At 71.3% G+C, this 113,240-nt stretch carries 109 protein-coding genes and 1 riboswitch (2 of these 110 only partly in view); of the genes, 73 read left to right on the forward strand and 36 right to left on the reverse strand.

Features of this window, described 5'->3' with window-relative positions; all coding sequences use genetic code 11:
- Both ACZ4EG_RS14810 and ACZ4EG_RS14815 read left to right on the forward strand, forming a co-directional pair.
- Positions 1–11, forward strand: partial view of a C40 family peptidase gene (locus tag ACZ4EG_RS14810; RefSeq protein WP_453547865.1) — the final stretch only. The gene continues 1,000 nt to the left of window position 1, outside the view; only the last 11 of its 1,011 coding nucleotides appear in the window; its start codon lies off the left edge, out of view; the stop codon is at positions 9–11.
- A 29-nt stretch (positions 12–40) separates the two neighbouring features.
- Positions 41–1,234: a hypothetical protein gene (locus ACZ4EG_RS14815; protein WP_467790900.1), complete on the forward strand. Its 1,194-nt coding sequence runs from the start codon at positions 41–43 to the stop codon at positions 1,232–1,234.
- On the opposite strand, the gene ACZ4EG_RS14820 is transcribed toward ACZ4EG_RS14815, so the two are convergent.
- Positions 1,222–1,752, reverse strand: coding sequence for a PadR family transcriptional regulator (locus ACZ4EG_RS14820; RefSeq protein WP_467790901.1), 531 nt, complete (start codon positions 1,750–1,752; stop codon positions 1,222–1,224). The two genes, ACZ4EG_RS14815 and ACZ4EG_RS14820, sit on opposite strands and share 13 nt — an antisense overlap.
- Positions 1,753–1,845: 93 nt before the next feature.
- Here ACZ4EG_RS14820 and ACZ4EG_RS14825 point away from each other — a divergent pair, with 93 nt between their 5' ends.
- Entirely contained in the window at positions 1,846–3,168 is a 1,323-nt protein-coding gene (locus ACZ4EG_RS14825) for an MATE family efflux transporter (RefSeq protein ID WP_467790902.1), read from the forward strand.
- Positions 3,169–3,483: 315 nt separating this feature from the next.
- On the opposite strand, the gene ACZ4EG_RS14830 is transcribed toward ACZ4EG_RS14825, so the two are convergent.
- A complete protein-coding gene (locus tag ACZ4EG_RS14830) occupies positions 3,484–4,719 on the reverse strand; it encodes a glycosyltransferase 87 family protein (protein ID WP_467790903.1) in 1,236 nt (411 codons plus the stop codon).
- A 128-nt stretch (positions 4,720–4,847) separates the two neighbouring features.
- Here ACZ4EG_RS14830 and ACZ4EG_RS14835 point away from each other — a divergent pair, with 128 nt between their 5' ends.
- On the forward strand, positions 4,848–5,990 hold the full coding sequence (locus ACZ4EG_RS14835; protein WP_467790904.1) for a glycosyltransferase family 4 protein: 1,143 nt from the start codon (positions 4,848–4,850) through the stop codon (positions 5,988–5,990).
- Positions 5,991–6,107: 117 nt separating this feature from the next.
- Entirely contained in the window at positions 6,108–7,745 is a 1,638-nt protein-coding gene (locus ACZ4EG_RS14840; RefSeq protein WP_467790905.1) for a GMC oxidoreductase, read from the forward strand.
- Positions 7,746–7,764: 19 nt separating this feature from the next.
- On the opposite strand, the gene ACZ4EG_RS14845 is transcribed toward ACZ4EG_RS14840, so the two are convergent.
- Positions 7,765–9,561 (reverse strand): AMP-dependent synthetase/ligase, encoded by a 1,797-nt coding sequence (locus ACZ4EG_RS14845; protein WP_453547879.1) that lies wholly within the window; start codon positions 9,559–9,561, stop codon positions 7,765–7,767.
- Positions 9,562–9,877: 316 nt separating this feature from the next.
- Here ACZ4EG_RS14845 and ACZ4EG_RS14850 point away from each other — a divergent pair, with 316 nt between their 5' ends.
- The 6 genes from ACZ4EG_RS14850 to ACZ4EG_RS14875 all read left to right on the forward strand — a co-directional run bounded on the left by ACZ4EG_RS14850 (position 9,878) and on the right by ACZ4EG_RS14875 (position 15,102).
- Positions 9,878–10,675: a metallophosphoesterase family protein gene (locus ACZ4EG_RS14850; protein ID WP_453547881.1), complete on the forward strand. Its 798-nt coding sequence runs from the start codon at positions 9,878–9,880 to the stop codon at positions 10,673–10,675.
- A gap of 122 nt (positions 10,676–10,797) precedes the next feature.
- A complete protein-coding gene (locus ACZ4EG_RS14855; RefSeq protein ID WP_263207848.1) occupies positions 10,798–11,241 on the forward strand; it encodes an SRPBCC family protein in 444 nt (147 codons plus the stop codon).
- 43 nt (positions 11,242–11,284) lie between these two features.
- Positions 11,285–12,454 carry an ArsA family ATPase gene (locus tag ACZ4EG_RS14860; protein WP_453547883.1) on the forward strand — a complete coding sequence of 390 codons (1,170 nt, stop codon included), beginning with the start codon at positions 11,285–11,287 and terminating at the stop codon, positions 12,452–12,454.
- Between the two features lie 307 nt (positions 12,455–12,761).
- Positions 12,762–13,232, forward strand: coding sequence for a DUF5304 domain-containing protein (locus ACZ4EG_RS14865; RefSeq protein ID WP_363297005.1), 471 nt, complete (start codon positions 12,762–12,764; stop codon positions 13,230–13,232).
- Positions 13,233–13,299: 67 nt separating this feature from the next.
- A complete protein-coding gene (locus ACZ4EG_RS14870) occupies positions 13,300–14,253 on the forward strand; it encodes an ROK family glucokinase (protein ID WP_467790906.1) in 954 nt (317 codons plus the stop codon).
- A 90-nt stretch (positions 14,254–14,343) separates the two neighbouring features.
- Entirely contained in the window at positions 14,344–15,102 is a 759-nt protein-coding gene (locus ACZ4EG_RS14875) for an endonuclease/exonuclease/phosphatase family protein (RefSeq protein WP_467790907.1), read from the forward strand.
- Positions 15,103–15,117: 15 nt separating this feature from the next.
- Here the strand turns inward: ACZ4EG_RS14875 and ACZ4EG_RS14880 are convergent, their stop codons facing one another.
- Both ACZ4EG_RS14880 and ACZ4EG_RS14885 read right to left on the reverse strand, forming a co-directional pair.
- Positions 15,118–15,675, reverse strand: a complete 558-nt coding sequence (locus ACZ4EG_RS14880) for a hypothetical protein (RefSeq protein WP_453547893.1) — start codon at positions 15,673–15,675, stop codon at positions 15,118–15,120.
- Positions 15,668–16,447, reverse strand: a complete 780-nt coding sequence (locus ACZ4EG_RS14885) for an alpha/beta hydrolase (RefSeq protein WP_453547895.1) — start codon at positions 16,445–16,447, stop codon at positions 15,668–15,670. The genes ACZ4EG_RS14880 and ACZ4EG_RS14885 overlap by 8 nt, the downstream gene beginning before the upstream one ends.
- Positions 16,448–16,592: 145 nt before the next feature.
- Here ACZ4EG_RS14885 and ACZ4EG_RS14890 point away from each other — a divergent pair, with 145 nt between their 5' ends.
- The 4 genes from ACZ4EG_RS14890 (at position 16,593) to ACZ4EG_RS14905 (ending at position 20,434) form a co-directional block, all read left to right on the forward strand.
- On the forward strand, positions 16,593–17,327 hold the full coding sequence (locus ACZ4EG_RS14890; RefSeq protein WP_467790908.1) for a lysophospholipid acyltransferase family protein: 735 nt from the start codon (positions 16,593–16,595) through the stop codon (positions 17,325–17,327).
- Positions 17,328–17,374: 47 nt separating this feature from the next.
- A complete protein-coding gene (gene macS, locus ACZ4EG_RS14895) occupies positions 17,375–18,610 on the forward strand; it encodes a MacS family sensor histidine kinase (RefSeq protein WP_467790909.1) in 1,236 nt (411 codons plus the stop codon).
- The gene (locus ACZ4EG_RS14900; RefSeq protein WP_363297012.1) at positions 18,607–19,284 is read left to right on the forward strand and encodes a response regulator transcription factor; all 678 of its coding nucleotides are present in this window, start codon (positions 18,607–18,609) and stop codon (positions 19,282–19,284) included. The genes macS and ACZ4EG_RS14900 overlap by 4 nt, the downstream gene beginning before the upstream one ends.
- 121 nt (positions 19,285–19,405) lie before the next feature.
- On the forward strand, positions 19,406–20,434 hold the full coding sequence (locus tag ACZ4EG_RS14905) for a 6-phosphofructokinase (protein WP_467790910.1): 1,029 nt from the start codon (positions 19,406–19,408) through the stop codon (positions 20,432–20,434).
- Between the two features lie 29 nt (positions 20,435–20,463).
- Here ACZ4EG_RS14905 and ACZ4EG_RS14910 read toward each other — a convergent pair whose 3' ends face one another.
- Both ACZ4EG_RS14910 and ACZ4EG_RS14915 read right to left on the reverse strand, forming a co-directional pair.
- A complete protein-coding gene (locus ACZ4EG_RS14910) occupies positions 20,464–22,407 on the reverse strand; it encodes an anthranilate synthase family protein (protein WP_467790911.1) in 1,944 nt (647 codons plus the stop codon).
- 102 nt (positions 22,408–22,509) lie between these two features.
- Complete coding sequence (locus tag ACZ4EG_RS14915; RefSeq protein ID WP_078912442.1) at positions 22,510–22,566, reverse strand: trp operon leader peptide; 57 nt, start codon at positions 22,564–22,566, stop codon at positions 22,510–22,512.
- Between the two features lie 107 nt (positions 22,567–22,673).
- Between ACZ4EG_RS14915 and ACZ4EG_RS14920 the strand changes: the two genes are divergently transcribed.
- Together ACZ4EG_RS14920 and ACZ4EG_RS14925 are read left to right on the forward strand one after the other, a co-directional pair.
- A complete protein-coding gene (locus ACZ4EG_RS14920) occupies positions 22,674–24,026 on the forward strand; it encodes a class II 3-deoxy-7-phosphoheptulonate synthase (protein WP_453547910.1) in 1,353 nt (450 codons plus the stop codon).
- Between the two features lie 160 nt (positions 24,027–24,186).
- Positions 24,187–24,441 (forward strand): (2Fe-2S)-binding protein, encoded by a 255-nt coding sequence (locus ACZ4EG_RS14925; RefSeq protein WP_467790912.1) that lies wholly within the window; start codon positions 24,187–24,189, stop codon positions 24,439–24,441.
- Here the strand turns inward: ACZ4EG_RS14925 and bfr are convergent.
- Positions 24,438–24,917 (reverse strand): bacterioferritin, encoded by a 480-nt coding sequence (bfr, locus tag ACZ4EG_RS14930; RefSeq protein ID WP_453547916.1) that lies wholly within the window; start codon positions 24,915–24,917, stop codon positions 24,438–24,440. The genes ACZ4EG_RS14925 and bfr overlap by 4 nt on opposite strands.
- Positions 24,918–25,094: 177 nt before the next feature.
- Between bfr and ACZ4EG_RS14935 the strand changes: the two genes are divergently transcribed.
- Positions 25,095–25,727, forward strand: coding sequence for a sulfite oxidase-like oxidoreductase (locus ACZ4EG_RS14935; RefSeq protein WP_453547918.1), 633 nt, complete (start codon positions 25,095–25,097; stop codon positions 25,725–25,727).
- Positions 25,728–25,745: 18 nt separating this feature from the next.
- Here ACZ4EG_RS14935 and ACZ4EG_RS14940 read toward each other — a convergent pair whose 3' ends face one another.
- The 6 genes from ACZ4EG_RS14940 to thiO all read right to left on the reverse strand — a co-directional run bounded on the left by ACZ4EG_RS14940 (position 25,746) and on the right by thiO (position 31,464).
- A complete protein-coding gene (locus ACZ4EG_RS14940; protein ID WP_467791117.1) occupies positions 25,746–26,252 on the reverse strand; it encodes a DUF4396 domain-containing protein in 507 nt (168 codons plus the stop codon).
- Positions 26,253–26,328: 76 nt separating this feature from the next.
- On the reverse strand, positions 26,329–27,222 hold the full coding sequence (locus tag ACZ4EG_RS14945) for a deoxyribonuclease IV (RefSeq protein ID WP_467790913.1): 894 nt from the start codon (positions 27,220–27,222) through the stop codon (positions 26,329–26,331).
- Positions 27,223–27,269: 47 nt separating this feature from the next.
- Positions 27,270–29,195 (reverse strand): Stk1 family PASTA domain-containing Ser/Thr kinase, encoded by a 1,926-nt coding sequence (pknB, locus tag ACZ4EG_RS14950; RefSeq protein WP_453547922.1) that lies wholly within the window; start codon positions 29,193–29,195, stop codon positions 27,270–27,272.
- An 89-nt stretch (positions 29,196–29,284) separates the two neighbouring features.
- Positions 29,285–30,079 (reverse strand): thiazole synthase, encoded by a 795-nt coding sequence (locus ACZ4EG_RS14955; protein ID WP_453547924.1) that lies wholly within the window; start codon positions 30,077–30,079, stop codon positions 29,285–29,287.
- Between the two features lie 3 nt (positions 30,080–30,082).
- Positions 30,083–30,283, reverse strand: coding sequence for a sulfur carrier protein ThiS (thiS, locus tag ACZ4EG_RS14960; protein ID WP_390709180.1), 201 nt, complete (start codon positions 30,281–30,283; stop codon positions 30,083–30,085).
- Entirely contained in the window at positions 30,280–31,464 is a 1,185-nt protein-coding gene (thiO, locus tag ACZ4EG_RS14965; protein WP_453547926.1) for a glycine oxidase ThiO, read from the reverse strand. Before thiO ends, thiS begins: the two co-directional genes overlap by 4 nt.
- A riboswitch (TPP riboswitch) is annotated at positions 31,462–31,573 on the reverse strand. It overlaps the preceding gene by 3 nt.
- A gap of 158 nt (positions 31,574–31,731) precedes the next feature.
- On the opposite strand from thiO, the gene ACZ4EG_RS14970 reads away from it, so the two are divergent.
- The 5 genes from ACZ4EG_RS14970 (at position 31,732) to ACZ4EG_RS14990 (ending at position 36,211) form a co-directional block, all read left to right on the forward strand.
- A complete protein-coding gene (locus ACZ4EG_RS14970) occupies positions 31,732–32,964 on the forward strand; it encodes an NAD(P)/FAD-dependent oxidoreductase (protein WP_467790914.1) in 1,233 nt (410 codons plus the stop codon).
- A gap of 64 nt (positions 32,965–33,028) precedes the next feature.
- Positions 33,029–33,394: an Rv2175c family DNA-binding protein gene (locus ACZ4EG_RS14975; protein WP_263207802.1), complete on the forward strand. Its 366-nt coding sequence runs from the start codon at positions 33,029–33,031 to the stop codon at positions 33,392–33,394.
- Between the two features lie 129 nt (positions 33,395–33,523).
- Positions 33,524–34,177, forward strand: coding sequence for a thiamine phosphate synthase (thiE, locus tag ACZ4EG_RS14980; RefSeq protein ID WP_467790915.1), 654 nt, complete (start codon positions 33,524–33,526; stop codon positions 34,175–34,177).
- Positions 34,178–34,298: 121 nt separating this feature from the next.
- Complete coding sequence (gene metF / locus ACZ4EG_RS14985; RefSeq protein WP_453547934.1) at positions 34,299–35,222, forward strand: methylenetetrahydrofolate reductase [NAD(P)H]; 924 nt, start codon at positions 34,299–34,301, stop codon at positions 35,220–35,222.
- 56 nt (positions 35,223–35,278) lie between these two features.
- The gene (locus ACZ4EG_RS14990; protein WP_467790916.1) at positions 35,279–36,211 is read left to right on the forward strand and encodes an SCO2102 family sporulation regulator; all 933 of its coding nucleotides are present in this window, start codon (positions 35,279–35,281) and stop codon (positions 36,209–36,211) included.
- Between the two features lie 14 nt (positions 36,212–36,225).
- On the opposite strand, the gene ACZ4EG_RS14995 is transcribed toward ACZ4EG_RS14990, so the two are convergent.
- The 5 genes from ACZ4EG_RS14995 to ACZ4EG_RS15015 all read right to left on the reverse strand — a co-directional run bounded on the left by ACZ4EG_RS14995 (position 36,226) and on the right by ACZ4EG_RS15015 (position 42,392).
- Positions 36,226–37,758, reverse strand: a complete 1,533-nt coding sequence (locus tag ACZ4EG_RS14995; RefSeq protein WP_467790917.1) for a phytoene desaturase family protein — start codon at positions 37,756–37,758, stop codon at positions 36,226–36,228.
- 46 nt (positions 37,759–37,804) lie between these two features.
- Positions 37,805–38,419: a DUF4126 domain-containing protein gene (locus ACZ4EG_RS15000; RefSeq protein ID WP_467790918.1), complete on the reverse strand. Its 615-nt coding sequence runs from the start codon at positions 38,417–38,419 to the stop codon at positions 37,805–37,807.
- Positions 38,420–38,777: 358 nt separating this feature from the next.
- The gene (locus ACZ4EG_RS15005) at positions 38,778–39,407 is read right to left on the reverse strand and encodes a TetR/AcrR family transcriptional regulator (RefSeq protein ID WP_390709172.1); all 630 of its coding nucleotides are present in this window, start codon (positions 39,405–39,407) and stop codon (positions 38,778–38,780) included.
- A gap of 65 nt (positions 39,408–39,472) precedes the next feature.
- Positions 39,473–41,557: a YhgE/Pip family protein gene (locus ACZ4EG_RS15010; RefSeq protein WP_467790919.1), complete on the reverse strand. Its 2,085-nt coding sequence runs from the start codon at positions 41,555–41,557 to the stop codon at positions 39,473–39,475.
- Positions 41,529–42,392: an ATP-binding cassette domain-containing protein gene (locus tag ACZ4EG_RS15015; RefSeq protein WP_467790920.1), complete on the reverse strand. Its 864-nt coding sequence runs from the start codon at positions 42,390–42,392 to the stop codon at positions 41,529–41,531. Before ACZ4EG_RS15015 ends, ACZ4EG_RS15010 begins: the two co-directional genes overlap by 29 nt.
- A 170-nt stretch (positions 42,393–42,562) precedes the next feature.
- Between ACZ4EG_RS15015 and ACZ4EG_RS15020 the strand changes: the two genes are divergently transcribed.
- The 3 genes from ACZ4EG_RS15020 to ACZ4EG_RS15030 all read left to right on the forward strand — a co-directional run bounded on the left by ACZ4EG_RS15020 (position 42,563) and on the right by ACZ4EG_RS15030 (position 44,774).
- Positions 42,563–43,126 carry an SAV_6107 family HEPN domain-containing protein gene (locus ACZ4EG_RS15020; RefSeq protein ID WP_467790921.1) on the forward strand — a complete coding sequence of 188 codons (564 nt, stop codon included), beginning with the start codon at positions 42,563–42,565 and terminating at the stop codon, positions 43,124–43,126.
- 209 nt (positions 43,127–43,335) lie between these two features.
- A complete protein-coding gene (locus ACZ4EG_RS15025; protein ID WP_467790922.1) occupies positions 43,336–44,106 on the forward strand; it encodes a methyltransferase domain-containing protein in 771 nt (256 codons plus the stop codon).
- 278 nt (positions 44,107–44,384) lie between these two features.
- Positions 44,385–44,774, forward strand: coding sequence for a DUF3040 domain-containing protein (locus ACZ4EG_RS15030; protein ID WP_363297039.1), 390 nt, complete (start codon positions 44,385–44,387; stop codon positions 44,772–44,774).
- 105 nt (positions 44,775–44,879) lie between these two features.
- Here ACZ4EG_RS15030 and ACZ4EG_RS15035 read toward each other — a convergent pair whose 3' ends face one another.
- The 4 genes from ACZ4EG_RS15035 to ACZ4EG_RS15050 form a co-directional block, all read right to left on the reverse strand.
- Positions 44,880–47,264 carry a transglutaminase TgpA family protein gene (locus ACZ4EG_RS15035; RefSeq protein ID WP_467790923.1) on the reverse strand — a complete coding sequence of 795 codons (2,385 nt, stop codon included), beginning with the start codon at positions 47,262–47,264 and terminating at the stop codon, positions 44,880–44,882.
- Positions 47,261–48,625: a DUF58 domain-containing protein gene (locus ACZ4EG_RS15040; protein ID WP_467790924.1), complete on the reverse strand. Its 1,365-nt coding sequence runs from the start codon at positions 48,623–48,625 to the stop codon at positions 47,261–47,263. Before ACZ4EG_RS15040 ends, ACZ4EG_RS15035 begins: the two co-directional genes overlap by 4 nt.
- On the reverse strand, positions 48,625–49,665 hold the full coding sequence (locus ACZ4EG_RS15045; protein ID WP_467790925.1) for an AAA family ATPase: 1,041 nt from the start codon (positions 49,663–49,665) through the stop codon (positions 48,625–48,627). The genes ACZ4EG_RS15040 and ACZ4EG_RS15045 overlap by 1 nt, the downstream gene beginning before the upstream one ends.
- Positions 49,666–49,915: 250 nt before the next feature.
- The gene (locus ACZ4EG_RS15050) at positions 49,916–50,527 is read right to left on the reverse strand and encodes a beta-class carbonic anhydrase (protein ID WP_390709164.1); all 612 of its coding nucleotides are present in this window, start codon (positions 50,525–50,527) and stop codon (positions 49,916–49,918) included.
- Positions 50,528–50,884: 357 nt separating this feature from the next.
- On the opposite strand from ACZ4EG_RS15050, the gene rsmH reads away from it, so the two are divergent.
- The 17 genes from rsmH to ACZ4EG_RS15135 all read left to right on the forward strand — a co-directional run bounded on the left by rsmH (position 50,885) and on the right by ACZ4EG_RS15135 (position 69,532).
- Positions 50,885–51,841, forward strand: coding sequence for a 16S rRNA (cytosine(1402)-N(4))-methyltransferase RsmH (rsmH, locus tag ACZ4EG_RS15055; protein WP_453547955.1), 957 nt, complete (start codon positions 50,885–50,887; stop codon positions 51,839–51,841).
- Between the two features lie 42 nt (positions 51,842–51,883).
- Positions 51,884–52,438, forward strand: a complete 555-nt coding sequence (gene ftsL, locus ACZ4EG_RS15060; protein WP_467790926.1) for a cell division protein FtsL — start codon at positions 51,884–51,886, stop codon at positions 52,436–52,438.
- A gap of 5 nt (positions 52,439–52,443) precedes the next feature.
- Entirely contained in the window at positions 52,444–54,432 is a 1,989-nt protein-coding gene (locus ACZ4EG_RS15065; protein ID WP_467790927.1) for a peptidoglycan D,D-transpeptidase FtsI family protein, read from the forward strand.
- A gap of 40 nt (positions 54,433–54,472) precedes the next feature.
- Positions 54,473–56,128 (forward strand): UDP-N-acetylmuramoyl-L-alanyl-D-glutamate--2,6-diaminopimelate ligase, encoded by a 1,656-nt coding sequence (locus ACZ4EG_RS15070; protein WP_467790928.1) that lies wholly within the window; start codon positions 54,473–54,475, stop codon positions 56,126–56,128.
- Between the two features lie 4 nt (positions 56,129–56,132).
- Positions 56,133–57,539 (forward strand): UDP-N-acetylmuramoyl-tripeptide--D-alanyl-D-alanine ligase, encoded by a 1,407-nt coding sequence (locus ACZ4EG_RS15075; protein WP_453547963.1) that lies wholly within the window; start codon positions 56,133–56,135, stop codon positions 57,537–57,539.
- A complete protein-coding gene (gene mraY / locus ACZ4EG_RS15080) occupies positions 57,539–58,609 on the forward strand; it encodes a phospho-N-acetylmuramoyl-pentapeptide-transferase (protein WP_263216381.1) in 1,071 nt (356 codons plus the stop codon). The genes ACZ4EG_RS15075 and mraY overlap by 1 nt, the downstream gene beginning before the upstream one ends.
- Entirely contained in the window at positions 58,591–60,057 is a 1,467-nt protein-coding gene (murD, locus tag ACZ4EG_RS15085) for a UDP-N-acetylmuramoyl-L-alanine--D-glutamate ligase (RefSeq protein ID WP_467790929.1), read from the forward strand. The genes mraY and murD overlap by 19 nt, the downstream gene beginning before the upstream one ends.
- 85 nt (positions 60,058–60,142) lie before the next feature.
- The gene (gene ftsW / locus ACZ4EG_RS15090; RefSeq protein WP_467790930.1) at positions 60,143–61,495 is read left to right on the forward strand and encodes a putative lipid II flippase FtsW; all 1,353 of its coding nucleotides are present in this window, start codon (positions 60,143–60,145) and stop codon (positions 61,493–61,495) included.
- Between the two features lie 6 nt (positions 61,496–61,501).
- Positions 61,502–62,593, forward strand: a complete 1,092-nt coding sequence (gene murG / locus ACZ4EG_RS15095; RefSeq protein WP_453547970.1) for an undecaprenyldiphospho-muramoylpentapeptide beta-N-acetylglucosaminyltransferase — start codon at positions 61,502–61,504, stop codon at positions 62,591–62,593.
- A 224-nt stretch (positions 62,594–62,817) separates the two neighbouring features.
- A complete protein-coding gene (locus ACZ4EG_RS15100) occupies positions 62,818–63,612 on the forward strand; it encodes a cell division protein FtsQ/DivIB (RefSeq protein WP_453547972.1) in 795 nt (264 codons plus the stop codon).
- Positions 63,613–63,891: 279 nt separating this feature from the next.
- On the forward strand, positions 63,892–65,091 hold the full coding sequence (ftsZ, locus tag ACZ4EG_RS15105) for a cell division protein FtsZ (protein WP_467790931.1): 1,200 nt from the start codon (positions 63,892–63,894) through the stop codon (positions 65,089–65,091).
- Positions 65,088–65,819, forward strand: coding sequence for a peptidoglycan editing factor PgeF (pgeF, locus tag ACZ4EG_RS15110; RefSeq protein WP_467790932.1), 732 nt, complete (start codon positions 65,088–65,090; stop codon positions 65,817–65,819). Before ftsZ ends, pgeF begins: the two co-directional genes overlap by 4 nt.
- A 6-nt stretch (positions 65,820–65,825) precedes the next feature.
- A complete protein-coding gene (locus tag ACZ4EG_RS15115) occupies positions 65,826–66,545 on the forward strand; it encodes a YggS family pyridoxal phosphate-dependent enzyme (protein ID WP_453547978.1) in 720 nt (239 codons plus the stop codon).
- Between the two features lie 127 nt (positions 66,546–66,672).
- On the forward strand, positions 66,673–67,314 hold the full coding sequence (locus tag ACZ4EG_RS15120) for a cell division protein SepF (protein ID WP_263207751.1): 642 nt from the start codon (positions 66,673–66,675) through the stop codon (positions 67,312–67,314).
- Positions 67,315–67,363: 49 nt separating this feature from the next.
- Positions 67,364–67,648 carry a YggT family protein gene (locus ACZ4EG_RS15125; protein ID WP_263207749.1) on the forward strand — a complete coding sequence of 95 codons (285 nt, stop codon included), beginning with the start codon at positions 67,364–67,366 and terminating at the stop codon, positions 67,646–67,648.
- A 53-nt stretch (positions 67,649–67,701) separates the two neighbouring features.
- Entirely contained in the window at positions 67,702–68,886 is a 1,185-nt protein-coding gene (locus ACZ4EG_RS15130) for a DivIVA domain-containing protein (RefSeq protein WP_467790933.1), read from the forward strand.
- Between the two features lie 133 nt (positions 68,887–69,019).
- On the forward strand, positions 69,020–69,532 hold the full coding sequence (locus ACZ4EG_RS15135; protein WP_467790934.1) for a hypothetical protein: 513 nt from the start codon (positions 69,020–69,022) through the stop codon (positions 69,530–69,532).
- A gap of 9 nt (positions 69,533–69,541) precedes the next feature.
- Here ACZ4EG_RS15135 and ileS read toward each other — a convergent pair whose 3' ends face one another.
- Positions 69,542–72,679: an isoleucine--tRNA ligase gene (gene ileS / locus ACZ4EG_RS15140; RefSeq protein WP_467790935.1), complete on the reverse strand. Its 3,138-nt coding sequence runs from the start codon at positions 72,677–72,679 to the stop codon at positions 69,542–69,544.
- Positions 72,680–73,299: 620 nt separating this feature from the next.
- On the opposite strand from ileS, the gene ACZ4EG_RS15145 reads away from it, so the two are divergent.
- From ACZ4EG_RS15145 to ACZ4EG_RS15170, 6 genes are all read left to right on the forward strand, one after another.
- Positions 73,300–74,532 (forward strand): TraR/DksA family transcriptional regulator, encoded by a 1,233-nt coding sequence (locus ACZ4EG_RS15145; RefSeq protein ID WP_467790936.1) that lies wholly within the window; start codon positions 73,300–73,302, stop codon positions 74,530–74,532.
- Between the two features lie 67 nt (positions 74,533–74,599).
- Positions 74,600–75,223, forward strand: coding sequence for a signal peptidase II (lspA, locus tag ACZ4EG_RS15150; RefSeq protein WP_467790937.1), 624 nt, complete (start codon positions 74,600–74,602; stop codon positions 75,221–75,223).
- A gap of 52 nt (positions 75,224–75,275) precedes the next feature.
- Positions 75,276–76,220 carry an RluA family pseudouridine synthase gene (locus ACZ4EG_RS15155; RefSeq protein WP_453547993.1) on the forward strand — a complete coding sequence of 315 codons (945 nt, stop codon included), beginning with the start codon at positions 75,276–75,278 and terminating at the stop codon, positions 76,218–76,220.
- Positions 76,217–76,684: a GNAT family N-acetyltransferase gene (locus tag ACZ4EG_RS15160; protein WP_453547995.1), complete on the forward strand. Its 468-nt coding sequence runs from the start codon at positions 76,217–76,219 to the stop codon at positions 76,682–76,684. The genes ACZ4EG_RS15155 and ACZ4EG_RS15160 overlap by 4 nt, the downstream gene beginning before the upstream one ends.
- An 88-nt stretch (positions 76,685–76,772) precedes the next feature.
- The gene (locus tag ACZ4EG_RS15165; protein WP_453547997.1) at positions 76,773–78,359 is read left to right on the forward strand and encodes a Na+/H+ antiporter; all 1,587 of its coding nucleotides are present in this window, start codon (positions 76,773–76,775) and stop codon (positions 78,357–78,359) included.
- A 123-nt stretch (positions 78,360–78,482) separates the two neighbouring features.
- Positions 78,483–79,223 (forward strand): SDR family NAD(P)-dependent oxidoreductase, encoded by a 741-nt coding sequence (locus ACZ4EG_RS15170; protein WP_453547999.1) that lies wholly within the window; start codon positions 78,483–78,485, stop codon positions 79,221–79,223.
- A gap of 48 nt (positions 79,224–79,271) precedes the next feature.
- On the opposite strand, the gene ACZ4EG_RS15175 is transcribed toward ACZ4EG_RS15170, so the two are convergent.
- The gene (locus tag ACZ4EG_RS15175; protein ID WP_467790938.1) at positions 79,272–80,375 is read right to left on the reverse strand and encodes a mechanosensitive ion channel family protein; all 1,104 of its coding nucleotides are present in this window, start codon (positions 80,373–80,375) and stop codon (positions 79,272–79,274) included.
- A gap of 107 nt (positions 80,376–80,482) precedes the next feature.
- On the opposite strand from ACZ4EG_RS15175, the gene ACZ4EG_RS15180 reads away from it, so the two are divergent.
- Positions 80,483–81,052 (forward strand): dienelactone hydrolase family protein, encoded by a 570-nt coding sequence (locus ACZ4EG_RS15180; RefSeq protein ID WP_467790939.1) that lies wholly within the window; start codon positions 80,483–80,485, stop codon positions 81,050–81,052.
- 7 nt (positions 81,053–81,059) lie between these two features.
- On the opposite strand, the gene ACZ4EG_RS15185 is transcribed toward ACZ4EG_RS15180, so the two are convergent.
- From ACZ4EG_RS15185 to ACZ4EG_RS15200, 4 genes are all read right to left on the reverse strand, one after another.
- Entirely contained in the window at positions 81,060–82,730 is a 1,671-nt protein-coding gene (locus ACZ4EG_RS15185) for an alkaline phosphatase D family protein (RefSeq protein WP_453548006.1), read from the reverse strand.
- Between the two features lie 104 nt (positions 82,731–82,834).
- Positions 82,835–83,653: a thioredoxin domain-containing protein gene (locus tag ACZ4EG_RS15190; protein WP_453548008.1), complete on the reverse strand. Its 819-nt coding sequence runs from the start codon at positions 83,651–83,653 to the stop codon at positions 82,835–82,837.
- Between the two features lie 80 nt (positions 83,654–83,733).
- Positions 83,734–84,429, reverse strand: a complete 696-nt coding sequence (locus tag ACZ4EG_RS15195; protein ID WP_467790940.1) for a hypothetical protein — start codon at positions 84,427–84,429, stop codon at positions 83,734–83,736.
- Between the two features lie 67 nt (positions 84,430–84,496).
- Entirely contained in the window at positions 84,497–85,822 is a 1,326-nt protein-coding gene (locus ACZ4EG_RS15200) for a DUF2252 domain-containing protein (protein WP_363297071.1), read from the reverse strand.
- A 212-nt stretch (positions 85,823–86,034) separates the two neighbouring features.
- On the opposite strand from ACZ4EG_RS15200, the gene dnaE reads away from it, so the two are divergent.
- The gene (dnaE, locus tag ACZ4EG_RS15205; protein ID WP_453548012.1) at positions 86,035–89,574 is read left to right on the forward strand and encodes a DNA polymerase III subunit alpha; all 3,540 of its coding nucleotides are present in this window, start codon (positions 86,035–86,037) and stop codon (positions 89,572–89,574) included.
- 87 nt (positions 89,575–89,661) lie between these two features.
- Here dnaE and ACZ4EG_RS15210 read toward each other — a convergent pair whose 3' ends face one another.
- A complete protein-coding gene (locus ACZ4EG_RS15210; RefSeq protein ID WP_390709137.1) occupies positions 89,662–89,841 on the reverse strand; it encodes a hypothetical protein in 180 nt (59 codons plus the stop codon).
- A 224-nt stretch (positions 89,842–90,065) separates the two neighbouring features.
- Between ACZ4EG_RS15210 and ACZ4EG_RS15215 the strand changes: the two genes are divergently transcribed.
- The 4 genes from ACZ4EG_RS15215 (at position 90,066) to ACZ4EG_RS15230 (ending at position 93,950) form a co-directional block, all read left to right on the forward strand.
- On the forward strand, positions 90,066–91,283 hold the full coding sequence (locus tag ACZ4EG_RS15215; RefSeq protein WP_467790941.1) for an NYN domain-containing protein: 1,218 nt from the start codon (positions 90,066–90,068) through the stop codon (positions 91,281–91,283).
- A 104-nt stretch (positions 91,284–91,387) separates the two neighbouring features.
- Positions 91,388–92,362 carry an ABC transporter ATP-binding protein gene (locus ACZ4EG_RS15220; RefSeq protein WP_467791118.1) on the forward strand — a complete coding sequence of 325 codons (975 nt, stop codon included), beginning with the start codon at positions 91,388–91,390 and terminating at the stop codon, positions 92,360–92,362.
- 63 nt (positions 92,363–92,425) lie between these two features.
- Entirely contained in the window at positions 92,426–93,247 is an 822-nt protein-coding gene (locus ACZ4EG_RS15225; RefSeq protein WP_467790942.1) for an ABC transporter permease, read from the forward strand.
- Positions 93,248–93,281: 34 nt separating this feature from the next.
- Positions 93,282–93,950 (forward strand): AAA family ATPase, encoded by a 669-nt coding sequence (locus ACZ4EG_RS15230; protein ID WP_467790943.1) that lies wholly within the window; start codon positions 93,282–93,284, stop codon positions 93,948–93,950.
- A 553-nt stretch (positions 93,951–94,503) separates the two neighbouring features.
- Here ACZ4EG_RS15230 and ybaK read toward each other — a convergent pair.
- The 4 genes from ybaK to ACZ4EG_RS15250 form a co-directional block, all read right to left on the reverse strand.
- The gene (gene ybaK / locus ACZ4EG_RS15235; RefSeq protein ID WP_467790944.1) at positions 94,504–95,007 is read right to left on the reverse strand and encodes a Cys-tRNA(Pro) deacylase; all 504 of its coding nucleotides are present in this window, start codon (positions 95,005–95,007) and stop codon (positions 94,504–94,506) included.
- A gap of 13 nt (positions 95,008–95,020) precedes the next feature.
- Positions 95,021–95,761 (reverse strand): LON peptidase substrate-binding domain-containing protein, encoded by a 741-nt coding sequence (locus ACZ4EG_RS15240; protein ID WP_453548025.1) that lies wholly within the window; start codon positions 95,759–95,761, stop codon positions 95,021–95,023.
- A 9-nt stretch (positions 95,762–95,770) separates the two neighbouring features.
- Complete coding sequence (locus ACZ4EG_RS15245) at positions 95,771–96,820, reverse strand: hypothetical protein (RefSeq protein ID WP_467790945.1); 1,050 nt, start codon at positions 96,818–96,820, stop codon at positions 95,771–95,773.
- A gap of 153 nt (positions 96,821–96,973) precedes the next feature.
- Positions 96,974–98,551, reverse strand: coding sequence for an oxidoreductase (locus ACZ4EG_RS15250; protein WP_467790946.1), 1,578 nt, complete (start codon positions 98,549–98,551; stop codon positions 96,974–96,976).
- A 197-nt stretch (positions 98,552–98,748) separates the two neighbouring features.
- Between ACZ4EG_RS15250 and hisD the strand changes: the two genes are divergently transcribed.
- The 10 genes from hisD to ACZ4EG_RS15300 all read left to right on the forward strand — a co-directional run bounded on the left by hisD (position 98,749) and on the right by ACZ4EG_RS15300 (position 106,418).
- Entirely contained in the window at positions 98,749–100,074 is a 1,326-nt protein-coding gene (hisD, locus tag ACZ4EG_RS15255) for a histidinol dehydrogenase (RefSeq protein ID WP_453548032.1), read from the forward strand.
- Positions 100,071–101,180 carry a histidinol-phosphate transaminase gene (locus ACZ4EG_RS15260; protein ID WP_453548034.1) on the forward strand — a complete coding sequence of 370 codons (1,110 nt, stop codon included), beginning with the start codon at positions 100,071–100,073 and terminating at the stop codon, positions 101,178–101,180. Before hisD ends, ACZ4EG_RS15260 begins: the two co-directional genes overlap by 4 nt.
- Positions 101,177–101,770 carry an imidazoleglycerol-phosphate dehydratase HisB gene (gene hisB / locus ACZ4EG_RS15265; RefSeq protein ID WP_467790947.1) on the forward strand — a complete coding sequence of 198 codons (594 nt, stop codon included), beginning with the start codon at positions 101,177–101,179 and terminating at the stop codon, positions 101,768–101,770. The genes ACZ4EG_RS15260 and hisB overlap by 4 nt, the downstream gene beginning before the upstream one ends.
- 3 nt (positions 101,771–101,773) lie before the next feature.
- Positions 101,774–101,938 (forward strand): hypothetical protein, encoded by a 165-nt coding sequence (locus tag ACZ4EG_RS15270; protein ID WP_270084327.1) that lies wholly within the window; start codon positions 101,774–101,776, stop codon positions 101,936–101,938.
- Positions 101,938–102,579 carry an imidazole glycerol phosphate synthase subunit HisH gene (hisH, locus tag ACZ4EG_RS15275; RefSeq protein ID WP_453548038.1) on the forward strand — a complete coding sequence of 214 codons (642 nt, stop codon included), beginning with the start codon at positions 101,938–101,940 and terminating at the stop codon, positions 102,577–102,579. Before ACZ4EG_RS15270 ends, hisH begins: the two co-directional genes overlap by 1 nt.
- On the forward strand, positions 102,576–103,301 hold the full coding sequence (gene priA, locus ACZ4EG_RS15280; RefSeq protein ID WP_467790948.1) for a bifunctional 1-(5-phosphoribosyl)-5-((5-phosphoribosylamino)methylideneamino)imidazole-4-carboxamide isomerase/phosphoribosylanthranilate isomerase PriA: 726 nt from the start codon (positions 102,576–102,578) through the stop codon (positions 103,299–103,301). Before hisH ends, priA begins: the two co-directional genes overlap by 4 nt.
- Complete coding sequence (locus ACZ4EG_RS15285) at positions 103,298–103,693, forward strand: RidA family protein (RefSeq protein WP_453548043.1); 396 nt, start codon at positions 103,298–103,300, stop codon at positions 103,691–103,693. Before priA ends, ACZ4EG_RS15285 begins: the two co-directional genes overlap by 4 nt.
- Positions 103,690–104,445 carry an imidazole glycerol phosphate synthase subunit HisF gene (hisF, locus tag ACZ4EG_RS15290; RefSeq protein WP_390709123.1) on the forward strand — a complete coding sequence of 252 codons (756 nt, stop codon included), beginning with the start codon at positions 103,690–103,692 and terminating at the stop codon, positions 104,443–104,445. The genes ACZ4EG_RS15285 and hisF overlap by 4 nt, the downstream gene beginning before the upstream one ends.
- 125 nt (positions 104,446–104,570) lie before the next feature.
- Positions 104,571–105,158, forward strand: coding sequence for an ArsR/SmtB family transcription factor (locus tag ACZ4EG_RS15295; protein ID WP_453548045.1), 588 nt, complete (start codon positions 104,571–104,573; stop codon positions 105,156–105,158).
- Between the two features lie 15 nt (positions 105,159–105,173).
- Positions 105,174–106,418 (forward strand): MFS transporter, encoded by a 1,245-nt coding sequence (locus ACZ4EG_RS15300; protein ID WP_467790949.1) that lies wholly within the window; start codon positions 105,174–105,176, stop codon positions 106,416–106,418.
- Between the two features lie 3 nt (positions 106,419–106,421).
- On the opposite strand, the gene ACZ4EG_RS15305 is transcribed toward ACZ4EG_RS15300, so the two are convergent.
- Together ACZ4EG_RS15305 and ACZ4EG_RS15310 are read right to left on the reverse strand one after the other, a co-directional pair.
- Entirely contained in the window at positions 106,422–106,832 is a 411-nt protein-coding gene (locus ACZ4EG_RS15305; protein ID WP_453548050.1) for a VOC family protein, read from the reverse strand.
- 11 nt (positions 106,833–106,843) lie between these two features.
- Positions 106,844–107,479 carry a TIGR03085 family metal-binding protein gene (locus tag ACZ4EG_RS15310; RefSeq protein WP_363297088.1) on the reverse strand — a complete coding sequence of 212 codons (636 nt, stop codon included), beginning with the start codon at positions 107,477–107,479 and terminating at the stop codon, positions 106,844–106,846.
- A 119-nt stretch (positions 107,480–107,598) separates the two neighbouring features.
- On the opposite strand from ACZ4EG_RS15310, the gene hisI reads away from it, so the two are divergent.
- The 8 genes from hisI to trpB form a co-directional block, all read left to right on the forward strand.
- Complete coding sequence (hisI, locus tag ACZ4EG_RS15315) at positions 107,599–107,991, forward strand: phosphoribosyl-AMP cyclohydrolase (protein WP_453548052.1); 393 nt, start codon at positions 107,599–107,601, stop codon at positions 107,989–107,991.
- Between the two features lie 11 nt (positions 107,992–108,002).
- The gene (locus ACZ4EG_RS15320) at positions 108,003–109,496 is read left to right on the forward strand and encodes an anthranilate synthase component I (protein WP_467790950.1); all 1,494 of its coding nucleotides are present in this window, start codon (positions 108,003–108,005) and stop codon (positions 109,494–109,496) included.
- Positions 109,497–109,567: 71 nt separating this feature from the next.
- Complete coding sequence (locus ACZ4EG_RS15325; protein ID WP_453548056.1) at positions 109,568–110,206, forward strand: TIGR02234 family membrane protein; 639 nt, start codon at positions 109,568–109,570, stop codon at positions 110,204–110,206.
- A 156-nt stretch (positions 110,207–110,362) separates the two neighbouring features.
- Positions 110,363–110,626: an HGxxPAAW family protein gene (locus ACZ4EG_RS15330; protein ID WP_390709116.1), complete on the forward strand. Its 264-nt coding sequence runs from the start codon at positions 110,363–110,365 to the stop codon at positions 110,624–110,626.
- An 82-nt stretch (positions 110,627–110,708) separates the two neighbouring features.
- Positions 110,709–111,170, forward strand: a complete 462-nt coding sequence (locus ACZ4EG_RS15335) for a DUF2752 domain-containing protein (RefSeq protein ID WP_467791119.1) — start codon at positions 110,709–110,711, stop codon at positions 111,168–111,170.
- A gap of 121 nt (positions 111,171–111,291) precedes the next feature.
- Positions 111,292–112,101 (forward strand): indole-3-glycerol phosphate synthase TrpC, encoded by an 810-nt coding sequence (gene trpC, locus ACZ4EG_RS15340; RefSeq protein ID WP_467790951.1) that lies wholly within the window; start codon positions 111,292–111,294, stop codon positions 112,099–112,101.
- Between the two features lie 21 nt (positions 112,102–112,122).
- The gene (trpM, locus tag ACZ4EG_RS15345) at positions 112,123–112,347 is read left to right on the forward strand and encodes a tryptophan biosynthesis modulator TrpM (RefSeq protein ID WP_390709114.1); all 225 of its coding nucleotides are present in this window, start codon (positions 112,123–112,125) and stop codon (positions 112,345–112,347) included.
- 56 nt (positions 112,348–112,403) lie between these two features.
- Positions 112,404–113,240 carry the 5' portion of a tryptophan synthase subunit beta gene (gene trpB / locus ACZ4EG_RS15350; RefSeq protein WP_467790952.1) on the forward strand. Its footprint extends 456 nt past the window's final position, so the window shows 837 of its 1,293 coding nt (coding positions 1–837); it begins with the start codon at positions 112,404–112,406; its stop codon lies beyond the right edge, outside the window.

Raw genomic sequence — 113,240 nt, forward strand, 5'->3', positions numbered from 1 at the left:
CCCGGGTCTGACCCGGCGCGTCGGGCCGTACGATCGGGAAGTGGCTGGTCGCAGACGGGCGTGGCGCTCGGGAGTGGTGGGACTCTGTCTGCTGCTCGTTCCCCTGACCGGGTGCGGCGGCGGACGGACGGCCGCCGACTCCGCGCGCACCGAGGTGCAGCAGGTGCTCGACCGGCGGGCGGCGGCGCTTCTCGGCCACGACGAGACGGCGTACGGCAGGACGGGCTCGCGCACGCAGTACGACAACCTCCGCACCGTCCCGCTGGACTCCTGGACCTACCGGCTGACCGGCCTGCACCGCACCGGCTCCACGGCCACCGCCGCCGCCGAGCTCCGCTACCGGCTGCGCGGCATCGACAAGGCCCCCGTGACCACCGGCCGCACGCTCACGCTGCGGCGCACGGCCGGCGGGCAGTGGTACGTCGCCGCCGACAGGCCCGCGAAGAAGGCGGCCCAGCAGTTGTGGGACCAGGGCGCGGTGACGGCCGTCAAGGGCGGGCACAGCCTGATCCTCGGGGTCGGACAGTCGGCCGACATGCTGCACACCTACGCGCGGCTCGCCGACCGCGCGGTGCCCGCCGTCTCCCAGGCGTGGGGCACGCACTGGACGCGGCGGATCGTCGTGCTCGTTCCGCAGTCCCTGGAGGGCATGGCGGGCGTCCTCGGCTCACCCGCCTCCTCCTACCGCGGGATCGCCGCCGTCACCACCGCCGAGGCGGGCGGCTCGGGCCGGGCGCCCGCGGACCGGGTCGTGATCAACCCGGAGGCGTACGCCCTTCTCGGCGACGTCGGCAAACAGGTCGTGCTCACCCATGAGACGACCCATGTGGCGACCCGTGCGGACACCACCCCGGCCACGCCGCTGTGGCTGTCCGAGGGCTACGCCGACTGGATCGGCTACCTCGGCACGGGCCGCACGCCCGGCGAGGCCGCGCCCGAACTGGCGCGGGCCGTCCGGGAGGACCGGGTGCCGGCCGGTCTGCCCGCCGACAAGGACTTCGGCTTCGACAGCGACCCCACCAGGCTCGCCCAGGCCTATGAGAGCGGCTGGCTGGCCTGCCGGATGATCGCCGACCGCTGGGGCGAGGTCCGCCTCGGCGAGTTCTACCGGGCCGTCGGCGGGCACGGGAAGCGGACGGGCGCGGTCGAGGGCGCGCTGCGGAAGGTGCTCGGCACGACGCCCGAGGCGTTCTCCGCGCAGTGGCAGGACTACGTGCGGGCTCAGCTGGGCTGAGCGAGCAGGTCGAGGGCCTCGCGCAGCCACTCGCGCTCCGCCCGGCCCGTCGCCCGCGCCACCCGCAGCATGCCCTGCCGGAACAGATCGTCGGCCTCCTCGGCCCGTACGGGCTCCCCGTCCCGGTAGAAGAAGCTCGCCGGGGTCTCCAGGAAGTCCAGCCGGCGGCGGAGCACGGCGGCCTGCTCCGCCCGGTCCGGCAGGTGCCGCAGAAAGGCCAGCACCGTGTTGAAGCGGACCTGGTCCGTGATGTCCGTCTGCTTGGGGTGCCGCAGCCGCTCATGGAGGTCCTCGCGGCCGGCGTCGGTCAGTGACAGCACGCGGCGTGGGGCGGCGCTCGCACCCTCCGTCATGTGCTGGTCGAGCCTGCCCGCGGCCACCAGGCGGGCGATCGCCGGGTAGAGCGCGCCGTCGCTGACCGGGCGGACATGGCCGCTCAGTGCCTTGATGCGTTCCTTCAGCTCGTATCCGTGCAGCGGCTGCTCGGCCAGGAAGCCCAGGATCGACAGTTCGAGCACGCGGTTCCTCCTTGCGGACGTAGTGACCCCATGGTACCTCTAATCGAGCTACATCGATTAGAGGTACGCAGCCGTCATGAGGGGGCACGCACCATGACCACCCACCGCAAGCAGCTCATATCGCTGGCCCACCCCGTCTACTTCTCGCTCCTCGCCTCTGTCGCCTCCGGGATCATCAACACCGTCTGGGTGTCCCGGCTCGGCGGAGCCGCGGTCGCGGCCGTCGCCGTCGCGACCAACACCGAGAACGTGCTGCTCGGCGTCGCCCTGGTCTTCGCCTCCGGTACGACCGTGCTGGTCGCGCATGCCAGAGGGGCCCGGGATCCGGGGGCCGTACGGGCCGCGGTGCGCGGGGGATGGGCGCTGTTCGCGCTGGTCACGCCGGTGGTCGTGGCAGGCGGGCTGCTGCTGCGCGGGCCGCTGGCCGAGCTGGTGCTCGGTGCGGACGGGGGCGCCGCGCCGGCCCTCGCGGCCGCCTACTTCGCGATCTCCCTGCCGGGCATGGCCGTCTTCTTCGCCCAGCAGCTCGTGGACGGCATCCTCAAGGGCACCGGCGACACCCGCACCCCGATGCGGCTCGCCCTGCTGGCCAACGGGCTGATCCTGGTCTGCGACCCGGTCCTCATCCACCTGTACGGCGTCCGCGGCGCCGCCGCCTCGACCGTGCTGTGCCGCTGCGCCGCGCTCGCGGTGGGACTGCGCGCCCTGCGCCGGAACGCCCTGCTGCGGACGGCGGGGCGGGCCCGCCCCGCCGAGCCGGTGCCCGCGGCCCTGCGCCGGACGCTGGCCTGCGGGCTGCCCATGTCCGCCGACTTCACCGTGCGGCAGGGCGGGACACTGGTGCTGGTGGCGATCGTGGCGCGGCTCGGGGTGACCGCGGTGGCCGCCTACGCGATCGCGTACAAGGTGATGTACATCGCCACGATGGCCTTCTACTCCGTACGCCAGGCCGCCTCGATCCACACCGCACACACCCGCGGCGCAGGCAGGGACGCACGCCGGGAGATAGGCCGGCAGGCGGTATTGCTCTCGGGGGCACTGGGGCTCACCTCGGCCGCACTGTTCGCGGCCACGGCCCCGTGGATCATGGCCGCGTTCGGAGCCGGACCCGACGTCGCCCACCAGGGCGTGCTGTTCCTGCGCTGCGTGGGCCCCTACCTCCTCCTGATGGCCTGCTTCATCGCACTCGGCGGAGTCTTCGAGGGCAGCGGCGGAGCCCCGGCCCTGCTACGCGTAACGCTGCTCGGCACAGCAGTCCAACTCCCCCTGGCCCAAGCCCTGTCCCCCCTCGGCCTCCCGGGCGTCTGCCTGGCACTGGCACTGGCGATGACACTCCAGTACGGCTTCGCGGCGCTGCTGTTCAGACGGTCCCGGAACCGGGAGGAGTCGAAGACCCCGTTCGCCCGGGTGGCTTGACCTGGCGGGGGCGCTGTTCCAGGGACTGGGTCGAGGAGTACGGGGCGTGCGCCCGTCCCTGAGCCTCCGGCTCGCTCTGCCGGGGAGGGCAGCGGGGTTTGTTCGGTACGTGTGGCCCGACCCGGCCGGGGGGGCGGGGGTTGGGGTCTGCCTGGCCGGTCGGGCGGTTGCGAGGGTGGCAGCGGTTGTCGGGTGACGAAGGCGGGCGGGGCTTGGGGGCGACGGGGTCTGGTGTGTGGAGTCCGGGGCACGGGTGCACCGCCCGGGGCGTCCGTGCCGCCCGGGGCCTCCCCCCGTCCGCCGCGCGGCCCCTGCTCAGGAAGAGACCGGGGTTTCGTTCGGGTGGGTCGGCTGGCTCGGGACCTGGGGGGTGCCGGGGGTGGAGACCGTGGTGTGCCACAGGGTGTGGGCGGCCAGGAGTGTCGTGGTGAGAAGCAGGCCGTTGCGCAGGAGCAGGAGGGTCGTGCCGTACAGGTCGCTTGCCACGACGTGGGCGAAGCCGATCGGGAACTCCAGGACCGTGACGAAGGCCGCCGTCACCAGGAGAAGGGCGGGCAGGCCCATGCGGCTGTGGCGGAAGCACAGGCAGACGGCGGCCAGGCCGATCAGCCACACCAGGTACTGCGGACTGATCACCCGGCTGGTCACCGTGAACATCAGCACCGCCGTGAAGGCCGCCTCCGCGAGCGCCTGAGGCGGGAAGCTGGTCGCCCGCAGCCGCCACAGCACCAGCCAGCCGAAGGCCGCGCCGGTGAGCGCCAGGGCGGCCGTGCTCACCAGGCCGACGTACGGGCCGAGGAACTCCACCGAGCCGTAGTTCAGCAGCACCTGGCCGTGCCAGCCGAAGTGCCGTCCCACATGGAAGACCAGCGCGCCCAGCGACTCCACCTCGGTGCCCCGGCCGCGCTGGGCGGTGAGGAAGGTGAAGGCACCGGGCATGGCCACCGAGAACAGCACCGCCAGCGCGCCCGCGGTCACCGCCGCCGCGGCCCACGCCCGGCGCCGCACGGCCCCCACGAGCAGCAGCACCGGCCACACCTTGACCATCGCCCCGAAACCCGCCAGCACACCCATCACCCGGGGGTGCCGGGCTCCAGCGAGCAGCGCGGCGACCGCCACCGCGGTCACCATCAGGTCGTAGCGCGCGTACACCGTGGGGCCGAGCAGCGGGACGCCGGCCACCCACACCCAGGCACCTCGCAGTGACGCGTCGGGACGCCGGCCCGCGTACAGCAGCAGCGCCAGGACGGTCAGGTCGGCGAGGCAGGCCAGGACGAAGAACGCCGTGGTGTAGCCGAGGAAGGGCAGGACACCGGGGGCGAGGATCGCCAGCGCCGCCGCGGGCGGGTACTGCCAGGTCACGTCGCCCACCGGGAAGCTGCCGTGGCGCAGCACCTCGTACCAGCCGTGGTAGATCACGGACACGTCGGTCGTGACGTCCACCCCCGGGATGACGAACACCCGCAACACGAGGAGCACCAGCACCACTCGGGTGAGGCCCCAGGCACCCAGCAGCCACACCGGGGACCGCCCCGCGCCCGTCCTGTTCACCTGAACCCCTGTTCGTCCGACTGCGGTGGGTGCGGACCCATGATCCCCCGTCGGCCTGTGCGAGTGCCATGAAGCACGGCCGCGGGCGCCCGTGCCCCTCGTGCGCCGGTTGGGTAGGGTCGTCGGCGATGCACAACACCCTGATCGTGACCAACGACTTCCCGCCCCGGCCGGGCGGCATCCAGGCGTTCCTGCACAACATGGCGCTGCGTCTGGACCCCGACCGGCTGGTCGTCCACGCCTCCACCTGGAAGCGGAGCCGGGAGGGTGTCGAGGCGACGGCCGCGTTCGACGCCGACCAGCCCTTCACCGTCGTACGCGACCGTACGACGATGCTGCTGCCGACGCCGGGGGCGACCCGGCGGGCGGTCGGGCTGCTGCGCGAGCACGGGTGCACCTCGGTGTGGTTCGGGGCCGCGGCCCCGCTCGGGCTGATGGCCCCGGCGCTGCGCAGGGCCGGCGCCGAGCGGCTGGTGGCCACCACCCACGGGCACGAGGCCGGCTGGGCCCAGCTGCCCGCCGCACGGCAGCTGCTGCGCCGGATCGGCGAGTCCACCGACACGATCACCTACCTCGGCGAGTACACGCGCTCGCGGATCGCCGGCGCGCTGACGCCGCAGGCGGCCGGCCGGATGGTCCAGCTGCCCCCGGGCGTCGACGAGAAGACCTTCCATCCGGAGTCGGGCGGCGACGAGGTACGGGCGCGGCTCGGGCTGACCGAGCGGCCGGTGGTGGTGTGCGTCTCGCGCCTCGTGCCGCGCAAGGGGCAGGACACGCTGATCCGGGCCATGCCGGCGATCCTCGCCAAGGAGCCGGACGCCGTCCTGCTGATCGTCGGCGGCGGGCCGTACGAGCAGGACCTGCGCCGGCTCGCCCGGGAGACCGGGGTCGCCGACTCGGTGCGCTTCACCGGCGCCGTGCCCTGGTCGGAGCTGCCCGCGCACTACGGCGCCGGGGACGTCTTCGCCATGCCGTGCCGGACCCGGCGCGGCGGGCTGGACGTCGAGGGGCTCGGGATCGTCTATCTGGAGGCCTCGGCCACCGGGCTGCCGGTCGTCGCCGGCGACTCGGGCGGGGCGCCCGACGCGGTGCTCGACGGGGAGACCGGATGGGTCGTGCGGGGCGGCTCCCCCGAGGACGCCGCCGACCGGATCGTCACGCTCCTCGGGGACCCCGAACTGCGCCGCCGGATGGGGGAGCGCGGGCGGCAGTGGGTCGAGGAGAAGTGGCGGTGGGACCTGCTCGCCGAGCGGCTCAAGGCGCTGCTGTGAAGCGGCTCAGGGCGCCGCTGTAAAAGGCTGCTGCCCTGTAAAAAGCTGCTGCAAAGGTTCGATTCAGACCCTGCCGGTCCTCTAGGCGGAACCGGAAAATCCGCACATGCTGCGCGCATGACAGCAAAACTGATGCAGCGTCAGCTGACGAGACGTCAAGTCCTGGGCATGGTCGCCCTCCAGACCGCCGCCACGGCCGGTCTCACCCGCATCGGTCTCCAGTCCGCCCACGCCGCCGAACCGGCCGCCGCCGAGAGCTCCCCCGCGATCGTCGTCGGCTCCGGCTACGGCGGCGCCGTCGCCGCCCTGCGCCTCGGCCAGGCCGGCATCCGCACCCTCGTGATCGAGATGGGCCGGCTGTGGAACACCGCCGGTTCCGACGGCAAGGTCTTCTGTTCCACCAGCGCCCCGGACGAGCGCTCCATGTGGTTCCGCACCCGCACCGAGGCGCCGCTGGCCACGTTCCTGTGGCTGGACCTCGTCAACAAGAACATCAGCTCCTACCCGGGCGTCCTGGACCGGGTGCACTACGACAACATGTCCGTGTACGTCGGGCGGGGCGTCGGCGGCGGCTCCCTGGTCAACGGCGGGATGGCGGTCACCCCGCTCCAGTCGTACTTCACCGAGCAGTTCCCGACCGTGGACGCCACGGAGATGTACGGCACGTACTTCCCGCGCGCCCGTTCCATGCTCGGCGTGAACACCGTCGACCCGGCCTGGTTCGAGTCGACCGAGTGGTACAAGTTCGCCCGCACCTCCCGCAAGGCGGCCGCCAACGCGGGCCTGAAGACCACCTTCGTGCCGAACGTCTACGACTTCGGCTACATGCAGCGCGAGGCGGCCGGCACGGCCACCAGGTCGGCGCTCGCCGGCGAGGTCATCTACGGCAACAACTACGGCAAGCGCAGCCTCGACAGGACGTATCTCGCCGCCGCGCTCGGCACCGGCAACGTCACCATCCACACGCTGGAGAAGGTGAAGGCCGTCAGCAGGGCGAGCGACGGGACGTACGTCCTGACCGCCGACCGGATCGACACCACGGGCGCGGTCGTCGAGACCAAGCAGTACAGCTGCACCTACCTCTTCCTGGGCGGCGGCAGCCTGGGCACCACCGAACTCCTGGTCCGCGCCCGGGACACCGGCACCCTGCCCGACCTGAACTCCAGCGTGGGCGCGGGCTGGGGCACCAACGGCAACACCATGCTCGGGCGCGCCAACCACATCTGGGACACGGTCGGCGCCAACCAGGCGACCATGCCCGTCCTGGGCATCGACGACTGGGCCAACACCGACAACCCGGTCTTCGCCGAGATCGCCCCGCTGCCCATGGGCTTCGAGCACTGGGTCAGTCTCTATCTGGCGATCACCAAGAACCCGGAGCGGGCGAGATTCACCTACGACGCGGCCTCCGGCTCCGTGAAGCTCGGCTGGACCCCGGCCCAGAGCGCGGTGTCGGTCGGCATGGCCAAGAAGCTGTTCGACCGGATCAACCTGGCCAACGCCACGATCTACCGGTACGACCTGTTCGGCTCGACCAGCAAGGTCTTCGCCGACGACTTCACGTACCACCCGCTGGGCGGCTGCGTGCTGGGCAGGGCCACCGACGACTACGGCCGGGTGAAGGGCTATTCGAAGCTGTACATCACCGACGGCTCGCTGGTGCCCGGGTCGATCGGCGTGAACCCCTTCGTCACCATCACCGCGCTCGCCGAACGCACCATGGCGCGGGTCCTCGCCGAGGACACCGCGCCATGACGCACCGACAGGGGGACCGCTACTTCTGGTAGATCGCCTCGATCTCGTCCGCGTAGTCCTTCGCCACCACATTGCGCTTGAGCTTCAGGGACGGCGTCAGGTGGCCCGACTCCTCCGAGAACTGGGAGGACAGAATGCGGAACTTCCGCACCGATTCCGCCTTCGACACCGCGGCGTTGCCGTCGTCGACCGCGTCCTGGATCGCAGCGATGAGATCCGGGTCCTCGCGCAGCGACGCCGCGGTGGAGCCCGTCGGCTTGCCGTGCTCGGCGGCCCAGCGGCCCAGGAACTCCTCGTCGATGGTGACCAGCGCGCCAACGAACGGCCGTCCGTCGCCCACCACCATGCACTCCGCGACCAGCGCGTGCGCCCGGATACGGTCCTCGATCACGGCCGGGGCGACGTTCTTGCCGCCCGCGGTGACGATGATCTCCTTCTTGCGGCCGGTGATCCTGAGGTAGCCGTCCTCGTCGAGGGTGCCGATGTCACCGGTGTGGAACCAGCCGTCGGCCAGCGCCTCGGCGGTCGCGGCCTCGTTGTTCCAGTAGCCCTTGAACAGGTGCTCGCCGTGCAGCAGCACCTCGCCGTCGTCGGCGATGCGCACGACCGAACCGGGCAGCGGCTGGCCGACCGTGCCGATCTTCTGCCGGTCCCACGGGTTGAACGCGGTCGCCGCACAGGACTCGGTCAGGCCGTAGCCCTCCAGGACCGTGAAGCCGATACCGCGGAAGAAGTGGCCCAGACGCTCGCCCAGCGGGGCGCCGCCCGAGATGGCGTACTCGCCCCGGCCGCCGAGCACCGCGCGCAGCTTGCTGTAGACGAGCCGGTCGAACACCTTGTGCTTGATCTTCAGACCGATGGACGGGCCCGACGGCGTGTCCAGCGCCTTGCTGTACGCGATCGCCGTGTCCGCCGCCTTGTCGAAGATGGCGCCCTTGCCGTCCGCCTGCGCCTTGGCGCGCGCCGAGTTGTAGACCTTCTCGAAGACGCGCGGGACGCCCAGGATCAGGGTCGGCCGGTACGCGGCCAGCTCGTCGGTGAGGTTCTTGATGTCCGGGACGTTGCCCAGCTTGATCGGCGCCATCATCGGCGCGACCTGGACCAGCCGGCCGAAGACGTGCGCGAGCGGCAGGAAGAGCAGGACGGAGCACTCACCGGTGCGGAACAGCGGCCGCAGCCGCTCCACGATGTTCCCGCACTCGGCGAAGAAGCTGCGGTGGGTCAGGACACAGCCCTTGGGCCGGCCGGTGGTGCCGGACGTGTACACGATGGTCGCCGGGTCGTCGGCCTTGGCGAGCGAGCTGCGCTCCTCGACGGCGGCGTCCGTGACGTCCTGGCCGAGGCGGCCCAGCTCCTCCACGCCGCCGGCCTCGATCTGCCAGACGTGCTTGAGGGCGGGCAGGCGGTCGCGCACCGAGTCGACGGCGGCGGCGTGGGTGTCGAGCTCGACGATGCACGCGGTGGCACCGGAGTCGCTCAGGATCCACTGCACCTGCTCCGGCGAGCTGGTCTCGTACACCGGCACGGTGATCGCGCCGGCGCTCCAGATCGCGAAGTCGAGCAGGGTCCACTCGTAGCGGGTACGGGACATCAGGGCGACCCGGTCGCCGGGCTGGACGCCGGAGGCGATGAGTCCCTTGGCTGCGGCGCGCACCTCGGCCAGGAATGCCGTGGCCGTCACGTCCTGCCAGACACCGCCGACCTTGCGGGCGATGACGGCGACGTCGGGATGCTGCGCGGCGTTTCTGCGGACGATGTCGGTCAGATTGCCGTCCGCAGGGACCTCGTACAAAGCCGGAAGGCTGAACTCGCGCAAGACTGCTGCTCCTCATAGGGCGCCGGCGCCACGACGTTGTGCGATGCGACGGTGCGGTCCAAGGCTCGGGCAGGTACTCCGGTTGTCCACCACGAACCTTGAGGATCAGTGGTTGAAATCCAGAGCACGACTGGACTGCCCGGACGTTACCCGCCGGTATGGCTTTTTCGACAGGGGTTCCCGGTGAGATGTTCGCTGCGTCACACAGACTGGTGTTCCTTCGCGTACGGTAGTCCACCCCCTTACTGACTGGCCAGTAACCGCAGGTCCGACCGTCACTGTTCACCTGTGCCGCACACGCCTACCCTTGATCACCATGGCACCCACACCCGCCGGTAACCGAAGGACGCGCGTCCATGTGGTCAGCGACGTGCACGGCAATGCCCATGATCTGGCCAGGGCCGGTGACGGCGCCGACGCCCTGATCTGTCTGGGCGACCTGGTGCTCTTCCTGGACTACGCCGACCATTCGCGCGGGATCTTCCCCGACCTGTTCGGCGTGGCGAACGCGGACCGCATCGTCGAGCTGCGCACCGCCCGCCGCTTCGAGGAGGCGCGCCAGTTCGGGGCCCGGCTGTGGGCGGGCATGGGTGCCGACCGCGCCTCCGCGATCGAGAAGGCGGTGCGCAAGCAGTACGCCGAGATGTTCGCCGTGTTCCCGGCGCCGACGTACGCGACGTACGGCAATGTCGACATGCCGCCCCTGTGGCGGGAATACGCCGGCCCCGGCACCACGGTCCTGGACGGCCAGCGGGTGGAGATCGGGGGCTGGACCTTCGGCTTCGTCGGCGGCGGTCTGCGCACCCCGATGCGGACGCCGTACGAGATCAGCGACGAGGAGTACGCGGCGAAGATCGAGGCGGTCGGCGAGGTCGACGTGCTGTGCACGCACATACCCCCGGAGGTCCCGGAACTGGTGTACGACACCGTCGCGCGCCGCTTCGAGCGCGGCAGCCGCGCCCTGCTGGACGCGATACGCCGCACGAGGCCCCGCTACGCCCTGTTCGGGCATGTCCACCAGCCGCTGGTGCGGCGGATGCGGATCGGCGCGACCGAATGCGTGAACGTGGGGCATTTCGCCGGGACGGGACGGCCCTGGGTACTGGAATGGTGAACGACCTCAGATGGGGTGAACGCGCCTGGTCGGGCGCGCGGTAGCCTTCACGCTGCACACACGTGCGCACGCTCGCGCACGTCGCACCCGACTACCGGCCCGCATCTGGAGGAGCCACGGCGATGGCGGAACACACCAGTTCGAGCATCACGATCGAGGCGGCTCCGGCCGACGTCATGGCGGTGATCGCCGACTTCGCCCGCTACCCGGACTGGACCGGCGAGGTGAAGGAGGCGGAGGTCCTCAAGACCGACGACCAGGGCCGCGCCGAGCAGGTCCGCCTCGTCATGGACGCCGGGGCCATCAAGGACGACCAGACCCTGGGCTACACCTGGACCGGCGAGAACGAGGTCTCCTGGACCCTGGTGAAGTCCCAGATGCTGCGCTCCCTGGACGGCTCGTACCTCCTCAAGCCCGCCGGCGCGGGCGCCACCGAGGTGACGTACCAGCTCACCGTCGACGTCAAGATCCCCATGCTCGGCATGATCAAGCGCAAGGCCGAGAAGGTCATCATCGACCGGGCGCTGGCGGGGCTGAAGAAGCGGGTGGAGTCGCCCGAGAAGTAGGCGCGACGTCGCGGGGCGGCGCGCGGCGGTAGCGTTCACCCTCATGCGCACCATCCTGATCACGGGCCCGGGCGGCTGTGGACGTACGACCCTCGCCGCCGCCACCGCCCTGCGCGCGGCGGGCGAGGGCAGCGACACCCTCGTGCTGAGCGCGGACCGCACGGACACCCTCGGTGCGGCGCTGGGCACGGCGACGGGACCCGCCCCGGCGCGGATCGCGCCGCACCTCACCGCGTGGCGCCCCGACGCGGCCGAACGCTTCCGGGACGACCTCACCGCGTTCCAGTCCCGCGCCGCGAACGTCCTCGACCTCCTCGGCGCCTCCCGCCTGGACGCCGAGGAAGTCACCCCCCTCCCCGGCGCCGAGGAGCTGTCCTTCCTGCGCGCCCTGCGGGACGCCGCCCTGTCCGAGCGCTACGACCTCCTGGTCGTCGACCTCCCGCCCACCCCGCAGGCCCTCGCCCTGCTCGCCCTCCCCGAGGAACTGCGCCGCTACCTGCGCAGGCTGCTGCCGCCCGAGCGGCAGGCCGCCCGCGCCCTGCGCCCCGTCCTCGGACGGCTCGCCGGAGTCCCCATGCCCGCCGAGTGGCTCTACGAGACGGCCGCCCGCTGGGACCTCGAACTGGCCGCCGTCGAGGCCGTCGTGGCCGACCGCGCCACGTCCGTACGGCTGGTCGCCGAACCGGGACCGGCCGGCGCCGACGCCGTCCGCGCCGCCACCCTCGCCCTCGCCCTGCGCGGACTGCGCACCGAGACCCTGGTCGCCAACCGCGTGCTGCCCGAGAACGCGTCCGACACCTGGCTCGCCGGAGTCGTCGCCCAGCAGCGCAAGGCCCTCGCCGACTGGCAGGAGTCCTACGACGTCCACCCGGTCGCCCACCTCGGCCGCGATCCGCGCGGCCACGACGACCTGGCCGCGCTCGCCGTGCCCGCCGTCAACCCGGCGCCCACCCCCGTCGAGTGGCCCGTCACCGACCGGACCGCCGAGGACGGCGTGCTCGTCTGGACCGTCCCGCTCCCCGGCGCGATACGCGACGAACTCGACCTCGTCCGGCGCGGCGACGAAATCGTGATCACGGCCGGCAGCTTCCGCCGGATCGTGTCCCTCCCGTCGGCCCTGCGCCGCTGCACCGTCGCCGGCGCGGCCCTGCGCGAGGGCGAACTGCGCATCCGGTTCGCGCCGGATCCGGGCCTGTGGCCGCGCGGGAAGTGATTCTTGCTCGCCGGGCGGCGGGGCGGGGCCGATCCGGCCGAGGCGAGGGGATCGTGATGACGGCCGGCCGATTGCGTCGGATCGTGGCCCTCTCGTCCGCCCTGCGCCGCTGTACCGTCGGCGGTGCGGGGTTGCGCGAGGGGGAGTCGCGCATCCGGTTGGCGCCGGATCCGGGCCTGTGGCCGCGCGGGAAGTGATTCTTGCTCGCCCGGCGCCGGAGCGGCGGCCGATCCGGCCGCGCCGACGGTGAACCCCGCACGCCCATTCGGGTAACGTCGTAGAGGCGAACCGTAGTCAGGAGTCCGTCATGAGCGAAGAGCGCCCCACACCTGACGCCCCCGAGGCGGACGAAGAGGTTCGGGCGACCGACGCCGATGCCTGGTCCAAGGCCTGCGCCGAGGACCTGGAGGCCGAGCGGGCCCGCCGTCGTGCCCAGTACGGCTCTCCTCAGGGATCGGCCGCCGAGGAACTGCGCAAACTCGTCGACGCCGTCGCCGACAAGCTGTCCGGCCTCCAGTCCCCGCTCCTCGGGGCGGTCGCGGGGCCCGCCGCACAGCAGATGGTGCGGCAGGTGGTCCAGCAGGCCAAGGCCGCCGTCGAGCCCGTCATGGAACGCAACCCGGATGTCTTCGACCACCTCGCGGCGGCCGGCAACGAACTGCTCGCCGCGTACCGCTCCGCCGTCCAGGCACAGGAACAGCGCTGGACGTCCCGCACGGAAGACCTGAAGGACCGGGGCGACGGCACCGGCTCAGGAGAACGCATCGACTTGGACTGACAGCCCCCGCCGGTAGGGCCTCGGGTACGGTTGGCCGTAGCGGGGCTCGACCGAAACTGAGGGATTCATGGGACTCACCATCGGCGTCGACATCGGCGGCACGAAGATCGCGGCCGGCGTGGTCGATGAGGAAGGCAACATCCTCTCGACCTACAAGGTGCCGACCCCGGGCACGCCCGCGGCGATCGTGGACGCCATCGCCTCGGCCGTGGAGGGCGCACATGCGGGTCACGACATCGTCGGCGTGGGCATCGGTGCGGCCGGTTACGTGAACCGGCAGCGCTCGACCGTCTACTTCGCCCCCAACATCGACTGGCGCCAGGAGCCGCTGAAGCAGGAGGTCGAGGCCCGCGTGGGCCTCCCGGTCGTCGTCGAGAACGACGCCAACGCGGCGGCATGGGGCGAGTACAAGTTCGGCGCGGGCAAGGGCCACCGCAACGTCATCTGCATCACCCTCGGCACCGGCCTCGGCGGCGGCATCATCATCGGCAACAAGCTGCGCCGCGGGCACTTCGGCGTGGCCGCCGAGTTCGGCCACATCCGGATGGTCCCGGACGGCCTGCTGTGCGGCTGCGGCTCGCAGGGCTGCTGGGAGCAGTACGCCTCCGGCCGTGCCCTGGTCAGATACGCCAAGCAGCGCGCCAACGCCACCCCGGAGAACGCCGAGATCCTGCTCGGCATGGGCGACGGCACCCCCGAGGGCATCGAGGGCAAGCACATCTCCATGGCCGCCCGCCAGGGCGACCCGGTCGCCGTCGACTCCTACCGCGAGCTGGCCCGCTGGGCCGGCGCGGGCCTGGCCGACCTGGCCTCCCTCTTCGACCCCTCCGCGTTCATCGTCGGCGGCGGCCTCTCCGACGAGGGCGAGCTGGTCCTCGACCCGATCCGCAAGTCCTACAAGCGCTGGCTGGTCGGCGGCAACTGGCGCCCCGTCGCCGACGTGATCGCCGCCCGGCTGGGCAACAAGGCGGGCCTGGTGGGCGCGGCCGACCTGGCCCGGGAGCCGGACCCGATCATGTGATCCCCGTACATCTGACAACGCCCGCCGAGCCTGCCCGGGAACGGCGGGCGTTGCCGTGCGGAACCGGTGTCCCGGCGTAGATTGATCCGCATGCCGACCTCGCTCCCGCCGCTCCCCAACTCCCGCACGGAGCCAGACGGTTCCGCGGTCATCCGCGTCCTCAGCTACAACATCCGCTCGATGAGAGACGACACCGCCGCCCTCGCCCGTGTGATCACCGCCTGCGCCCCCGACCTGGTGCTCGTCCAGGAGGCCCCCCGTTTCTTCCGCTGGCGCAAGAAACTGGCCCGGCTGGCGGCCGCGTCCGGGCAGGTGATCCTCACCGGGGGCGCCACCGCGGCGGGACCGGCCATCCTGTGCGGCCTGCGGGCCACCGTCGAACGGACGGAGGACGTACTCCTCCCGCTCACGCCGGGACTGCACAGACGGGGCTTCGCCACCGCCGTCGTGAGGTTCGGCGGCACCCGGCTCGGCGTCCTGAGCTGTCACCTCAGCCTGCAGCAGGACGAGCGCTACGAGCAGGCCGGCATGCTCCTCGACCGGCTGGCCGGGATGGGCGTGGAGCACGCCGTCACCGGCGGCGACCTCAATGAACGCCCCACCGGACGCACCTTCCGGCGCCTGGCCGACGGACTGACGGACTGCTGGGCCACCGCACCCTGGGGCAGCGAATACACCTCCACCCCCGCCGACCCCCACCAGCGTATCGACGCGATCTTCGCCACCAAGGGCATCGAGGTCCTCGGCTGCGGGGTACCCCTCGGCCACCCCGGAGTGACCCGGGCAGACCTGAGGGCGGCCACGGACCACCTTCCGGTCCTGGCCGCCCTCAGAATCCCGTCGGCGTAGCGGGTCGCGCCTCGCTCAGACGACCGCGCCCCGCCCGGGGTCGCCGTCCTCGTCGTCGTCCGTCTTCATCCGTGTCACCAGCGTGACGAAGCCGCCGAGGAAGCCGCCGATGCCGAGCGTCGTCAGCCACCACGTCATGTCCCAGCCGAGCAGCACGGCCAGCAGGAGCAGGATCGGGCCGCCCACCACCCCCAGCCAGGCGAACTTGGCGGTCGTGTCGGCGGCGGGCAGCGGCGGCGGCTCGGGCGGCACGAAGTGGCCCTCGTCGTCCTCGTCGAAGTCGTCGTCCGACGGCTCCGGCGCCGTGTAGTCGCGCGGCCCGACGCCGGGCGCGAAGGAGACGGAGCTGCCCAGCGGCTTCGCGGGCTGCTGTGCCTCGGTGTCGTCGTCCTCGTCCGGCCCGGTCTCGGGCAGCGCGAGATCCTCGATCGACTTGAACGGCCTGGCGCCCGGCGGGTCCGGCGGCTCCGCGCCGTATCCGGCGACGATCGCCGCCCAGGCCGCCTCCTCGTCGAAGGGAACGCCCTTCTCGTCCGGCTCGCGGTCCTCGCGGTCGGAGTCGTGCTCAGCCAACTGAGGCCGTCCCTTCTTTGCCGACACTGGGTGCGAGCCGGCCGATGAAGGCGAGGCTCTCCTCGAAGATCCGGTCCGCATCGTGGTCCAACGTCGCCACGTGGTAACTCTGTTCCAGCACGATCTCCGTTACGTCCAGGGAGGACACCCGGCTCAGGATGCGGGCCGAGTCGGCCGGCGGCACCACATGGTCCTGGGCGCTGTGCAGGAGCAGCAGAGGCTGGGTCACCTGCGGGAGCTCGCCGTCCAGCAGCCGGAAGTAGGAGCGCAGGGAATGGGCCGCGTGCAGCGGCACCCGGTCGTAGCCCGTCTCCGCGGCGCCCGGCTTGGCGATGTCGCTGGCGATGCCCTTCGTCGTCCGCACGAGGTGCCGGGCCACCGGAAGGACGTACGCGGACAGGCCGTGCACCTTGTTCGCCGGGTTGACGACCACCACACCGTCGACCGCTTCCCCGTGCTTCGCGGCCAGCCGCAGGGCGAGCGCGCCGCCCATCGACAGGCCGGCCACGAACACCCGCGCGCAGCGCTCGCGCAGCACGCGCAGCTCGCGGTCCACCTCCGCGTACCAGTCCTGCCAGCCCGTGAGCTGCAAGTCCTCCCAGTGCGTGCCGTGCCCGGGCAGCAGCGGCAGCGACACGGTCAGGCCCTGCGCGGCATGATGCCTCGCCCAGGGGCGCAGTGACTGGGGCGAGCCGGTGAAGCCGTGGCAGAGGAGAACACCAACCTCCCCGCCCTCGTGGCGGTACGGCTCGGCTCCGGGGAGAACCGGCACCTTTCGGTCTCCTGTCCATGAGAAGGGCGTGAACGACTCCGGTGTGCTTCACCGTACGCGACCGCACCGACACCGACCAGGGTCGTCGGTCCCTTTGCGAGCGCTCCGGGTTAAGGTCTGATCGACGGAAACAGGAGGCACTCGGTTGTTGTACGGCACGATGAAGGTCGCCATCGGGGGACCGCTGAAGGTCGCCTTCAGACCCTGGGTGGAAGGCCTGGAGAACATTCCCGCCGAGGGCGCCGCCATCCTGGCGAGCAACCATCTCTCGTTCTCGGACTCGTTCTTCCTGCCCGCGGTCCTCGACCGCAAGGTCACCTTCATCGCGAAGGCGGAGTACTTCACGACGCCCGGCGTGAAGGGACGGCTGACGGCGGCCTTCTTCAAGGGCGTCGGCCAGCTCCCGGTGGACCGCTCCGGCGCGCGCGGCGCGGGCGAGGCGGCGATCAAGAGCGGCATGGAGGTCCTGGAGCGCGGTGAGCTGTTCGGCATCTACCCGGAGGGCACGCGCTCGCCCGACGGCCGCCTCTACCGCGGCAAGCCCGGCGGCCTCGCCCGCGTGGCCCTCGCCACCGGCGCGCCCGTCATCCCCGTCGCGATGATCGACACCGAGAAGATCCAGCCGCCCGGGAAGGTCGTCCCGAAGCTGATGCGGCCCGGCATCCGCATCGGCAAGCCGATCGACTTCAGCCGCTACCAGGGCATGGAGCACGACCGCTTCGTGCTCCGCGCGGTGACCGACGAGGTCATGTACGAGATCATGAAGCTCTCCGGCCAGGAGTACGTCGACATCTACGCGACCGCCGCCAAGCGGCAGATCGCGGAGGCGGCGAAGGCCTCGAAGGAAGCCGAGAAGGCGGAGAAGAAGACGGAATCCTAGACAGGGGGCCCGGGCGGGGGAGTCCGGGACCGGGGGCGGGGGAGCGCGTGGCGAAGCGCGAGAAGGTCATGAGGATGTCGGTCGAGCTGCCGCTGTGGCGTGCGCTCGCCGGCTACCGGGTCCTGACGATGCTGTACGCGGTCGGCCTGTTCGCCTCCGCGTACCACGAGTACGACCGCCCCGTCGTCGCGATCGCCTACTACGTCCTCCTGTGCGTCTGGACGCTCGCCACGCTGCCCCGGGTGCGCAACGCGGTGGCCTGCACCAAGCGCTTCCTCGCCGTCGACCTCGCGGTCGCGCTCACCGGTATCGTCCTCACCCCGTGGGTGGTCACCGACCACCACATCGACCGCGGCGGCCCCACCCTGCCGTCGATCTGGACGGCCGGCTCGGTCCTCGCCTTCGCCATCAAGGGCGGCTGGCGCTGGGCCGCGTTCGCCTCCACGCCCGTCGCCGTCGCCAACCTCATCGAGCGCGGCCGGCCGGCCCGCGACACCGTCCACAACGTGATCCTCGTCTGGGTCGCCTCCATCGCCATCGGATACGTCGTCGAGGTCGCCCGGGCCTCCGAGCGCACCCTCGCCCGTGCCCTGGAGATCGAGGCCGCCACCCGGGAGCGGGAGCGGCTGGCCCGGGACATCCACGACAGCGTGCTGCAGGTGCTGGCGATGGTGCAGCGGCGCGGCGCGGTCATCGGCGGGGAGGCGGCCGAGCTGGGCCGGATGGCGGGGGAGCAGGAGGCGGCGCTGCGCGCGCTCGTCTCCGGCGGTCTGGTGCCCGTCCCGCGCGTGTCGTACGACGCCGCCGAGGGGGCGGTCGTACGGACCGTGGAGGAGCCCGACGACACCGCGGGGCCGGTCGACCTGCGCACCCTGCTCGTCCCGTACGCCGGGGCCCGGGTCAGCTTCGCCGAGCCCGGCGCCCCGGTGCCGCTGCCGCCCGGTGCGGCCAGGGAGTTGGCGGCCGCCGTCGGCGCGGCCCTGGACAATGTGCGCAGGCACGCGGGTCCGGACGCGCGAGCCTGGATCCTCGTCGAGGACGAGCCGGACGAGGTCGTGGTGACCGTCCGGGACGACGGACCCGGCATCCCCGAGGGGCGGCTCGCGCAGGCCGAGGGCGAGGGGCGGCTCGGGGTCGCCCTGTCGATCCGGGGGCGGTTGCGCGATCTCGGCGGCAGCGCCGAGCTGGTCTCGACTCCGGGGCAGGGCACGGAAGTCGAGTTGAAGGTACCCAAGGCCCCGAAGGACCCGGAGGTCTCCCGGGGGAAGGCGGAGAAACGATGACGCAGCGGCAGGGCCCGATCAAGGTGATGGTGGTCGACGACCACCCCATGTGGCGCGACGCGGTCGCCCGCGACCTGACCGAGTCCGGCTTCGAGGTGGTCGCCACCGCCGGGGACGGCGAGCAGGCGGTGCGCCGCGCGAGGGCCGCGGCGCCGGACGTCCTCGTCCTGGACCTCAACCTGCCCGCCAAGCCCGGCGTCCAGGTCTGCAAGGAACTCGTCGGCGCCAACCCCGCGTTGCGCGTCCTGGTGCTGTCGGCGAGCGGCGAGCACGCCGACGTACTGGAGGCCGTGAAGTCGGGCGCGACCGGCTATCTCCTCAAGTCGGCCTCCACCGAGGAACTGCTGGACGCGGTGCGCCGTACGGCGGTCGGCGACCCGGTGTTCACCCCCGGCCTCGCCGGTCTGGTCCTCGGCGAGTACCGCAGGCTGGCCTCCGAGCCCGCGCCCGCCGCCGACGCCGACGAGCCGGGGGCGCCCCGGCTGACCGAGCGTGAGACCGAGGTGCTGCGGCTGGTCGCCAAGGGTCTGAGCTACAAGCAGATCGCCGAACGCCTGGTCATCTCCCACCGCACGGTCCAGAACCACGTCCAGAACACCCTCGGCAAGCTCCAGTTGCACAACCGGGTCGAGCTGGTGCGGTACGCGATAGAGCGCGGGCTCGACGACGCCTGACCGGCCCCGTCAACCAACCGCCTGACATTTCACCGGAATTGCGCTTCCCGCCCATCCCTGTGTGACCGGGATCACCATTAGCGTGACCTGCATCAGGCAACCGCGGCGAAGGGACTTTTCCATGCGGGTCGGAGTACTGACCGGAGGCGGCGACTGCCCGGGGCTCAACGCCGTCATCCGGGGCATCGTGCGCAAGGGTGTGCAGGAGTACGGCTATGACTTCGTCGGCTTCCGGGACGGCTGGCGGGGACCCCTCGAAGGCGACACCGTCCGCCTCGACATCCCGGCCGTGCGCGGCATCCTGCCCCGCGGCGGGACGATCCTCGGCTCCTCGCGGACCAATCCGCTCAAGCAGCAGGACGGCATCCGCCGGATCAAGGACAACCTCGCCAAGCACGAGATCGGGGCGCTCATCGCGATCGGCGGCGAGGACACCCTGGGCGTGGCGGCGCGGCTGTCCGACGAGTACGGCATGCCCTGCGTCGGCGTGCCGAAGACCATCGACAACGACCTCTCCGCCACCGACTACACCTTCGGCTTCGACACCGCCGTCGGCATCGCCACGGAGGCCATCGACCGGCTGCACACCACCGCCGAGTCCCATATGCGGGTCCTGGTCTGCGAGGTGATGGGCCGTCACGCCGGCTGGATCGCCCTCCACTCCGGGCTCGCGGGCGGCGCGAACGTCATCCTCATCCCCGAGCAGCGCTTCGACCTCGACCAGGTGTGCGCCTGGATCACCTCCCGCTTCAAGGCGTCCTACGCCCCGATCGTGGTCGTCGCCGAGGGCGCCATGCCGAAGGACGGCGACATGGTGCTCAAGGACGAGTCGCTGGACTCCTTCGGGCACGTGCGGCTCTCCGGCGTCGGCGAGTGGCTGGCCAAGCAGATCGAGAAGCGCACCGGCAAGGAGGCGCGGACCACCGTCCTCGGGCACATCCAGCGCGGCGGCACCCCGAGCGCCTTCGACCGCTGGCTCGCCACCCGCTTCGGGCTGCACGCCATCGACGCGGTCCGCGACGGCGACTTCGGCAAGATGGTCGCGCTGCGCGGCACCGACATCGTCCGTGTCCCGATCGCCGAGGCCACGGCCAAACTGAAGACCGTGGACCCGAAGCTGTACGAGGAAGTCAGCGTGTTCTTCGGCTGACCCGCGTGGGCCGACCAAGGGCTCGCTTCTCAGCGCCGGTCGGCGAAACCCGGTCCGTCCGGCGCTGTACTCGTCCCGCGCAGCCGGCCGATCAGTTCCCGCATGATCATCGCCCCGTTCAGGGTGAGGACCGACTCGGGGTGGAACTGCACCCCCGCGAACCCGGGACCGCGCAGCGCGTGCACCTCCCCGTTCGCGGCGCGGCTCAGCTCGACGCCGTGTGCCGACAGCTCCTGGAGGGCCTCCTCGTCGCAGCGGGCCACGAAGCTGTTGTAGAAGCCGACGGTCTCCGGCCGCCCGAACAGGTCGACCGCCGTCTGCGCACCCTGGTAGGGCACCTCCTTGCGTACGATCTCCAGCCCCAGCTCGGCCGCGATCAGTTCGTGCCCGAGGCAGACACCGAGGACGCCGTGCCGGTGTCCCCGGATCACCTCGGCGGTGAGCTCCCGCAGGAAGCGCATCTTCGGGTCGGCGAGGTCCGAGGGGTCACCGGGCCCGGGACCCAGTACGACCGGGCCCTCGTGCGCGAGCACCGCCTCCCGCAGCCCCGGCTCGTCGTAGCGCCGGACGGTCACCGTCAGCCCGCTCGACCGCAGCACGTGCGCGAGCATCGCCGTGAAGGTGTCCTCCCCGTCGACGACGAGCGCATGGCCGGCGAGGGCCTCGGACCGCTCCTGCATCCGCAGCCAGAACGGCGCGAGCGAGGCCCGGCGCCCGTCCAGCGCCGCCCGCACCCGGGCGTCGTCGGCCAGCCTGGGGCGCGTGTGCTCCCCGCGGGGCCGGGAGGGCCGTACCCCGAGAGCCGCCAGCACCCCCGCCGCCTTGGCGTGGGTCTCCGCCACCTCGCCCGCCGGGTCCGACCCCCGGACCAGGGTGGCGCCGACCGGGACGCGCAGCCCCCCTGCCGCGTCGATGTCCGCGGTGCGGATGAGGATCGGGGAGTCCAGCGTCTGGGCGCCGCCCGGGTCGCGGCCGATCAGGGCCAGCGCGCCCGCGTAGTAGCCGCGGCCCCCGACCTCGTGCCGCTCGATGACCCGGCACGCGTTCTGCACCGGCGAGCCGGTGACCGTGGCGGCGAACATGGTCTCCTTCAGGACCTCCCGCACGTCCAGGGAGGACTTGCCGCGCAGCTCGTACTCGGTGTGAGCGAGGTGCGCCATCTCCTTCAGCCGCGGGCCGACCACCACCCCGCCCATGTCACCGACCGTGCACATCATCTTGAGCTCCTCGTCGACCACCATCGACAGCTCCTCGATCTCCTTGCCGTCGGCGAGGAAGTCCAGCAGGTGCTCGGGCGTCGGGCCACCGTCCGGGTAGCGGTACGTGCCGCTGATCGGGTTCATGACGACCGTGCCGCCGGACATCCGGACGTGCACCTCGGGGCTCGCCCCGACCAGCGTGCGCCCACCCGTCTCCCCCCGCCGCCCTTCCAGGGAAGGCCCTTCGGGCCCTTTTTGATCTCCGGTGTGGATGACGAACGTCCAGTAAGCGCCCCGCTCACACTCCAGCAACCGCCGGAACAGCGCGAGGGCGTCCGCGCGTCCGAACCCCGGGATCTCACCCTTGTACGTCCGCCGGATGACGAAGTTCGCGCCCTCGCCGCGCCCGATCTCGTCGCGCAGCACCCGGCCGACGATCTCGCCGTACTCCTCGTCGCCGACGTCGAAGCCCCCGCCCTCGACCCGCACCTCGTGCGCGGGCAGCTGCGCCAGGGCGTCGGCCAGCGACAGGGTCCGGGTCTCCTCGGGGATCAGCACGGCCAGCGGTGTGCCGTCGTCGCGCACGTCGAAGCCGCGTTCACGGATCTGCCGGAAGGGGACGAGCGCGAGGCCCTCGTCGGGCAGGTCCGCAAGCCGGTCGTACGTGGTGACGGGGCCCAGGAACACCTCCACGGTGTTCTCGTCGTGGCCCGGGGTGCGGCGGCGGAGCAGGGCGAAGGGACGTGAGTCGGACAGCAGGTCCAGCAGGTTCATGGGTCGGTGATCCTTCTCGATCTTCTTGACGGAGAGGAACGACCCCGGAAACGCCGAAGGCCGCCCCTCGGGCGGCCTTCGCGAAGTCTTGCGTACGCGCAGTCAGTGGGCCGCCGGATGAGCGGTCCACCACCAGTTCTGGGTCGAAAGCGCGAACATGCGGTGCACCTTACCCGATCTCCGGCGCGTCCACAGGTGAGCGCACAACCGTCTCACCTGTCGAGCCGGGAGAAAACGACGCGACACGACGCCGTAGTGTTGAGTGCGTGACCGTGAACGCTAAGACCAGCGCGACCGCTGGCAACACCTGGCGAGACCTGCCCGCGGCGCAGCAGCCCGAGTACCCCGACGCCGAGGCTCTGCGCGCAGCGATCGCGGACCTCGAGTCGTATCCGCCGCTCGTCTTCGCGGGCGAGTGCGACCAGCTGCGCGCCCGGTTGGCTGCTGTCGCCAAGGGAGAGGCGTTCCTCCTCCAGGGCGGCGACTGCGCCGAGGCCTTCGACGCGGTGTCCGCCGACCACATCCGCAACAAGCTCAAGACGCTGCTCCAGATGGGCGCCGTGCTGACGTACGCCGCCTCGGTGCCCGTGGTGAAGGTCGGCCGTATCGCCGGCCAGTACTCCAAGCCGCGCTCCAAGCCGACCGAGACCCGCGACGGCGTCACGCTGCCGGTGTACCGGGGCGACTCCGTGAACGGCTTCGACTTCACCGAGGCGAGCCGGATCCCGGACCCCGAGCGGCTGAAGCGGATGTACCACGCGTCCGCCTCGACGCTGAACCTGGTGCGCGCCTTCACCACCGGCGGTTACGCGGACCTGCGCCAGGTGCATGCCTGGAACCAGGACTTCGTGCGCTCGTCCCCGTCCGGACAGCGCTACGAGCAGCTGGCCCGCGAGATCGACAACGCGCTGAACTTCATGCACGCCTGCGGGGCCGACCCGGAGGAGTTCAAGACCGTCGAGTTCTACTCCTCGCACGAGGCGCTGCTGCTGGCCTACGAGTCCGCCCTGACCAGGGTCGACTCCCGCACCGGCAAGCTGTACGACGTCTCCGGGCACATGGTGTGGATCGGGGAGCGCACCCGGCAGCTGGACCATGCGCACATCGAGTTCGCCTCGAAGATCCGCAACCCGATCGGCATCAAGCTCGGCCCGACCACCACGGCCGAGGAGGCGCTGCAGTACATCGACCGTCTCGACCCCGAGCGCGAGCCTGGCCGGCTGACCTTCATCGTCCGCATGGGCGCCGACAAGATCCGCGACAAGCTCCCCGAGCTGGTCGAGAAGGTCACGGCGTCCGGCGCCGCGGTGGCCTGGGTGACCGACCCGATGCACGGCAACACCTTCGAGGCGGCCTCCGGCCACAAGACCCGCCGCTTCGACGACGTGCTCGACGAGGTCAAGGGCTTCTTCGAGGTCCACAAGGCGCTGGGCACCCACCCGGGCGGCATCCACGTCGAGCTCACCGGTGACGATGTCACCGAGTGCGTGGGCGGCGGCGACGAGATCTTCGTCGACGACCTGCACCAGCGCTACGAGACGGCCTGCGACCCGCGCCTGAACCGCAGCCAGTCGCTCGACCTGGCGTTCCTCGTCGCCGAGATGTACCGCGACCAGTGACGGACCTGCCCGTCAGGGACAAGTGAAGTGGGGCGCGGATCACATACGATCCGCGCCCCTTCCCACTTTTGCGGTTCCTGAGTGATGGGTAAGGTTAGGTTTGCCTCACCGATCAAACGGGACGGCGCCAGTTATCGATCCCGTCGGGAGGTGAATCCGCGTGTACGTGTGCAGCTGCTTCGGTGTGACCGAGGCGCAGGTCAAGAAGCACGCGGAGGACGGCGCGTGCACCCCGCGCCAGATCGCCTCGCAGTGCAAGGCGGGCACGGACTGCGGTTCGTGCGTACGGCGCATCCAGTCGATCCTCGGCCGTGGCGCTTGCCCGCGCCGTGAGCTGGCCGACCAGGGCAGGCCGATCCTGGCCGAGCTCGACGGGGCTGAGCTCGACGAGGCCGAGCCGGCCGCGGCCGCCTAGCTCTCCGGCTGTTCGATCAGCTGCGCGATGTAGAGCGCCTCACCGAGCTTCTCCACCAGCTCCAGCTGGGTGTCCAGGTAGTCGATGTGGTGCTCCTCGTCGGCGAGGATGTCCTCGAAGATGTTCGCGGACGTGATGTCGCCCTTCTCGCGCATCATCTTGATCCCGCGCCTGAGCCGGTCGATCGCCTCCACCTCGATCTCCCGGTCCGCCTCGAACATCTCCCGGACGGTCTGCCCCACCCGCACATGGAACAGCCGCTGGTAGTTCGGCAGTCCTTCCAGGAACAGGATGCGGTCGGTGAGCACCTCGGCGTGCTTCATCTCGTCGAACGACTCGTGGCGCGTGTACTTGGCGAGCTTCGGCCAGCCGAAGTTCTCCTGCATCTTCGCGTGCAGGAAGTACTGGTTGATCGCGGTGAGCTCACCGGTGAGCTGCTCGTTGAGGAATTCGATGACCTCGGGATCGCCCTGCATCGCACGGGCTCCTTCCGCATGGGGGGAAATGGGGAGGCTGCGGCCGCATGATTGCACCGGCGTCGAAGATCGTCCAGTAAGTGCGTACTTAGTAAGTAAGTGCAGAGTTGTCATTGTTTGTCCGATTTAGGGCAGGGCTGGTCAAGTGCACTGCTCCGGGTCTGTCAGGATGGAGTCATGGGTCATCCGGTGGAGCGCGAATCTGGAGAAGCGGCAGGGTCCGAGCTTCCGCCGGGGCAGCGACTGCAGCGCGGCTGGCCCGTCACGCACTATGGCCCGGTACCCAAGTTCCGGCCCGAGCGCTGGGAGTTCAGGGTCTTCGGTGCCACCGCCGACGGTGAGAAGCACTGCTGGAACCACGAGGAGTTCACGGCCCTGCCCTACACCACCGTCATGGCCGATCTGCACTGCGTGACGAAATACAGCATGCTCGGCGCGGAATGGGGCGGCATCCCGGCCCGGACGATCCTGGAGATCGCCCCGCCCGCGACCGACGCCACCCATGTGATGGTCTGGGCGGAGTACGGCTTCAGCTCGAACCTGCGCCTCGCGGACTTCGCCTCCGACCGCTCGATCTTCGCCACCCACAAGGACGGTGAACTCCTCACCGCCGAGCACGGCTTCCCGGTCCGCCTCGTGGTGCCCCACCTCTACGCCTGGAAGGGCCCCAAGTGGGTCCGCGGCGTGGAGTACATGACCGCCGACCGCCGCGGCTTCTGGGAGGAGCGCGGGTACCACAACATCGGCGACCCCTGGAAGGAGCAGCGCTACTCCTACCAGGAGGAGCCCGGGGACGGTCCCGAGCTCTGACATCTCCTGGCCGGCCGCTCAGTGGTGGTACTGATGCACCACCGCATGGCCCTTGCCCCGGCCGATCGTCCACTTGTTGACGGGCGTCGTGACCATGAAGGCCACCACGAGCGAGATCAGCAGCGAGCCCCAGAACAGCAGGTCGTCCAGCTGCGCGTCCATCGCGTCCGGCCACAGCACGATCACGCCGTTGTCGATCAGCTCCATCACCGCGATGGACAGGGTGTCCGCGGCCAGCGCCACCCGGAAGGCGGTGCGGAAGTCGACGCCCGCCTTCAGCACCCCGCGCAGGGTGAGCGAGTAGCCGAAGAAGAAGGCCAGCACGATCGCCAGGATCGTGGTCGGCAGGTTCCCCCACCCGAGCGCCGTTCCCACGACCATGCCCAGCACCTCGCCGATGGCGCAGCCGGTGAGGCAGTGCAGGGTGGCCCGGGCGGCGACGGACCAGGTGGCCACGGCCGGCCCGTGGTGGTCGGCGTGCGTGTGCGGGTGCGTGTCCGCGTGTGCGTGCGCCTCGTGCTGCATGAGTGCCCCCAATGTCACGTAACGGTTTCTGCACCGAGCAGGAACCGTATACCCCCCTGGGGTATTCCTCAATGCGTCATCCGTCGCGCAGTTTCTTCAGCCGCTCCACATCCGCCGCATGCCCTTCCTTCCCGCCGGGCGTCTCGATGATCAGCGGTACGCCCTCGGTCGCGGGGTGCGTCATCAGGGCCCGGAACGGGTCCTCGCCGATATGGCCGGAGCCGATGTTCTCGTGGCGGTCCTTGTGCGCGCCCACCACGTCCTTGGAGTCGTTGGCGTGGATCAGCTTCAGCCGGCCCTCGCCGACCGTGCCGACCAGCAGGTCCAGCGTCCGGTGCATGCCGTCCGGGCCGGTCAGATCGTGCCCGGCGGCGAAGATGTGACAGGTGTCCAGGCACACGCCCAGCTTCGGATGCGCGTCCAGCGCCTCGAAGTACGGCCCGAAGTCCCAGGTGCGGGAGCAGAGCGAGGAGCCCTGCCCGGCGGTCGACTCCAGCAGCAGGAACGGATCGTCGTCGTGGGTGAGCTCGTCCAGCAGCGGCAGCATGTGCTCGCGCACCTGCTTCAGCGCCACCGCCCGCTCCCGGCCGCCGGTCGCGCTTCCCGTGTGCACGACGACCCCCAGCGCGCCGATCTCCCGCCCGCGCCGCAGCGAGTGCCGCAGGGACTCCACCGACCTCTCGACGGTCGCCTCGGTGTGCGAGCCGAAGTTGATCAGGTACGGGGCGTGCACATACGCGGGGATGGATTCCTCGGCGCACGCCGCCCGGAACGCCTCGTCCTGGCGCGGGCTGCCCGCCGGGGTGGCCCAGCCGCGCGGGTTGGCGACGAAGACCTGCACGGTCTCTGCCTTGAGGTCCCGGGCGTACGACAGGCCCACGGAGTGCAGGCCGCCGGCCACGGGGACATGGCCGCCGACGGGGTTGCGGGAGGGGCCGGGGACGGCACCGGAGGAATGCTGACTGCTCACCCGTTCAGGGTGTCACGCCCCCAGGTCGCCCCGACCGCCCGCTCCCGTCACCGGATGGTGATCGTGATCGTCGATCCCTTGGGCGCCGTGTCGCCGCCCGCGACCGACTGCTTCTTCACCGTGTCCCCGAACAGCCCGAGCAGCCCGCGGTCCTCGTCGACCTTGAAGCCGGCTCCCTCCAGCGCCTTGTGCGCGTCGTCGACGCTGTCCCCGACCACGTCCGGGACCTCGATCATCTCCGGGCCCTTGGAGATCGTCAGCGTCACCGTGTCACCCTCGGCGGCCCGACTGTCGCCCACCGGGGTCTGCCGGGCCACCTTGCCCTTGTCGTACTCGGAGTTCACCTGCTGCGCGGCGATCTTCACCTTGAGACCCGCGTTCTCCAGCTCCTGCTGGGCGTCGGCCAGGTCGTCGCCGGTGACGTCCGGGACGTCGATCGGGCTGCCCTTGCTGACGACCAGTGCGATCGCCGAGCCCGCGTGCCGCTTCGTACCGGCCGTCGGGTCGGTGCTGATCACCGAGCCCCTGGCGACGCTGTCGCTGAACTCCCGGGTCACCATCCCGGGCTCCAGCCCGTCCGCCGTCAGCCGGGCCCTGGCCTTCGCCAGCGGGATGCCCTGGACGCCGGGCACGTTCACGGTCTCCGGGCCCTTCGAGATGATCAGCGTCACCGCGTTGTGGCCGCGGATCCGGGTGCCGGCCGCCGGGTCGGTGCGGATCACCGTGCCCCGCTTCACCGTGTCGTCGTAGGCGCGCTCGACCTTGACGTCGAGCCCCGCCTCGCTCAGCCGCGCTTTCGCCTCCGCCTCGGTCTTCGCCAGCAGCGGCGGGACCCGGGTGAACTGACCGGAGTTGATGTACCAGACACCGGCGCCGACACCGAAGACCAGCAGCACGGCGGCGATGACCGTGACCAGCGTGCGGCGCGGCCGGGCCGGGCCGCGCCGGTCGGGCACGGGCGGCGCCTGCAGCCGGCTGGTGCGGTCGACGGCCCCCACCAGGTCGTCGTCCTCGTTGACCGGCAGCAGCCGGGGCACGGTCAGCGAGCGCGGGATCACGCTCGTACGGTCCTCGGCGATGTCGTGCTCCGCGCAGAGCGCCTGCGGCGGCACGGCGTCCAACTGCTCGTCGGTGAGCCCCGCGCGGGCCTCGCGGAGCCGGGCCAGCAGCGCCACGGCGTCCTGCGGCCGAAGGTCCGGGGTGCGCGCGGCGGCCGCGGCCACCAGCTCGTCCAGCTCGTACGGCAGTCCGGGCACGGTGGCCGAGGGCGGCGGCACGTCCTCGTGGATGTGCTTGTAGAGCACCGTGGCCGGGGAGTCCCCGGCGTGCGGCTTCCCGCCGGTCAGCATCTCGTACAGGACGACACCGCACGCGTACACGTCCACCCGCGGGTCGGCCGTGCCGTGCTCGATCTGCTCCGGCGCGAGATAGGAAACGGTGCCCAGCACGGTGCCCGTGGTGTTCGTCACCGTGTCCACGGACCGCACCAGACCGAAGTCGGCGACCTTGACCCGCCCGTCGTCCCCTATCAACACGTTCTCGGGCTTCATGTCCCGGTGTACGAACCCGGCGCGGTGCGCGCCGCCGAGCGCGGCGAGCACCGGCTCCAGGATGTCCAGCGCCGCACGCGGCTGCAGCGCACCGCGCTCGCGCAGCACGTCACGCAGCGTGCACCCGGCGATGTACTCCATCGCGAGATACACATACGACCCGTCGGCCCCCTGGTCGAAGACCTGCACCACGTTGGGGTGCGCCAGCCGCGCCACGGACTTCGCCTCGCGGATGAACCGCTCCACGAACGACCCGTCGGCCGCCAGCGTCGGATGCATCACCTTGAGCGCGAGCACCCGGTCCAGACGGGTGTCCAGGGCCCGGTAGACCGTGGCCATCCCGCCGACCGCGATCCGCGCCTCGACGCGATAACGGCCGTCGAGCACCTGCCCGACGAGAGGGTCCTGAAGGGTCGTATCCACGCAGGTGAGTGTACGAGCCACGACCGACAGGGCCGGGGGTTACGCCGTTCCGGGGACGGAATGCAGCAGAGCTGTGACTGTTTGCGCGACTAGAACGCAGGGCGCTCGGGATCCAGGTGCGCGCGCCCCTCGGTGGGGGAGGAGGCCTCGGCGAAGTGCCGGGGTGGGATGCGGCCCGCCCGCCTCGCCAGCCGGCCCGCCTCCACCGCGTGCTTCATCGCCTCCGCCATCAGCACCGGCTCCTGGGCCCGCGTCACCGCGGAGGCGAGCATCACACCCGCGCACCCCAGCTCCATCGCCAGCGCCACGTCCGACGCCGTACCGGCCCCCGCGTCCAGGATCACCGGCACGCGCGCGTGCTCGACGATCAGCTGGAAGTTGTGCGGATTGCGGATGCCGAGCCCGGAGCCGATCGGCGAGCCCAGCGGCATGACCGCGGCGCAGCCGACGTCCTCCAGCTTCCGGGCCAGCACGGGGTCGTCATTGGTGTACGGCAGGACGGTGAAGCCGTCGTCCACCAGCGTCTCCGCCGCGTCCAGCAACTCCACCGGATCCGGCAGCAGCGTCCGCTCGTCGGCGATCACCTCCAGCTTGATCAGATCGGTGCCCAGTGCCTCCCGCGCCAGCCGGGCCGTGAGCACGGCCTCACCCGCGGTGAAACACCCCGCCGTGTTCGGCAGCACCCGGATGCCGAGCCGCTCCAGCACCGACAGCACGGAGCCGTGCACCTCGGGATCGACCCGCCGCATCGCCACTGTCGTCAGCTCCGTGCCGGAGGCGACCAGCGCCCGCTCCAGCACATCCAGGCTGGGCGCACCGCCCGTACCCATGATCAGCCGGGACGAGAGGGGCGTACCGCCGAGGACAAAGGGATCGTCGGCCATGGGTCAGCCTCCTTGCACGGCGGTGAGGACTTCGACGCGGTCTCCCTCGCACAGGGCCGTGGCGGACCACTGCGCGCGCGGGACGACGGTTTCGTTGAGCGCGGCGGCCACTCCGCGCGGTGCCGCGGTGAGGGACCGCACAAGGGTGTCGAGAGCGGTGCCGGGCGCGATCTCCCGGCGCTCCCCGTTGACGGAGATGTTCATGCGGGCTGCTCCGAAGGGACCGGGGCCGACGGGACGGCGACTGCGGTACCGAACCGCTGCGGTGTGAAGGGGCGGGCCAGGTCCGGGAGTTCACCCGTGACCAGGACCTGCGCCATGACGTCGCCGGTGACCGGTGTGAGCAGCACGCCGTTGCGGAAGTGCCCGGTGGCCATCAGCAGCCCGTCGAGCGCGGTCGGACCGAGCATCGGAGCGTTGTCCGGAGAGCCGGGGCGCAGTCCGGCCTGCGTCTCCACCAGCGGCAGCTCGGTGATCCCCGGCATCAGCTCATGGGCGTCCCGCAGCAGTTCGTACACACCGCCCGCGGTCACCGTCGTGTCCCAGCCCAGCTCCTCGCTCGTCGCCCCCACGACCAGCTCGCCGTTCTCCCGGGGCACCAGATAGACGTGCCCGCCGCGCACCACGGCCCGCACGGTACGGCTCAGGAAGGGCGCGTACCGCCGAGGCACCGTCAGCCGCACCACCTGCCCCTTCACCGGCCGCACCGGCGGCAGCAGGGCGTCCGGCACGCCCGCGAGCCGCCCGCTCAGGCTGCCGGCCGCGAGCACCACCCGGTCCGCGCCCAGGACGTCTCCCTCGCGGGAGACGACACCGGCGGCCCGGTCCCGTACGACCGACAGCCGCTCCGCCCACGTGCGGTGGAACACCACCCCCGCGCGCTCGCACGCGGCCACCAGCGCGGCCGTAAGCCGCCGCGGATCGATCTGATCGTCGCCGTCCACCCGCAGCCCGCCGCGCACACCGGGCGCGAGCATCGGCTCCAGGCGCCGGCACTCCCGCCCCGACAGCCACTCGGACTCCAGGCCCGACCGCTGCTGCAGGGCGTGCAGTTCGCGCAGATGGGCGCGGTCGTCGGCGTCCAGCGCCACGGCGAGCGTGCCGCACCGCCGGTAGCCGACGTCGTGGCCGGTCACCTCGGTGAGCTCGGCCACGAAGTCCGGATAGCGGCGGGCCGAGGCGAGGTTCAGGCCCAGCAGGGTCTGCTCGCCGTAGTGCAGTTCCGTGACCGCGGCCAGCATCCCGGCCGCCACCTGGGCGGCCCCGCCGCCCGGCTCGGGATCCACCACGGCGGTGACGAGCCCGCGCTGCGCGGCCCGCCAGGCCGTGACCAGGCCGATGATTCCGCCCCCCACGACGAGGACGTCTGACGTACGTGACGACATGGGCGTCCAGCCCCTCCCTTCGCCGGCATGACCCGGATCAGGTTCGTACGGTCGGAGGCCGCCAGCCTCCCTCTCAGCCCGGTGCGTCCGGGCTCCCGCGAGTGCTTGTACGGTGGCCACCCTAGCCCGCGGAGCTTCGCCCGGGTAAGGGAGCCTCCGTCCACGGCCCGACCGGGAGACGCGGCGGGCCCACGGAACGAGCGTTGTGGAGCAGGTCACTCAGCACGCCCCCTGACTGACAGTTTGTCAGTTGTCTATGGTGATCGGGTGAGCGAGCAGACGCAGCAACGGGGCACGTCACAGGCACGGCGCGTGGTCGTCGTCGGCGCGGGCATGGCCGGGGTGCAGACCGCGGTCGCCCTGCGGGAACAGGGCTTCACCGGCACCGTCACGCTGATCGGCGCGGAGCCGCACCAGCCGTACGACCGGCCGCCGCTGTCCAAGGCCGTGCTGCTCGGCAAGGCCGAGGGCTCCGCCTTCGACGTGGACTTCGAGTCGCTCGGCGTCGAACTGCGACTGGGGTGCGAGGCGGACGGCGTGCGCCCCGCCGACCACGAGCTGGACACCGAGTCCGGGCCCGTTCCGTACGACGTCCTGGTCGTCGCGACCGGCGCCGAACCGATCCGCCTGCCCGGCACGGAGGGCGTCCCCGGAGTGCATCTGCTGCGCACCCTGGACGACGCCGAACGGCTGCGGCCCGTGCTCTCCCAGCAGCACGACATCGTGGTCGTCGGCGCGGGCTGGATCGGCGCCGAGTTCGCCACGGCGGCCCGCGAGGCGGGCTGTGCGGTGACGGTCGTCGAGGCCGCCGACCGCCCCCTCGCGGGAGCCCTCCCCGCCGAGGTGGCCGCGCCGATGACCGCCTGGTACGCCGACAGCGGAGCCGCGCTGCGCACCCACGCGCGCGTGGAGCGCGTCGAGCCGGGCGCGGTGGTGCTCGACGACGGCGCGCGGCTGCCCGCGGGCGCCGTCGTGGTCGGCATCGGCGCGCGCCCCGCCACCGACTGGCTCGCCGGCTCCGGCATCGAACTCGGCGCGCACCGCGAGATCCTGGCCGACGACCATCTGCGCGCCTCCACCCCCGACGTGTACGCGGTCGGCGACTGCGCCTCCTTCCCGTCGGCCCGGTACGGCGAGCGGCTGCTCGTCCACCACTGGGACAACGCCCTCCAGGGCCCGCGCACGGTCGCCGCCAACATCATCGGCGAGGCCCCGGCCGTCTACGACCCCGTGCCCTACTTCTGGTCCGAGCAGTTCGGCCGCTTCGTCCAGTACGCCGGTCACCACGCGTCCGCCGACACGCTGCTGTGGCGTGGCGACCCGCTCGGGCCCGCCTGGACCGTCTGCTGGCTCCGCGAGGACCGCCTCGTCGCCCTGCTGGCGGTGGGCCGGCCACGGGACCTGGCCCAGGGGCGGCGGCTGATCGAGGCGGGCACGCCGGTGGTCGCGCAGCTGCTCACGGATCCGGCGCGGCCCTTGAAACAGGCCGCGGCACGGTAGTGAAAAAGCCCAGCTCGGACGGGCCCGGCTTCCGAGTGTCAGTCCGGGATGGCAGGCTGTTTCCGTGACCGAGATTGACGCAAAGATCGATGCTCTCGTCCCCGCCTGGCTCACGCTGCCCGACATCGCCGAACAACTCGGCGTCGAGGTGACACGTGTGCGGCAGTTGGTCAAGGAGGGCCAGCTCATCGCCGTACGCCGTGGCGAGAACCGCGCGCTGCACGTCCCCGCCGCCTTCATCGACGAGGACAAGGTAGTCAAGGGCCTGTCCGGGACCCTGACGCTGCTGCGGGACGACGGCTTCACGGACGAAGAGATGCTGGAGTGGCTCTTCACGCCCGACCCGAGCCTGCCCGGCACCCCCGCCCAGGCCCTGAGTGAGAACCGTGGCACGGAGGTGAAGCGCCGGGCCCAGGCGCTCGCCGTCTGATCCCAACCCACCGATACGCCGGAACGACGTACGCCGAGGGGCCGTGGCCCGGCCCCTCGGTGGCGTGCGCCCGCGCCGCCATCGGATCGCCTCGCACCTCTTCGTACCGACAACCGGGGGAGTCATCCCATGTCCGACACCGTCAGCGCACGTGCCCGTCTCGCCGACGCCCGGGTCTACCTCTGCACGGACGCCCGCAGACGGCAGGGCGACCTCGCCGAGTTCCTGGACGCGGTGCTGGCCGGCGGCGTCGACATCGTGCAGTTGCGGGACAAGGGCATGGAGGCGGCCGAGGAACTGGAGCACCTCCAGGTGTTCGCCGAGGCCTGCGCCCGGCACGGCAAGCTGCTCGCGGTCAACGACCGTGCGGACGTCGCCCACGCCGCCGCCTCCGACGTGCTCCACCTGGGCCAGGGGGACCTTCCGGTGCCCGCCGCCCGGGCCGTGCTCGGCGACGAGGTGCTGATCGGCCGGTCCACCCACACTGAGCAAGAGGCCGCCGCGGCCGCGGTGCAGGAAGGCGTGGACTACTTCTGCACGGGCCCCTGCTGGCCGACCCCCACGAAGCCCGGCCGCCATGCCCCCGGCCTCGACCTGGTCCGCCGCACCGCCTCCCTCGGCACCGAGCGTCCCTGGTTCGCCATCGGCGGCATCGACCTCGGCAACCTCGACGAGGTGATCGACGCGGGCGCCCGCCGGGTGGTCGTCGTCCGTGCGATCACGGAGGCGGACGACCCGGGAGCGGCGGCGGCCGAGTTCCAGAAGCGGCTGCGGCAGGTGTAGCACCCGTCACTGTCCGTATTCCCGTTCGTCTTCTGTCCAAGGAGTGGACAGAAAGTCGGCAAAACGGGCAAATCTCCGGCCCTCGGTTGGGCCTCCGCCCGCCCCTGGCTAACCTGCCGGTATGGCCCTCGGAACCGCATCGACCAGGACGGATCGCGCACGCACCGTGCGCGACATCCTCGGCACCGGCAAGACGACGTACTCGTTCGAGTTCTACGCGCCGAAGACCCCCAAGGGCGAGCGGAGCCTGTGGAACGCGCTGCGCAGGGTCGAGGCGGTGGCTCCGGACTTCGTCTCCGTCACCTACGGCGCCGGCGGCTCCACCCGGGCCACCACGGTCAAGGAGACCCAGCAGATCGTCGTCGACACGACGCTCACGCCGGTCGCCCATCTCACCGCGGTCGACCACTCCATCGCCGAACTGCGCAACATCATCGGCCAGTACGCCGACGCCGGCATCCGCAACATGCTCGCCGTGCGCGGCGACCCGCCCGGCGACCCGATGGGCGACTGGGTGCCGCACCCCAAGGGCCTGACCTACGCGGCCGAACTCGTCCGTCTCATCAAGGAGTCGGGCGACTTCTGCGTGGGCGTCGCCGCCTTCCCGGAGATGCACCCGCGCTCCAGCGACTGGGACACGGACGTCGAGCACTTCGTCGACAAGTGCCGCGCGGGCGCCGACTACGCGATCACGCAGATGTTCTTCCAGCCGGATTCCTATCTGCGGCTGCGTGACCGGGTCGTGGCCGCGGGCTGCGAGACGCCGGTCATTCCCGAGGTCCTGCCGGTCACGAGCGTGAAGATGCTGGAGCGGCTGCCCAAGCTCAGCAACGCCATGTTCCCGGAAGCCCTGAAAGAGCGGATCCTCACAGCAAAAGACGATCCGGCGGCGGTACGCTCCATTGGCATCGAATTCGCCACGGAGTTCTGCGCACGGCTGCTGGCCGAGGGAGTCCCCGGACTGCACTTCATCACGCTCAACAACTCCACGGCACCGCTGGAAATCTACGAGAACCTGGGCCTGCACCACCCCCCGCAGGCCTAGACCGGCCGCACGGGTATACGACACACTGCGTAGCGGTCACTGGGAGAGGGGCGTACATGGGCTGGACGGTCCTCTACATCGCGTTCGGCATCGTCGCGCTGTGGTTGCTCGGCGAGGTGCTGCTGCAGTACAAGGCGCGCCTGCGCTGGCGCCTGCTCGCCTTCGTCGGGTTCCTCGGCGTCGTGCTCGGCGTGCTGATCCCGTCCGTCGTGGTCATCGGACTGGGCGCGGCCGCCTTCGCGATCGGCCAGACCTACGTCACGCTGTCGTTCCGCCGTGGCTTCGCGTCCGGCTGGGCGGTCCGCGGCCCGGCCGCGGGCGGCAGCAGCAAGCGCCGCCGCGGCGAGCCGGTTGACCCCACCCTTGAGGTCTCCGACCTGGAAGAGGCCGAGGGGGACGACCGGGACGGCGCCTACCGCCGCGACAGCGTCTCGTACGGCGACGACGACTACGACCGCGAGGACGTGTTCGCGCCGACCCGCTCCGCCGAGCCCACCGCCGCCGAGGCGACCGCCGTCTACGAGCCGCAGCCGCTCCCCGATGACACGGGCTCGTACGGCATATACGGCGGCCCCGCCTATGCGACCGCTGGCCAGCCCCAGGACCAGAGCTACGCGACCGCTGCCCAGGGCACCGACCAGAACTACGCGTACGACTACTCCGGATACGGCCAGCAGCAGTACGGCTACGACACCACCGGTCAGCAGCAGTACGCCAACTACTCCGACCCGTACGTCGGCAACCAGACCTACGGCGGTGCCTCGTACGACAACGGCTACGGCGGCCAGCAGTACCCCCAGCAGGGCTACGGCCAGGACCAGTACGCCACCGGCGGCTACGGCGAGACCCCGGCCGGCGGAGTCTGGGTCCCGCAGCAGCGCACCGACGAGACGTACGGCGGCGAGTTGCCGCAGGAGCAGCAGTACCCGTACCAGCAGGGCAACGGTCAGCAGCCGGGGAACGGCTACGACGAGCAGTACCGTTTCTGAAAGCTGGCGGGGCCTCACTGGGAGCCCCGGAAGTCCGGTCCCTCCACGATCAGCCCCGCGACCAGCGCGCCGGACATGCCCGCGTGGGGGAGTCCACCGCCCGGGTGCGACCAGCCGCCCACCCGGTACAGGCCCGGCAGGCGCGTGGTGTTCGCCGGATGCAGGAAGCGCCCCCCGCCCGCGGCGAGCGCGGGAGCGGGCACCGGCCCGGCGCCGGTCTCCTCCGCACTGTGGCCGGGCGTACGCACCTCACGCCAGATGAGCCGCTCGCGCAGCCCGGGCAGGGCCGCCCCCGCGGCCTCCATCACCATGTCGGCGAAGCCCTCGACGGTGCTCTCCCGCTCCCAGCCGGCCTCCGTCGGCACGGTCGCCGACACCACCACCGACTCATGGTCCGCGTCCGGGCACAGGGCGGGGTCGGCGGGCCGCAGCACGGTCACCGTGGGGCGCGCCAGCCCGGCGCCCGGCGAGGTCAGGAAGTCCAACTCGGCGTCCCGGTCGGGCGCGTGCACGACCGTGCGGTGCGCGGCACCGGCCTCGCGCGCGCCGCGCAGCGCCAGCAGCACGGTGAACCGTCCGAGCCGGGCGGCCGCGGTCTCGGCGCGTACGTCGCCCTCCGCGTCGAGCGGATGCCCCGTCAGCCCCCGCAGCCGTACCGGATCCACGTCCGCCACCACATGGTCCGCCTCGGCCACCGTCCCTCCCCCAGAGCCGAAAGCCTGGGAGGTGCCCCCAGCGAGTTCCACCCCCGCCGCCCGGCCGTCCTTCTCCAGGATCCCGGTGACCTCGGTGCCGAAGACGAACTCCACCCTGCGGGCCAGACACCGCTCGTGGACCGCGCGCGCCAACTCCCGTATGCCGCCGCGGACATACCAGATGCCGAAGGCGTGCTCCATGTACGGCAGCACGGCCGCGCTCGCCGGGGCCACCCGGGGATCGAGGCCGTACGCCAGGGCGTGGCTCTCCAGGAGCGCCGCGAGCCGCGGGTCCCGCAGCTCCCAGGTGCCGACCTCGGCGAGCGTGCCGGCCCGGCGGGTGCGCAGCAGACGCCTGTGGGGGACGGACGGATAGGGCTCACGCTCCGCCAACACCGCCCAGTCGGGCCACAGGGGTTCCTCCAGCAGGGGCCGGCGGGTGCGGTCCCAGGCCTCCCGGGCCCTGACGAGGAAGTCGCCCCAGCGCTGCCCCGTACCCGCTCCGAGGGCCTCGTCCAGGGCGGAGACGACACCCGCGCGCGAGGCGTTGGGCAGGGACACGGCGGTGCCGTCCGCGAACACATGCCGGGACGACGGATCGACCTGCACCAGCTCGACGCAGTCCTCCAGCGGCTCCTTGCCGGTCTTGACGAACAGATCGCGGTAAACGGCAGGCAGGGGCAGCAGCCCGGGACCGGTGTCGAAGCGGAACCCGTCCCGCTCGAACCGGCGCAGCGCGCCGCCGTATGTCTCCGTGCGCTCGTACACCACCACCCGGTGGCCCGCGACGGCCAGCCGGGCGGCAGCCGCCATCGCGCCCATCCCGGCGCCGATCACCGCAATCCGTGCCATGCCCGCGACTTTATCGACCGCCACTGACAATCCCGCCCGCGGGCGGTCAGTCCGGCGGCCGGCCCTCGTGCGCGGCCAGCCGGCGCTCCTCCCGCCGCTGGGCCCTGCGGCGCAGGAAGCGGTGGATCCGTGAGACCAGGAAGAACAGCGCGATCAGTCCGGCGGCCAGCAGGACCGCCGCGATCACCGCCGCCGCCCCCGGATGGAACATGGCGAACGTGACGATGCCGGCCACTCCGAGATCCTCGGCCAGGCTCATGATCATGTTGCTGAAGGGTTCCGGCGAGGTGTTGATCGCCATGCGGGTGCCGGCCTTGACCGTATGGCTGGCGAGTGCCGTCGAGCCGCCGATCAGGGCCGCCGCCACCTCGGACGGCGAACCGCTGTGCCCGGCGAGCAGCGCCCCGACCCAGGCTCCCGCGACCGGCCGGACCACCGTGTGCACGGAGTCCCACACCGAGTCGACGTACGGGATCTTGTCGGCGACCGCCTCGCACAGGAACAGCACGCCCGCCGCGATGAGGACCTCGGGCCGCTGCAGCGTCTCGGGGACGTCGTCGCTCAGCCCCGTCGCGCCGAAGACGCCGAGCAGCAGCGCCACGGCGTAGGCGTTGATCCCGCTGGCCCAGCCGCTCGTGAAGACGAGAGGGAGTACGGACACGGACGCGATCGTAACCAGTCGGCATCGGCGCGTCCTGGGCATGAGCGCGCAGGCCTGAGTACGCGTACCTAGGGAGTGAGATGAGTACGCGCGCGGATGGGGGCCGACCGGCGCGAACGAGACAGTGGAGACACGGAAAGGGCGCCACGTCCGGCACCGCCGACACGGGGCGGCGGAACGGCAGTCGCGCCCTGGTCCGCTCCTTCCGCCGATTCGTCGGCGGAAGCGAGACACGGGGGGAGCAAGGGGGAGACCCGGGGGAAGACCGGAACGGGGGTTCCAACGGGGGAGTACGGAAGGCGCCGGTCCGACGGTGGCCCGCGGGGGACGCGGCCACGGCGGACCGGCGTTTTCGCGTTCAGCCCCGTCCGCTCACCCGTCCCTGGAGCAGCCGGGACAGGGCAGCGTGGACATCGTCCAGGGACCGCTCCGGTTGGAACGACTTCCAGTCCAGCGCGGCCACCAGCACCATGCCCACCAGCGCTGCCGCCGTCAGCTGGACATCGATCTCCTCGCTGAACTCGCCGTTCGCCACGCCCTCGCGCAGCACGCCCTCGACGACCGCGACGGCCTCCTGCCGGACCACCATCAGGGTGGACTGCCAGGCCCGGTTGGTGCGCCACAGCTCGGCCACGTACAGCTGGGTGAACGCCGGGTACCGGTCGATGAACACGAGTCCGGCGCGGACCATCTCGTCCAGGGCGTCGACCTTGCTGCCCCCCTCGCGCTCGGTCCGTTCGGCCGCCTCCCGGAGGGAGGCGGTGAGGAGGCCCACGCCGTGCCGCAGCAGCTCCTCGAAGAGGACCGACTTGCTCGCGAAGTTGTAGTAGACCGTGCCCTTCGCGACCCCGGCCCGCTCGGCGATCTCGTCCACGGTGGTGGCGGAGAAGCCCTGCTCGGCGATGAGTGTGACGGCCGCCTCGTAGAGCTTCTGCCGGGTGGCCTCGCGGCGCGTGCGGCCGCCCGACGTGGTGCTGCTGCTTTCCATGGGCCCGATTGTCACAGGAACCGTGGCCCCGGAGGGTGTGGAAGCCGAGGTCATACGTGAGGTTGTCACAGGCTCAGCTCCGGGTGCAGCCGGTCCAGGGTCCACACCTGGCTGCGGCGGGCCGACAGGGCGGTCAGCGCCAGGGCACCGGCCGTGAAGGCGACCAGCACGGCGCAGGCCTGCCACACCGGGCCCAGGCCGCCGCCGGTGATCAGCCTTCTGAGGGCCGCGACGACATAGCTCATCGGCAGGAAGGGGTGGATCGCGTTGAAGAAGCCCGGGCTGGTCTGTACGGGGTACGTGCCGCCCGCCGACGTCAGCTGGAGCATCAGCAGGGCGAGCACGAGGATCCGGCCCGCCGCCCCGAAGCGCGCGTTCAGCCACTGCACGAGCGCCCCGAAGCACGCCGCCACCAGGAACAGGAAGCCCACCGTCCCGGCCGCCCGGGCCATCTGCAGACCGATCGCCCAGTGCAGCACCGCCATCAGGGCCGCCGTCTGCAGCACGCCGACCGCGACCACCGGCAGCCAGCCCGCCAGCGCGATCCGCCAGGCGGCGGAACCGGCCGCCAGGGCGCGCCGGTTGAGCGGCTGGATCAGCATGTACGCCACCATCGCGCCCACCCACAGGGACAGCGGGATGAAGTACGGGGCGAATCCGGTGCCGTAGTTGGGCGCCTTGTGCAGGTCCCTGGAGGCGAGCTGGACCGGGTCGGCCATCACCTCGGTGCGCTGGTCGCGGTCTTTCTTGTCGTAGTCGGGGATCCGCCCGGCCCCGTCGTGCAGTCCGCCGGCGAGCTTCCCCGAGCCGTCGACGAGCTTGTACATGCCGCCGTTGAGGTCCTCGGCGCCCGTCTTGAGCTTGCCGACGCCCTCGTCCAGGTCGGTGGCGCCGGTCTTGGCCGTGCCGAGCCCGGTGTGCAGCTTCTTGGCGCCCGCGGCGACCTTGCCCGCGCCGTCGTTCAGCTTGTTGATCTTCTTGACGGCGTCGTCGACGTCCTCGGAGAGGTGCGGCGAGCGGTCGGCCAGGGCCTGGGCCTGCTTCTGGAGCGTGCCGAGGTTGGTGCGGAGCGTCTTCAGGTCGCCGTCCTGGTCGGCGATCAGCGTGTTGAGGTCGTCGGCCACCGTGGCCACGTCGGCGGCGGCCTCCTTGGCCTTCTTCAGATCGGGGCAGATCGGGTCGGGCAGCACCGTTGCCTCGCAGTGCGTCCGGTAGACCTCGTCGAGCGCCTCGGAGGCCGCGTGCGCGGTCCTGGCGGCGCCCGGGGCGGCCTTCACCAGGACGTCGAGGTTGTGGCCGACCGCCTTGGCCGAGTCGGCGACCAGCTGTGCCGTGTCACCGATGGTCTTCTCGTTGTCCTTGAGGAACGGGCCGACCTTGTCGTAGACCCCGTTGACGTTGTCCGCGAGTGTCTGCGTGCCCTCGGAGACCTGCTGCGAACCGTCCTCCAGGTCGCCGGCGCCCGTGTTGAGCTTCTTCAGGCCCTTGGACAGCTTGCCGCTGCCGCTCTTGGCGTCCGTCAGCCCGTCCGCGAGGTCCTTGGAGCCCTTCTCCGCCTTCCCGATGCCGCCCTTGAGCCTGTCGGCGCCGTTCGCGGCCTTCACGGTCTGCCCGTGGATGTCGGAGAAGGAGATGAAGATCCGGTCCAGGAAGGACCGGGAGGTCTTGGTGGACGCGGCCGTGCGCACCTCACTGAAGACCGTCCGGGATATCTGCCCGACGATGTAGTTGTTCGCGTCGTTCGTACGCACCTGGAGGGCGCCCGTCTCCGGGGAGTCGCCCGAGCTGGAGGCGATGCGCCGGCTGAAGTCGGCCGGCATGGTCAGCGACAGGTAGTACGTGCCGTTCTCGACGCCCTTGCGTGCCTCGGCCCCGTCGACCTCGTGCCACTCGAAGGTCTTGCTGTCCCGCAGCCCGCCGACGATGTCGTCGCCCGCCGTGATCCTCTTCCCGCCGGCGGTCGCCCCCTTGTCGTCGTTGACGAGCGCCACGGGGATGCGGTCCAGACGGCCGTACGGGTCCCAGAAGGACCACAGGTACAGCGCGCCGTACAGCAGCGGCAGGACCAGGAGCGCGACCAGGGCGGCACGCGGCAGCCTCCCCCGGCCGAAGCGCCTCAGCTCAAGCGCGGCCAGCCTCGGCGAGCGCATCGCCGTCCTCCTTCGCCAGGTCGTCGATCGTGGTGCCGGTGCCGGTGCCGGTGCCGGTGTCGGTGCCGGCCTCGGCCTCGGTCTCGGTCTCTGTTTCCTTCGTGGTCCCGGTCGAGATGACCACGGCGTCGTCCGGGGCCTGGCTGCACACCGCGACGACCGTCGTCCCGGCTTCGGCGAGGGACTTCAGGAGGGCCCAGACCTCGGCCCGTTCGGCGTCCGAGAGCTTCAGGTCGACGTCGTCCACCCCGAGCAGTCGGGGCCTGCCGATGAGTGCGAGGGCGACGGACAGGCGCAGCGCCTCCGGCCGCTCCAGGTCGCGTACGGCGGTGCGGGAACCCTTGGGCAGGGCCTCCCGGTCGAGCCCGGCGGCACCCAGCGCGGCGTCGATCCGCAGCCTCGCCTCCAGCGTCCGCTCCCGGTGCGGCCGCATCAGCCCGCGCAGCGAGTCCCCGAACCGCCGCTGCAGCAGCGCCCGTTCGCGCAGGTGCTCGCCGACGGTCAGGGCCGGTTCGAGGTCGGTGACACCGGCGACGTTGGCCACCGCGCTGAGGCGGCGCACCGCCGCGAGCTGCTTGGGCAGATGGGCCGGGCCCACCGCCGCCGTTCCCGTGGTGGCCTTCATCCGGCCGGTGAGCGCGAGCAGCAGACACGTCCGGCCGGAGCCGGACGGTCCCTCGACGGCGATCAGCGAGCCGGGCTCGGCGTCGACTGAGACCCCTTGGAACGCCCAGCCCCGGGGGCCCTTGAGGCCGAAGTCCCGGGCGGCGACGGCGAGTCCTGGCGGACTGCTCACAGCTCCCCCATCCCTGGGGCCCGGGGATGTTCCCCGCATCCCCGATCGTTCCCCAATTTGAACTGACTGGTCAGTGCAAAAACTAGCCCGAACTTTCGATCGAAGCAAAACCCCAGGTCAGAACGGATTGTCAGTGGCATACCTCACGATGGGCACATACGGCATCACCGGACAGGTAGTGCCGTCACCCAGACGACAGGAGGTTCGTCATGGCCAACTCGTCCGCAGCCGCCGCACGTCGGCGCAGCGCCACCGGCCCTGCCCCCTCACTGACCGGCCCGGCGAGCGATGTGCACCCCGTGCTCCGCCGGACCACGGCCCCGCCCGCTGCCCTCGACCTGCTCGCCCAGGCCCGCGCCGGACTCGACGAGGCCGCCGTCCTCGAAACGCCGAACGAGCGCTATGCGACGGCCCATCTCGCCGCCCTGCGCACGGCTGCCGCCGTCCTCGCCGCGCGAGGCCGCCCGGAGCCCTCGCCCAGGCGCCGCCCCCGCATCAGGAGCGCCTGGGAAGTGCTCCCCGAGATCGCGCCCGAGCTCACCGAGTGGAGCGCACTGTTCGCCTCCGGCGCCCGGCGCCGCGCCCGGGCCGAGGCGGGCATCCAGGGCGCGGCCACCCAGCGGGACGCCGACGACCTCATACGGGACGTGGCGATGTTCGTCCGCCTCGTCGAGCGGATGCTGGTGCTCCAGCCGGTCCTGCCACAGCCACGCCAGGACACGGAAGGGCCGGACCGCCCCCTCGCCCGCGGAGAGCTCCCGGACGCGGGCTGACCACCCGCCGCGGAGCGGGGCCGACGGCGACCGGTGTCCGCCGAGCGAGACGGACGCGGCGGTACACCATCGCGGTGACCTGGTACGGCACCGGAGGCAATAGGGTGGAGAGCGCCTGCAGCCTTCCCTCCTCCGGTACCCCGGGCCGGGGAGGCACCCCGTTCGCGCCGCCGGGCAACAGGCGGTGCCGTGCCGAGGAGTCAACTGCCGTGTCGGATCCGATGCGCCCCCGTTCCTCCCTCCGTACCGCCGTGGTCTGGGAGGTCCTCCAGGACGCCCTGGACCGCCGCGTCAAGGCCACGGGCCGGGACTCGCTGGACGTGCTGGACACCGGCGGCGGCAGCGGCAACTTCGCTGTGCCCCTGGCCCGCCTCGGCCACCGCGTCACCGTCGTCGACCCCAGCCCGAACGCGCTGTTCGCGCTGGAGCGCCGGACCGCCGAGGCCGGGGTCGCCGACCGGGTCCGGGGCGTGCAGGGCGACGCCCACGGGCTCTTCGACGTGGTCGAGCGCGGCGGCTACGACGTGGTGCTGTGCCACGGCGTGCTGGAGTACGTGGACGACCCGGCCGAGGGCGTCCGCAACGCGGTGGCCGCCCTGCGCCCCGAGGGCGTCCTCAGCCTCCTCGCGGCCGGCCTCGGCGGCGCCGTGCTCGCCCGCGCCCTCGCGGGCCACTTCACGGAGGCCAAGCAGGCGCTGGAGGACCCGGCCGGCCGCTGGGGCACCGGCGACCCGATGCCGCGGCGCTTCACCGCCGAGCAGCTCACCGAGCTGGTCGAGGCCGCGGGCCTCCGGGTGGCCGCCGTGCACGGCGTACGGGTCTTCGCCGACCTGGTACCCGGCGTCCTCGTGGACACCGAGCCCGGGGCCCTGGACGCCCTGCTGAAGCTGGAGGCCGCGGCGGCCGAGCTCCCCGCGTTCCACTCCGTCGCCACCCAGCTGCACGTCCTGGGCGAGACGAGGGGTGCGAACGGGGCCTGAACCGCCCCCCGAGTGACGCTGCTGATCAGCGCCGCGGGCGCACATGGAGTACGCCACAGGCCCCCCGATCGAGCGGTTTGCGCCGTATGATCGAGGGAGACCGCCCGGCATGACGGGTCGGCCGCCGGGGAATGGAAGCCTCAGCGAGCCGGGCCGGCCATGGCGGGATTCCGGTTGGCCAATTGGCGTAGAGGGGCGGGTTTCACGGGGGCGATTCCCTGCCTATCCTGAAGGGACCCCCCGGGTCGCCCCGGCGACTGCACGATGAGGAGGACTCCGTGCCGCTCTCGGAGCACGAGCAGCGCATGCTCGAGCAGATGGAGCGAGCGCTGTACGCCGAAGATCCCAAGTTCGCGACAGCGCTTGAGGGAAGCGGGCTGCGCACGTACACCCGGCGACGGGTCTACCAGGCGGTGGCGGGCTTCCTCGTAGGTATCGCGCTCCTCATGGCCGGAATGGTCGCACAGCAGATCTGGGTCAGCGTGGTGGGCTTCCTTGTCATGCTGGGCTGTGCGGTACTCGCCGTAACGGGGTGGCGCAAGGCTCCCAAGCCGGGCGAACAGCCCGCCGGCACCCCGCATGCGCGCCGTCAGGGACGGCCGAAGCGTTCCATGATGGACCGCATCGAACAGCGCTGGCAGCGCCGCCGGGACGAACAAGGCCACTAGTACCGCGCCTGTTTCGCCGGAAGATCCGAATGAGACGCGCTGAGGGGTGACCACCCACCGGGTGGTCACCCCTCAGTTCTGTCCTCGGCCCCCGCCGGCCCGTCCTCAGCCCCGCTGGCCCGATGGCCTGCGCAGGGCGGGCCGGGCCGCCGCCGTGCGGGCCCTGAGCGACGCCCACCAGGCCGACGCCGCCCACAGCACCCGCACGCTGGACCGCGGGGCGAACCGCGCGCGCAGTTGCGTACCGCGGCCGACCGTGCCGCTCAGCCCGTCGACGGCCCGGCGCACGTCCTCGGCGAGCCCCGCCGTCGCGCGCGGCCGCGGCGCGTAGAGGACCTGCTCCACGGCGTCGGCCACCCGGTGCACCGCGGCCCCGGCCACCGGGGCCAGATGCCCGAGCCGGACGATCCGGGCGGCCGCCTTGCGCGGGGTCTGCGAGTCGTCCGGCATGATGCCGAAGTCCCATGCGGTGTCGGTCAGTTCCTGCCAGGCCGCCAGCGCGTGGGCCGCCGCGCCCTCGTCGGTACGGGCGTGCCCGCCCAGCCGTACGGCGCGCAGCCGCATCCGCCACAGCATCGGCGTCAGCGGGATCGTCACGACGGCCAGCCCGCCGAGCGCCCACAGCGCGTACTCCCACCACGGGGGACCGTTGTCGTCCGTGTGCGGCGCGGCTGCCGCGGACGGGCTGGAGCACACGTCCTGCTTGCGCTGCTGGGCCGTGCAGCTCTCGCTCGGCGAGGCCTCCGTCGAGGGCACCGCGCTCGCCGCCTGGGACGGACGCACCTGGTCCGGCAGGGAGCTGCCCGGCGTGTCCGTCTGGGTGTACGAGGGGGTCGTACCGCGGGTCGGGGTCGGCTCGAAGCGGGTCCAGCCCACGCCCTCGAAGTACAGCTCGGGCCAGGCGTGCGCGTCCTTCAGACCGACCGACACCGAGCCGTCCGCCTGCGGGGAACCGGGCGCGAAGCCCACCGCGACCCGGGCCGGGATGCCCAGCGTGCGGGCCATCGCGGCCATCGCGAACGAGAAGTGGACACAGAAGCCCTGCTTCTTCTGCAGGAAGGCGGCAATGGCGTTGCGGCCCCTGCCGACCTCCACCTGGGTGTCGTACTGGAAGCCGCCCGTGACGGCGAAGTAGTCCTGGAGCTTGACCGCCTGGTCGTAGTGGCTCGTCGCGCCGTCGGTGACCTCCTTGGCGGTCTTGGCCACGACCGACGGGAGCGAGGAGGGCACCTTGGTGTAGTCGCGCTTCAGCGCCGCCGACGGCTCCGGCGCCGTGGCCAACTGGTCCGCGGACGGCTGTACGTCCAGGCTGGTCACTTGGTAGGTCGCGCCGCGCGTGTTCTGGCCGTGGTCGCCGACGAGCGTCATGCCCACGGGTTCGTAGCGCCAGTTGCCGCCGACCTTCACGCTGCTCGGCGGGTAGGGCATCGGCAGCCAGTCCTGGGCGTACCAGTCCGCCGCCGAGATGGTGGTCGTGACCGTCGTGCGCTTGATCCCCTGGCCCAGGCCGATCGGCGTGGGGAACCGGTCCGGTACGCCGACGATGTGCCGCTGGGACGGCTTCCAGGTGACGCCGTCGAAGTCGTCCAGGGAGACGATGCGCAGATACAGGTCGGAGATGTCGTTGGTGTCGGTCTTCACGGACAGGACCTGGCGGTCCTGGTCCACGTTCAGACTGTCGCGCAGCGACACCAGGGGGTTGACCGCGGAGATGGTGCCGCCGTTCCCGTTGCCCGCGCCCACGCCGGTTCCGGTGCCGTCCAGGAGGCCGCCCTGCATCGCGGGCAGGGCGAGCGGCACGAACAGGGCGACGCCGAGCGCGACCGCGCCGATACGGCGGCCGGTGCGGACCGGTGCCACCGCGTTGCCCGCGGGCTCGCCGGGGGCGCGCGGCGCGCCGCCGAAGACGCGGCCCCACTGGGAGAGCCGGTCCCGGCCCTCGGCCAGGAGCAGCATCAGATAGCCGGCCGCCGCGACCAGGAACCACAGCCAGTCGGCACCGCCGTCGGACAGCCCCGCGGCCACCGAGTACAGCGCGAGCAGCGGCAGTCCGGCCGGGGCCGCGCTGCGGAAGGTCACCGCGAGGGTGTCCACGATCAGCCCGATCACCAGGACGCCGCCGACGAGCATCAGCCGGATGCCGTCGGACAACGGTGCCGGGATCGCGTACTGGTTGACGTCCTCCGAGCCCTGCCGGAACAGGTCGGCGAAGTGCCGGATCGCGTCCGGACCGGGGATCAGCCCGGCGATCGCGTGCTCCCGGGCGAACACGAGGGTCAGCAGCATCAGCGTGGTGAGCGCCTGTGCCGCCACGGTCAGCGGCCGGGCCAGCGGCACCCGGCGGGTCGCCGCGCCCACCCCCGTCTGCACCGCCACCAGGAAGACCGCCTGCAGCAGCCACGTGGGCTTGTCCACCAGCGGCAGCAGCGCACACGCCGCCATCAACGTTGCCGCGGCGGCACACATGGCCAGCCGTGCCCGCCCACTCATGACAGTGCCTCTCCGCCGGACACCGCGGCGACGCCCGTGCGTTCGCGGTCCGCCTGGCGCCACAGTTCGCTCAGTGAGGCGCCCCGGGGGACGCTCACGGCGGTCCAGCCCGCCTCGTGCAGCAGGCGCAGTCGCTCCCCGTGCTGCGCCGTGGGGCCGGGTACATCGGTCGGCTCGCTCATCCACGCGTCGCTGTCCAGCAGGAAGGCGACCGCGCCGCCGCTGCGCTGGCGCATCTTGGCCACCACCGCGGCCTGTTCGTCGTCGAGGTCGCCCAGGAAGGCGACCAGCAGTCCTTCGTTGCCGCCGCGCAGCACGTCGTAGGCCCGGGAGAGCCCCGTGCCGTCCGAGTGGTCGATCACGGCGAGGGTGTCCATCATCAGCCCGGCGGCGTCCGCGGTCTCCTGGCTGGCGCCCGCGAACCCGTCGGTGCCCTCGCCGGGCACGGCGCTGCCCGTGTCGGTCAACAGCCGCACCGAGAAGCCGCGTTCGAGCATGTGGACCAGGACCGACGCGGTGCCCGACACCGCCCACTCGAAGGGCGAGTCCGGACCCGCGCCCGCGAAGGCGATGCCACGCGTGTCGAGCAGCACCGTGCAGCGGGAGCGCTGCGGCTGCTCCTCCCTGCGCACCATCAACTCGCCGTAGCGGGCGGTGGAACGCCAGTGGACGCGGCGCAGATCGTCGCCGTAGCGGTACCCGCGCGGGATCACGTCGTCCTCGCCCGCCAGGGCCAGCGAGCGCTGCCGCCCGTCGCCGTACCCCTTCGCCTCACCGCTGAACCGGACCGGCGGCAGCGGCTCCACGCGCGGGATCACGGTCAGGGTGTCGAATGTCGAGAAGGATCTGGTCAGTTCGCACATCCCGAACGGGTCCGTGAGACGCAGCTGGAGCGGGCCGAGCGGATAGCGGCCGCGCAGGTCCGAGCGGACCCGGTAGGACACCTCGCGGCGGCCGCCCGGCTCCACCCGGTCCAGGACGAAGCGGGGCCGGGGACCGAGCACGTACGGCACCCGGTCCTGCAGCATCAGCAGTCCCGTGGGCAGCCGCGAGACGTTGTCCATCCGCAGATGGACCCGGGCCTCGCTGCCGGCCGGCACCCGCGAGGGGGCGAGCCTGCGGCTGCCGGCCACCCGGTAACGGGTGCGGTAGAGCATGGTCGCGCAGATCAGGGGCAGGACGGCCAGCAGCAGCCCGACCCGGAGCAGATCGCTCTGCCCCAGGACGTACGCGCAGATCGCGGCCGCGATGCCCGCGGCCAGGAAGGACCGCCCGCGGGTGGTCAGCCCCGCCAGAGCCGTACGGACGCCGCCCTTCTCGTCGCGCTCGGTCTCCGCCTGCCCGGTCCTGCCGGCCGTCATCACAGCCTCCGCGGAGGCTGCGAGGGATAGGCGGGCGTGCCCCGGACCAGGCCGCCGAAGCCGGACTGCTGCTGGGGCGCCGCGGGCACCGGGGTGTGCTGCAGGATCTCCTGGACGACCTGCTCCGACGTACGACGGTTGAGCTGGGCCTGCGCCGTCGGCAGCAGCCGGTGTGCCAGGACCGCCACGGCGAGAGTTTGCACATCGTCCGGCAGCGCGTACTCCCGGCCGCTGAGGGCGGCCGACGCCTTCGCCGCGCGCAGCAGGTGCAGCGTCGCGCGCGGTGAGGCGCCGAGTCTCAGATCGGGGTGCGTGCGCGTGGCGGCGACCAGGTCCACCGCGTACCGCCGGACCGGCTCGGCGACATGGACGCCCCGCACGGCCTCGATCAGCTTCACGATGTCGTGCGCGTGCGCCACCGGCTGGAGGTCCTCCAGCGGGCTCACCCCGCCGTGGATGTCGAGCATCTGCAACTCGGCCTCCACACTGGGGTAGCCGACGGAGACCCGGGCCATGAAGCGGTCGCGCTGGGCCTCGGGCAGCGGGTAGGTGCCCTCCATCTCGACCGGGTTCTGCGTGGCCACCACCATGAACGGGCTGGGCAGTTCATAGGTCTGCCCGTCGATGGTGACCTGGCGCTCCTCCATCGACTCCAGCAGCGCCGACTGGGTCTTGGGCGAGGCGCGGTTGATCTCGTCGCCGATCACGATCTGCGCGAAGATGGCGCCCGGCTTGAACTCGAAGTCCCGCCGCTGCTGGTCCCAGATGGACACGCCGGTGATGTCCGACGGCAGCAGGTCGGGCGTGAACTGGATACGCCGCACCGAACAGTCGATGGACCGCGCCAGCGCCTTGGCCAGCATGGTCTTGCCCACCCCGGGAACGTCCTCGATCAGAAGATGTCCCTCGGCGAGCAGCACGGTCAGCGAAAGCCGTACGACCTCGGGCTTGCCCTCGATCACTCCCTCCACCGAACTGCGGACCCGCTCCACAGTGGCAGTCAGATCAGTGAGGCTCGCTCGATCGTCATAGGTCGTCACCCGGCCCTCCTCGGCCCGTTCTTACTCCGGGCCGTCGCTCTGCGATGCGGACCGGCCCACCCCGAACACGGACACCACGCGTGAATGGTTCCGCGTGACGCCACACCCCGCATTCTTGCTGCCGTTACCGATTCGTGTCACTCGCCTGTGGACAACTGCCCGCACTATGTCGGTCTTACGGCGTTTTCGACCGGCATTTTCGATGCCGGTGGCGGGACGTTCCGGAGCGGGCGGGCCGTCGGCGGGCCGGTCAGGCCGGGTCGACCTCGCGCAGCAGACCCGTCCTGACGTCGAACACGAAGCCCCGCACATCGTCGGTGTGCAGCAGGAACGGCGAGGTACGCACCCGCTGCATGGACTGCCGTACGTCCTGGTCGACGTCCCGGAAGGACTCCACGGCCCAGGCCGGGCGCTGGCCGACCTCCATCTCCAGTTCGGTGCGGAAGTCCTCGGTGAGGGACTCCAGGCCGCAGCCGGTGTGGTGGATGAGGACGATGCTGCGCGTGCCCAGCTTGCGCTGGCTGATGGTGAGCGAGCGGATCACGTCGTCGGTGACCACGCCGCCCGCGTTGCGGATGGTGTGGCAGTCGCCGAGCTCCAGGCCGAGCGCGGCGTGCAGGTCGAGCCGGGCGTCCATACAGGCCACGACGGCGACATGGAGGACGGGGTGCGCGTCCATGCCGGGGTCGGAGAAGGCGGCGGAGTAGTGCTGGTTGGCCTCGACCAGGCGATCCGTCACGGTGCCGCCGTGAGTTATGGCGCCTTCGGATCCAGTGGGAGCTGCTGCGGAAGTCGTCATACCCATGACGTTACTGGTCACCGCTGGTCCGAGCCTGTTGTGAGAGTGGACAAAGAACGTCATCGTGGCTTGTTGTGAGCTAACCCACACGGAGGGCAAACCTGCGCCGGAGGTGTGATTGCCGTCGAAATGCGTCCCTGCCCGAGGTGCGGTCCGCGACGCGCAGGCCGGTTGATTGACCGCGAGACAGGGTGGACTAAAGTGACGCGAAGCGGGAGGCGAGACTCTCCCTGCTGGACTGAATTCCCCCGGAGATCCCGGCTCCGTCGGACCGTCTCCCCACGTGCGCGGCGCGTACGTACGGCTCGGCCTCCTCCCGCTCCCGGCCGGCTGACGCTTCCGGCGCCGGCAGGCCTCCCCTTCACGAGCGGGCGGGGACCCGGCGGTGCGTACGGCCCGCGCCGGACCTGAGAGGCCCCCTTGAGCCAGAGTCGACACGTCCCGGTGATGCTCCAGCGGTGCCTGGATCTGCTGGCGCCCGCACTGGAGCGGCCGGGAGCGGTGGTCGTCGACTGCACCCTGGGCCTGGGCGGCCACAGCGAGGCGCTGCTGAGCCGCTTCCCCGAGGCCCGGCTCGTCGCCCTCGACCGGGACAAGGAGGCCCTGCGGCTGTCCGGCGAGCGGCTCGCGCCCTTCGGCGAGCGGGCCACCCTCGTGCACGCCGTGTACGACGAGCTCCCCGACGTACTGAACCGGCTCGGCATCGCGCGCGTGCAGGGCGTCCTGTTCGACCTCGGCGTCTCCTCCATGCAACTCGACGAGGCCGGCCGCGGCTTCGCCTACGCTCAGGACGCGCCGCTCGACATGCGCATGGACCAGACGACCGGCATCAGCGCGGCCGAGGTCCTCAACACCTACCCGGCGGGCGAGTTGGTGCGGATCCTGCGGGCGTACGGCGAGGAGAAGCAGGCCAAGCGGATCGTCGCCGCGATCGTCCGCGAGCGGGACAAGAAGCCGTTCGACAACAGCGCGCGGCTCGTGGAGCTGATCCGCGACGCCCTGCCGCAGGCCGCCAAGCGGACGGGCGGCAACCCGGCCAAGCGCACCTTCCAGGCGCTGCGGATCGAGGTCAACGGAGAGCTGTCCGTTCTGGAGCGGGCGATCCCGGCCGCGGTCAAGGCGCTCGACGTGGGCGGGCGGATCGCCGTGCTGTCGTACCACTCGCTGGAGGACCGCCTGGTCAAGCAGGTGTTCGCGGCCGGTGCCGCGAACACCGCGCCGCCCGGACTGCCGGTCGTGCCCGAGCGCTACCAGCCCCGGCTCAAGCTGCTCACGCGCGGTGCCGAACTTCCCACCGAGGAAGAGGTCGCCGAGAACCGCCGGGCGGCTCCGGCGCGGCTGCGCGGGGCCCAGCGCATCAGGGAAGACGTCGTATGAGGGGCGTGAGTGAGTTGGGTACCCGAACTCACCGGAGGGCATGTGAGTAGGAAACCCGAACTGAGGGGGAGGGCCGCCCGGCTCGCACGGCTCTTTCCGGCCGGGCGGGGGCAGGCGGCCCGGACGCCGTTCGTCCTCCTCGTCGTCCTGCTCCTCGGCGGTGGTCTCATCGGGCTCCTGGTGCTGAACTCGGCGCTCAGCGAAGGCTCGTTCCGGCTGGACGACCTCCAGAAACAGACGAAGAACCTCACCGACGAGCAACAGGCCCTCCAGCGGGACATCGACGCGTACTCCGCCCCCGACGCCCTCCAGCGCCGTGCCCGTGAACTCGGCATGGTGCCCGGCGGCGACCCGGCCTTCCTCGACCCCGACGGCACCGTCAAGGGCGTTCCCGGCCCCGCCGCCCTGCGGCAGTCCGCCCCGACCACGACCGCGCCCCTCCCGCCCGAGGCGATCCTCCCGGCCGCCCCCGCGTCCCCGGCCCGGCAGACCACACCGGCCACCCCGACCCCGACTTCCCCGGGCCCCGTCTCTCCGGCGCCACCGACGCCCGTCTCCACCCCCCAGCCCGCCACGACCCCGACCCCCGGCAGGTGACGGAAGTGTCAGACACCTCTGGAGAAAGGCAACCGCCGCGCCGCCGTGTGCCCGGCCCCGCCAAGCCGCCCCGGCCCGGGAACGGCGGCCGTCGGCAACCCGGTCCCGGTCCCGGTCCCGGGGCCCGCCCGGTCCGCCGCCCCCAGCAGGCCCGCCCGGCGGCCGCCCGCCCGCTGCGGCTCGGCAGCCCCCGCCCGCGCCTGCGCATGGTCAGTCTCGCGCTGACCCTGGTGCTGCTCGCCTTCGTGGTGCGGCTGCTCCAGGTGCAGGCCGTCGACGCGAGCGCGTACGCGGCCAAGGCCGAGCAGAACCGGTATGTCGTCCACACCCTCGCCGCCGAGCGCGGCGGGATCACCGACCGCAACGGCGTGGCCCTGGCGATCAGCGAGGACGCGTACGACATCACGGCCGACCCGACGATGTTCACGCGCAAGCAGCTCGGCATCGACGACGGCCCCGAGCGGGCGGCCGCACTCCTCGCGCCGATCGTCGGGCAGGACCAGGACACACTCGTCCGCAAGCTGCGGCCCGCCAACAAGGACCTGCGCTACGTCAAACTCGCCGGCCGCCGGACCCCGCAGGTCTGGAACCAGATCAAGGACCTGAGGAGCGCGCTCGCCCAGAAGGCGAACACGGACAAGACCACCGTCAACGTCCTCGCCGGCGTCTTCTCCGACCCCAGCAGCAAGCGCGTGTACCCGAACGGCGACCTCGCCGCCGGGATACTGGGCTGGGTCAATGCCGAGGGCAAGGGCGGCGGCGGCATCGAGCAGCAGCTGAACAAGACGCTGACCGGCACGGACGGCAAGATCCGCTACGCCCAGTCCGGCGGCCGCGAGGTGCCCACCGCGGGCTCCACCGAGACCCCCGCCGTGCCCGGCGCCGACGTCGAACTCACCATCGACCGCGACATCCAGTGGGCCGCGCAGAACGCCATCAGCGAGCAGGTGAAGAAGTCCAAGGCCGACCGCGGGTATGTCGTCGTGCAGGACACCCGTACCGGCGAGATCCTCGCCATGGCCGACTCACCCGGCTTCGACCCGAACGACCTGTCGAAGGCGGATTCCGCCGCGATGGGCAACCCGGCCCTCCAGGACGCCTACGAGCCCGGCTCCACCGCCAAGGTGATGTCGATGTCGGCCGTGCTGGAGGAGAACGCCGCCACCCCGCTCACCCATGTCGTCGTCCCCAACCGGCTGCACCGCGGCGACCGCCTCTTCCAGGACGACGTCGACCACGGGACCTGGTACCTCACGCTCAACGGCGTCCTGGCCAAGTCCAGCAACATCGGCACCATCCTGGCCGCCGGCCAGCTCGGAAAGACCCAGCGGGAGGCCAACGACGTCCTCTACTCCTATCTGAAGAAGTTCGGCCTCGGCAGCTACACCGGACTCGGCTTCCCCGGTGAGACCAAGGGCATCCTCGCGCCCGCGGACAAGTGGTCGACGTCGCAGCAGTACACGATTCCTTTCGGCCAGGGCATGTCCCTCAACGCCATGCAGGCGGCCTCCGTCTACTCGACGATCGCCAACGGCGGCGTCCGCATCGAACCCACCCTGGTGCGCGGCACCGAGGGCGCCGACGGCCGCTTCACCCCCACCGCCAAGCCCGAGAAGACCCGGGTGATCAGCGAGAAGACGGCGAAGACCGTCGCCCAGATGCTGGAGTCCGTCGTGGACGACCGGGAGGGCACCGGCACCAAGGCGCGCATCCCCGGCTACCGCGTCGCGGGGAAGACGGGTACGGCCAACCGCGTGGATCCGGCCACCGGCAAGTACCGCGGCTACACCTCTTCATTCGCCGGATTCGCACCCGCGGACAACCCCCGGATCACCGTCTACTGCGCCATCCAGAACGCCACCGCCGGCAGCTACTTCGGCGGCCAGATCTGCGGCCCCATCTACAAGCAGGTGATGGAGTTCGCCCTGAAGACCCTCCAGATCCCGCCGACCGGGGCCAAGGCCGCGCATCTGCCGGTCACCTACAAGCCCTGACCTGCACCGGTACCTCGCACAGACCACCAGGAACGAGCTCGTGAGAACGATCACCCCGGATCCCGGGAACCACGGCCCCTCCGGCCCCTCGCTTCGCTCCACGGCGGGTGCGCCCGGTACGCTCACCGCCGTGCCACACGCTGATCAGTCCCAAACCACCCAGAAGGGCGCTTCCGTGACCTACCCGGGGCCGCCACGACCGGTTCAGGTCTCCGCCACACCCCTCGCGGAGCTCGCCGATCAGCTGGGTGTCGCCGCTTCGCACCCTGCCGCCGAGGTCACGGGCATCACCCACGACTCGCGCGCCGTCCGCCCCGGCGACCTGTACGCCGCCCTCCCCGGTGCCCGGCTGCACGGCGCCGACTTCGTCACCCAGGCCGCGGGCCTGGGCGCCGTCGCCGTGCTGACCGACCCGACGGGCGCCGAGCGCGCCGCCGCGACCGGCCTGCCGGTCCTGGTGGTCGACGACCCGCGCGCGCGGATGGGCGAGCTGGCGGCCACGATCTACGGCCGTCCCGGCCGTGATCTGCTCCAGATCGGCATCACCGGCACCTCCGGCAAGACCACCACCGCCTATCTCGTCGAGGGCGGCCTCAGGACGGTGAAGTCCACCGGTCTGGTCGGCACGGTCGAGATGCGCATCGGCGACGAGCGCATCAAGTCCGAGCGCACCACCCCCGAGGCCACCGACCTCCAGGCCCTGTTCGCCGTCATGCGCGAGCGCGGCGTCGAGGCGGTCGCCATGGAGGTCTCCAGCCACGCCCTGGTCCTCGGCCGGGTCGACGGCTGCGTCTTCGACATCGCCGTCTTCACCAACCTCAGCCCGGAACACATGGAGTTCCACTCCGACATGGAGGACTACTACCGGGCCAAGGCACAGCTGTTCACGCCGCAGCGCAGCAAACGCGGTGTGGTCAACTTCGACGACGAGTACGGCCGCCGGCTCGCCGAGGAGGCCCCCGTCCCGGTGGTCACCTTCTCCGCCGAGGGACACCCCGACGCCGACTGGCGCGCCGAGGACGTCCGCATCGGCCCGATGGACTCGACGTTCACCGTCGTCGGTCCCCGGGGCGAGCGGATCACCGCGAAGTCGCCGCTGCCGGGCCCGTTCAACGTGGCGAACACCCTCGCCGCCGTGGTCGCCCTCGCCGCCGCGGGCCTCGACCCGCAGACCGCCGCCGACGGCGTCGCCGCCGTACCCGGCGTACCGGGCCGCCTGGAGCGGGTGGACGCCGGACAGCCGTATCTCGCGGTCGTCGACTACGCCCACAAGACCGACGCGGTCGAATCGGTGCTCAAGGCGCTGCGCAAGGTCACCAAGGGCCGGCTGCACGTCGTCCTCGGCTGCGGCGGCGACCGCGACCGGACCAAGCGCTCCCCGATGGGCGCCGCCGCGGCCCGGCTCGCCGACACGGCCGTACTGACCTCCGACAACCCTCGTTCAGAGGATCCCCTGGCGATCCTCGCCACCATGCTCCAGGGCGCGGCCTCCGTACCCGTGCACGAGCGCGGTGAGGTGCTCCTCTTCGAGGACCGGGCCGCCGCGATCGCCGCCGCGGTGAGTCGTGCCGCGCCCGGCGACACGGTGCTGGTCGCGGGCAAGGGGCACGAGCAGGGCCAGGACATCGCCGGAGTGGTCCGTCCCTTCGACGACCGCCAGGTGCTCCGCGAAGCTATCCAGAAGACCCAGGGATGAACTTGTGATCGCCCTCTCCCTCGCCGAGATCGCAGCAGTCGTCGGCGGGCAGACGCACGACATACCGGATCCGTCCGTCCAGGTCACCGGACCGGTCGTCCGGGACTCCCGCGAGGTGGTGCCCGGCAGCCTCTTCGTCGCCTTCGCCGGCGAACGCGTGGACGGCCACGACTTCGCGGCGGCCGTCGTCGAGGCGGGCGCGGTCGCCGTACTGGCGACGCGCCCCGTCGGCGTGCCCGCGATCGTCGTCGACGACGTCCAGAGCGCCCTCGGCGCCCTGGCCCGGCATGTCGTCGGCCGCCTCGGCGCGACCCTCGTGGCCCTCACCGGCTCGGCGGGCAAGACCAGCACCAAGGACCTCGTCGCCCAGGTGCTGCGCAGCAAGGCGCCGACCGTCTTCACCCCCGGCTCCCTCAACAACGAGATCGGGCTGCCGCTGACCGCCCTCAGCGCCACCGAGGAGACGAAGTTCCTCGTGCTGGAGATGGGCGCCCGCGGCCTCGGCCACATCCGCCACCTCACCGAGCTGACCCCGCCGAGGATCGGCCTGGTGCTCAATGTCGGCACCGCGCACATCGGCGAGTTCGGCGGCCGCGAGCAGATCGCCCAGACGAAGGGCGAACTCGTGGAGGCGCTTCCCGAGGACGGCGCGGCGATCCTCAACGCCGACGATCCGTTGGTACGGGCCATGGCCGCCCGTACCAAGGCGAAGGTGATCCTTTTCGGAGAGTCGGCCGAAGCGGACGTACGCGCCGAGAACGTACGACTCACGGACAGCGGACAGCCCTCCTTCAGGCTTCACACACCCTCCGGTGCAAGCGATGTGACCATGCGCCTGTACGGTGAGCACCACGTGTCGAACGCGCTCGCCGCGGCCGCCGTCGCCCATGAGCTGGGCATGTCCGCGGAAGAGATCGCCACCGCGCTCTCCGAGGCGGGCACCCTCTCCCGCTGGCGGATGGAGGTCACCGAGCGCCCGGACGGCGTGACCATCGTCAACGATGCCTACAACGCCAATCCCGAGTCCATGCGAGCCGCTCTGCGCGCGCTCGCGGCCATGGGCAAGGGGCGGCGGACCTGGGCGGTGCTCGGCAAGATGGCCGAGCTCGGGGACGAGGCGCTCGCCGAGCACGACGCGGTCGGACGGCTCGCCGTCCGGCTCAACGTCAGCAAGCTCGTCGCGGTCGGGGACAGGGAAGCGTCCTGGCTGCAACTGGGCGCATATAACGAGGGTTCGTGGGGTGAGGAGTCGGTGCACGTGTCCGACGCACAGGCGGCGGTCGACCTGTTGCGCAGCGAGTTGCGCCCGGGGGACGTCGTGCTCGTGAAGGCGTCCCGTTCGGTGGGTCTGGAGAGCGTTGCCCAGGCACTGCTCGAGTCCGGTGCCGAGGGTGAGGTTGCCGCCCGATGATGAAGCAGATCCTGTTCGCGGGTGTCATTGGTCTGTTCCTCACCCTGATCGGCACCCCGCTGCTGATCAAGCTCCTCGCGCGCAAGGGCTACGGCCAGTACATCCGCGACGACGGCCCCCGCGAGCACGCCAGCAAGCGCGGTACGCCGACGATGGGCGGTATCGCCTTCATCCTGGCGACGATCGCCGCGTACTTCCTGTCCAAGGTGATCACCGGCTACGCGCCGACCTACTCCGGCCTCCTGGTGCTCGGCCTCATGACCGGCATGGGTCTGGTCGGCTTCCTCGACGACTACATCAAGATCGTCAAGCGGCGCTCGCTGGGTCTGCGGGCCAAGGCCAAGATGGCCGGCCAGCTGCTCGGCGGCATCGCCTTCGCCGTGCTCTCGCTCCAGTTCGCGGACGCGCGCGGCAACACCCCGGCCTCCACCAAGCTGTCGTTCATCACCGACTTCGGCTGGACGATCGGCCCGGTGCTGTTCGTGGTCTGGGCGCTGTTCATGATCCTGGCGATGTCGAACGGCGTGAACCTCACCGACGGTCTGGACGGTCTCGCCACCGGCGCCTCCGTCCTGGTCTTCGGCGCCTACACCTTCATCGGCGTCTGGCAGTTCCAGGAGTCCTGCGCCAACGCGGGGACCCTGACCAACCCCAACGCCTGCTACGAGGTGCGCGACCCGCTCGACCTCGCGGTCGTCTCCTCCGCGCTGATGGGCGCCTGCCTCGGCTTCCTGTGGTGGAACACCTCGCCCGCCAAGATCTTCATGGGTGACACCGGTTCGCTCGCCCTCGGCGGTGTGCTCGCGGGTCTCGCCATCTGCTCCCGCACCGAGCTGCTGATCGCCATCCTCGGCGGCCTGTTCGTCCTGATCACCATGTCGGTCGTCATCCAGGTCGGCTCCTTCAAGCTCACCGGCAAGCGCGTCTTCCGGATGGCGCCACTCCAGCACCACTTCGAACTCAAAGGCTGGTCCGAAGTCCTTGTAGTGGTCCGATTCTGGATCATTCAGGGCATCTGTGTCATCGTCGGACTGGGCCTCTTCTATGCGGGATGGGCAGCGGACAAGTGACCTCATCGGTGTCCTCGGCGGCTTCGGAGTCTTCCGGGGCGTTCGACTTCCGGGCCAAGCACGTCACCGTCGCCGGGCTCGGCGTCTCCGGCGTCCCGGCGGCCAAGGTGCTGCACGGGCTCGGCGCCCTCGTCACGGTCGTCAACGACGGCGACGACGAGCGTGCCCGCGCCCAGGCGGCCGGCCTGGAGGCGCTCGGCATCACCGTGCGCCTCGGCGACGGCGCGACCCTGCCCGAGGGCACCGAGCTCATCGTCACCGCCCCCGGCTGGCAGCCGGACAAGCCGCTGTTCACGGCGGCGGCCGAGGCGGGCGTGCCGATCTGGGGCGACGTCGAGCTGGCCTGGCGGCTCCGCGGTCCGGACGCCGCCCCCTGGCTGGCCGTCACCGGCACCAACGGCAAGACCACGACCGTCCAGATGCTCGCCTCCATCCTGGCGGCGGCGGGCCTGCGCACGGCCGCCGTCGGCAACATCGGCGTCTCGCTCCTCGACGCCGTCCTCGGCGAGGAGGAGTACGACGTCCTGGCCGTCGAGCTCTCCAGCTACCAGCTCCACTGGGCGCCGTCGCTGCGCGCCCACTCGGCCGCCGTACTGAACCTGGCGCCCGATCACCTCGACTGGCACGGCTCCATGGAGGCGTACGCCGCCGACAAGGGCCGTATCTACGAGGGGAATCGGGTCGCCTGCGTCTACAACGTGGCCGACAAACTCACCGAGGACCTGGTGCGCGAGGCGGACGTCGAGGAGGGCTGCCGGGCCGTCGGCTTCACCCTCGGCGCCCCGGGACCCTCCCAACTCGGCGTCGTGGACGGCATCCTGGTCGACCGCGCCTTCGTCGAGAACCGCCACAAGAACGCGCAAGAGCTGGCGGAGGTCTCCGACGTCAACCCGCCCGCCCCGCACAACATCGCCAACGCCCTTGCCGCGGCGGGCCTCGCCCGTGCCTTCGGGGTGCCCGCCACGGCCGTACGGGACGGTCTGCGGGCCTTCCGGCCGGACGCGCACCGCATCGCGCACGTGGCCGACGTGGACGGGGTCGCGTACATCGACGACTCCAAGGCCACCAACACGCATGCGGCAGAAGCCTCGTTGGCGGCATATGAGTCGATCGTATGGATTGCGGGCGGTCTGGCGAAGGGCGCGACCTTCGACGAGCTGGTCGCCAAGTCGGCGAAGCGGCTTCGCGGCGCCGTCCTCATCGGCGCCGACCGCGCCCTGATCCGCGACGCCCTCGCGCGACACGCGCCGGAAGTACCCGTCGTCGACCTCGACCGGACCGACACTGGGGCGATGCTCCAGGCGGTCCAGGAGGCGAAGCGGCTCGCGCGGCCCGGCGACACGGTGCTCCTCGCCCCGGCCTGCGCCTCCATGGACATGTTCACCAACTACAACAAGCGCGGTGACGCGTTCGCGGAGGCGGTTCGCGAACTCGGCGCGGGCGCCTGACGGCGGGTCTCGGCCACAGCGGGTGCTTCGGGACCCTGGGAGGGACGCGTGACTCGCATGTGGCTCAGGCCGGGAGGAGCCGGGGATGTCCGGTAGCCGTACGGGCCGTCCGCCGGTCCGGCGGACCGCCGGACGGCCCACGGCCCCCCGCGGCCCGCGTGAGAACCCCGTACGACGGCTCTACACGCGCGCGCGAAAGGCCTGGGACCGGCCGCTGACCGCGTACTACCTGATCCTCGGCGGCAGCCTGCTGATCACCGTGCTCGGCCTGGTGATGGTCTACTCGGCCTCCCAGATCACCGCGCTCCAGCTGGCGCTGCCGGGCTCGTACTTCTTCCGCAAGCAGTTCCTGGCCGCCGTCATCGGCGGCGGTCTGATGTTCGCCGCCTCCCGCGTGCCGGTGAAACTGCACCGGGCGCTGGCCTACCCGATCCTCGCCGGCGCCGTGTTCCTGATGGTCCTGGTGCAGGTGCCGGGGATAGGGATGGCGGTCAACGGCAACCAGAACTGGATCTCCCTCGGCGGCTCCTTCCAGATCCAGCCGAGCGAGTTCGGCAAGCTGGCGCTGGTGCTCTGGGGCGCGGACCTGATCGCGCGCAAGCAGGAGAAGAAGCTGCTGACCCAGTGGAAGCACATGCTGGTTCCGCTGGTCCCGGTCGCCTTCCTGCTGCTCGGGCTGATCATGCTCGGCGGCGACATGGGCACGGCGATCATCCTCACCGCGATCCTGTTCGGGCTGCTGTGGCTGGCGGGAGCGCCCACCAGGCTGTTCGTCGGCGTGCTCTCGGTCGCCTCCGCGATCGGTGTGATCCTGATCAAGACCAGCCCCAACCGCATGGCCCGGCTCGCCTGCATCGGCGCCACCGAGCCGCGCTCCGGGGTCACCGACTGCTGGCAGGCCGTGCACGGCATCTACGCCCTCGCCTCCGGCGGGCTCTTCGGCTCCGGCCTCGGCGCGAGCGTGGAAAAATGGGGCCAACTACCCGAAGCCCACACCGACTTCATCTTCGCCGTCACCGGTGAGGAACTGGGCCTCGCCGGGACGCTGTCGGTGCTGGCCCTCTTCGCGGCTCTAGGCTATGCGGGTATCCGCGTGGCCGGACGCACGGAGGACCCCTTCGTGAGGTACGCCGCGGGAGGCGTGACCACCTGGATCACCGCGCAGGCAGTGATCAACATCGGTGCGGTGCTCGGTCTGCTGCCGATCGCCGGCGTCCCCCTCCCGCTGTTCTCCTACGGAGGTTCCGCCCTGCTGCCGACCATGTTCGCCATCGGGCTGCTGATCGCCTTCGCGCGCGACGAGCCCGCCGCGCGGGCGGCACTTGCCATGCGGCAACCTCGGTTTGGTAGAAAGCGGGCCGGGGGTACTCCGGGACCCCGGAGATGGAACACGATGCGACGGCGTGCCACTGCGGCGCGCTCGTCCGGAGAGCGGTGAATTTCGGTGCATGTCGTACTCGCCGGTGGGGGGACCGCCGGCCACATCGAGCCCGCGCTCGCCCTCGCGGACGCCCTGCGCAGGCAGGACCCCACCGTGGGGATCACGGCCCTGGGCACTGAGCGCGGCCTGGAGACCAGGCTCGTGCCCGAGCGCGGCTACGAGCTCGCGCTGATCCCGGCGGTGCCGCTGCCGCGCAAGCCCACGCCGGAGCTGATCACCGTCCCGGGCCGGCTGCGCGGCACGATCAAGGCGACCGAGCAGATCCTGGAGCGCACCAAGGCCGACTGTGTGGTCGGCTTCGGCGGCTACGTGGCCCTGCCCGGCTATCTCGCCGCCAAGCGCCTCGGTGTGCCGATCGTGATCCACGAGGCCAACGCCCGGCCCGGACTCGCCAACAAGATCGGCTCCCGGTACGCGGCCCAGGTCGCCGTCTCCACGCCGGACAGCAAGCTGCGAGGCGCCCGCTACATCGGCATCCCGCTGCGCCGCTCCATCGCCACGCTGGACCGCGCGGCCATGCGTCCCGAGGCCCGCGCCCGCTTCGGCCTCGACCCGAACCTGCCCACGCTGCTCGTCTCCGGCGGCTCGCAGGGCGCCCGCCGCCTCAACGAGGTGGTCCAGCAGGTCGCCCCCTGGCTCCAGCAGGCCGGCATCCAGATCCTGCACGCGGTCGGCCCGAAGAACGAACTGCCGCACGTGCAGCAGATGCCGGGGATGCCCCCCTACATCCCGGTAAGTTATCTGGACCGGATGGACCTCGCGTACGCCGCGGCCGACATGATGCTCTGCCGCGCGGGCGCGATGACCGTCGCCGAGCTCTCCGCCGTCGGACTCCCGGCCGCCTATGTCCCGCTGCCCATCGGCAACGGCGAACAGCGGCTCAACGCCCAGCCGGTGGTCAAGGCCGGAGGCGGACTGCTGGTCGACGACGCGGAGCTGACCCCCGAGTGGGTCCAGCAGAACGTCCTGCCCGTGCTCGCCGATCCGCACCGGTTGTACGAGATGTCCCGCGCCGCGGGTGAGTTCGGCCGCCGGGACGCCGACGACCTGCTCGTCGGCATGGTGTACGAGGCGATCGCCTCGCACCGTCGCTAAGCGGTCTCGGGGAAGTGGGGTGCGTTTCCGCGTCGTTCGGTGCGGTGCATCGGCGTGCTGCCGCATCGCCCTCGTACTGGATGTACTTGGGTGATGCGGCGGTGCGGCGAGGTGCCGTGCCGGGCGGCGTGGGGGCGTGCCTCACCTCTCCGAGGCCGCTTAGCATCGGCGAGTGATCCGAAGGGCGCGCCGGAGGGCAGCCGAGCCGTGGAAGGAGCGCGCGCGTGGCCGGACCGACCACCACCGAGCGTGGTGACCGCCAGCAGGAGTCGTCCGGCCCGCCGCTCGTCCGACCGTTGAGGAATCCCCGCGTTCGTACGATCGTCATCCTGGCGGTTGTCGTCGTGCTCCTCGGTGCCGGTTCCGTCTGGCTGTTGTACGGCTCGCAGTGGCTGCGCGTGCACCATGTGTCGGTCTCCGGGACCCGTGTCCTGACGCCCGCACAGGTGCGCGAGGCCGCCGATGTGCCGGTCGGGGAACCGCTGATTTCGGTCGACACAGATGCGATCGGGGCCCGACTCCGCAAGAAATTGCCCCGAATTGACACGGTTGATGTGGTCCGTTCCTGGCCCGGGGGAATCGGGCTCAAAGTGACCGAGCGTACTGCGGTCCTCCTTGTCCAAAAGGCCGGAAAGTTTGTCGAAGTGGACGACGAAGGTGTCCGTTTCGCCACGGTTTCACAGGCGCCGAAAGGCGTTCCGACGCTGGAATTGAAGGCACCTCGCCGGGGTTCGGCCACCGCGAGCCTGCGGCGTTTCGGGCCGGACCGGCTCGTGCGGGAGGCGGTCCGGGTCGCCGGCGACATTCCGGCCGCCGTCGCGCACGACACGAGGGTCGTCAAGGTCCGTTCCTACGACGACATCTCGCTGGAGTTGACCGGCGGCCGCACGGTCGCCTGGGGCAGCTCCGAGAGCGGCCGCGCCAAGGCCCGCACCCTCACCGCCCTGATGAAAGCCTCGCCCGGCGCACGGCACTTCGATGTCAGTGTTCCCACCGCCCCTGCGTCAGCGGGGAGTTGACGCACATCAGCGCAGGCCAGCACCCTGGTTGGGCACCGCTATGCCTGATCACATAGGGTGAAAAGAAAAACGGGAGGTTCGGCGTGTTCGTTGAACGTGCGCCACTTGTCGACTTAGTGTCCTGTTCAGAAGACTCCAAGGAACGGAAACACTGGTAACCCTAAACTTCAGCGTTAGGGTTCGGGTCGGCGCTCGGACCGTCCCATTCGGCATCAGTCGGCGGAGCGCGGCGGACCCGCGAGACGACGGCAACGTAATTCGAGGCGAGAGGCCTTCGACGTGGCAGCACCGCAGAACTACCTCGCAGTCATCAAGGTCATCGGTGTCGGCGGCGGTGGTGTCAATGCCATCAACCGGATGATCGAGGTCGGTCTCAAGGGTGTCGAGTTCATCGCCATCAACACCGACGCGCAGGCGCTGTTGATGAGCGACGCCGACGTCAAGCTCGACGTCGGCCGCGAACTGACGCGCGGACTCGGAGCCGGAGCCAACCCGGCCGTCGGCCGCAAGGCCGCAGAGGACCACCGCGAGGAGATCGAGGAGGTTCTCAAGGGGGCCGACATGGTCTTCGTGACGGCCGGTGAAGGCGGCGGCACCGGCACCGGCGGCGCGCCCGTCGTGGCCAACATCGCGCGCTCCCTGGGTGCCCTCACCATCGGCGTGGTCACGCGCCCGTTCACCTTCGAGGGACGGCGCCGGGCGAACCAGGCCGAGGACGGCATCGCCGAGCTCCGCGAAGAGGTCGACACCCTCATCGTCATCCCGAACGACCGGCTGCTGTCCATCTCGGACCGCCAGGTCTCGGTGCTCGACGCCTTCAAGTCGGCCGACCAGGTTCTGCTCTCCGGTGTCCAGGGCATCACCGACCTCATCACCACCCCCGGCCTGATCAACCTCGACTTCGCCGACGTCAAGTCGGTCATGTCCGAGGCCGGCTCCGCCCTCATGGGCATCGGCTCGGCGCGCGGCGACGACCGTGCGGTGGCCGCGGCCGAGATGGCGATCTCCTCTCCGCTGCTCGAAGCGTCCATCGACGGCGCACGGGGCGTGCTGCTGTCCATCTCCGGTGGCTCCGACCTCGGCCTGTTCGAGATCAACGAGGCCGCCCAGCTGGTCAGCGAGGCCGCCCACCCCGAGGCCAACATCATCTTCGGCGCGGTCATCGACGACGCCCTCGGCGACGAGGTCCGGGTCACCGTGATCGCGGCCGGCTTCGACGGCGGCCAGCCGCCGGCCCGCCGGGACAACGTCCTCGGCTCGGCCTCGGCCTCCGCCCGTCGTGACGAGCCCGCTCCGGTGCGGCAGCCGGAGAGCCGCCCGTCCTTCGGTTCGCTCGGCAGCGTGACCCCGAAGGAGGAGCCGGAGCCCGTCCCCGCCCCGGTGAACGAGGCCCCGGCCGTGCCGCCGATCACCCCGGCGCCGCGGACCTACGCCGACAGCACGGCCGAGGAACTGGACGTGCCGGACTTCCTGAAGTGATAGGACAGCGCGAGACCGTGAACGGCGCGCACTTCGCCTTCACCGACAGGTGGGGCGGGGTGAGCGCCGTTCCGTACGAAGAGCTCAACCTCGGCGGCGCGGTCGGCGACGACCCCGCCGCCGTCCGGGCCAACCGCGAACTCGCGGCCGAGTCCCTGGGGGTCGACCCGGGCCGAGTGGTCTGGATGAACCAGGTGCACGGCGCCGACGTGGTCGTGGTGGACGGACCCTGGGACCCCGCCGCCGAGATCCCCTCGGTCGACGCGGTCGTCACCGCCCGCCGCGGACTCGCCCTGGCCGTGCTCACCGCCGACTGCGTGCCGGTGCTGCTCGCCGATCCGGTCGCCAAGATCGCCGCCGCGGCCCACGCGGGCCGTCCCGGGCTGGTCGCCGGGGTCGTCCCCGCCGCCGTACGGGCCATGGTGGAGCTCGGCGCCGAGCCGTCCCGGATCGTCGCCCGCACCGGGCCCGCCGTCTGCGGCCGGTGCTACGAAGTACCGCAGGCGATGCGCGCCGAGGTCGCCGCCGTCGAACCGACGGCGCACTCGGAGACGAGCTGGGGCACACCGGCGGTCGATGTGAGCGCCGGAGTGCACGCGCAGCTCGAACGGCTCGGGGTGCACGACCGGGAGCAGTCGCCGGTGTGCACGCTCGAGTCGGGCGACCACTTCTCGTACCGCCGCGACCGCACCACCGGACGGCTCGCGGGCTATGTGTGGCTGGACTGATGGGGCATGACGGACCGTAAGACTGAACTCGCCCGAAACCTGGCGAAGGTGGAGGAACGCATCGCCGCCGCGTGCGCGGCCGCCGGGCGCAAGCGGGAAGAGGTGACCCTGATCGTGGTCACCAAGACCTATCCGGCGAGCGATGTACGAATGCTGTCGGAACTCGGTGTGCGTCACGTGGCCGAGAACCGCGACCAGGACGCGGCCCCCAAGGCCGCCGCCTGTTCGGATCTGCCCCTTAATTGGCACTTTGTCGGGCAATTGCAGACCAACAAGGTGCGATCTGTGGTCGGTTATGCGGATGTCGTGCAGTCCGTCGACCGTTCCCGACTTGTCACGGCTCTGTCGAACGAGGCCGAGCGGGCCGGACGCGAGGTCGGGTGCCTCATCCAGGTCGCGCTGGACGCGGGCGCGGCCGGCCGGGGCGAGCGCGGTGGCGTGGCACCCGGCGGAATCGAAGAGTTGGCCGACCTGGTCGCCCGTGCTCCTGGGCTGCGGCTCGACGGACTGATGACCGTCGCTCCGCTCACCGGTGAATACGCGGGGCGTCAACAGGCTGCGTTCGAGCGGTTGATGGATTTGTCGACTGACCTGCGCCGAATCCATCCGGCTGCGAACATGGTCTCTGCAGGGATGAGTGCGGACCTCGAGGAGGCCGTGGCGGCCGGGGCGACACATGTGCGCGTCGGCACCGCGGTGCTCGGAGTCCGCCCCAGCCTCGGGTAACGTCGCCAGGAAGTCGGACCACAGCAGAAAATATGGTCAATGCCGCCGAAGGCGGGCACAACGACCTCGTGGATCGCGGGACTTGGCAGTCGTCAGCCGATCCACCACAGAGCGGAGGACTCAGAGCATGGCCGGCGCGATGCGCAAGATGGCGGTCTACCTCGGCCTCGTGGAGGACGATGGGTACGACGGCCGCGGATTCGACCCCGACGACGACTTCGAGCCCGAACTGGACCCGGAGCCCGAGCGGGACCACCGGCGGCACGAGCCGTCACATCAGTCACACGCCGCACATCAGTCCCAAAGGGATGAAGCGGTGCGAGTGGTGCAGCCGCCCGCGCAACGCGAACCGGTGTCCCATGCCGCCTCGCTGCCTGCGGAATCCGGGCGCCCCGCGCGGATCGCACCCGTGGCGTCCATCACACAAGAACGTCAGTCCCTGGAGAAGAACGCACCGGTGATCATGCCCAAGGTCGTGTCGGAACGAGAGCCGTACCGGATCACCACGCTGCATCCCCGGACCTACAACGAGGCCCGTACCATCGGGGAACACTTCCGTGAGGGCACCCCGGTGATCATGAATCTGACTGAGATGGACGACACAGACGCGAAGCGACTTGTCGACTTTGCGGCTGGTTTGGTGTTTGGTCTTCACGGCAGCATCGAGCGGGTGACGCAGAAGGTGTTCCTGTTGTCGCCTGCTAACGTCGATGTCACGGCGGAGGACAAGGCCCGCATCGCAGAGGGCGGGTTCTTCAACCAGAGCTGAGACGCAGACCGGTCGAACGCACGAAACAGGGGAGAGGGAAGCACGGATCATGAGCGTGTTCCTGGACGTGATCTACATCGCGCTGATGTGCTTCCTCATCGTGCTGATCTTCCGGTTGGTCATGGACTATGTCTTCCAGTTCGCCCGCTCATGGCAACCAGGCAAGGCGATGGTGGTCGTTCTGGAGGCCACCTACACTGTCACCGATCCACCGCTCAAGCTTCTGCGGCGGTTCATTCCGCCGCTGCGTCTCGGGGGCGTGGCGCTCGACCTGTCCTTCTTCGTACTGATGATCATCGTCTACATCCTGATCTCGATCGTGAGCCGGCTGTGAGCGATGTGAACTACCGTCTTGCCGAATGCCGACGACTACGTTGAGGTGAAGAGATGCCGTTGACCCCCGAGGACGTGCGGAACAAGCAGTTCACGACCGTCCGCCTCCGAGAAGGCTATGACGAGGACGAGGTCGATGCCTTCCTCGACGAGGTCGAAGCCGAGCTGACCCGACTGCTTCGCGAGAACGAGGACCTGCGCGCCAAACTGGCCGCGGCGACGCGTGCTGCTGCCCAGAACCAGCAGAACATGCGCAAGCCTCCGGAGCAGGACGGACCTCCCGGCATGCCTCAGCAGGGGATGCGAGGTCCCGGCGCTCCGGTGCCCGCCGGCATATCGGGCCCGCCGCAGCAGCAGATGGGTGGCCCCATGGGAGGCCCGCCCCAGCTGCCCAGCGGTGCTCCGCAGCTGCCGGCCGGTCCCAGTGGCCAGGGCGGTCCGCAGGGTCCCGGTCCGATGGGCCAGGGTCCGATGGGCCAGGGCCCCGGCATGGGTCAGGGTATGGGCCAGGGCATGGGCCAGGGCATGGGCCCCGGCATGGGCCAGGGGCCCATGGGTGGTCAGCCCCCGATGCAGCAGATGGGCGGCCCGATGGGCGGCCCCATGGGTGGCCCGATGGGCGGCCCCGGTCAGGGCCCCGGTGGCGACAGCGCCGCCCGTGTCCTCTCGCTGGCCCAGCAGACCGCCGACCAGGCGATCGCCGAGGCCCGCTCCGAGGCGAACAAGATCGTCGGCGAGGCCCGCAGCCGCGCCGAGGGTCTGGAGCGTGACGCCCGTGCCAAGGCCGACGCCCTGGAGCGGGACGCGCAGGAGAAGCACCGCGTCGCGATGGGCTCCCTGGAGTCCGCCCGCGCCACGCTGGAGCGCAAGGTCGAGGACCTGCGTGGCTTCGAGCGCGAGTACCGCACGCGCCTGAAGTCGTACCTGGAGTCGCAGCTGCGCCAGCTGGAGACCCAGGCCGACGACTCGCTCGCCCCGCCGCGTACCCCGGCTGCGGCCTCCCTGCCGCCGTCCCCGGCGCCTTCCATGGCTCCGGCCGGCGCGAGTGCCCCGTCCTACGGCGGCAACCAGCCCATGGGCGGCCCCCCGGCGCCTCCTGCCCCGTCCTACGGCGGCCAGCAGCAGATGTCCCCGGCGATGACCCAGCCGATGGCTCCCGTCCGTCCGCAGGGCCCCGGCCCGATGGGCCAGGCTCCCTCGCCGATGCGTGGGTTCCTGATCGACGAGGACGACAACTGACGGCCGGCACGGTCAGTAGTACGCCTTAGGCGTCGGCGGCGTTCAACAGGGCGGGGCCCCGGATTCGATCCGGGGCCCCGCCCTGTTTACGCGTGTTGACGGTGACGTCGGTGGGGGCTGTAGCGTGCGCACCGTGGACGATCAGGAGTTCGCCGGGTACCGGCAGGCCGACGCCGAGACGCTGCGGCGCTGGGAGGCGTGGGCGAGCGAGGCCCGTACGCAGTTGGCGGCGGCGGGGCTGCCCGTGGAACCGCACGGACTGGACCCGGCCGTGGGAGCCGGCGCCGTCGTGGAGGTCGACCCGGGAGCGGACGAGGCGGGCGGGGTCTACGTCAGCTGGCGCCCGGCGCCGGTGCTGCGCGTGGCCGCGATGCGCTGTGCCATGGAGCAGCGGCCCGAGGACCCGGTGCTCGGGCACATAGGTGCGATCGACTCGGCGATGACGGAGGCGATCCGCGCCGTCCTCACCGCGGGCGGCTTCGACATCGGTGACAGCCCGAACGATTTTGCGGAGGGCGCGGTGTATGTGATCGGCCCTCCACGTCGACGGCTACTGGAGTCGCTGGGCCTGGAGGCACCGTGCTGTGGGAGAGTGCCCGGCATGGGTCGGGGCCCGGCTCCCGTAGGAGGGCCGGGCCCCGGGTAGGCGTGTGGCTCAGGCCTTGCGCAGGCGGAAGGTGAGCGACAGGCCCTCGTCGGTGAACGGCTCGCCGTAGGTGTCGTCCGCCTCGCCCTGGGCGAAGTCGGTCGCCAGGACCTCGTCGGCGATCAGTTCGGCGTGCTCGCTCAGGGCCGCGATGACCGCCGGGTCCGTGGAGGTCCAGCGCAGCGCGATGCGGTCGGCCACGTCGAGGCCGCTGTTCTTGCGGGCCTCCTGGATCAGCCTGATCGCGTCACGGGCGAGGCCCGCCTGCCGCAGCTCCTCGGTGATCTCCAGGTCGAGCGCGACCGTGGCACCGGAGTCGGAGGCGACCGACCAGCCCTCGCGCGGGGTCTCCGTGATGATCACCTCGTCGGGGGCGAGGGTGACCGTCTCCCCGTCGACCTCCACCGACGCCGTGCCCTCGCGCAGGGCGAGGGACAGCGCCGCCGCGTCGGCGTTCGCGACGGCCTTGGCCACGTCCTGGACCCGCTTGCCGAAGCGCTTGCCCAGGGCCCGGAAGTTCGCCTTGGCGGTGGTGTCCACCAGGGAACCGCCGACCTCGGACAGCGAGGCCAGGGAACTGACGTTCAGCTCCTCGGTGATCTGCGCGTGCAGCTCCGGGTCGAGGGACTCGAAGCCCGCGACCGCCACCAGGGCACGGGACAGCGGCTGGCGGGTCTTGACGCCCGACTCCGCGCGCGTGGCGCGGCCCAGCTCCACCAAGCGGCGGACCAGGACCATCTGCCTCGACAGCTCCGGGTCGATCGCGGACAGGTCCGCCTCCGGCCAGGCCGCCAGATGCACCGACTCCGGGGCGCCCGGGGTCACCGGTACGACCAGGTCCTGCCAGACCCGCTCGGTGATGAACGGGGTCAGCGGGGCCATCAGCTTGGTGACTGTCTCGACGACCTCGTGCAGAGTGCGCAGCGCGGCCTTGTCGCCCTGCCAGAAGCGGCGACGCGAGCGGCGGACGTACCAGTTCGACAGGTCGTCGACGAACGCCGACAGCAGCTTGCCGGCGCGCTGGGTGTCGTACGCCTCCAGCGCCTGCGTCACCTGGTCGGTGAGCGCGTGCAGTTCGGACAGCAGCCAGCGGTCCAGTACCGGGCGGTCGGCCGGGGCCGGGTCGGCCGCGCTGGGCGCCCAGTTCGACGTACGGGCGTACAGCGCCTGGAAGGCGACCGTGTTCCAGTACGTGAGGAGCGTCTTGCGGACGACCTCCTGGATGGTGCCGTGACCGACCCGGCGGGCCGCCCACGGGGAGCCGCCGGCCGCCATGAACCAGCGCACCGCGTCCGCACCGTGCTGATCCATGAGCGGGATCGGCTGCAGGATGTTGCCCAGGTGCTTGGACATCTTGCGGCCGTCCTCGGCGAGGATGTGGCCCAGGCAGACCACGTTCTCGTACGACGATTTGTCGAAGACCAGCGTGCCGACGGCCATCAGCGTGTAGAACCAGCCGCGGGTCTGGTCGATCGCCTCGGAGATGAACTGCGCCGGGTAGCGGCTCTCGAACAGCTCCTTGTTCTTGTACGGGTAGCCCCACTGCGCGAACGGCATCGAACCCGAGTCGTACCAGGCGTCGATGACCTCCGGCACGCGCGTGGCCGTCTTGGCGCACTGCGGGCAGCCGAAGGTGACGTCGTCGATGAACGGGCGGTGCGGGTCGAGCTGGGACTGGTCCGTGCCGGTCAGCTCGCTGAGCTCGGCACGGGAGCCGACGACGGTGAGGTGGTCGTCCTCGCAGCGCCAGATGGGCAGCGGGGTGCCCCAGTAGCGGTTGCGGGACAGCGCCCAGTCGATGTTGTTGTTCAGCCAGTCGCCGAAGCGGCCGTGCTTGACCGTCTCCGGGTACCAGTTGGTCTTCTCGTTCTCTTCGAGGAGGCGGTCCTTGACGGCCGTCGTGCGGATGTACCAGGACGGCTGCGCGTAGTACAGCAGCGCGGTGTGGCAGCGCCAGCAGTGCGGGTAGCTGTGCTCGTACGGGATGTGCTTGAAGAGCAGACCGCGCTGCTGGAGGTCCTCGGTGAGCTTTTCGTCGGCCTTCTTGAAGAAGACGCCGCCGACCAGCGGGACGTCCTCCTCGAAGGTGCCGTCCGGGCGGACCGGGTTCACGACGGGCAGGCCGTACGCGCGGCAGACCCGGAGGTCGTCCTCACCGAAGGCGGGCGACTGGTGGACCAGACCCGTACCGTCCTCGGTCGTGACGTACTCGGCGTTCACCACGTAGTGGGCGGGCTCCGGGAACTCCACCAGCTCGAAGGGACGTTGATACGTCCAGCGCTCCATCTCGGCGCCCGTGAAGGTCTGGCCCGTGGACTCCCAGCCCTCGCCGAGCGCCTTCTCGACGAGCGGCTCGGCGACGACGAGCTTCTCCTCGCCGTTCGTCGCGACGACGTAGGTGACCTCGGGGTGCGCGGCGACCGCCGTGTTGGAGACCAGGGTCCAGGGGGTGGTCGTCCACACCAGGAGCGCGGCCTGGCCGGCGAGCGGACCGGAGGTGAGCGGGAAGCGGACGTACACGGACGGGTCGACGACCGTCTCGTAGCCCTGCGCCAGCTCGTGGTCCGACAGGCCGGTGCCGCAGCGCGGGCACCAGGGGGCGACGCGGTGGTCCTGGACCAGCAGGCCCTTGTTGAAGATCTCCTTCAGCGACCACCAGACCGACTCGATGTACTCGGGGTCCATCGTGACGTAGGCGTCGTCGAGGTCGACCCAGTAGCCCATGCGGGTCGTGAGCTGGGTGAAGGCGTCGGTGTGGCGGAGCACGGAGTCACGGCACTTGGCGTTGAACTCGGCGATGCCGTACGCCTCGATGTCCTGCTTGCCGGAGAAGCCGAGCTCCTTCTCGACCGCCAGCTCCACGGGCAGGCCGTGGCAGTCCCAGCCGGCCTTGCGGGCCACGTGGTAGCCGCGCATGGTGCGGAAGCGGGGGAAGACGTCCTTGAAGACGCGCGCCTCGATGTGGTGGGCGCCGGGCATGCCGTTCGCGGTGGGCGGGCCCTCGTAGAACACCCACTCGGGGCGGCCCTCGGACTGCTCCAGGCTCTTGGCGAAGATCTTCTGCTCGCGCCAGAAGTCGAGCACCGCGTGCTCAAGCGCGGGCAGGTCGACCTGGGCGGGTACCTGGCGGTACGTCGGCGCTGTCATCTGCGAGCTTCCTCCAACGGACTTGCTGCCTTCCGTCGGAGGGACGAGAGCCGTATGTGCTACGTACGCCGTGTGCGGCGCGCTCCCGCGGTACCACCCTCCTTGGCTCCCCGTGCGCCGTATGCGCCGGTGAGCCCCCTCATTGGGGTCGCGATGCCGGTTCTACCGGCCCCTGGGCCTGCGCTGGGGCTTTCTTCCGGCGGCTCCGGGGTGATCTTCACGTCGCGCTCGCCCCCGGGCTTCCACCGTCCCCGGGTCGCTCTGGGCTGCGTACGTCGCTACTCGTCCCCATCCACGCTTTTCGCTCCGCCCAGTGTACGGCGCCGCGGGGACAGTGGCCGACCGGATTTCGGGCCCCGGGGCCGGAAGGCCCGGCCGGGGCGCCGGCCCGTGGACGGCGAAGATGACCCGAATGGCGAGGCGCGCGTGTTCGGATCCCGGTATGCCCGGCCCGGCGGATTACCTGGCGGGGAGCTGGGCACAACGCATGCAGACCTGCTGCGCGGGGGGCGCGGGGCGGGCGAATCGGGCGGCGTGCCCCGTTGCCGCGGGACTCAAGTCGATTTATCGTCCCAGCACGATTCGCGTGCAAGATCACAATATGTGAAGGGGCCGCGGCCATGGTGGTGAAACAGACCGCCGTACAGCAGTCGGCGTCCGGCAGGTCCAGGGGCGCGGCGGCCTCCGGCAGCGCGGATGCCTCGGCCGGTACGGCCAAGGGCATAGGGGGGAAGAAGAGCACGCAGAAAGGCACCGCTGCGCGGACCGCGAACTCCGTGAAGCCGATGAAGCCGGTCAAGGCCGTGCGGTCGGCCGGTGCCGAGGAGACCGTCGCGAAGAAGGCGACCGCTACGAGGGCGGCTCCTTCGAAGAAGGCGGTCGAGGGGGAGGGGGGCGGGAGACGAGCGGGCAAGAAGGCGGCAACCGGGACCGCGGCAACCGGGACGGCGGTCACTGAGCAGGGTGCGACAAAGAAGGCCGCCTCGAAGCAGATCGCCTCGAAGCAGGCCGGCGCCAAGAAGGCCGCCGCGAAGAAGTCTGCCGCGAAGAAGCCCGCTACCAAGAAGGTGACCGTGAAGACGTCGATTGCCGAACAGACGGCTGTTGAGGAGACGACCGGCGCCGACACGAGGACGGCAGCCGAGAGGGCCGCCACCTCGAAGAAGAAGGCCGCCGGGAAGACGGCCGCTGAGAAGCAAACCGCAGAGAAGAAGGGGGCCGCCAAGAAGACCGTCGGGAAGAAGGCGGTCGCGGGGAAGGCGGGTGCCGGGAAGGCCGCCGACTCCGGAAAGGCTGTCGCCAAGGGGGCGGCCAAGAAGAGCACGGCCAAGAAAGCGGGCGCGGCGCGGGCCGCGAAGCAGACGGGAGCCACGACGGTGGTTGCGAAGAAGACTCCTGGCACGGCCACGGCGGCGAAGACCGCCGTCCCCAAGGCGCGGGTTGCCGCGGTGGAGCCCGGTGAGCTCGCGGTGCGCCCGGGCGAGGACCCCTGGACGAAGGAGGAGGTCGAGGAAGCACGCGCCGAGCTGCTGTCCGAGGAGGCGCGGCTGCGCGCCGAGATCACCAACTCCGAGGAGTCGATCGTCGGCCTGATGCGGGACTCCGGGGACGGCGCGGGCGACGACCAGGCGGACACCGGCACCAAGAACATCACGCGCGAGCACGAGATGGCCCTGGCCGCCAACGCGCGCGAGATGCTCGTCCAGACCGAGCGCGCCCTGGAACGCCTGGACGCGGGCACCTACGGCCTGTGCGAGAACTGCGGCGACCCCATCGGCAAGGCCCGGATGCAGGCCTTCCCGCGCGCCACCCTGTGCGTGGAGTGCAAGCAGAAGCAGGAACGCCGCTACTGAGCGCAGGGGTCGTCCGAGGCGTGCCGTAGTCTCGTCCTCAGTCAGGCACCTAGGTTGAGGGACTCACGTGGCAGAGGCGGAGCGCATCATCGGTACGCCGGACACCCCGGACGACGGAGGCGAGCAGGCGGCGTCGGCCGACGCGCCCGCCGTCCCCGGTGCGTCCGGCGCGGACGAGCGGGGGGCCGTGGCCTCGCGGCCCCGGGGCAAGCGCCGGATCGCCGTGCTGTTCGCGGTGGCCGCCTTGGCGTACGCCCTCGACCTGATCAGCAAGATGCTCGTGGTCGCGAGGCTGGAGCACCACGCGCCGATCAAGCTCGTCGGGGACTGGCTGGAGCTCAACGCCCTGCGCAACCCCGGCGCGGCCTTCGGTGTCGGGCAGGCCTTCACGATCATCTTCACGGTGATCGCGGCCGCCGTGATCGTGGTGATCATCCGTCTCGCCCGCAAGCTCTACAGCCTGCCCTGGGCGATCGCGCTCGGTCTGCTGCTCGGCGGTGCGCTCGGCAACCTCACCGACCGGATCTTCCGTTCGCCGGGACTCTTCGAGGGCGAGGTCGTCGACTTCATCGCGCCCAAGGGCTTCGCCGTCTTCAACCTGGCCGACTCGGCGATCGTCTGCGGCGGCATCCTGATCGTGCTGCTGTCCTTCCGCGGTCTGGACCCGGACGGCACCGTCCACAAGGACTGAGGCCGCGGGACTCTCGTACGGGGCTGTCTCACCCGTCCGGCATACTCGACGGGTGAGCACGATTCCCGAGATCCGTACCCTGCCCGTGCCCGACGGCCTGGAGGGCGAGCGCGTCGACGCCGCCATCTCCCGCATGTTCGGCTTCTCCCGTACGAAGGCGGCGGAGCTCGCCGCGGCAGGCAAGGTGCAGGTCGACGGCTCGGTGGTCGGCAAGTCCGAGCGGGTGCGCGGCGGCGCCTGGCTGGAGGTCGAGATGCCGCAGGCGCCCGCACCGGTGCAGGTCGTGGCCGAGCCGGTCGAGGGCATGGAGATCGTGCACGACGACGATGACGTGGTCGTGATCGTCAAGCCGGTCGGCGTCGCCGCGCACCCGTCGCCGGGCTGGAGCGGAACGACCGTGATCGGCGGCCTGGCCGCCGCCGGCTACCGGATCTCCACCTCGGGCGCCGCGGAGCGCCAGGGCATCGTGCACCGCCTCGACGTCGGCACCTCCGGCCTGATGGTGGTCGCCAAGTCCGAGTACGCGTACACGTCGCTCAAGCGGCAGTTCAAGGAGCGCACGGTCGACAAGCGCTACCACACGCTCGTCCAGGGCCACCCCGACCCGACCAGCGGCACCATCGACGCCCCCATCGGCCGCCACCCCCACCATGACTACAAGTGGGCGGTCACGGCCGACGGCAAGCCCTCCGTGACCCACTACGACCTCATCGAGGCCTTCCGCGCCGCCTCCCTCCTCGACGTGAAGCTGGAGACCGGCCGCACCCATCAGATCCGCGTCCACATGGCCGCCCACCGCCACCCCTGCGTCGGCGATCTGACCTACGGCGCCGACCCGACCCTCGCCAAGCGTCTGCGCCTCACCCGCCAGTGGCTGCACGCCGTCCGGCTCGGCTTCGAGCACCCCGGGGACGGGCAGTGGGTCGAGTTCGAGTGCGACTACCCCGAGGACCTTCAGCAGGCCCTGGACCAGGTCCGCGAGGAGACCTGGGCATGAGCGCCCCCTACGCCGTGCGGATCGCCGAGGACCTCGCCGACCGCGAGGCGTGCTTCGCGGTGCGCAAGGAGGTCTTCGTCGTCGAGCAGCGCGTCCCGCAGGACATCGAGTACGACGAGTACGACGCCGTGGCCGTGCACGTGCTGGCGGTCCGGGAGGACGGCGTGCCGCTCGGCACCGGGCGGCTGCTGTTCGGCGAGGCGGCCGCTTCGAAAACCGGCGGCGACCCGTCGGTGGGCTCCCTGGGACGGCTCGCGGTCGCGCGGGAGGCGCGCGGGCTGGGCGTCGGCGTCGCGCTCGTACGGGCCATCGAGGAGGCGGCACGCGCGCGTGGCCTGACGGCGCTGGACCTGCACGCCCAGACGCACGCGCTGGGCTTCTACGAGCGGCTCGGGTACGAGGCGTACGGCCCGGAGTACCCGGAGGCGGGGATCCCGCACCGGGCGATGCGGCGCCGCCTGTAGCGGCCGGGGCCGCCGACAGGCCGGTGCCGAGGCGGCCGTGGCAGGCTTGAGGCCTGCCGCGTGATCGTCGACTCCCGGAGCGCCGCCCGTGGATCAGTTGGCCCTGTTGTTCGTGTTGCTGCTGGGGGCCCTGGTGAGCGTGCCGGTGGGGGACCGGCTGGGACTGCCCGCTCCGGTGCTCATGACGCTGCTCGGCATCGCCCTCGCCGTGGCCGACTTCGTGCCGAACGTGGACTTCCCGCCCGAGCTGATCCTGCCGCTGCTGCTGCCGCCCCTGCTGTACGCGGCGGTGAGACGGACCTCGTGGCGGCAGTTCGCGGCCAACAAACGGCCGATCTTCCTGCTGGCCGTGGCCCTCGTGTTCGTCACCACCGCAAGCGTGGCCGTCGTCGCCGGGGCGATCGTGCCGGGGCTGTCGATGGCCGCCGCCGTGGCGCTGGGCGCGCTGGTGGCCCCGCCCGACCCGGTCGCCGCCACCGCCGTCGCGGGGCAGCTCGGGCTGCCGCGCCGGCTGGTGTCGATCCTGGAGGGCGAGGGGCTGTTCAACGACGTCACGGCGATCGTGCTCTACCACGTGGCGATCGCCGCCGTCGTCAGCGGCACCTTCTCGCCGTGGCGGGCCGGTCTCGACCTCGTGCTGTCCGCGGTGGTCGCCGTGGCCGTGGGGCTCGCGCTGGGCTGGGGCGCGAACAAGCTGCTCGACCTGCTGGGGGACCCGACCCTGCAGATCGGCCTGACCCTGCTGGTGCCGTACGCGTCCTACGTGCTCGCGGAGGAGCTGCACGGGTCCGGGGTCCTCGCCGTGCTCACCGCCGCGCTGTTCCTCGCCGAGTACGCCCTGGGCGCCGACGACGTGATGACACGGCTCGCCGGGCACACGTTCTGGGACATCGTGGACACACTCGTCACCGGCGTCGCGTTCGGGCTGATCGGCCTGGAGCTGCACAACGCGATCCGCACCGCGTCCGGGCGGTGGGGCGAGATGCTGGGCTGGGCGGGCACCGTCGTGGCCGTGGTGGTGTTCGTACGGCTGGTGTGGCTGCTCCCCGCCACCTGGCTGACCAAGCGGCTGCACGCCAAGCGGGACTACGACGAGGACATCCCGATGAGCTGGCGGGAGACGGTCGTCATGTGGTGGTCGGGGATGCGCGGGGTGGCCTCGGTGGCGCTGGCGCTGGCCATCCCGCTGAAGACCGACGACGGCTCCGCCTTCCCCGACCGGGACGAGATCGTGTTCATCGCGTTCGGGGTGATCATGGCAACGCTGGTGCTGCAGGGGCTGACCCTGCCGTGGCTGGTGAAGCGGCTGGGCGTGCGGGCCGACAACGAGCGGGAGAAGGAGTTCGAGAAGCAGCTGGCCGTGCGGGCGGCGAAGGCGGCCAAACGCAGGCTCCGGGAGATCGAGCAGGTCGAGGACCTGTCGGAGGACCTGTCCGAGCAGATGCTGCGCAGCGCCTTCGACATCGGGGCGCGGATCAGCCCGGACGTGGGCGAGGAGGAGCGGCGGGGGGCCCACCAGCAGCGGGTCCGGCGGTTGAAGCGGGTGCGGCGGATCCAGGGGGAGATGCTGAGTGCGGCGCGGCACGAGGTGCTGGCGGCGCGCAGCGAGCCGGGGGCGGATCCGGAGATCGTGGACCGGGTGCTTCGGCATCTGGATGTGCGAAGCCTGCGCTGAGGGCGTACGACGCGACGCCGTCCATGTGACGGCCGCACACACGACGCGATGGCGGTCATACGAACACATGGCGGCTGTGGATATCCGGAGGCCGGGTCGTCGCACCGCTCGTACTCTCGGATCATGGCTCGCAACATTGTGATCAGTGGTGGCGGTACGGGGATCGGGCTCGCGACGGCGCGCGTCTTCGCGGCGGACGGGGACCGGGTGCTGCTGCTCGGGCGGCGCGCGGAGGTGCTGGAGAAGGCCGGGGTGCCCGGGGCACTCACCCGTGCGGCCGACCTCGGCGACCCGGCGGACGTGCGGGGCGTGGCCCGGTTCGTCGCCGAGGAACTGGGCACCGTGGACGTGCTCGTGCACAGCGCCGGGGGCAACGGGGGACTGGAACCCGGGCCCGGGACCGACGATCCGCTCGACGCCCTCGCACACGCCTGGGGCATCAACTTCCGGCTCAACACCCTCACCGCCGTGCTGCTCACGGAGGCGCTCAAGGACCGGCTGGCCGACCCGGGAGGCCGGGTGCTGTTCCTGAGCTCCATAGCCGCCTTTCGCGGCTCGGGCAGCGGGGCCTACGCCGCCTCCAAGGCCGCCCTCCACCCCTACGCCCATGACCTGGCCCGGGAGCTGGGACCGCGCGGTGTCACCGTGAACGTGGTGGCGCCGGGCTATGTCGAGGACACCGACTTCTTCGGCGGACCGATCGAGGAGGCGCGACGGGAACGGCTCGTCGCCGAGACGTCCACCGGCCGGGCCGGCACCCCCGGGGACGTCGCCGCCACCCTGCACTGGCTGGCCTCCCCGCTGGCCGGGCACATCACCTCGCAGATCATCCAGGTCAACGGGGGTGCCGAACGAGGTCACTGACAGCAGCGGATCCGATGAAGGAGGGGCTCACCGGGGTTCACCGTGGGTTCACCCCCGGCCGGTCCGCGGCGGCTCGTACGCCCGGCGCGCCGAGCCGTCGGGGGAGGGCACACCGCCCGGCGGCAGGACCGCGTCCGCCGTGTTGACCCGGGGCAGCGCGTACGGATGCTCCGTGCACAGCCAGCGGATCATCTGCTCGCGGACCGTGACCCGCACGGTCCACACGTCGTCCGCGTCCTTGGCGGTCACCAGGGCGCGTACCTGCAGGGTGTTCGGCGTGGAGTCGGTGACCGCGAGCCCGTAGTCACGGCCGTCCCAGGCCGGGCACTCGCGCAGCAGGTCCCGGAGCTTCTCGCGCATCGCCTCGACGGGCGCCGAGTGGTCGAGGTGCCAGAAGACGATCCCGGTCATCTGCGGGGTGCCGCGGGACCAGTTCTCGAAGGGTTTGGAGGTGAAGTACGACACGGGCATGGTGATCCGGCGCTCGTCCCAGGTGCGTACGGTCAGGAAGGTCAGCGTGATCTCCTCGACCGTGCCCCACTCGCCGTCCACCACGACGGTGTCGCCGAGCCGCACCATGTCGCCGAAGGCGATCTGCAGCCCCGCGAACATATTGGCGAGCGTGGACTGTGCGGCGACACCGGCGACGATGCCCAGGATGCCGGCGGAGGCCAGCAGCGAGGCACCGGCCGCGCGCATCGCGGGGAACGTCAGCAGCATCGAGGCCACGGCGACCACCCCGACGACGGCCGAGACCACGCGCATGATCAGCGACACCTGGGTGCGGACCCGGCGCAGCCGGGCCGGGTCGCGGTGCGCGCGGGCGTAGCGGCTGTAGGAGGTTTCGACGATCGCCGCCGTGATGCGCACCACCAGCCAGGCCGCCGACCCGATCAGCACCAGGGTCAGCGCCCGGCCGATGCCGACGCGGTGCTCCTGAAGCAGTTCCGCCTGGTCGTAGGAGCCTCTGAGCAGGGCCGCGCACAGCACCAGTTGGTAGGGGACGCGGGCGCGGCGCAGCCGGCCCCACAGAGGCGTCTCGCTGTGCCGTTCGTCGGCCTTGCGCAGCAGCAGATCCGTGGCCCACCCGATCAGCACGGTCAGGACGACGGCGCCGCCGACCACGATCAAAGGGCGCAGTACGTTCTCCATGCCTCCGAACGTAACCGGCACCGGGCGGTCACGAACATGTGTGTTCGGGAGCTGGACGGGCAGGGCCGTGGTCCGGCGCTGTCACAGTCGGCTGGCACGATGGCCTCATGAACATCATGCTCTTTCACTCGACCTATGGGCTTGGGCCCGCGGTGCGCGCGGCGGCGGACCGTCTGCGGGCCGCGGGGCACGAGGTGTGGACGCCGGATCTCTTCGAGGGGCGCACGTTTCAGACGGTCGAGGAGGGCATGGCCTTCAAGGAGGAGATCGGCAAGGACGAGCTGCTGAAGCGGGCGGTCCTGGCGGCGGCGCCCTACTCGGAGCGGGGGCTGGTGTACGCCGGGTTCTCGCTGGGCGCCTCCGTCGCCCAGACCCTGGCCCTCGGAGACGACAAGGCGCGCGGACTGCTGCTCCTGCACGGCACGTCGGACATCGCGCCGAACGCCTCCGTGGACGAGCTGCCGGTCCAGTTGCACGTGGCCGAGCCGGACCCGTTCGAGACGGACGACTGGCTGAGCGCCTGGTATCTGCAGATGGGCAGGGCGGGTGCCGAAGTGGAGGTCTACAGATACGCCGGGGCGGGCCACCTCTACACCGACCCGGACCTCCCGGACTACGACGAGGAGGCCGCCGAGGCCACCTGGCGGGTGGCGCTCGGCTTCCTCGCATCGCTCTAGCGGGCCGTTACACCGGGTCGTAGGTCCGCTCGACCTTCTGCGTGCCGGTGCGCGTCCGGTACGAACGCACCCAGGACGAGGTGGCGTTGGCGTTGGTGCGGTCGGACAGGACGTAGTAGTCCATCTGCGCGCGGTCGGCGGTGATGTCCAGGACGCCGTAGCCGTGGCGGTCGGTGTCGACCCAGTGGACGTGCCGGTTGGCGGCGCGGATGATCGGCGAGGCGATCGCGGAGACGGTGCCCTCGGGGACCTTGACGATGTCGTCGAGGTTGTCGGAGGTCACCGAGGTGACCACGAACTCCGTGGCGGCCGAGGCCGACAGCGGGTAGGTGCCCGCGTCCACCGGCACGTCGTTGGCCCACGCCATGTGGATGTCGCCGGTCAGGAAGACGGTGTTGCGGATGGCGTTGGAGCGCAGGTGGGCCAGCAGCTCGCGGCGGTCGTCGGTGTAGCCGTCCCACTGGTCGGTGTTGGCGGCGATGCCCTCCTGCGGCAGCCCGAGCAGCTTGGCGAGCGGCTTGAGCAGGTCGGCGGAGAGGGAGCCGAAGGAGAACGGCGAGATCATCACCGAGTTGCCGACCAGCCGCCAGGTGGTGTCGGAGGCCTTCAGACCGGCCTTCAGCCAGTCGAGCTGTGCGCGGCCCGTGATGGTGCGGTCGGGGTCGTCGACCGAGCCGCTGGCCGTGGTCGCCTGCTGCGAGCGGAAGGAGCGCAGGTCGAGCAGGGACAGGTCGGCGAGCCTGCCGAAGCGCAGCCGGCGGTAGGTGGTGCCCGCGATGGCGGGGCGGACCGGCATCCACTCGAAGTAGGCCTGCTTGGCGGCCTTCTGACGGGCGGTCCAGGTGCCCTCGGCGCCCTCGGTGTGGTTGACCGCGCCGCCCGACCAGGAGTTGTCGGCGAACTCGTGGTCGTCCCAGATCGCGACGACCGGTGCCTTGAGGTGCAGGGCCTGCAGATCCGGGTCGGTCTTGTACTTGCCGTGCCGGGTGCGGTAGTCGGCGAGCGTGAGGATCTCGTTCGCCGGCGCGTGCGGGCGGACGACGGTGCCGCGGGCGGCGTACTCGCCGGACTTGTACTCGTAGATGTAGTCGCCCAGGTGCATCCAGGCGTCGAGGTCGTTGCGGGCGGCCAGGTGGCGGTACGCGGAGAAGTAGCCCGCCTCCCAGTTGGCGCAGGAGACCACGCCGAAGCGCAGGCCCGGCACGGCCGCGTCCGCCGCCGGCGCGGTGCGGGTGCGCGCCACCGGGGAGTCGGTGCCGCCCGCCGCGAAACGGAACCAGTAGTCGGTGGCCGGGGCCAGGCCGCGTATGTCCGCCTTGACGGTGTGGTCGGAGGCGGCGGTCGCGGTGGTGGACCCCCTGGCGACGATGTTCGTGAGCGACTTGTCCGTGGCGACGACCCAGCTCACCTCGGTGTCCGGGCCGAGCCCGGAGCCGGGTACCGCGTCGGCGGTGGGGGTCACACGGGTCCACAGCAGGATGCCGTCGGGCAGCGGGTCACCGGAGGCGACGCCGTGCAGGAAGGCGGGGGCGTCCGTGGCGGCGCGCGCCGGCAGGGCGGCGGCGAGCGGTCCGGCCAGGACAGCGGTCGCCGCCGCGGCCTTGACGACCGTACGGCGGCGGGGCGAGAGGGAGTTGAGGCGCTTGGCTGCCTCGGATGGCTTGTATGGACTAGTCACGACCGATCAGGTTACTGAGCGGTACGCGCAAGAGCGGGCGAACTTTCAAAGTTCGCCCGCTCTTCATGCGGTGATCAGGTTCCGACGGATCGTCAGGAAGATCGTCAGCCCTTCAGGGCCGCGTCCACCACCTTGTTGAAATCGGCCACCGACATGGGCGGGTTGCCCTGGCTGTCGGCGGTGAGCTTCTTGCCGTCCATGATGAAGCTCGGGGTGCCCGTCACGCCGTCCTTGTTGTCGTCGAAGGTCTTCGACATGGCCATCGCCCAGGCGTCGTAGGTGCCCTTCTTGACCGCGTCCTGGAACTTCGCGTTGCCCTTCAGCGCCGGCACGGTGTCGGCGATCTTGATGAGGTAGCTGTCGTCCTTGAACTTGTCGGTCGTCTCGTCCGGGTGCCACTTCGCGGAGTACATCGCGGTCTTGTACTCGAGGAACGCCTCGGGGCTGACGTTGAGCGCGGCACCCAGTGCGCTGAGCGCGTTCTTGGAGCCCACGCCGTTGTCGTGCCCGTCGAGGAACGTGCCGCTGATGAACTGGAGCTTGTACTTGCCGTCGTCGATGTCCTTCTTCACGGTCGGACTGACGGCCTGCTCGAACGAGGCACACACCGGGCAGCGCGGGTCCTCGTAGACCTTGAGGGTCTTCTTGGCGGTGTCCTTGCCGAGGAGGACCGTGGTGCCGTTCGTGCCCGTGGTGTTGGCCGGGGCGACGACCTTGGCGTCCTTCATGCCCTCCCAGTAGCTGGGCTTGTTGGCCTGGACGACGGCATAGCCTATGCCGCCCGCCGCGGCCAGTACGGCCACCACCGAGCAGGCCACGATGACCTGCCGCTTGACCTTGGCGCGCTTGGCCTGCTTCTCGCGCTCCAGACGCAGCCGCTCCCGGGCCGCGTTCTTCGCCGCCTGGCTGTTCCGCTTGCTCATGTTGGTGATCTCCATATGGGACGCGCATGTGTCGTGCGCGGGATACGTGTGGGGGACTGCTTGTGCTCAGCTGCCGTCGCTCAGGCGAGGGCCAGTGAGCGGGAGCAGGAGCACGGCGGTCCACGCCGTCCCAGGGAGTGCACGAGGAGCAGATCGCGGGCAATGGCCCTGCGCGGCGCGGGGCGCGACAGCCGGCGTACCGCAGCCGGCCGTACCGTCACCGCGGCCACCGCCAGCAGCAGCGGCCGGAAGGTGGTCGCGGCCACCGCGCGCAGGAGCTGGGTCAGCGCCCGCTCGCCCCGGCGCAGCCAGGCGGCGGCCAGGAGGCCGACGCCGATGTGCGCCGCGAGCAGCAGCCAGGCCGCGGCCGGGTCGGCGTGCGCGAGCAGCGCGGAGGCGTGGCCGGGGCCGCCGGTCACCTGGGCCAGCGGCGTGCCCACGGCGCCGCCGCCGCACAGTACGTCCAGGCCGACCGCGCGCAGCGGGCCGGCGACCGGGCCGCCCGCCCTGCCGTAGCACTCGTGCTGGCCGGTGGTGAACACCGTGTCGGCGGCCAGTTCCAGCGGGACCAGCAGCGCCGCGATGCGGCCGAAGCCGCGCTCGCGGCCCGCCAGCGTGTACGCGGTGAGGAACACTCCGGCGGCGACCGCCGCCACGGTCGTCAGCGGCAGCGGGGCCCGGGACAGCAGGACGTGCGACGCGGTGCTGAGCGTCACGACGAAAGCCGTGAACAGCGCCGCGCGCACGGCTCTGAGCTGAGTCCCGGATATGTCCATAGCGCTGGAGAGTCTGTCACGTACTCAGGTAAGAGACCCCTAAAGGGGGCCTGTGGGTCCGGGAAGGTTACAGGCCCGGAATCCGGCCGTTGCGGAACAGGTCCACGAAGATCTGGTGATCGGCACGCGCGCGTGCGCCGTAACTGTGCGCGAAGTCCGACAGCAGGCCCGCGAAGCCCTCCTCGTCGGCCGCGATCGCCGCGTCGATGGCCCGCTCCGTGGAGAACGGCACCAGGGACTCGCCGGAGGTGTCGTCCGCCGCCGCGTGCATGGTGGCGGTGGCCCGGCCCAGGTCGGCGACCACGGCCGCGATCTCCTCCGGGTCGTCGATGTCGCCCCAGTCCAGGTCCACGGCGTACGGCGAGACCTCGGCGACCAGCTGGCCCGCGCCGTCCAGCTCGGTCCAGCCCAGCCACGGGTCCGCGTGCGCCTGCAGGGCGCGCTGCGAGATCACCGTGCGGTGGCCCTCGTGCTGGAAGTACTCCGCGATCGCCGGGTCCGTGATGTGCCGGGAGACGGCCGGGGTCTGGGCCTGCTTGATGTAGATCACGACGTCGTTCTCCAGGGCGTCGCTGTGGCCCTCCAGGAGGATGTTGTACGACGGCAGGCCGGCCGAGCCGATGCCGATGCCGCGGCGGCCCACGACGTCCTTGACCCGGTAGGAGTCCGGGCGGTCCAGGGACGTCTCCGGCAGGGTCTCCAGATAGCCGTCGAAGGCGGCGAGCACCTTGTAGCGGGTGGCCGCGTCCAGCTCGATGGAGCCGCCGCCCGGCGCGAAGCGGCGCTCGAAGTCGCGGATCTCGGTCATCGAGTCCAGCAGCCCGAAGCGGGTCAGCGAGCGGGCGTCACGCAGCGCGTCGAGGAGGGGACCCTGCGCGGTGTCCAGCGTGAACGGCGGCACCTCGTCGCGCTTGGCGCCGGTCGCCAGCGCGTGTACGCGCTCGCGGTACGCGCCCGCGTACACCTGCACCAGCTCGGTGATCTGCTCGTCGCTGAGCGCCTTCGCGTAGCCGATCAGCGCGATGGAGGCGGCGAAGCGCTTCAGGTCCCAGGTGAAGGGGCCGACGTACGCCTCGTCGAAGTCGTTGACGTTGAAGACCAGGCGGCCGTTCGAGTCCATGTACGTGCCGAAGTTCTCCGCGTGCAGGTCGCCGTGGATCCACACGCGCGAGGTGCGCTCGTCCAGGTACGGGCCGCCGCGCTTTTCTGCGTCGAGGTCGTGGTAGAAGAGGGCCGCCGTGCCCCGGTAGAACGCGAAGGCCGAGGCCGCCATCTTCCGGAACTTCACGCGGAACGCGGCCGGGTCGGCGGCCAGGAGCTGGCCGAAGGCGGTGTCGAAGACGGCGAGGATCTCCTCGCCGCGCTGCTCGTCGTTGAGCTGGGGTACCGACATCGCTGGGTGCCTCCTGGTACAGGTGATGCGTGACGTATGGGGCGGACGGGACATCCGTCCGGGTGGGCCTTCCGAACTGACCCAACGGACGAAGGTACGCGGGAGTGCCCTTCCTGTGTCAGTGCCGGGGCATAGACTTCGACGCTGTCCCCCAGACTGTCCGCAGCCGGTCGGAAGATCGTCGACGCTCGTTTCCCTCGGAGGCCGAAACCGTGTCAAAGCCGCCCTTCACGCACCTGCACGTCCACACCCAGTACTCGCTGCTGGACGGTGCCGCGCGGCTCAAGGACATGTTCAACGCCTGCAACGAGATGGGCATGACGCACATCGCCATGTCCGACCACGGCAACCTCCACGGGGCGTACGACTTCTTCCACAGTGCGAAGAAGGCCGGAGTCACCCCGATCATCGGGATCGAGGCCTATGTCGCGCCCGAGTCCCGGCGCAACAAGCGCAAGATCCAGTGGGGCCAGCCGCACCAGAAGCGCGACGACGTCTCCGGTTCCGGTGGTTACACCCACAAGACGATGTGGGCCGTGAACAGCACGGGTCTGCACAACCTCTTCCGGCTCTCCTCGGACGCGTACGCCGAGGGCTGGCTCCAGAAGTGGCCCCGGATGGACAAGGAGACCATCGCCCAGTGGTCCGAGGGGATCGTGGCCTCCACCGGCTGCCCCTCCGGCGAGCTTCAGACGCGGCTGCGCCTCGGGCAGTACGACGAGGCCCTGAAGGCCGCCGCCGACTACCAGGACATCTTCGGCAAGGACCGCTACTTCCTGGAGCTGATGGACCACGGCATCGAGATCGAGCACCGGGTCCGCGACGGCCTCCTCGAGATCGGCAAGAAGCTCGGCATCCCGCCGCTGGTCACGAATGACTCGCACTACACGTACGCGCACGAGGCGACCGCCCACGACGCCCTGCTGTGCATCCAGACCGGCAAGAACCTCTCCGACCCGGACCGCTTCAAGTTCGACGGCACCGGCTACTACCTGAAGTCCACGGACGAGATGTACGCCATCGACTCCTCGGACGCCTGGCAGCAGGGCTGCGCCAACACCCTCCTGGTCGCCGAGATGGTCGACACCACCGGCATGTTCGAGGCCAGGAACCTCATGCCGAAGTTTGACATCCCGGACGGCTATACCGAGGTCACCTGGTTCAAGGAGGAGGTCCGCCGGGGCATGGACCGCCGTTTCCCCGGCGGCGTCCCGGACGACCGGCAGAAGCAGGTCGAGTACGAGATGGACGTCATCATCCAGATGGGGTTCCCGGGCTACTTCCTCGTGGTCGCCGACTTCATCATGTGGGCCAAGAACAACGGCATCGCGGTGGGCCCCGGCCGAGGCTCCGCGGCCGGCTCGATCGTCGCCTACGCCATGGGCATCACCGACCTCGACCCGATCCCGCACGGCCTGATCTTCGAGCGGTTCCTCAACCCCGAGCGCGTCTCCATGCCCGATGTCGACATCGACTTCGACGAGCGCAGGCGCGTCGAGGTGATCAGGTACGTGACCGAGAAGTACGGCGCCGACAAGGTCGCCATGATCGGCACCTACGGCAAGATCAAGGCCAAGAACGCGATCAAGGACTCCGCGCGCGTGCTGGGCTACCCGTACGCCATGGGCGACCGGCTCACCAAGGCGATGCCCGCCGACGTCCTCGGCAAGGGCATCGACCTGAACGGCATCACCGACCCCTCGCACCCGCGCTACAGCGAGGCGGGCGAGATCCGCGGGATGTACGAGAACGAGCCGGACGTGAAGAAGGTCATCGACACCGCCAAGGGCGTCGAGGGCCTGGTCCGGCAGATGGGTGTGCACGCGGCCGGCGTGATCATGTCCAGCGAGACCATCACCGAGCACGTCCCCGTGTGGGTGCGGCACACCGACGGCGTGACCATCACGCAGTGGGACTACCCGAGCTGTGAGTCGCTCGGCCTGCTGAAGATGGACTTCCTGGGCCTGCGCAACCTCACGATCATGGACGACGCCGTCAAGATGGTGAAGTCCAACAAAGGGGTCGACATCGACCTCCTGGGCCTCCCGCTCGACGACCCGACGACCTTCGAACTGCTCCAGCGCGGCGACACCCTCGGCGTCTTCCAGTTCGACGGCGGCCCCATGCGCTCCCTGCTGCGCCTGATGAAGCCCGACAACTTCGAAGACATCTCCGCCGTGTCGGCGCTGTACCGCCCGGGCCCGATGGGCATGGACTCGCACACCAACTACGCGCTGCGCAAGAACAAGCTCCAGGAGATCACCCCGATCCACAAGGAGTTGGAGGAGCCCCTCGAAGAGGTCCTGGCCGTCACCTACGGCCTGATCGTCTACCAGGAGCAGGTGCAGAAGGCCGCCCAGATCATCGCCGGCTACTCCCTCGGCGAGGCCGACATCCTCCGCCGCGTGATGGGCAAGAAGAAGCCCGACGAACTGGCCAAGAACTTCACCATCTTCCAGGCCGGCGCCCAAAAGAACGGCTACAGCGACGAGGCCATCCAGGCCCTGTGGGACGTGCTGGTCCCGTTCGCCGGCTACGCCTTCAACAAGGCGCACTCGGCCGCGTACGGCCTGGTCTCCTACTGGACCGCCTACCTCAAGGCGAACTACCCCGCCGAGTACATGGCCGCGCTCCTCACCTCCGTCAAGGACGACAAGGACAAGTCGGCGATCTACCTCAACGAGTGCCGCCGCATGGGCATCAAGGTGCTCCCGCCGAACGTCAACGAGTCGGTGCACAACTTCGCGGCCCAGGGCGACGACGTGATCCTCTTCGGCCTCGAAGCGGTGCGCAACGTCGGCACCAACGTGGTCGAGTCGATCATCAAGAGCCGCAAGGCGAAGGGCAAGTACGCCTCCTTCCCCGACTACCTCGACAAGGTCGAGGCGGTCGCGTGCAACAAGCGCACCACGGAATCCCTGATCAAGGCCGGCGCCTTCGACACCATGGGACACACCCGCAAGGGCCTCACCGCGCAGTACGAGCCGATGATCGACAACGTGGTCGCGGTCAAGCGCAAGGAGGCCGAGGGACAGTTCGACCTCTTCGGAGGGATGGGCGAGGAGGAGAGCAGCGAGCCCGGCTTCGGACTCGACGTGCAGTTCACCGACGAGGAGTGGGACAAGACCTATCTGCTCGCCCAGGAGCGGGAGATGCTCGGTCTGTACGTCTCCGACCACCCGCTCTTCGGCCTGGAACACGTGCTGTCCGACAAGGCCGACGCGGGCATCGCCCAGCTCACCGGAGGTGAGCACGCGGACGGTGCGGTCGTCACCATCGGCGGCATCATCTCGGGCCTGCAGCGCAAGATGACCAAGCAGGGCAACGCCTGGGCGATCGCCACGGTGGAGGACCTCGCCGGTTCCATCGAGTGCATGTTCTTCCCGGCGACGTACCAGCTCATCTCGACCCAACTCGTCGAGGACGCGGTCGTGTTCGTCAAGGGCCGGCTCGACAAGCGGGAGGACGTGCCGCGGCTCGTCGCGATGGAGCTGATGGTCCCGGACCTGTCCAACGCGGGTACCAACGCCCCCGTGATCCTGACCATCCCGGCCACCAGGGTCACCCCGCCCATGGTCAGTCGCCTCGGTGAGATCCTCAGCCACCACAAGGGCGACAGCGAGGTCCGCATCAGGCTCCAGGGCCCGCGCAAGACGACGGTCCTGCGCCTCGACCGGCACCGTGTGAAGCCCGATCCGGCCCTGTTCGGAGACCTGAAGGTGCTGCTCGGCCCGTCCTGCCTGGCGGGTTGAGCGTCCGGCCCGGGACGGACATGACCGAGGGGCGTACCCGGCAGCGGGTACGCCCCTCGTCAGTACCTGGGCTCAACAGCCCTTGATTCAGTTGTGGCCGAAGCTCTTCTTCTGCTTACGGGCAACATCAGCGGGGCTGCCCTGGATGTTCGCCGCCGGAGACTCGTGCGCCTCCGTCGACGTCCGCTGCGCCTGCTCGCGGGCCTGCTCTGCCTGCGACGCGCGGGTCTGCGGGCCACCCTGCTTGCGGTTCTTGTTCTTGGCCATGGTGATCTGCCTCCTGTGGGGGATCTAGGGGCCAGGGCCGGAATCAGATTCACATAGCCTGACAAGAGGCGCATGTCGGATAATTACCGTCTGTGACAGGGCTGGTCGGCGAACGAGGCCCCGAAACGCCACGCCGAAGATCGAGTTCGGGCCGTTAACCCCCGCGCAGTCGGGCAGACTCGAATCAGGCCCGAAGCAAACCTCCGGGGAAGAGGGTGAGTCGTGTGGACCGATGCATCGTCCTGGTGGACGCCGGGTATCTGCTGGGGGCCGCAGCCAGCCTCCTCGCCGGAGAACCCTCCCGCTCCCGCATCACCGTCGACCACACCGCGCTCATCCAGGCGCTGCGCGAGCGCGCCGAGGCCGACACCGAGCGGCCGCTGCTGCGCATCTACTGGTTCGACGGCGCCCCCGACCGCGTCCCCCAGCCGGAGCACCGCAGGCTGCGCGTGATGCCCCGGGTCACCGTCCGGCTCGGCGCCCTGACCCGCAGCGACGGACGCTGGGCGCAGAAGGGCGTGGACGCCGCCATGCACGCCGAGCTGACCGAACTGGCCCGCAACCGCGCCTGCTCCGACGTCGTCCTCGTCACCGGCGACGGCGACCTGCTGCCCGGCATGATGGCCGCCAAGGAGCACGGCGTCGCCGTCCACCTGTGGGCCGTACAGGCCGCCGACGGCGACTACAACCAGTCCGAGGACCTGGTCGCCGAGGCCGACGAACGGCGCGTCCTGGACCGTACGTGGATCACCAGGGCCGTACGCGCCAAGGAGCTCACCGGCATCTGCGCGCCGCCGCCCGCGCCCCGCCCCGAGATCGCCGCGATCCTCTCCGCGCCGCTGCCCGAGTCCTCCCTCGCTCCGGCGCCCGAGCGGCCGCCGGAGGAGGGCGAACACGCGCCCGCCGCCGCGGTCTCGGAGAACGGCACCCAGGAACGGGTGCCGGCCAAGGGCGTGCCCACCCCCAAGGACCTCGCCGCGCTGCGCGCCCCCGGCGCCCAGCCCGCCCAGCACCCGGCGACCGCGACCCTGCGCTGGTCCTCCGACAAGGGCTGGGTGGACCGGCCGGGCGTGGCCGCGGAGCCGGCCGATGCCGCCTCCATGCCGATGCTGGCCCAGCTGACCACCGCCGAGCAGCGGTGGGCCGACCGGGAGGAGGACATCACCACGGTCGGCGGCGACCCGTACGAGGTGGGACAGGTCTTCGCCCGGCGGTGGATCTCCCGGCTGAGCGATCAGAGCCATCTGCAGAAGCTGTCCGGCATGTATCCGCGCATCCCGCACCGCATCGACGGCGAGCTGCTGCGCTATGCCGCCCGCTTCGGGCTGCTGGCCCACAAGGACGACCAGATCGACGAGCACGACCGTTACGCCATCCGGGCAGGCTTCTGGCGGGAGATCGACGTCCCCACGGCCGCGGAGCATGCGCCCGCTGGAGAATGAATCGAGGTAGGAGGCCCCAAAGGCGAGTAAAGGTCCCGGACCCCGTACTCTCGTGCTTTGTGAACACGCGCTCGGCACAGGCTCCACGGCATTCCGGTGACGTCGTGTGCGCGGTGCGCGGGCTGACCAAGACCTACGCGGCCGTACGCGGACGGCGCGGGGCACCGGACGCGCCCGAGGTGCGGGCCACCGACGGGGTGGAGCTGGACGTCCGGCGCGGTGAGATCTTCGGACTGCTCGGGCCGAACGGGGCCGGCAAGTCCACCCTCGTACGCCAGCTGACCGGGCTGATGCGACCCGACGCCGGCAGGGTCGAGATCCTCGGCCACGACATCGTGCGCCACCCGGAGCGGGCCTCGCGCATCCTCGCCTACCTCGGCCAGGAATCCACCGCCCTCGACGAGCTGACGGTCTCCCTCGCCGTGGAGACCACCGCACGGCTGCGCGGACTGGACCTCGGGCGGGCGCGGGCCGAGCGGGACGCCGTGCTCCACGAGCTGGGGCTCACCCCGATCGCCGGGCGGGCGCTGAAGAAGCTGTCCGGCGGGCAGCGACGGCTCGCCTGCTTCGCCACCGCGCTGGTCGGGGAGCGGCCGCTGCTCGTGCTCGACGAGCCGACCACCGGCATGGACCCGGTGGCCCGGCGCGCCGTGTGGACGGCCGTCGACCGGCGGCGCGCCGAGCGCGGTACGACCGTGCTGCTGGTCACCCACAACGTCATCGAGGCCGAGACCGTGCTGGACCGGGTCGCCGTTCTCGACAGGGGCCGGGTCATCGCCTGCGACACGCCGGCCGGGCTCAAGGAGCGGGTCGACGGCGAGGTGCGCGTCGAGCTGGTGTGGCGGGAGCGGGCGCCGCTGGAGGTGCCCGAGGTCGCCCGGCTGCGGGAGCGGGCCGTGGAGGCCGGCCGCCGCTGGACGCTGCGGCTGGCTCCCGAGGAGGCCCGCGCCGCCGTCGCCACGGTGACCGGCGGGGCCGCGTTCGCCGCCCTGGACGACTTCACGCTCGCCACGCCCAGCCTGGAGGACGTGTATCTGGCGCTCGGTGGCGCCGCACGGCAGGGGCTGGTGAAGGCGTGAGCGGTGGAGAGCCGTATGCGTATGGGACGGCGTGAGATCCGTGGCGGAGAGGAGCGGTTCCAGGTGAGTGTCGTACCCGCCGAGGTTCTGCAGGGCAGTGCCGTGGCCGTGAAGGACACGGTGAAGGGCGCGGCCGAACTCGCGCCGGCCGCCCGGCTGTGGCCGTCACTGGCGGCCGTGTACCGGGCGCAGCTGTCCCGCGCGCGGGTGGCGCGGATCCCGCTGCTGTTCGTGGCGACGTTCCAGTCGGTCGGCATCATGATCATGATGCGCGGGGTGGTGGACACCCGCGTCGAGGCCCAGTCCGTGGTGGCGGGCGCGTCGGTCGTGGTCGTGGCGTACGTCGCGCTGAACCTGCTCGCCCAGTACTTCGGACAGCTGCGGGCCGGCGGCGGGCTCGACCACTACGCGACGCTGCCGGTGCCACCCGCGGCGGTGGTGCTCGGAGCGGCGGGGGCGTACGCGTCCTTCACCGTGCCGGGAACGCTGGTGACGGCCGGGTTCGGCTGTGTGCTCTTCGGGCTGCCGCTGACCAACCTCTGGATCCTGGTGGCCGTGATCCCGCTCGCCGGCGCCGCGCTCGCCGGGCTCGGCGCCGTCTTCGGACTGCTCTCGTCACGGCCCGAACTGGCCACGCTGCTTGGTCAGTTGGGGATGTCGGCGGCGCTGCTGCTCGGGGTGCTGCCGCCCGACCGGATGCCGGAGCTCGTGCGGCTGGCCCGGGACCTGCTGCCCTCGACGTACGGCGTGGAGGCCTATGCGCGGACCTTCGGGGCGCATCCCGACTGGGCGTTCGTCATCGCTGACCTGGGCGTGTGCGCCGCCGTCGGGGTCGTCTCGCTGGCCGTCGCCACCTGGGCGTACCGGCGGGCTGCCGTCCGATGACGCGCCGCACGGGCCGACCTGGCACGATGTCAGGGTGACCGCACCGCTGACGCCGCCTCCGCCGCCGCACGACCAGTCCCCGCACCAGGCCTGGCAGGCGCCGCCGCCCGCCGGGGCGGTGGGAGGTGTGTACGAACAGGACGGTCCCGGAATGAAGACCGAAGTGCGCGACGCGGCCGTGATCACGCTGACGGTGGCGCTCGGCGGGGTGGCGCTCGGTCTGCTGTGGCTGTGGCTGGCTCCGCACGTGCCGCTGGTCGGGGACCAGGTGGGCCGGGGCTGGGTCGTCTACATCAAGGACACCGAGGGGGAGCAGGCGATCGGGGTGGACGGAACGTTCACGCTGCTCGCCCTCGCCTTCGGAGCGGTCAGCGCGATCGTAGTCTTCCTGCTCCGGCGGCGCGGCGGTGTGCCGCTGGTGGTGGCGCTGACCGTCGGGGGCCTGCTCGGGGCGCTGCTCGCCTGGCGGCTCGGGGTGTGGCTGGGGCCCGCCCAGAACGTCCTCGCCCACGCCAAGGAGGTCGGCAAGGGCGTGACCTTCTCGGCACCGCTGAAGCTGGGGGCGAAGGGCGCGCTGCTGGCCTGGCCGGTGGCCGCGCTGGTGGTACACCTCGGCCTCACGGCCCTGTTCGGCCCACGGGACCCGGACCGGTACGAGGAGGGCCCGTACCCACAGGGTCCGTACGCGGCACCGCCCGCGTAGAGGGCTCGGGCGTTTCGCTCCGGGGGCGCGCGCTTCGGCCCGGGCGATCTTGTCTACGAGTGCCGGGTGGACTGGGTGGTGCGGGCCGGTGGACGTGCTGGTGGTGTGCGTCGGGCTCACGGCGTTCGAGGGTTCTGGACTCGTACCCGCAGGGGTTGTACGCGGCGCCGCCCGCGTAGAGGGCTCCGGCCGGGCTGGGGCGTGCTGGTCGGTGCCGCTGAGGCTGGGGGTGAAGGGCGTGTTGCCGGCGTGGCCGGGTGGCCGTGCTGGTGGTGTGCGTCGGGCTCACGGCGTCCATGGGTTCCGGACCCGTACCCGCGGGGACCGTACGCTGCACCACCCGCCCCGCTCCGGAAGCCCCCGTTTCGGGCCGCGTCGTCTCGTCCCCCAGCGCCGGACGGGCTCGGTCGTGCCGGCCGGCGCTGAGGGGGCGGCTTCTATGCCGGGCGCCTCCCGTGGTTCGAGCGGCCCTTCTTGATGCGCCACTTGCGTTTCCGGGTTTTCTTCGACATGTCCCTCGTACTTAACCGAGGACGGGGCGCCCGTCGAGAGGTCAAACGCGCCCGATGGGGGCCAGCGTCGCCCCGGTGAGGCCGGCGAGGTCCGCGGGGGACAGTTCGACCTCCAGGCCGCGGCGGCCTGCCGAGACGCAGATCGTGGTGTGCGCCGAGGCCGACGCGTCCAGGACCGTGGGGAGCTTCTTGCGCTGGCCCAGCGGGGAGATGCCACCGCGGACATAGCCCGTCGTGCGCTCGGCGAGGACCGGGTCCGCCATCGCCGCCCGCTTGCCCCCGACGGCCGTCGCCAGGGCCTTGAGGTCCAGGGAGCCCGCCACGGGGACCACGGCCACCGTCAGCCTGCCGTCCACGTCCGCCACCAGTGTCTTGAAGACCCGGTCGGGGGAGACGCCCATCGCCTCGGCCGCCTCCTCGCCGTAGGAGGGGTGGCCGGGGTCGTGGTCGTAGGAGTGGACCGTGTAGTCCACGCCCGCGGCCGTCAGTGCCACCGTCGCGGGGGTGCCCCCGGACTGCTGCTGCTTCTTCGACTTCTTCGCCATCGAGGTTCCGGCCTCAGTTCAGACTCGTCCGGCCGCGCGTCAGGTCCGACGCCGGCAACGACGGCAGGTTACGGATGATGGCCGTCTCCGAGCGAAGGAGTTTCAGCTCGTCCCGCAGGCGGGAGGCGGTGTCCGGGGCCTGGAGCAGGCGCTGCTTCGTCGGGGTGTCCAGCATCATCGCCGCCGCCACGAGATAGGAGACCACCGCCGGTTCGTCCGGGAGTTCCGCGCTCGTGGACAGGGAGCGTTCCCGCGCGCCCGCCAGGCGCTTCTGGTACTGCCGGAAGGCGCGCAGCACCCCCTCCGCCAGCGCGCCCGCCTCATTGCCCGGCTCCTCCGGCAGCTCCTCCAGCTCGGCCGTCAGGAACGCGCCCGAAGAGTCCACCGACAGCAGCCGCACCCGGGTCGTGCCGGTCGCCAGCACCTCGAAGGTGCCGCCCGACCGCTCCCGGATGGTCGCCGCGTCGGCCACGCAGCCCACCGCGTTGAAAGCCTTGGCAGGGTCGGCGCCGAAGCCCGCCGCCGGGCCGAGCTCGGGCATGGCCGTCGGGTCCGGCATGCCCGGTGCGCTCGGCGCCACCTCGTGGCCGTCGCGGATCGCCACGACGGCGAACCGGCGCGGCTCGTCCTCGGGGGTCTTCAGCAGTTCGCGCATCATGGCGCGATAGCGCTCCTCGAACACGTTCAGAGGGAGCACGAGCCCCGGGAACAGCACTGAGTTCAGCGGGAAGAGGGGGAGACGGACGGTGGTCACGGCGCCACCCTAATGGTCACCGGCGTGGGCATGTCCGCCGTGCCCGGTCCGTGGGCGCCGGGGGCCCGGGTCCAGCCGCGTCCGTGGCGCCGGGCGGGCCGTCGTCAGGAGTTCGGCGCGCAGCCGCAGGAAGTGGCCCAGCGGGTCGTCCGACAGCCGGTCCCAGGGGAAGGACGTGGCATACGGGCCGATCAGACGCAGCTGGGCCAGGGCGTCCTGCCGGCGGTCCAGCGTGACGAGGACGTACATCAGTTTGTTGCGGATCTCGGCCGGCCAGGGGTCCGCCGCGGGGAACCGGGCGGACAGGTCGATCGCCCGGTCGGCCGCCGTCTCCAGCCGCTCCCGTGCCACCTCGGCCCCGCAGTCGTCGGTCAGATAGCCGAGGGCCGCCCGCACGGGCAGCGCCTGGACCAGTGAGTCCGGCGGGGCGTCCTGCGCGGCCAGGTCGGCGAAGTCGAAGCACTCGCGGTGGGAACCGTGCCAGGAGGCGGCCAGATAGCGCAGGGCCGCCGTATGACAGCCGTAGTGGTGCGGGGCACGCCGGACCGCGGCGCCCCACAGCTCCTCGAAGTACTTGGGCCCGGCGTGCGAGCCCCGCGCGTGGTCCAGCGCGATCCGCCAGGGCACCGGGTCGCGGTCGTCGGCGCGCGCGGCGGCCGTGATCAGCGGGCTGACGTTGCGCAGCAGCTCGGCGCGGGCCGGTGACGGCCAGGCGCGGTACACCGCCAGCTGGGCCGCGATCAGCAGCCCGCCGTGGTCGTCCGGGGCTTGCCTGCGCCACTCCTCGAACCACTCGGCACGCGAGCGGGCGAAGGCGGCCAGGCGCCGCGTGTACCGGTCGCGGTTCTCCCACTCGGCGGCCGCGCGGGTGGCGGCCAGCAGCTCGGCGGCGGCACGGAACTCGCCCCTGCCGGCCGCGACGAGGGCGGGGCCGAGGCGGTCGTCGGGCGCGTCGAGCAGCACCTCGTCATCGACCGGTGGACCGGCCGGGAGCGAGGCGATCCTCTTCATCCGGGTGGGGCGGATGAAAGCGGGCAGCAGAGCCATGGTGTCGACCATTGAAAGTCCGCAGGTCCAGGACGCGCCAGGGGGTATGCCCAACCCGAGGAAAGTTGTACGCGCACCGGTCAAGGCCGGGTAAAAGGTGACTGTTCCATTCCTGTTGAGTACCTGCCAGAGGGCACCTGTCGCACAGCCGGTTCCGACGGGCCCCTAGCGGCGTCTGAGCAGTCGTGTCGCCCCCGCCGCCACCGTCGTCGCGAGGATCCAGCCCAGGAGGATCATCGCCGCGGACAGCCACTGCCAGCCGCCGCGCAGCTGCCACTGGCCCACCTGGCCGAGGTCTATCACCGGCAGCAGCAGATCGAGGGCGAACAGTGCCGGGTTCCAGACCGGGTGCCCGCCGGGGTTCATCGGCGGATGGCCGGCGTGCGCGAAGGCCAGTGTGCCCGCCGCCCACAGCACCGCCATCCACACGGCCGCCCGGCCCGGCCGGTAGCCGTAGGCCACCGTCCAGTCCTGGGCGTATCCCCACAGCTTGGCGGCCGGCGGCAGCGTCTCGCGGCGCCGGCGCTGCTTGGCGAGCAGCACCTCGCGGGCGTCCTCGTCCTCGCCGGCAGCGCGCAGCACGGCGGCGAGCCGCTCGTACGGCTCCGGGTTGTACTCGGCGGTCGCCGCCGCCACCCAGTCCAGCCGCCGGTTCAGCGGGAACGGGCCCTGCGGCACCAGGTTCTCGTACGCGAAGCCGCCCATGTGCAGATTGCCCGGCCCCGGCCAGCCGGCCGCGCGGTCCACGAGGTTGACGGTCCGCGCGCCCGACAGCACCACCTTGCCGCGCTGCGGCGCGTCCCCGAGGAAGCGCAGCTCGGGCGTCTGCACCCGGCGCAGCGACAGCTCCTGGTCGTCGGTGAAGGTGAACCGCGCCCGCTCCAGGTCGACCGCGTCGCCGAACCGCCCGTCGTCCAGCCGCACCCCGCCCTGGCACTCGAACCGCTGGATCCGTGTCCCGCGCGCGGGAGTCGTGCCGCTCAGCAGCGGGCTGCCGACACCGGCCGGGGTCAGATACAGCGTGCGCTCCACCGTCAGCTGGGGCGCGTTCAGGGCGAGCCGCGAGTACGGGTTGAGCAGCCGGGCGCCGCGCAGGCTCAGTGAGACCCCGATCTTGGCTCCGCGCAGGCTCAGCTCGCCGTGCGACTCCAGGAGCTCCGCCTGTAAGTCCTGGCCGACGGTCACCCCGTCCCCGGCGATCGAGCGGCCGCTGCGGTCCCGGTACACGATCGCCTGGTTGAGCAGCAGATCCGTGCCGATGTGCGCGTCGGTCAGCCGGACACCGTTGTGGAAGCGGCAGCGCGGCAGATGCAGATCGCCCTCGGTGTGCACCCGGGCCGCCTCCAGCCGGGGCACCGAGCAGTTCACGAACCGCGCGGTCGTGAAGCGGGCCTCCGGCAGCAGGACCTCCTGGTCGAAACGGCAGTCCCGCAGCTCCAGATACGGCATGACCGTGCCGCCCGCCAGGTCCAGGGCGCCGGTGACGCGCACGCCGACGAGCTTCAGCGAGGACACGCGGCCGGCCAGCGCGGGCGGACCGTCCAGGAGCAGCCAGCACAGGATCCTCGCCCGCACGGTCCGCTCCGGTCCCCAGGGGTGACCGCCGTGCGGGTCGTCCACGACGGCGTCCCCGCTGCTCAGGTCGTACACACTGCCGTTGCGGAAGGCCTGCCACATGCCGGCCTCGGCGGCGGTCAGATCGTCCGGCAGGTCCCCGGCGCGCAGGCCGGCCCCCTCGGTCACTGCTTTTCCTTCTTTCTCAACTACTCGCGACTTTCTCAACTACTCGCGAGTCGCAACTGTGTACAACCGTTCATGCCCGCTGAGTGACGTCCCGAACGCCAGACGTGAAGCGGATCTTCCGGGTTCCCGGCCGGGTTCTGTATCAGCCATTGATACGCGCGGACGACGGCCGACGCCGGTCTGAGAGAATTGGGGCTGTGATCTCCCGAATCGATCTGCGCGGCGACGCCCTTCCCGAGGGACCCGCCCTGCGCGACCTGCTGCCCCGAGCCGACTTCGACGTTCAGGCCGCCCTTGAGAAGGTGCGTCCGATCTGCGAAGCCGTGCATCATCGGGGCGACGCGGCGCTGATCGACTTCGCGGAGAGGTTCGACGGTGTACGGCTCGAATCCGTACGGGTCCCGGCGCAGGCGCTCGCCGACGCCCTGGAGTCCCTCGACCCGGCCGTACGGGCGGCCCTGGAGGAGTCCATCCGCCGGACCCGCCTCGTGCACCGCGCCCAGCGTCGTACGACCCACACGACCCAGGTCGTGCCCGGCGGCTCGGTGACCGAGAAGTGGGTGCCCGTGGAGCGCGTCGGCCTGTACGCGCCCGGCGGCCGTTCCGTCTACCCCTCCTCCGTGATCATGAACGTGGTCCCGGCGCAGGAGGCGGGCGTCGGATCGGTCGCGCTGGCCTCACCGGCCCAGGCGGACTTCGGCGGCCTGCCGCACCCGACGATCCTCGCCGCGTGCGCGCTGCTCGGCGTCGACGAGGTCTACGCCGCGGGAGGCGCCACCGCCGTCGCGATGTTCGCGTACGGCACCGAGTCCTGCGCCCCCGCCAACATGGTCACCGGCCCCGGCAACATCTGGGTCGCCGCCGCCAAGCGCTTCTTCACCGGCAGGATCGGCATCGACGCGGAGGCCGGCCCCACCGAGATCGCCGTCCTCGCGGACGACACCGCCGACCCGGCGCACGTGGCGGCCGACCTGATCAGCCAGGCCGAGCACGACCCGCTCGCGGCGGCCGTGCTGGTCACCGACTCCGTCGAGCTGGCCGACGCGGTGGAGAAGGAACTGGAGCCGCAGATCGCGGCCACCCGGCACATCGACGACCGGATCGTCCCCGCGCTGCGCGGCAGGCAGTCCGCGATCGTGCTGGTCGACGGCGTCGAAGAGGGCCTTCGGGTGGTCGACGCGTACGGCGCCGAGCACCTGGAGATCCAGACGGCGGACGCGGCCGCGGTCGCCGACCGGGTCAGGAACGCCGGCGCGATCTTCATCGGCCCCTGGGCGCCCGTCTCGCTGGGCGACTACGCGGCAGGCTCCAACCACGTCCTGCCCACCGGCGGCTGCGCCTGCCACTCCTCGGGCCTGTCCGTCCAGTCCTTCCTGCGCGGCATCCACATCGTCGACTACACGAAGGACGCGCTGGCCGAGGTCGCGCACCACGTGGTGACGCTCGCGGAGGCGGAGGACCTGCCCGCGCACGGCGCGGCGATCAAGGCAAGGTTCGGGTGGAAGGTACCGACGAGCAAGTGAGCTTCGGAATCGACGATCTCCCCGTACGGGACGAGCTGCGCGGCAAGTCCCCCTATGGCGCGCCCCAGCTGGACGTGCCCGTACGGCTGAACACGAACGAGAACCCGTACCCGCTGCCCGAGCCGCTGGTCGAGCGGATCGCGGAGCGGGTGCGCGAGGCCGCCCGCGATCTGAACCGCTACCCCGACCGGGACGCGGTCCAGCTGCGCACCGAGCTGGCGGCCTACCTGACGAAGACGGGCAAGTACCCGCTCGGCATGGCGAACGTCTGGGCGGCCAACGGCTCCAACGAGGTCATCCAGCAACTGTTGCAGACCTTCGGCGGACCGGGCCGTACGGCGATCGGCTTCGAGCCGTCGTACTCGATGCACCCGCTCATCGCGCGCGGCACGGGCACCGGCTGGATCTCCGGCCCCCGCAACGAGGACTTCACCATCGACCTTGCGGCGGCCGAGCGGGCCATCGCCGAGCACCGGCCCGACGTCGTCTTCATCACCACCCCCAACAACCCCACGGGCAACGCGGTCCCGCCCGAGACGGTGCTCGCGCTCTATGACGCGGCGCAGGCGGCCAAGCCGTCCATGGTGATCGTGGACGAGGCCTACATCGAGTTCAGCCACGGCGACTCGCTGCTGCCGCTGCTCGAAGGCCGGCCGCATCTCGTCGTGTCGCGGACCATGTCGAAGGCCTTCGGCGCGGCGGGTCTGCGGCTCGGCTATCTCGCCGCGCACCCGGCGGTGGTGGACGCCGTACAGCTCGTACGACTGCCGTACCACCTGTCGGCGGTCACCCAGGCGACCGCGCTGGCCGCCCTGGAGCACACCGACACGCTGCTCAAGTACGTCGAGCAGCTCAAGTCGGAGCGGGACCGGCTGGTGAGCGAGCTGCGGGCGATCGGTTACGCCGTCACGGAGTCCGACGCGAACTTCGTGCAGTTCGGCCGGTTCGAGGACACCCACGCCGCCTGGCAGAAGATCCTCGACCGGGGTGTCCTGGTCCGGGACAACGGCGTACCGGGGTGGCTGCGGGTGTCCGCCGGAACCCCGGAGGAGAACGACGCGTTCCTCGACGCGGTACGTGACATGAAGAAGGAGCTGGACGCATGAGCCGCGTTGGACGCGTGGAGCGGACCACCAAGGAGACGTCGGTCCTCGTCGAGATAGACCTCGACGGCACCGGGAGGACCGACATCGCGACGGGCGTCGGCTTCTACGACCACATGCTCGACCAGCTCGGCCGGCACGGTCTGTTCGACCTGACCGTGAAGACCGACGGCGACCTGCACATCGACTCGCACCACACCATCGAGGACACCGCCCTCGCGCTGGGCGCCGCCTTCAAGCAGGCGCTCGGTGACAAGGTGGGGATCTACCGCTTCGGCAACTGCACGGTGCCGCTGGACGAGTCCCTCGCCCAGGTCACCGTCGACCTGTCCGGCCGCCCGTACCTCGTGCACACCGAGCCCGAGAACATGGCGCCGATGATCGGCCAGTACGACACCACGATGACCCGGCACATCCTGGAGTCCTTCGTCGCCCAGGCACAGATCGCACTCCATGTGCACGTGCCCTATGGGCGCAACGCACACCACATCGTGGAGTGCCAGTTCAAGGCGCTGGCGCGGGCACTGCGCTACGCCAGCGAGCGTGACCCGCGCGCGGCGGGCATTCTGCCGTCCACGAAGGGTGCGCTGTAAACCATGAACGGTCTGTCCACCATCCTGATCGTCGTCGGCCTCTTCCTGGTCGGCGGCATCATCTCCTTCGTCAAGCAGAAGATGCCCACGAGCCTGATCGTGCTGCTCTCGATCGGCGCGGCGATGTGTCTGGTCGCGGGTGTGCTGCGGCTGGAGGTGTGGAACTGATGAGCGCGCCGAAGAAGGTCGTGGTCTTCGACTACGGCTTCGGCAACGTCCGCTCGGCCGAGCGTGCCCTCGCGCGCGCGGGGGCCGAGGTGGAGATAACGCGCGACTTCGACGCGGCCATGAACGCCGACGGGCTGCTGGTGCCGGGCGTCGGCGCCTTCGCCGCCTGTATGCAGGGCCTGCGTGCGGCCCGCGGGGACTGGATCATCGACCGCCGGCTGTCCGGCGGGCGGCCGGTGATGGGCATCTGCGTCGGCATGCAGATCCTGTTCGCGCGCGGCATCGAGCACGGCGTGGAGACCGAGGGCCTCGACGAGTGGCCCGGCTCGGTCGAGCCGCTCCAGGCCGAGATCGTGCCCCACATGGGCTGGAACACCGTCGAGGCGCCCGCCGACTCCGAGCTGTTCGCCGGCCTGGACGCGGACGCGCGCTTCTATTTCGTGCACTCCTACGCGGTCCACGACTGGTCCCTGGAGACGCACAACGCGGCGATGCACGCGCCCAGGGTGACCTGGTCGACGCACGGCAAGCCCTTCGTGGCCGCCGTGGAGAACGGCGCCCTGTGGGCCACGCAGTTCCACCCCGAGAAGTCCGGCGACGCCGGAGCCCAGCTCCTCACCAACTGGATCGGAACACTGTGAGCAAGCTCGAACTCCTCCCCGCCGTCGACGTCCGGGACGGACAGGCCGTCCGCCTGGTGCACGGCGAGTCCGGGACCGAGACCTCCTACGGATCCCCTCTGGAGGCCGCGCTCGCCTGGCAGCGCTCGGGCGCCGAGTGGCTCCACCTCGTCGACCTGGACGCCGCGTTCGGCACCGGCGACAACCGTGCGCTGATCGCCGAGGTCGCAAAGGCGATGGACATCAAGGTGGAGCTGTCCGGCGGCATCCGTGACGACGACACCCTCGCGGCCGCGCTCGCCACCGGCTGCACCCGGGTGAACCTCGGCACCGCCGCGCTGGAGACCCCGGAGTGGGTCGCCAAGGTCATCGCCGAGCACGGCGACAAGATCGCGGTCGGTCTGGACGTGCGGGGCACGACCCTTCGCGGCCGCGGCTGGACCCGCGACGGCGGCGACCTCTACGAGACGCTGGAGCGTCTCGACAAGGAGGGCTGCGCCCGCTACGTCGTCACGGACATCGCCAAGGACGGCACCCTCCAGGGCCCGAACCTGGAGCTGCTGAAGAACGTGTGCGCGGCGACCGACCGGCCGGTCGTGGCCTCGGGCGGCGTGTCGTCCCTGGACGACCTGCGGGCCATCGCCGAGCTGGTACCCCTCGGTGTCGAGGGCGCCATCGTCGGGAAGGCCCTGTACGCGAAGGCATTCACACTGGAAGAGGCCTTGGAGGCGGTGTCCCGGTGAGCGACGTACGGCGCGTGTCCACGGGCGCGCCCTGGGAGGAGCAGTTCGGTTACTCCCGCGCGGTGGAGCTGCCGAACGGTCTGGTGCTGGTCGCCGGCTCCACGTCCGTCGTGGACGGTCAGATCGTCGGCGGTGGGCCGTACGAGCAGGCGGTCAACGCCTTCGACGTCGCGCTGTCCGCGCTGCGGCAGGTGGGACTCGGGCGTGACGACGTCGTACGGACGCGCATGTACATCACGCACGCGCGTGACGTGGACGAGGTCGGACGGGCGCACAAGGAGCTGTTCGACACCGTCCGGCCCGTCGCAACCATGATCATCGTCTCCGGCTTCGTGGACCCCAGCCTGGTGGTCGAGGTCGAGGTGGAGGCGTTCCGAGGAGTGTCCTCATGACCCTGGCTGTACGCGTGATCCCGTGCCTGGACGTGGACAACGGCCGGGTCGTCAAGGGCGTCAACTTCCAGAACCTGCGCGACGCGGGCGACCCCGTCGAGATGGCGAAGGTGTACGACGCCGAGGGCGCCGACGAGCTGACGTTCCTGGACATCACCGCGTCCTCGGGCAACCGTGAGACGACGTACGACGTGGTGCGCCGCACCGCCGAGCAGGTGTTCATCCCGCTCACGGTCGGCGGCGGCGTGCGCACGGCCGAGGACGTCGACAAGCTGCTCCGCGCGGGCGCGGACAAGGTCGGCGTGAACACGGCCGCGATCGCCCGGCCCGAGCTGATCCGCGAGATCGCCGAGCGGTTCGGCCGGCAGGTGCTGGTGCTGTCGGTGGACGCGCGCCGCACGCAGAGCGGATCCTTCGAGGTGACGACGCACGGCGGCCGCAAGGGCACCGGCATCGACGCCGTCGAGTGGGCGCACCGGGCCGCCGAGCTGGGCGCGGGGGAGATCCTGCTCAACTCGATGGACGCGGACGGCACGAAGGACGGCTACGACCTGGAGATGATCGCGGCCGTGCGCAAGCACGTCACGGTCCCGGTCATCGCCTCCGGCGGCGCCGGCCGGCTCGCCCACTTCCCGCCGGCGATCGCGGCGGGCGCGGACGCGGTCCTGGCCGCTTCCGTCTTCCACTTCGGCGACCTGCGCATCGCCGAGGTGAAGCAGACCTTGCGCGAGGCGGGCCACCCCGTCCGTTAGCGCGTACACATACGCCCACACCGGCCCCGGCGGGCTGCCGCCGGGGCCTCTTCGTGGCCCATTACGAAAGAGAAGTTGCGCAAAATCTATTGTGCAACTTTTCCTTCGTATCTACAGTCGTGCCCATGGCAAGCAAGGAGAACCGGCGGATCACCGATGTCGGCACGCTCAAGGCACTCGCGCATCCGCTGCGCATGAAGCTCTACCGGCTGCTGTTCGTCGCCGAGGCGGCCACCGCCTCACAGCTCGCCGAGCAGGTCGACGAGGCCGTCTCGCTGGTCAGTTACCACCTGCGCAAGCTCGCCGAGCACGGTCTGGTCGAGGAGGCCGAGCCGCGCAGCGCGGACGGCCGTGAGCGCTGGTGGCGGCCGGCCTCCGAAGGCGTCTCCGTCCGCGACGAGGACTTCCAGGACGCCCCCGAGAAGGTGGCGGCACACCTCGCGGCCTCACGGCTGTTCCTGGACCAACGCGCCGAGATGTACCGGACGTATCTGGACGAGCGCGCCCACTGGGGCCCGGAGTGGAGCGGGGCCGCCCACGACTCCGAGTCGCTGCTCCGGCTGACCGCCGGGGAGCTCGCGGAGCTGAAGAAGGACCTGCACGACCTGGTCAAGCGCTACGACGAGCAGGGGCGTGCCCACGAGGCCGCCGGCGACACCGAAGGGCGCGAGCACGTCGCGCTGCACATGTACGGCTTCCCGTTCCGCGTCTGAGAGGACCCGCCTGACGTGACTGCCACGCTCATACCGTCGCCGACCGTGCGGGCCGCCCATCGCGACCCGGATGTCCTGCGCTGGCTCGGCGCCTACACCTTCTCGATGCTCGGCGACAGCGTGTACTACATCGCCCTGTCCTGGGCCGCGGTCCAGGCCGGAACGCCCGCACAGGCCGGACTCGTGATGTCGGCCAGCGCGCTGCCGAGGGCCGTGCTGATGCTGGGCGGCGGTGTGCTGGCCGACCGGCTGGGGCCGCGCCGGGTCGTCATCGGCAGCGACGCGGTGCGCTGCGCGGCCGTCCTCGCGGTGGCAGCGCTGCTGTTCCTCGCCGGCCCCGGACTGTGGCCGCTGGCCCTGCTCGCCCTGGTCTTCGGCACCGTCGACGCCGTCTTCATGCCCGCCGTGGGCGCCCTCCCCGCGCGGATCACCACCAGGGACCAGCTGGCTCGGGTGCACGGCATGCGCGGCCTCGCGATCCGCTGCGCGAGTGTCGTCGGCGCCCCGCTCGGCGGGCTCGGTGTGGCGGTCGGCGGCGCGGCGGCCGCGTTCGGGCTCGCCGGGCTGCTCATCGCGGTGTCGGTGCCCCTGCTGGTGTCCGTACGGGTCCGGGAGCTGCCGGCCGACGACAGGACCGGGGCGCACCGGGACACCGCCTGGCGGGACCTGAGGGCCGGGCTGGCCTACATCCGCCGCCATCGCGTCCTGGCTCCCCTGATGCTGGCCATCGCCCTCGGCGACTTCGGCTTCGTCGGCCCCTTCAACGTCGGTCTGACCCTGCTGGCCGACGAGCGCGGCTGGGGTGCCTCCGGGATGGGCACGGTGCTCGCGGGATTCGGTGTCGGCGCCGGTGCGGCCTCCCTGCTGCTGACCGTCCGGGGGCGACTGCCGCGCGCGGGGCTGGTCATCGGGTGCGCGATCCTCGCCGGCTCCGTCGCGATCGGCGCCCTGGCCTTCGTCCCGAGCCTCGCCGGGGCCGTCGCGGTGGCCCTGCTCGTGGGTCTCCTGGCCGGGCTCAGCGGTGCCCTGTGCGGCGCCCTGCTGCAGACCGTCGCCGACCCCGCCCGCCTGGGCCGCGTCACCGCGGTCTCCGGCCTGGTCAGCCTCGGCCTCGCCCCGCTGAGCATGCCCCTCGCGGCCGCCGCGATCGGCGCCTGGGGCCTTGGCCCGGTCTACGTCGTCAGTGCCGCCGTCTGCGGACTCGGCGGCGTGGTCGCCCTGGTCGTACCGGCCCTGCGCCGCGCAGAACTGCCCCGCTGACGCTCAGCCGCCCGGCCGCTGCAACGGCTGCGTCAGCTGCACATAGTTGCCGACCGTGTCGTCGAGCACGGCCGCGAGCACCGGCCCCTGCTGCTGCGGCTCGTGCGTGAACCGCACACCGAGGCCGCGCAGCCGCTCGTACTGCGCCCCGATGTCGTCCACGGAGAAGACGATGGCGGGGATCCCGGCCTCGTACAGGGCCCGGCGGTACGGCTCCGCGATGGGGCTGTCGCCGGGCTCCAGCAGCAGCTGGAGATCCGGCTGGCCCCCGTCCGGCGCGCCGACCGTGATGAACAGCGTGCCGCCGCCCAGATCCAGGTTGGTGCGCGTCTCGAAGCCGAGGACGTCCGTGTAGAAGGCGTGGGCCTTGGTCACATCGTCGACGAACACGCTGGTCATCGCGACCTTGATCATGAGGGGTCCTCTCAGATGCCGAGCTGCTTCGACTCGTGCAGCTTGGCGATCGCGTTCTCGTCGCCGTCCAGCTCGACCTTGGCGGCGCTCTGCCGGCCGAACGTGAACAGGAGCAGCTCCGACGGCTCGCCCGTCACCGTCACCACCGGCGAGCCCCGGTGCGCGACCGCCGTCTGGCCGTCCGGGCGCCGCAGCACCAGGCCGGTCGGCGCACCCCGGCCCAGCAGCCGGGCCGTGCGCTCCAGGCGGGACCACAGCGCGTCCTGGAAGACCGGGTCGAGCTCGCGCGGCGTCCAGTCGGGGTGGGCGCGGCGGACGTCCTCCGTGTGGACGTAGAACTCCACCGTGTTCGCCGCCTCGTCGATCTGCTTGAGCTGGAACGGCGAGAACCGCGGCGGGCCGGTGCGGATCAGCTGGATGAGCTCCTCGTACGGCTTCGCCGCGTACTCCTGCATCACCTTTTCCAGACGCGGGGCGAGGGGCTTGATCAGCGTGCCCCCGGCGGCGTCCGGCCGGCGCTCGCGCACCACCACGTGCGCGGCCAGGTCGCGGGTCTGCCAGCCCTCGCAGAGGGTCGGTGCCTCCGGACCGGCGGTTTCCAAGAGGTCGGCGAGCAGGAGCCGTTCACGCTTGGCGAAGGTCGACATACAGTCAGCCTACGACCAGCCACGGGGTCGGCCCAGTGGACATCCACCGCACGCGCGCGTGCGGGTCCGTCCAGTGGACACGAACCGTCACTGTCCGTGCGGCGCGGCACAATGGCCGCATGACCAGTACGACCGGGCCCAGCAGCCTCGACCCCGAGATCGCCGCGCGCCTCAAGCGCAGCGCCGACGGTCTCGTCCCCGCCATCGCCCAGCAGTACGACACCGGAGAGGTGCTGATGCTCGGCTGGATGGACGACGAGGCGCTGCACCGCACGCTGACCACCGGCCGCTGCACCTACTGGTCGCGCAGCCGCCGGGAGTACTGGGTCAAGGGCGACACCTCCGGCCACTTCCAGTGGGTCAAGTCCGTCGCCCTCGACTGCGACGCCGACACCGTGCTGGTCCAGGTGGACCAGGTCGGCGCCGCCTGCCACACCGGCGCCCGCACCTGCTTCGACGCCGACGTACTGCTCAAGGACGCCGATTCCGGCGTACCCGTCTCGGATCAGTAAGGTCAGCCGCCATGGACCTAGAGACGTTCCGCAAGCTGGCCACCGACCGCCGCGTCATCCCGGTCACCCGCAAGCTCCTCGCCGACGGCGACACCCCGGTCGGGCTCTACCGCAAGCTCGCCGCCGAGCGCCCCGGCACGTTCCTGCTGGAGTCCGCGGAGAACGGCCGCTCCTGGTCCCGCTACTCCTTCGTGGGCGTGCGCTCCGCGGCGACGCTGACCGAGCGCGACGGCCAGGCCCACTGGCTGGGCGTCCCGCCCGTCGGCGTCCCCGTCGAGGGCGACCCGCTGGCCGCCCTGCGCGCCACCATCGAGGCCCTGCACACGCCCCACCAGGAGGGCATGCCGCCCTTCACCGGCGGCATGGTCGGCTACCTCGGCTACGACATCGTCCGCCGCCTGGAGAAGATCGGCCCCGGCGAGCGGGACGACCTGCGGCTCCCCGAGCTCACCATGCTCCTCACCAGCGACCTCGCGGTCATGGACCACTGGGAGGGCTCCGTCCTGCTGATCGCCAACGCGATCAACCACAACGACCTCGACACCGGCGTCGACGAGGCACACGCGGACGCCATGGCCCGCCTCGACGCCATGGAGGCCGACCTCTCGCGCCCCGTCGCCCAGCCCCCGGCCGTCCTGCCGCCCTCCGAACTGCCCGAGTACACCGCACTGTGGGGCGGCCCGGACTTCCAGGAGGCCGTCGAGGACATCAAGGAGCGCATCCGCGCGGGCGAGGCCTTCCAGGTCGTACCCTCGCAGCGCTTCGAAACGCCGTGCACGGCAAGCGCGTTGGACGTGTACCGGGTCCTCAGGGCGACCAACCCCTCGCCGTACATGTACCTGTTCCGGTTCCCCGACGGGGGCGGAGGCGCCTTCGACGTCGTGGGCTCCAGCCCGGAGGCCCTGGTGAAGGTCGAGGACGGGCAGGCCATGGTCCACCCCATCGCCGGCACCCGGCACCGCGGCGCCACCCCGCAGGAGGACCAGGCCCTCGCCGACGAACTGCTCGCCGACCCCAAGGAGCGCGCCGAGCACCTGATGCTCGTCGACCTCGGCCGCAACGACCTGGGGCGGGTCTGCGCACCCGGCTCGGTCGAGGTGGTCGACTTCATGTCCGTCGAGCGGTACTCCCATGTGATGCACATCGTCTCGACGGTGACCGGACAGGTGGCCGAGGGCCGTACGGCCTTCGACGTCCTGACAGCCTGCTTCCCGGCCGGCACCCTGTCGGGAGCCCCCAAGCCGCGCGCGATGCAGATCATCGACGAACTGGAGCCGTCCCGCCGCGGGCTGTACGGCGGCTGTGTCGGCTACCTCGACTTCGCGGGCGACTCCGACACGGCCATCGCCATCCGTACGGCCCTGCTGCGCGACGGCACCGCGTACGTCCAGGCGGGCGCGGGCATCGTCGCCGACTCCGACCCGGTCGCCGAGGACCAGGAGTGCCGCAACAAGGCGGCGGCGGTCCTGCGCGCCGTGCACACGGCCAACCGGCTGGGCAAGTAGGGCGCTTACCGCACAGTGGGGCGCGTATCACGTGAACCCCGGGTGACGGTTCGCCCGGGGTTCAGGCGATAGTGGACTACGTGACTGCCGTACCTCACCCCCGCCCCGAAGCCGCCGGACCCGCACGCTCCGGCCGCCGCAGCCTCGCCGTCGCCCTCATGTGCGGTGCGCTCGGCGCTGCCGTGGCGCTGCTGGCCACCCGTCAGCGCTGGGCGGAGGGCACCGCGACCGTGGCCGGCGGTGCCTTTCCGCTGACCGCCAAGGGCAGCGACGTCACGGGTGTCCCCGCGGCCCTCGCCATAGTGGGCCTCGCCGCGCTCGTCGCCGTCTTCGCCGTCCGCCGGGCCGGCCGTCTGCTGGTCGCCGGGCTCCTCGCGCTCTCCGGCGCCGGCACGATCGCCGCGGCCCTGGTCGGCGCCTCGGACAGCTCGGCGCTCGACGACAAGGCGGCCGAGGCCACCGGAGACACCTCCGCGAGCGTGGCCGCGCTCACCCACACCGGCTGGCCCTATGTCGCGGCCGCCGGCGGCCTCCTGCTGCTGATCGCCGGGCTCCTCGCCCTGCGCTACGGACGCCTGTGGCCCGCCATGTCCGGCCGCTACGAGCGCGGCACCGCCCGCCCCCGCCGCCAGGCCCCGGCCGCGGACCCCGACCGCCCCGAGGACCTGTGGAAGGCCCTGGACCGCGGTGAGGACCCGACGGGGGCGTAGCCGCCGGCCGCCGGTCGCGGGACCCCGGTCCCGATGTGGCGAAACAGACGCCACCCGAGCTCACGGCGGCCACCCGGGTACGGGACAATGGACCGCGAGCGTCCGGCTCACACGCACCAAGCAAACGAGCACGCAACCAGCAACGAGGAGCAAGCAATGGCGGGCAGCAGCCACGGACACACCCCGGCCGCCTGGACCGGTGTCACTATCGCCTTCTTCGGGTTCTGCGTCGCGGGCGCGTTCATGGTGATGGCCCAGCCGCTCGGCTTCTGGGCCGGTATGGCGATGGTGGCGCTCGGCGGTGTCGTCGGCGCCGTCATGCGCTCCATGGGCCTCGGCCAGCCGAAGGACGTCCACGCGGTGCCCCAGCCGCAGCCCCGGGCCGCGGTGACGCCCGAGCCGGCCGGCGTCGAGGGCTGACCAGCAGTTCCTGCCCGAGGGGCGGCCCGCACCGACGAGGTGCGGGCCGCCCCTCGCGCGCGTGCGGCCCGTGCGCGGCACAATGCAAGGCGTGAACGCCGACAGCCACAGCGCCCCGGGGATCGACCGGCGGACCGGGCCGCCCTCCACCCTGCCGGGACGGCTGGCCGTCCCCGCCGGGATCCTCGCGGCCGTCGTCGGAGCCTTCGCCTACGTCGGCGCCGTCGACCCCAATGAACCCGGCCACTACCCGGTGTGCCCGCTGCTGCGCTACGCGGGCGTCTACTGCCCCGGCTGCGGCGGTCTGCGCAGCGCCCACGCCTTTGTGCACGGGGACTTCCTCACCGCGCTCCAGGACAACGCGATGGCCGTGGCCGCCTATGCGGGCTTCGCGGTGCTGTGGACCGTCTGGGTCGTCCGGGCGGTGCGCGGACGGCCGCTGCGGATCGATCTCGGGCCGCTGCCGCTGTGGGGCCTGGGGGCGCTGGTCCTGGCGTTCACGGTTGTCCGGAACCTGCCCTTCGGTGGCTGGCTGCACCCTTGATCGACCGGCGAATGTCCAGGTAGTGGGACCGCACGTCATCCGGATGCGAGGCCTGCGCCGTCCTCCGGATACCATCGCAGTGACCATGGGTTTTTCGATCGTTCGGAAGGGGGCCGCTCGCGTGAGTGTGCTCGACGAGATCATCGACGGAGTCCGTGCCGACCTCGCGGAGCGGCAGGCGCGCGTCAGCCTCGACGAGCTCAAGGAGCGCGCGGCGAAGGCGCCCGCGGCCAAGGACGGCGTTGCCGCGCTGCGCGGCGAAGGCGTCAAGGTGATCTGCGAGGTCAAGCGTTCCAGCCCGTCCAAGGGCGCGCTGGCCGCGATCGCCGATCCGGCCGGGCTCGCCGCGGACTACGAGGCAGGCGGCGCGGCCGTCATCTCGGTCCTGACCGAGCAGCGCCGCTTCGGCGGCTCGCTGGCAGACCTGGAGGCCGTCCGCGCCCGCGTGGACATCCCGGTCCTGCGCAAGGACTTCATCGTCACGTCGTACCAGCTGTGGGAGGCCCGCGCCTACGGTGCCGACCTCGCGCTGCTGATCGTCGCGGCCCTCGACCAGTCGGCCCTCGAGTCGCTGATCGAGCGTGCCGTCTCCATCGGCCTCACTCCCCTCGTCGAGGTGCACGACGAGGACGAGGTCGAACGCGCGGTGGACGCGGGCGCCAAGGTGATCGGCGTCAACGCCCGCAACCTGAAGACGCTGGAGGTCGACCGCGGCACCTTCGAGCGGGTCGCGCCGGAGATCCCGGACGGCATCGTCAAGGTCGCCGAGTCCGGCGTCCGCGGCCCGCACGACCTGATCGCCTACGCCAACGCGGGCGCCGACGCCGTCCTGGTCGGCGAGTCCCTCGTCACCGGGCGCGACCCGAAGGCGGCGGTGGCCGACCTGGTCGCCGCGGGCGAGCACCCCGCACTGCGGCACGGCCGGAGCTGAACTCCCGGTAGGCTGGCCCCGATGACGCTTCCGATCACCCCGATGCCCCGGGACCCGTACGCCCGCCTCGCGCGCGGCTGCCGGCCCCGCGGCTGCCGCGCGCCCGCCCGCCGGGTGCACGGGCGCCGGGTGCGGTACGTCATCGGTGACGAACCCGGGCAGGTGAACGGCATGCGATGGCAGCAGCCGACCTACAGGGGCGCGGGGAACTGCGCGCGCACCCACAACGGGCCCGCAGCCGACTGAGATCCCCGCCCCCACGGCGATTAGTGACTTTCCACAACTCACCGTGAGGTTTCCGCATGCCCAGCGAGTTCTTCATCCCCGACCCGAAGGGTCAAGTCCCCAGCGCCGAAGGCTACTTCGGCGCGTACGGCGGCAAGTTCATCCCGGAGGCGCTCGTCGCCGCCGTCGACGAGGTCGCCGTCGAGTACGACAAGGCGAAGGCCGACCCCGAGTTCGCCCGCGAACTCGACGACCTGCTCGTCAACTACACCGGCCGGCCCAGCGCCCTCACCGAGGTGCCGCGGTTCGCCGAACACGCCGGTGGCGCCCGGGTGTTCCTCAAGCGCGAGGACCTCAACCACACCGGGTCCCACAAGATCAACAACGTGCTCGGCCAGGCCCTGCTCACCAAGCGGATGGGCAAGACGCGCGTCATCGCGGAGACGGGCGCCGGCCAGCACGGCGTCGCCACCGCCACCGCCTGCGCGCTGTTCGGCCTCGAATGCACCGTTTACATGGGCGAGATCGACACCCAGCGCCAGGCCCTCAACGTGGCCCGTATGCGCATGCTCGGTGCCGAGGTCGTCGCCGTGAAGTCCGGCAGCCGCACCCTGAAGGACGCCATCAACGAGGCCTTCCGGGACTGGGTCGCCAACGTCGACCACACCCACTACCTCTTCGGCACCGTCGCCGGTCCGCACCCCTTCCCGGCCATGGTCCGCGACTTCCACCGGGTGATCGGGGTGGAGGCCCGCCGTCAGCTCCTGGAGCGCGCCGGGCGCCTGCCCGACGCGGCCGTCGCCTGTGTCGGCGGCGGCTCCAACGCCATCGGCCTCTTCCACGCCTTCATCCCGGACACCTCCGTCCGCCTGATCGGCTGCGAGCCGGCCGGACACGGCGTCGAGACCGGCGAG

This window comes from Streptomyces sp. NPDC025638 (genome assembly GCF_055558775.1).

What these genes read in the sequence shown, in the direction of transcription:
- ACZ4EG_RS14850 (WP_453547881.1), top strand. Translation starts at nt 9,878, where the DNA reads ATGGCACCCACACCCGCCGGTAACCGAAGGACGCGCGTCCATGTGGTC.
- ACZ4EG_RS15310 (WP_363297088.1), bottom strand. Translation starts at nt 107,479, where the DNA reads ATGTCGACCTTCGCCAAGCGTGAACGGCTCCTGCTCGCCGACCTCTTG.
- ACZ4EG_RS15305 (WP_453548050.1), bottom strand. Translation starts at nt 106,832, where the DNA reads ATGATCAAGGTCGCGATGACCAGCGTGTTCGTCGACGATGTGACCAAG.
- ACZ4EG_RS15115 (WP_453547978.1), top strand. Translation starts at nt 65,826, where the DNA reads ATGACGGACCGTAAGACTGAACTCGCCCGAAACCTGGCGAAGGTGGAG.
- ACZ4EG_RS15335 (WP_467791119.1), top strand. Translation starts at nt 110,709, where the DNA reads ATGCAAGGCGTGAACGCCGACAGCCACAGCGCCCCGGGGATCGACCGG.
- ACZ4EG_RS14865 (WP_363297005.1), top strand. Translation starts at nt 12,762, where the DNA reads ATGAGCGAAGAGCGCCCCACACCTGACGCCCCCGAGGCGGACGAAGAG.
- ACZ4EG_RS15120 (WP_263207751.1), top strand. Translation starts at nt 66,673, where the DNA reads ATGGCCGGCGCGATGCGCAAGATGGCGGTCTACCTCGGCCTCGTGGAG.
- ACZ4EG_RS15010 (WP_467790919.1), bottom strand. Translation starts at nt 41,557, where the DNA reads ATGCGCTCGCCGAGGCTGGCCGCGCTTGAGCTGAGGCGCTTCGGCCGG.
- metF (WP_453547934.1), top strand. Translation starts at nt 34,299, where the DNA reads ATGGCCCTCGGAACCGCATCGACCAGGACGGATCGCGCACGCACCGTG.
- ACZ4EG_RS15050 (WP_390709164.1), bottom strand. Translation starts at nt 50,527, where the DNA reads ATGACGTTCTTTGTCCACTCTCACAACAGGCTCGGACCAGCGGTGACC.
- ACZ4EG_RS15190 (WP_453548008.1), bottom strand. Translation starts at nt 83,653, where the DNA reads ATGAGCAAGCGGAACAGCCAGGCGGCGAAGAACGCGGCCCGGGAGCGG.
- ACZ4EG_RS15245 (WP_467790945.1), bottom strand. Translation starts at nt 96,820, where the DNA reads ATGGTCGACACCATGGCTCTGCTGCCCGCTTTCATCCGCCCCACCCGG.
- thiO (WP_453547926.1), bottom strand. Translation starts at nt 31,464, where the DNA reads ATGTCGTCACGTACGTCAGACGTCCTCGTCGTGGGGGGCGGAATCATC.
- ACZ4EG_RS15145 (WP_467790936.1), top strand. Translation starts at nt 73,300, where the DNA reads ATGGTGGTGAAACAGACCGCCGTACAGCAGTCGGCGTCCGGCAGGTCC.
- ACZ4EG_RS14955 (WP_453547924.1), bottom strand. Translation starts at nt 30,079, where the DNA reads ATGGCCGACGATCCCTTTGTCCTCGGCGGTACGCCCCTCTCGTCCCGG.
- mraY (WP_263216381.1), top strand. Translation starts at nt 57,539, where the DNA reads ATGAAGCAGATCCTGTTCGCGGGTGTCATTGGTCTGTTCCTCACCCTG.
- ACZ4EG_RS14875 (WP_467790907.1), top strand. Translation starts at nt 14,344, where the DNA reads ATGCCGACCTCGCTCCCGCCGCTCCCCAACTCCCGCACGGAGCCAGAC.
- hisI (WP_453548052.1), top strand. Translation starts at nt 107,599, where the DNA reads ATGACCAGTACGACCGGGCCCAGCAGCCTCGACCCCGAGATCGCCGCG.
- ACZ4EG_RS14905 (WP_467790910.1), top strand. Translation starts at nt 19,406, where the DNA reads ATGCGGGTCGGAGTACTGACCGGAGGCGGCGACTGCCCGGGGCTCAAC.
- ACZ4EG_RS14990 (WP_467790916.1), top strand. Translation starts at nt 35,279, where the DNA reads ATGGGCTGGACGGTCCTCTACATCGCGTTCGGCATCGTCGCGCTGTGG.
- ileS (WP_467790935.1), bottom strand. Translation starts at nt 72,679, where the DNA reads ATGACAGCGCCGACGTACCGCCAGGTACCCGCCCAGGTCGACCTGCCC.
- ACZ4EG_RS15210 (WP_390709137.1), bottom strand. Translation starts at nt 89,841, where the DNA reads ATGGCCAAGAACAAGAACCGCAAGCAGGGTGGCCCGCAGACCCGCGCG.
- ACZ4EG_RS14940 (WP_467791117.1), bottom strand. Translation starts at nt 26,252, where the DNA reads ATGCAGCACGAGGCGCACGCACACGCGGACACGCACCCGCACACGCAC.
- ACZ4EG_RS15195 (WP_467790940.1), bottom strand. Translation starts at nt 84,429, where the DNA reads ATGGACATATCCGGGACTCAGCTCAGAGCCGTGCGCGCGGCGCTGTTC.
- ACZ4EG_RS15170 (WP_453547999.1), top strand. Translation starts at nt 78,483, where the DNA reads ATGGCTCGCAACATTGTGATCAGTGGTGGCGGTACGGGGATCGGGCTC.
- ACZ4EG_RS15035 (WP_467790923.1), bottom strand. Translation starts at nt 47,264, where the DNA reads ATGAGTGGGCGGGCACGGCTGGCCATGTGTGCCGCCGCGGCAACGTTG.
- ACZ4EG_RS14935 (WP_453547918.1), top strand. Translation starts at nt 25,095, where the DNA reads ATGGGTCATCCGGTGGAGCGCGAATCTGGAGAAGCGGCAGGGTCCGAG.
- ACZ4EG_RS14840 (WP_467790905.1), top strand. Translation starts at nt 6,108, where the DNA reads ATGACAGCAAAACTGATGCAGCGTCAGCTGACGAGACGTCAAGTCCTG.
- ybaK (WP_467790944.1), bottom strand. Translation starts at nt 95,007, where the DNA reads ATGGCGAAGAAGTCGAAGAAGCAGCAGCAGTCCGGGGGCACCCCCGCG.
- ACZ4EG_RS14900 (WP_363297012.1), top strand. Translation starts at nt 18,607, where the DNA reads ATGACGCAGCGGCAGGGCCCGATCAAGGTGATGGTGGTCGACGACCAC.
- thiE (WP_467790915.1), top strand. Translation starts at nt 33,524, where the DNA reads ATGTCCGACACCGTCAGCGCACGTGCCCGTCTCGCCGACGCCCGGGTC.
- ACZ4EG_RS15320 (WP_467790950.1), top strand. Translation starts at nt 108,003, where the DNA reads ATGGACCTAGAGACGTTCCGCAAGCTGGCCACCGACCGCCGCGTCATC.
- ACZ4EG_RS15015 (WP_467790920.1), bottom strand. Translation starts at nt 42,392, where the DNA reads ATGCGGGGAACATCCCCGGGCCCCAGGGATGGGGGAGCTGTGAGCAGT.
- ACZ4EG_RS14825 (WP_467790902.1), top strand. Translation starts at nt 1,846, where the DNA reads ATGACCACCCACCGCAAGCAGCTCATATCGCTGGCCCACCCCGTCTAC.
- ACZ4EG_RS14835 (WP_467790904.1), top strand. Translation starts at nt 4,848, where the DNA reads ATGCACAACACCCTGATCGTGACCAACGACTTCCCGCCCCGGCCGGGC.
- ACZ4EG_RS15040 (WP_467790924.1), bottom strand. Translation starts at nt 48,625, where the DNA reads ATGACGGCCGGCAGGACCGGGCAGGCGGAGACCGAGCGCGACGAGAAG.
- murD (WP_467790929.1), top strand. Translation starts at nt 58,591, where the DNA reads ATGGGCAGCGGACAAGTGACCTCATCGGTGTCCTCGGCGGCTTCGGAG.
- ACZ4EG_RS15125 (WP_263207749.1), top strand. Translation starts at nt 67,364, where the DNA reads ATGAGCGTGTTCCTGGACGTGATCTACATCGCGCTGATGTGCTTCCTC.
- ACZ4EG_RS15295 (WP_453548045.1), top strand. Translation starts at nt 104,571, where the DNA reads ATGGCAAGCAAGGAGAACCGGCGGATCACCGATGTCGGCACGCTCAAG.
- ACZ4EG_RS14855 (WP_263207848.1), top strand. Translation starts at nt 10,798, where the DNA reads ATGGCGGAACACACCAGTTCGAGCATCACGATCGAGGCGGCTCCGGCC.
- hisB (WP_467790947.1), top strand. Translation starts at nt 101,177, where the DNA reads ATGAGCCGCGTTGGACGCGTGGAGCGGACCACCAAGGAGACGTCGGTC.
- bfr (WP_453547916.1), bottom strand. Translation starts at nt 24,917, where the DNA reads ATGCAGGGCGATCCCGAGGTCATCGAATTCCTCAACGAGCAGCTCACC.
- ACZ4EG_RS14995 (WP_467790917.1), bottom strand. Translation starts at nt 37,758, where the DNA reads ATGGCACGGATTGCGGTGATCGGCGCCGGGATGGGCGCGATGGCGGCT.
- ACZ4EG_RS15270 (WP_270084327.1), top strand. Translation starts at nt 101,774, where the DNA reads ATGAACGGTCTGTCCACCATCCTGATCGTCGTCGGCCTCTTCCTGGTC.
- hisH (WP_453548038.1), top strand. Translation starts at nt 101,938, where the DNA reads ATGAGCGCGCCGAAGAAGGTCGTGGTCTTCGACTACGGCTTCGGCAAC.
- ACZ4EG_RS14910 (WP_467790911.1), bottom strand. Translation starts at nt 22,407, where the DNA reads ATGAACCTGCTGGACCTGCTGTCCGACTCACGTCCCTTCGCCCTGCTC.
- ACZ4EG_RS15160 (WP_453547995.1), top strand. Translation starts at nt 76,217, where the DNA reads ATGAGCGCCCCCTACGCCGTGCGGATCGCCGAGGACCTCGCCGACCGC.
- ACZ4EG_RS15005 (WP_390709172.1), bottom strand. Translation starts at nt 39,407, where the DNA reads ATGGAAAGCAGCAGCACCACGTCGGGCGGCCGCACGCGCCGCGAGGCC.
- ACZ4EG_RS15200 (WP_363297071.1), bottom strand. Translation starts at nt 85,822, where the DNA reads ATGTCGGTACCCCAGCTCAACGACGAGCAGCGCGGCGAGGAGATCCTC.
- ACZ4EG_RS15020 (WP_467790921.1), top strand. Translation starts at nt 42,563, where the DNA reads ATGGCCAACTCGTCCGCAGCCGCCGCACGTCGGCGCAGCGCCACCGGC.
- ACZ4EG_RS14870 (WP_467790906.1), top strand. Translation starts at nt 13,300, where the DNA reads ATGGGACTCACCATCGGCGTCGACATCGGCGGCACGAAGATCGCGGCC.
- trpM (WP_390709114.1), top strand. Translation starts at nt 112,123, where the DNA reads ATGACGCTTCCGATCACCCCGATGCCCCGGGACCCGTACGCCCGCCTC.
- ACZ4EG_RS15180 (WP_467790939.1), top strand. Translation starts at nt 80,483, where the DNA reads ATGAACATCATGCTCTTTCACTCGACCTATGGGCTTGGGCCCGCGGTG.
- ACZ4EG_RS14860 (WP_453547883.1), top strand. Translation starts at nt 11,285, where the DNA reads ATGCGCACCATCCTGATCACGGGCCCGGGCGGCTGTGGACGTACGACC.
- hisF (WP_390709123.1), top strand. Translation starts at nt 103,690, where the DNA reads ATGACCCTGGCTGTACGCGTGATCCCGTGCCTGGACGTGGACAACGGC.
- thiS (WP_390709180.1), bottom strand. Translation starts at nt 30,283, where the DNA reads ATGAACATCTCCGTCAACGGGGAGCGCCGGGAGATCGCGCCCGGCACC.
- ACZ4EG_RS15130 (WP_467790933.1), top strand. Translation starts at nt 67,702, where the DNA reads ATGCCGTTGACCCCCGAGGACGTGCGGAACAAGCAGTTCACGACCGTC.
- ftsW (WP_467790930.1), top strand. Translation starts at nt 60,143, where the DNA reads ATGTCCGGTAGCCGTACGGGCCGTCCGCCGGTCCGGCGGACCGCCGGA.
- ACZ4EG_RS15175 (WP_467790938.1), bottom strand. Translation starts at nt 80,375, where the DNA reads ATGGAGAACGTACTGCGCCCTTTGATCGTGGTCGGCGGCGCCGTCGTC.
- ACZ4EG_RS15330 (WP_390709116.1), top strand. Translation starts at nt 110,363, where the DNA reads ATGGCGGGCAGCAGCCACGGACACACCCCGGCCGCCTGGACCGGTGTC.